Below are 86,194 nucleotides of genomic sequence, written 5' to 3'. Positions count from 1 at the left end.
TTTTATTTGCTTGACGCAATACACTTGCTGTATAATCGCTTTCAAACTATAATATTTTCAAGGTTCGGTGTCCTTTAAGCGTCGCTTTTTCGCGCTCCGCTTCAAGCACTTATTCAATATAGCGAACCTACTTCATTGTGTCAACTATTTTTCCCAAAATATTTTTGGACCGCTTCTGCATCACTATCAAAGCCTTGGAAACTAAGGGGTTTAGGCTATAGTATTTCTGAAGTCTCTTAGGAAGCGATAAATTTGTGAGCAATTCTGGTGTTTTGCCGCCCTGGCTGGTTTTAGATCCTCTCTTGCGTAGCTGCTTGTTGGAGGATATTGGCCGCGGCGATCGCTTTCCCGAAGCGTAAATTATTTATAGATCAATTCCTTTGAGGCTCAATCTGACAGATGGTATCCAACGCCCAATCGTTTTGTACCCACGTTTGTCCACTTCTCTGTCAATGCGAATCAGAAAAGCAGTAATAACATATAGATATATAGAGCAAAATTTGCTGTAACCACCAAAAAATTAGTTCCAGCTTAATGCTTCAGTGATTTGTGCTGCTAGTTTCAAGGGACGGAAAGGCTTGGCAAAGACAGCAACTACATCTAAGCCAGTAAAGCTCTTTTGATCGGACTCCTGGACTTTGGCAGTTAGTAAAATTACTGGAATTGACTTAGTGATGGGGTTAGCCTTCAGTTGTTGCAGAGTGGCGCGCCCATCCATATCAGGCATCATCATATCTAGTAAAATTACATCAAGTTTAGAGTTGGCAGCTACATTCAACGCTTCTCGACCAGAACAAGCAGTCAATACGTTCCAACCAGCACCCATTTCTAATCCCAATTTTGCGATCGCCTGCACATCTTCTTCATCATCAACAATCAAGATATTTCTGCTCATATTGTCACTCTCGCATGATATGTGATGCTGATTAGCTTGATCAGTCTTCAGCTATTTTAGAATGCAATCGGGCAGAAGTAGGGGAGATTTGGATAATGAAAAGCTACTATTGAGAGTCTGCTAAAGGCAACAGTAGATAAAAGGTGCTACCTTTGCCTAAAATGCTCTGAACCCAGATTTTACCATCATGTTGCTGTATGATATCTCGGCAAATAGCAAGTCCTAAACCTGTTCCTCCTTTGTTGCGTGAATCAGATGCATCTACCTGCTGAAAACGCTCGAAGATTATTTGCAATTTATCTTCAGGAATTCCTCGCCCTTCATCTTGGATAGTAATTAAAAGGAAGTTGGATGATGAAGGCTGATTTTCTTTAGACTCAACGCTTCTGGATTCCGAGAGAGTGGCACTTATCCACACAGTGTCAGCTGGTTCAGAAAACTTAATCGCGTTACTCAGTAAATTGGTGAGGGTTTGCAGAAGGCGATCGGGATCTGCCCAAAGTTCTACTGCTACGGGATTTATAATTAGTCGAACTTCTAATTTATCTGCCATTGCTTGCATTGCTTCCGTTGCCGTAATTAGCAAGTCTGCGGCGTTGCACTTCGCCTTCCGTGTGAAGATTTTGCCCGATTTCATCCGCTCTAAATCGAGAATATCGTTCACTAAACGAATCAGGCGTTCAGTATTAGTTGTGGCAATGCTCAGGACTTTTTGTCCCTGTTCATTCAGAGTTCCCAGTTGTCCTGAACTCAATAAATCTAATGCTCCCATTGTGGAAGTTAAAGGTGTACGCAACTCATGACTGACTAAAGAGATAAATTCGTTTTCTAGACGTTTGCGTTCGGTTATGTCATTGGCAATTAATAAAGCACATGGCACTCCACCTAAGTCAATTAATTCGAGAGATATCAGTATGGTTTTGAGTTCTCCAGACTTAGTAGAAAATTCAAATTCTAGATTGTACAGTGAGCCAGTTTCCGGCAGAAGTTGAATTGTTTGAGCGATCGCGGCTGTGTTTTTACCTAAATTCAGTCCGGTAGCAGTATCTCCAACTACTTCCTCTAAACAGTAGCCGCTCATCTTCAAAAAGCTGGGATTGACATCAATAAAACGAGCTTCGGAAACTGTGGCGATCGCGATTGGGTTGGGACTAGAGCGAAAAACTTTAGCGAACTTCTCTTCTGCTTTGGCGCGATCAGAAATTTCCTGCTGCAACCGCTCATTTTGGGCTTGGAGTTGTCGTTGCAGTTTCCAAATGGTCAAATGATTTTCAATTCGTGCTAAAACCTCTTCTAGCTGGAAAGGCTTAGTGATGTAGTCCACCCCACCAACTGTAAAAGCTTTTACCTTATCTAGCACATCACCCAAAGCGCTGATAAAAATTACCGGAATTTCACGGGTGCGATCGTTTGCCTTCAAGTGTTGGCAGACTTCATAGCCATTCATCTCAGGCATATTCACATCCAGCAAAATCAAGTCGGGGGGAACTGCATTTGCTCCCCGTAAACCCGTAGAACCTTTAGTTACACTCCGAACTTTATATCCCTGTTCCGTCAACATGGCAGATAGGAGATTCAGGTTTTCTGGCGTGTCATCAATCACCAGTATGTCTGCTTTGGGAAAGTTGAGTGACTCTTTAGGCATGGCAATATCGACTTTAGCCACAATAGGCTGCTAATTGTTTCTAGAGATTTTAACCTTAGTTCAATGTCTTAATAATCAGTTACAAAAAAATAGTAATTACCCATTTACCTACCCTAGTTCTCCCCGATTAATTTCTAATGTTAAAAACATTAAATCAAGTTTGTAAATCACTTACTAAATTACACAACAAGGAGTAACTTGTATGCAAAATGTAACCATGCGGAAACCAACTATTCTTGCATCAGGAGAAGGGAATCAATTTTCAGTTATTGGTGCACAGTTTACAACAAAAGTAACCGGAGAAGAGACAAACCAAGCTTGGACAATTTATGAAATTACAGATACAGAAGAAAATGGACCACCACTTCATACTCACCCTTGGGAAGAAGCATTTTATATTCTAGAAGGTGAACTAGATATCCAGGTTGGTACAGAAACAATTTTGGCATCACCAGGCTTTTTCATTAATATTCCTCACAATGCAGCACACGGCTTTAAGATTCGTTCTGCTACTGCGAAATTCCTGGTTTTAATTTCGCCGAAGGGTGCGAAAAACTTTTATGAAGAAATGGGTCAAGTAGCAGATAGTCCATCGCTATATATGGAAAAAGTACAGCCTGTTTTGAAGAAATATGGATTGCAGTTTATTGCATGAAGTTTTGGTTTGAGTGGATTTGGGCGCACCTTTGTGTAGCCCTATAGGCGATATATAAACACGCTGAGTTCGCGTTGTAAATCGCTTTCGTTGATAAATAAATCTATATTCTACAAAAATTTGATGTACTCAATAACCAACAAGCAACTCTATTCCATACCAAAAACTGTCCGCTGTTTCGCTGCTACTGCCCTGAATTTGGGTCTCACCGCTAGCCTTGTTTTTTACCCAAGGGCGAGTCAGGCGGGTAACGATAATGGAGTGCCTGCTGAACTCCAGGGCGAGTGGCGATATGGTCGAATCTCGTCCATCCAATACCAAGACAGTTACACGGGGCAGTCAGCAGCCCCAAACGGCTCTAGTGACCAATTCCAACTTGCATCTAATGGAAACTACAAGCGAAATAGGCTGATTCAAATCAACACCTACAACTGTGCGTCCAATCTCTTCATAGAGGAAGAAGGCAAAGTTAAGATTGAGGCTCAAAGTCTTACTTTTCAACCCAGCGACAGCACATCCAAAGGTCAAATCTGCAATAGCGGGCGCACCTACTCTAGTCGCAACACAGCAAAGCCTGAGACTTACGGGTGGTCGATTAAGACGAATGATTACGGGCAGCAAGTTTTAGTACTTGAGACTGCCGATGGTAAGGGTCGCGCTCATTATGGACGACCTCAATAAGCTAATGAGCATTCAAATTGCATACAACCTAATACGCTGAGGTTAAGAATTTTTTCTCTCCCCTACCTCCCCTAGTTCTCCCCGATTTTTTTCTAATCTACAAGATATCGAACTGAGGTTATTCTATGATTCACCATATTTCAATTGCTGTTAGAAACCCTAGCCATGTTGCTCAAGTTTTGGCGGAAATCTTAAAAGCGCCAGCTGTTCCCTTTCCTCCTAACCCAGGAAGTTATATGGTTATACCTTTTGATGAATACGGCACAGCCATTGAACTTTATCCTTTAGGTTCTCAAATAGAACCTGGTGAAGGTGATGAAGAATGCGTATTTGTACATACTGCTATTACTTCCAGATATACAGATATTCATGCAGCTATTTCTGTACCCATTAGTCAGCAAGAAATTGAAGAAATCGGTGTTCGTGAAGGTTGGCGTGTAGTGCGCTGTAACCGCGATTCTTTCTTTGATGTGATTGAGTTCTGGGTGGAAAACAGGTTAATGATTGAATTACTAACACCAGAAATGGCATCTCAATATTTGAAATTTGCCACCCAGCAAGAAAATTTGAAATATTTTTTGGCAGAACCAGCTTTAGCTACAAATTGATAAACATTTATTGCAATCCTATTTTATTTGTAAGAATTGCAAACAGCAGATCCTTAACTTCTCAAATAAGTTGGGGATTTTGTCGACTATAAGTCACTCAAAAACAAACTGATGCTTTGGGAAAGTTTTTTCATGTTGATGCAAGTTTGTTTATTTTTTGATTTTCTTTTCCCTATACCGCCAAATTTCGACAAAACCTTCATAGCGCTTATTCTGTGAGGGTTTGGCAGTTAAACTAATAATGTTTTCTCACCAATTGGTTGATGATATAAAGTCATTAGCTGGCTAGCATTTAAAGTTTCTATGACCTTTATGCAATGTACCCTAATTGCAAAAGACTAAGATTTCACCGCCGGATACTGTTTCAACACCTGCTTTAAATATTGCCCAGTATAAGACCTGGGGTTTTTTGCAACTTCTTCTGGTGTCCCTACAGCAATCAATTCTCCGCCTTTGTCGCCGCCTTCTGGCCCCAAATCTATCACCCAATCAGAACAACGAATTACATCTAAGTTGTGTTCAATTACTAATATTGAATTGCCTTTATCTACCAATCTTTGCAATACATCTAACAATTTGTGGACATCGTAAAAAGATAACCCTGTTGTCGGTTCATCTATTAAATAAAGTGTCTTCCCGGTGGCGCGTCGAGATAGTTCTGTTGCCAGTTTCACCCGTTGCGCTTCACCACCAGATAAGGTAGTCGCAGGTTGTCCTAGTTGGACATAACCCAACCCAACATCAAATAAAGTTTGCAAACGCGCGATCGCTTTGGGTATATTCTGGAAAAAGTCCAAACTTTCCTCAACTGTCATTCTCAGTACGTCAGAGATTGACTTATCTTTGTATTTCACCTGTAACGTTTCGCGGTTATACCTTGCACCTTTACAAATTTCGCATTGTACATAAACATCTGGGAGGAAGTTCATTTCAATAACATTCACACCCTGTCCGCTACAAGCTTCGCAACGTCCACCTTTAACGTTGAAGGAAAATTGTCCAGGTTTGTAACCCCTAGCTTTGGCTTCTACTGTTTGGGAAAATACATCCCGAATGGCATCGAAAATTCCTGTGTAAGTTGCAGGGTTGGAACGTGGCGTGCGTCCAATGGGAGATTGATCGATAACGATCGCTTTATCAATCGCGTTTAATCCCTGAATTTTATCCAAATGTCTGGGTAAGGGAACTTTCTTAGTTAAATGGTGTTGCAGAGATGGGTACAGTAATTCATTAATCAGCGTAGATTTGCCAGAACCAGACACACCAGTGATCGAGACGAGTTTACCTAGCGGAATGTCTACATCGATATTTTGTAAATTGTTGCGATGGGCATTTTTAATTCCCAAACTGCGCCCATTTCCTTCTCGGCGTTCTGCTGGTGTGGTAATTACTCGTCTTCCTGATAAATATGCACCCGTCAAAGAATCTTCTGCTGCTAATAAAGCTTGAAAATCACCTTGGGCGATAATATTTCCGCCGTGAATTCCTGCACCAGGGCCAATATCAACTATATGGTTGGCTGCGCGAATTGTTTCTTCATCGTGTTCAACAACAATTAATGTATTACCCAAATCGCGCAATTTCGTTAATGTTTTGAGCAACCTGCCATTATCTCGTTGATGCAAACCAATACTCGGTTCATCTAAAACGTAGAGAACTCCAGTTAAACCAGAACCAATTTGCGTTGCTAGACGAATTCGTTGGGCTTCGCCACCAGAAAGGGTCATGGCGGGACGATCAAGGGTAAGATAATCTAAACCTACATCCAACAAAAATTGCAATCTAGCTTTGATTTCCCGGAGAACTAAATCAGCAATTTGTAACTGGCGATCGCTCAACTTAAATTGCTCAATTCTCTCCCGACAATCCCGAATTGATACGGTAGTCAATTCTAAAATTCCATATTGTCCCAACTTCACCGCCAAGGCTTCCGGTTTTAACCGTTTTCCCAGACAAACTTCACACGGTTGATCGATTAAATACTGCTCTAATTTTTGCTTAATTAATTCAGAACCACCCTCATACTGCCGTTGCAAAATTGGAATAGCACCTTTAAAACTCTGCTTCCTTTGTGCTTCTGCGGCTCGTTCATCTTTCTCCCCAAACAAAATAATTTGCTGCTGTTCTTCTGTCAGCTTGCTCCAATTTGTCTGTAACTCAAAGCCATAAATCTGTCCGACGCTATAGAGTAATTCCAAGTAATAAGAATTATCTTTTTCTGACCAAGGCGCGATCGCAGCATAAACTGGCGCTTCCCAGTCGGGTACGATCAAGTCTGGCGCAAATCTTCTTAAAGTCCCGATGCCATGACAGTGCGGACAAGCACCATAAGGTGAGTTAAACGAGAACAATCGCGGCGATAATTCCTCCATTACCGCGCCATGTTCTGGACAAGCAAAGTTTTCCGAAAATACTAATTCTTCTTCTTTTTCTTGTCCGTCGTCACCAAGCAGACTCACCAGAATGGCTGCGATACCACCCGATTGCTTGAGACACGTAGACAGGGAATCAACCAAACGCTCTTGAATATCAGCCTTTTTCACCAAGCGGTCAATTACCACTTCGATGGTGTGGGTAAAATTTTTATCCAATTCAATGGAATCTGACAGTTCGCGGATCTCGCCATTGATCCGCACGCGGACAAAACCTTGGGATGCCAGACTTGACAAAAGCTTACGATGTGTGCCTTTTTTACCTCTGACAACGGGTGCAAGAATTTGGAAGCGGGTGCGATCTGGTAATTCCATGATGCGATCGCACATCTCATCGATTGTCTGGGGTGCAATACAGCGATCACATATCGGACAATGGGGTTCGCCAGCTCGACCAAATAACAGCCGCAAATAGTCATAAATCTCCGTCACCGTACCTACAGTAGAACGGGGATTATGAGACGTTGACTTTTGGTCAATAGAAATTGCTGGACTTAAGCCTTCAATGGCTTCCACATCCGGCTTATCGAGTTGTCCTAGAAATTGCCGTGCGTAGGCGCTAAGGGATTCTACATAGCGACGTTGCCCTTCAGCGAAAATGGTATCAAAGGCTAGGGAAGACTTACCAGAACCAGAAACGCCAGTGAATACGATTAGGCGATCGCGTGGCAATTCCAAGTCAATATTTTTCAGATTATGCTGCCTAGCACCCCGAATCCGAATGGTATTCTGGCTGTTGTGGCTGGGGTACGGAAGATGTCCATTCAAGGATGCTGCTAGCTGTTTGTCTGACATATTGGGCGGCGAAGAAGGAGTTTCTTATGAAACAGTCCTTAATAATACTATCTTTAATTAGTTTATAGTAGAACAATCGTACTGTTTTAGTTACTTATCGTTCCAGATTCATGGCGCAGACATCCTTAAGAGTCTGCTAATTTGGAAGCATCCTGATTAAATATCCTTCTGAGGGCGAAGCTATGGTATCGCAAATCCAACCGCCGACCCAGCCAGAGGTCATCTACCCAGATAGTGACGGACAACCAGTGGCAAATAATACTATAAAGTTTGGCTGGATTGTGGAAATTAAGCAGAATCTAGATTGGCTATTTGCCGACGATCCAAATGTATTTGTCGCCGGGGATTTATTTTGGTATCCGGTAGAGGGACGCAACAAAATTGTTAACGCCCCAGATGTGCTGGTGGTATTAGGTAGACCAAAAGGCGTAGGCGTAGCCCGTCGTAGACATCGCTTGTGCTACCAACAATGGAAAGAGGAGGGAATTGCACCGCAAGTAGTGTTTGAAATTCTTTCTCCCGGTAACAGACAAGCTGAAATGGACAAGAAATTACTTTTCTATGACCGTTATGGCGTGGAAGAGTACTACATTTACGATCCTGAGAAAAATAATTTGTCCGGTTGGTTGCGTAATGAAGACGGTTTAGATGTCATCCCCCAAATGGAAGATTGGGTGAGTCCTCGGTTAAAAATTCGCTTTGCTTTATCACCAGAGACTCTGCAACTATATCGCCCTGATGGAGAACGGTTTTTAACTTACACAGAAATTTCTCGCAACGCCGAACAAGAACGGCAACGGGCGGAACTTGCAGAACAAGCTAGAAGAGATGCCATACCCCGATTATTGCAAATGAATTTGACCATTGAACAGATTGCCCAAGCTTTGGGATTGTCAGTGGAAGAAGTGCGAACCCTTGCTCAGGAGTAACGCCGTGTGCAATTTTTTAATCGGGTCATTAGAAATTGAATTTGTACTTGAGATATTCTGATTATGCTAGCCAATGCAGCCACTCATAATGTCACCTGGGAAAAGTTACCTGATGATTTTGTTTTAGACAACGAGCCAGTGGATAACATTAATCAGCCACTCTTGGCTGCTGCTTTAACAGAAAGCTTGGAACTTGCTGGCAGATTACCCGCCGATGCTTTAACCATCACTAACTACGGTATCTGCGCCACCTTGAATAATCGATTTGTGATCAAAGCGCCAGATTGGGGTTATGTATCATCTATTCGAGTCTCACGAGAAGAAGTGAAGCGCAGTTATACGCCACGACTCCAAGGTGATAAGCTATTCCACATTTAAGTTGCAATAGTAATATTACCCTTATTCTTAATTTTTCTTCCCCATTTAATAATTAATTCTCCTTGATTTAACAGCTTATCAAGTAAATTTTTTAGTTCATCGACTGATTTAAATAACCTGTGGGCTACATATTCTTTAGCTGAATGCCATACCAATTCTACTAAATTCATATCTGGGCTATATGCCGGCAGAAAATATAGTTGAATGTTTGGCAACTCTTTCTCAATTGCCTCTATAATTACTTTCTTTTTATGGTAACTAGCGTTATCCAGAATAATTAAAATTACTGGGCCATTCTCGGAAAAATTAGATTCTAGATTTCCTGCTAAAACCCATTCTTTTTTCACAAATTCATTTAATTTTTTTAACTGCGCATAAAAAATTTCACCATTCCCTTTCTCAATGAAATAACACATTCTCTTGCTGTCGTGATATCTTACTCCTCCCATTATATTTACACGCCCGCGACTCCTCTGACCTGTTACTTTTTTACTCGAACCTTTTTTGCTCCAATTTTTACGTCTAATTACCCTGAGACTAAAACCACTCTCATCCCAAAACCAGACTTGTAACCTTTCAGGGCAAGACTTTGAAGCTTCTAGATATCCAAGCAGTTTTTCTTTAAAGACCTCTCTTTTTATCGGATCTTGCTTATCCTCTAGACTGTATTTTGCCCAAAGGTAAGCATACTTTTTTTGCTTTAATATTCTCCTGACTTGTTCTCCGCTTAACTTAATATCAGTTCTTTTGTCTAAATATGTAGCTAATCTTGCTGTTGTCCATCGTCCAAATTCATAGCCTAATTCACTTGGTTCTTTGTCAATAACTTCCATTAATAATTCAATATATTCATTTGTTGCTTTCTGGTAATTTCCTTTTCTCCTGCCATCTTTTAGACTTTCTAAATTGTCTGGATCACCATGAACACACCAATATGCTACACTTCTACATGAACAGCCTAAAAATTCACTTATCTCCTGATAAGTTTTTCCATCATTCATCAGAAGTAACATCAATATTCTCTGTATAAATTGAGAGCGATCGCTATCTTTTAAAGCTTTTTGTAAATTGTCTTTTTGAGATTGAGCTAGAAACCCTTTAGCAGGCATGATAACGCTATAGACACGGATATATCTATTTTACCATTTATGCAATTTAAATGTGGAACAGCTTATTCCGGTAATTGTGATGGAATTTCTCTCAGATACCGAAGGTGGAGAGTATTCGAGTAAACCGACCTATCCCCCTGGTAAATGGTTCTATTATGAACAGATTTTACAAGTGCCAAACTATGCCATTTTTGAACCAGATAGCGGAGTCTTAGAAGTTTATCGGCGAGATGATTTAGGAAATTATCAACTGCAAACACCAGATGCAAATAATCGTCACTGGATTGCCGAAATGAATTTGTTTTTAGGCGTATGGCAAGGAAGCCGAGAAAACCGCACAGGTTATTGGTTACGTTGGTGGGATGACAACGGCGAATTATTACTGTGGGGTTTGGAGTTAGCAGCAAAAGAAAGGCAAGAGAAAAACGCCGCTCAACAGCTTGCAGAACAAGAACGCCAGCGTGCAGAACAAGAAAGTCAGCGTGCAGAGAGATTAGCAGCCCAGTTAAAAGCGCTGGGAGTAGAACCGGAGATTTAACTCGGAAGTTCGACCTTTTTACTCGGCCATTGGTGTTCGGAACTCGGAACTTCGACCTTTTTGCTCGACCATTGGTGTTCGGAACTCGGAAGTTCGACCTTTTTACTCGACAATTGGTGTTCGGAACTCGGAAGTTCGACCTTTTTACTCGACCATTGGTGTTCGGAACTCGGAACGCCGAGTTCAGAACTGCGTAGGCGAAGCCCGTCGTAGACATCGCATCTCTAATTTACCAAGCGATCGCCTTTTTACTTTACATTTAAGCTGAGAATCACTACAAAAATTAGATCCCCGACTTCTCAAAGAAGTCGGGGATCTGGACACCACGAGTTCTAAACTACGATCGCATTTCTAATTTACCAAGCAATCGCTTTTAGCTCTACGTTTAAGCTTAGAATCACTGCAAAAATTAGGTTTTAAACTGCGATCGCATTTCTTTTTTACTGAGCGAGTTTTTAAGTACTAAATATAATTTTTCCGTTGACTATTGCCACTAATTTTACTCTCAATGGCCCGGCTGTATAAGTATCCTCTGCTGCGATCGCTTTAATCTCCAAGGGTTGATTATACTGTTTTAATTGGCTGACAAAGCGCAGAAAAGTCCCCTCTACTTGCACATTTTCGACAATTCCGGCATTACGGGCACGAAATTGGGAAGCAGAAATTAGTATTTCTAGCCGCTGCTGTAACTGATAAGATGTCATGGTTTTGGAATCAGCAGTAGTCGTGGCTAGCACCGCGCCTCCCGAAAAAACCAATTGATTGCGGGCTGTATCAGCGAAAAATTCTATCTGCTTTTCTCCCCTGACGTAATTACCAGCAGAGAAAATTCGCACGACGTATTCTTTACCATCCTCAATCTGCTTGCTCAGTTGATCGACCCTATCCTGGGTTACGCGCAGTAGCTCTACATTTGCCGGATTTGCACCAGGCTCGCTTAATTCGAGGTTGGCATTGCGATTGGCTTCATGTAACAGTTGTACCACTGCCTGACGAGCAGCAGCAGGTTGAGTAACACGAATTACAGCAGCAGACAGAACTTGACCACGAACTAAGGCTAGCTTACTCAGACGCAGGTCGCGGTAGGACTGATAATATTTTTCCAGCCTTGCAACTTCCTGTTCTAGTTGCTCCTGTTGTGCTTCCAACTCTTTGAGGCGAGATTCCCGCTTGGCAATCACTTGCTCTCGTGCTGCAACTTCTACATTACGTTTTTGAATTAGTTGATCCAGTTGGGAAGTTTTTTGATCGCGCTGTTCTATAGCTTCTTGACGATTAGCAAGTTCGCGATCGCGTTTTCCGATGGTTGTTTTGGCTTCGTCAATGGCTTTTTTCGCTTCTGCGTAAAGTCTTTGGCGTTCTGTCTTCAGTAGTTCAACTGCCGCCTGTAGTTCCTTTCTCTGGTTGTAAACGCTTTGCAATTCAGCTTGTGCCTGAATAAATTTATCGTTTACCTGTTTGACTTTCTGCGTTGCTGCTAGATGTGCATCTATAGCTTTCTTTTGTTCTGCCTGTGCTTTAATGACAGATATTTCTGCTGCGTTTTTTTGTGTAGTTACAGCAACTAGTTCTTGCTTTGCCTTATCCCTTTCTGATGTTGCCACAGACTGCTCCTGCTTTGCATTGCCAGCAACCAGTAATGCAGTTATTGCCCCAACTACAGACAACACCAATACTCCAACCCCAAGGCGAATCTGTTGCTGAGTTTTGCGTTGCGCCTGTGCCAACCACTGATTTTCCTGCCTCTCTGCTCTTAATTCCTCTAGAGCTAATTCTGCTTTCTGTTGCGCCTGTGTCAAAATCTGATTAGCTCTCTGTACCTGGCGGTTTTCCAATTCTTGACTGGCAGTTAAAAACAAATCGTCCAAATTGCTTAAACTTTTACCAGTTCGCCAAACCTGAGCATCCTGCAAAGCTTGCCCACGCAATAGACGCGATTCATCTTGATAATTTGCCGTCACCCAAGCAGTGAAAGCCTCAGAATAAGGGCGTAGTTTGTCCAAGATGTTTTCACACCATTCCTGGTTAAACACCTCCTGATATATACGGTTATAAATTCGCAGCTTGCCATCCCGCTTCACCATCAATCCTGTCAGCCGCAATTCCGTCTGTTCAGGACTTTCATCGGCTGCTACCTCACCTTGCTGCAAAATTTGCTGACACAACCCTAATAATCGCCCAGTCCTCTGTTCCCCACTCCGCATGATTCTGTCACGAATCGTCTTCAAATGCTCCGGCTCATCTTGCATCTCCCAATTCTCAATAATCCCCTTGCGTACCAAACCTTCAACCCATTGCTCTCCTCTGTTCTGCTCCTCTGCCCCCCGGTCACTGAGCGTTGATTGCTGAGCGAAGCCTAAGCAAGCAGAAGTGCTGCTCCCTTGCTCCCCTGCCTCCTGTACCAACAACTTACAAACTTTTTGCGTCAAAAACGGCTGTCCTCCCGTCCAGCCCAGCACCACCTGCATCAACTCTTCAGAATCACCCACTTCTGTCAATCCCTGTGCCAAGGGTTGCACCTCTTGGAGTTGAAAGCCAGTTAAATCAATTGCTTGCCCAATATTAAATGGTGTACGCCGTTTGTCTTGAATCAAATCTGAAGGTGTAGATACGCCAATCAAAGCAAAGGTGAGGCGATTATATTCAGGATGGTCTGCTCGTCGGTTGTAGCAATCTCGAATCACTGCAAAAAAGTCATCTAAGTTGAATGAAAGACTCAGAACACTGTCAATTTCATCAATAAAAATAACAATCTTTTCAGTAATTGTTTGAAGTAAAACCGTTTCAATAAACTTGCTCAAACGCTGTACTGGTGACAGCAAACCGTTATAAGTCCACCAAGTATCTAAATCAAAACTTGGATAAATATTAAAACTTCCCACCAGAGTATCAATCACCCCGACATACCACTGTTCTGGGCTAATATCTGCCGTACCAACAGCTGTAAAATCAACAACAGCACAAGCAAATCCCTCAGTTTGCAACTGCTGCATTACCTGCACCCGCAAGCTAGATTTCCCCATCTGCCGAGAATTGAGTACATAACAAAAATCCCCAGCCTTCAAGCCTTCATAGAGGTCATGGTCAGCTTGCCGTCTAACATAAGTTGGAGCATTTTGAGGCAGACTACCACCGACTTGATATTGGTACTGGGTCATAAACAATTCAAAATTCAAAATTCAAAATTATGAAGTCCAAGCTAGTTTGGTTTTGGTATGGTGCGTTAGCCAATGGCATAACACACCCTAAAAGATTACGAATTACGAATTAAATGAGCTAGGTGTTTTAACACTTTCAAGACAATATATATGTCATCACGACTATCTAAAGCAAACAAATCAGATAGAGCGTATTGTGGAGTTTCAGTTTTTAGCAGTTTGATAAATCTAAATTCATTACCATTGGTGACAAATCCAAAAACAGGTTTAGCCGAAGTTGCATCTGCCAACATATAAGCCAACGCTTGTGGAATTGCTGGCACTAAGGAGTAATCTGCTCGTTTTGCCTCAATAACGAGAACCCAAAGTGGAGGATGGAACACTAAGATGTCAATACGTCCTCTGATAATAATGCCTTCGTCTTCAGAAGAAATTCTGACCTCTTGTTCTGAGGCGATGTAGAAAGGCGGTTGATAAAAACCTGCTAGACGCAATAGTGGAGATAGCACTACCATTTTGACTACAGGTTCTAAAATAGGATATTTCGATAGATGCAAATATTCTGTCTTGACTTCGTTGAGAGATTGCTTTTCTAAATCACTCAACTTAGGTAAATCTTGCTGCCACTCTGAAAAAAAAAGTTCGTCGTCTGCAAGGTGTAGACCAAATTCATCGATGAGTTGGGCTAGGGTGATATCTTTTCCTTGAATAAGTTGCACCATTGTTGAGCCTTTTAGTTAAATGGTAATTGCAGATGAAAGTATTTCAGGTCTTCCTAATGTACTTTCTTAATTTTTAATTCCCAAGCGATCGCCCAAAATATTGACGGTACAATTCACATAGTGGCACTACTTGATTACCTTGAAACTTAACTAACCCCATACTGCGGAGTTTAAACGCTTCAGTTGTGCCTACATCCACGGCGCGATTTGCCATCATCACTTGTTTAACCGCAGCTAGCAATTCTGCATCCTCTTGCAAATTCAGCCAATGGCGGCGTAAATGGTCACTGTAAGGCCCTTCCTCGGTTGCCGCGATTTTTTGCAGATTTCCCAGCGTCATCCGACCACGGGCAATTTCATAAAGCGCTACTCGCACTAAATAAGGATGACCACCGACGAGTGTCATTAATTCTTCAATTTGTGAGTCAGGCCAATTGAGTCCGTGACGCTGTACTAAATCTTGTATTTGTGTTTGATTTAAGTCTAGTAACTCAATGGGTAAGCCGACATTAAAAGGCGACTGATTAATATTGAGCGGGATATAAACTTCCTTAGAATGCACAATCACCAACCGGAGATTTTTCCAAATTGTTTCATTCTTTGACCGCTCATGCCAAGCTCGTAGTAATCCAAAAAAATCAGCCGCAATCTTGGGATGCTTGAAGACTTCATCGACTTCATCCAAACCCAAAGCTACGGGGTTATTAATCGCAGGTAATAAATACCGTTGAAAATAATTTGTACATTTATTCTTACTACCTAAAACACCTTTCCAATATTCATCTAACTTATCGGGTAGATTTAGTTCGTAGGTAATGCTGGCACAGAACCACTGCAAAAATTGATCTAAATTGCCGAGAAATTCTGCATCGGCTGACTGGAAATTTACAGGTGCTGTCTGATAGTCATGTTGACTAGCATGATGGAGAACCCGCGACATGAGCGAAGTTTTGCCCATCTGCCGGGGAGCTTTGATGCGAATTAAGGCCCCTGGTTGAAGAATCGCTTCATAACAGTCTACCTCAATAAGCGATCGCTCCACATAGAAAGCAGAGTTTAGAGCTACCTGCCCTTCTGGATTTTCTAAGGAGACTGCTGTTTTTATCTCGTTATCTGAAATCGTTTCGTTAGCAGAGATAGCACCTTGGGGATTGTTCCGGCTTTTCAGCACTGGGGTGGAAGACTCTGGAATACTTTCTAAATCAATAGCACTACAGCCAAACTCATAAGCATCCTCATAAGACCTGTCAGCGCCTAGTGCATCATAAAAGCCTACCGCAAATTTAATTGCGGCGCGATCGCCAATTGCCCGATTCATCCCAACCACACAGTTAATGTGTTGATAAATAGACTCGGCTTGCACCTCGCTATAACAGGCATTTAATAATACACACTCAATTTTGTCTTTAAATAACTTAAATAGCCTTGCCAGTGACTCCGTACTCACCAGCTGCATTTCCCCTGTAATGTTTTCCAAGGCTAAACCTTGATTTCCTCCACCATGTCCAGAAAAATGGATGATATGAGGATTATGATCTAAAAGCGCACGCCGCAAATCGTCAGGCCGCACCGCCCATTTAGTAACCAGTTCAAACTTATCTCGGCTGCGAGAGCGTTGCAACCCTTCCTGAATTTCCCTTACTTCCTCGTCCAAGCGAAGTTTGTCTGTCGTCGTGGGATTAGCTGACACAATCAGGATTTTTTTCACAGCGCTATCAACTATTGAATGCAGGCTTCTGACTTAGATGTAGTTTACTACAGCAGATAACTACACAATTACTGATAGTGCATTACCGTTAACGAGTATTTGAACTGGATTCATCCACCTTTTATCTCCGTTGACGAGTATTTGAACTGGATGAATCCACCTTTTATCTCCGTTAACGAGTATTTGAACTGGATGAATCCACCTTTTATCTCCGTTAACGAGTATCTGAACTGGATGAATCCACCTTTTATCTCCGTTAACGAGTATCTGAACTGGATGAATCCACCTTTTATCTCCGTTAACGAGTATCTGAACTGGATGAATCCACCTTTTATCTCCGTTGACGAGTATTTGAACTGGATTCATCCACCTCTGAACTCCGTCAACGAGTATTTGATACTCATGCAAATTACAGCAATTTTCACAAGCGTGGATTATACATAATTTTAGGGGCACAATATATTGTGCCCCTACGCGTGTAGTCTATTCAATTGAAAACCGCTGTAATCCTTAGCCAGATGCAACCTAATTAATCTTAATTTCCGATTTTATCTTGGCAACCTGAGCTTAAATCAAAGCTTTGACATTCCCTAGCTTCCGACAATTGCCTAACCGTATTACCAGACTGATAACTTATCAAAGTTCCCGCAACCGCAGCCAGTGTAACAACAGTAGCTAGTCCCAACAAAGTAGCTCGTTTTCTAGCTTTGATTGTACTGATGAAATTATCTGTGCCAGCGGCACTACCAACAACCTCAATTGTCCCAAGTGCTTTTAAAGCAATAGCCGCATTAGCATAGCGACGTTTTCGGTTACGTTCCACCATTTTCATCAACCACCACCGGAAACGGGGACTGATTTGAGGAACTAATTGCTGGAAATTAAAGCGATAATTATCATCAATTAATTTCCCAATCTCAACAGAACGGGTATTAGTAAGTAAGCAAATCAGCGTTGCTCCTAAACTGTATAAATCTGATGCCTCGGTTAGGGAATGACCAAACTGTTCCTCTGGTGGCATAAAACCTGGAGTTCCGGCTATAAAGCTGCTCAGAGCTACTTTCGCACCCTGTATTCTAGCCAACCCAAAATCCACCAAGTAAGCATTTAGTTCTTCATCAACCAAAATATTCTCTGGCTTAATATCCCGATGAATAATTGGGGAAACTTGCTTTTGCAAATAAACCAAAATTTCTAAGATTGACAGAGCAATTTGCTTAATTTCTTCAGGATTAAAGCTGCGTTTTAATCCCAAGGATGGGGCATTTTTATATTCTTGTACCAGATAAAAAGCCCCCGGCATTTCAAAGGAATCTATATAGCGAGGAATGCGGGAATGATTGAGTTGTTGCAAGATTTCAATTTCGCGCTGATATGCTTTCACACCTGATAAATCTGCACCTGCACGAGCAAAACAAAACTCTTTAATTACCACCTGTTGATTAGATTTGAGGACATTAGCTAGATAAGTAATTCGTCCCCCTTCTCGGTTGCGTCCTAGTTCGCTGATGACTTGATAGCCAAGTTCTGAAAAATCTGGATGGTGATTTAAGGGAATTACCCCTTGATCTCCATTACGCACATCAAGCTCCATTTCACACACCATACATACGAGTTTGATTCTGTCAAGGCGCAATTAAAAGATTAAGATCCACTCACCCAGATTGTTAGCCCCATTTTTACGTTGCTTGGGCTAAGACATATCGGCAGAAAGGCGAAATTATTACCTTTGCGCTAGCCAATCGACAATCTGGGCATTGACAACATCTGGAACCTCATCGTGAGGACAATGACCGGCATTGGGAATGGGAACAATTTTGATTTCTTTGCCATTCTCCCGCGCCTCTTCGTAAATCTTGGCCCCGGTAATTGGTGTCCAGGGATCGTCAGCACCCCAAATTACTAATAAAGGACGTTCTACTTTGGGCAAAAGTTCCTCTGGACTTGGGCCAGGAGGGGCTGTGAGTATAGATGCGAAGACTTGTTGCGCTCCTGGGTCACAAGAGGGAGTATAAAGTAAATCGACTAATTCATCGGTGACGGCTTCACGGTTCCGGTAAACTTGGTAGAGGGTGCGGCGAATCTGGGCTTTTTGACGGATGCGGTTATAGACAAATTTACCTGTAATTGGCGATCGCACAAACCGATTAAAAGCTACCATCACCATCCGTAACGGCGGGTTCAACTCGTGAGGACGATGGCTCAAACCACCCGCAGAGTTAATTAAAATACCACCAGCAGCAATTTCTGGATGTTCTACCAGTACTATTAAGCTCAAAAGTGCGCCGATGGAGTTGCCAATAAATACAGCAGGTTCTTGGATGTGTGCCGTGCAGAAATCTTTTAGCAGTTCCACCCAAACTTCTACACTGTAATCAATAGGCGCTTTATCGGAACCGCCAAAACCTAAAAGGTCTATGGCAAACACCTGGTAGCCAGCATCAGCTAAAACTGAGATATTTTTGCGCCAGTGTCCAATGGAAGCACCAAAGCCGTGAACCAGTACCAGAGGGCGTCCTGTACCCATGACAGTGTACTGAATTTTGTAACCCTGCCAAGTCCAAATGAATTTTTCAAAAGCGTCTTGGGTTGTAAGCTGCTGTGTCGTTACAGTCATTATTAAGATTAATAAAGTGTTTCTTTAATATAGTAATGTTCTCTGACCTCATGACTCCTCACTCAGCAATGATTAGATGTTAGTTCCATCCACCCCAAGGGATTAATAAGTCAAGGGATACCAAATACCCCTGTGACTTTTTAGACGAATGGTAGTGTGAGATGAAATACATGAATCAAAGTTACTTGGCTCAAATGAGCAAATTTGTTCTTGCTGCAACCTCTGTAGCAATATTTTCACCAATAGCTTCTGCCTACGCAACTTTAGGATTCTCTACCACCATCGCCCAAATATCTGATAATTCCACAAGTCAACAACTTTTAGCCGATAAGAAAGTAGAAAGAAGGAGTCGTACTACTATTGAGCGGCAAACCATCACCACAGAAAGCCGCAGTAGTAGTGTTTCTACAAAAGGGAAAAAAACAGGTTTTAGCCTTGCCATTTGGGAACCATCCGGTAACTTGTCAGAGGTGATTGCTCGGATTTCTGTCAAGAGTAAAGGTAGCAAGGGCTATTTAAAAGAGCGATTTTTGGGTGATTACAAATACAAGATTAAACAAAAAGCAAAATTTGCTAAGGGGTTAAAAGCTAGCGATCGCATCGTCGTGCGATTGTATGATGTTCAAAACCGCTTTATTGGCTACAGCGAATTTGAATGTTTATCGGCAAATACCACAGTTAACCTGATATTGTCAGCCAAACCGACAGAATACCAAGTCGTTCGCACTGTTTATGGTGTTGATGCTGACCAAAACGGCACTATTGACGCAAGTACCACCACCTACGACTACTTCACCCAAGTCAGCGACCAACGTGTTAGTTTTCTGAGCAGTTCCCAAACCTTCCAAGGTAGTCAGTTCCAAGTAGAAGGTTTATCAAAAATTCCAGGAACCAGCGTTTATCCCGTCTCTTTCACTCAGGGTGAGTATGCTTTAGTGCGTCAGTCCTTCGTTAGCGTCTTTAGTTCCGACTTAGCAGAGGCTTTACAAGCTACTCCTGGCAGCTTGGTGCAGGTGATTGAAGTCAGCGATAACTCTAGCTACGACATCAGCCAAATGCTGATGAATTATCGCCAAGTTGGGATGTCTCGCGCTCTCCAGGTTGGGTTTTCTGATGTTTCCACAGACTACTGGGCTAAAGATTTTATTGCCGAATTGGCCTCAATGGAAATTCTCGAAGGTTTTCCTGATGGGACTTTCCGCCCAGATGCACCAGTAACTCGTGCCCAATTTGCGGCAATGCTGCGGAAAGCGTTTACCAAGGGGAAAATTCGCCAAGCGATCGCATTTAAGGATGTCTCAACTCAATATTGGGCTTACAATGCCATCAGCGAAGTTTATCAAATGGGCTTTTTAAACGCTGTTATTGGCAAAGATTTCAACCCCAGCCAAAGCCTTTCTCGCCTTGACATTTTGGTAGCATTAGCACGGGGATTAAATTATCAAAGCAGTGGTTCTACAGACACAATCTTATCTGTTTACAGCGATGCAACTACTATTCGTAGTGAATATCGCAGTCTGATTGCAGCATTAACACAACGCGGTATAGTCGTCAATTATCCCAATGTGAAGATGCTAAATGTTGAACGGGTAGCAACCAGGTCTGAAGTATCTGCTTTGCTATACCAGGCTCTGTCTAGCACCAGACAGGTAGCAAACATTTCCTCGCAGTACGTCGTTGGACAACAACAAGTTGCAGTTGAAGAGCAGACTGAAACTTCAACGGAGGGCGTAAAACCGCGTCGCCATTGCAACCAAGGAATTGGTAATGGTTCTGAGGGATGTGACCCAGGCAATTCCCGTCCTCACGGCGGAAGTAATGATGAAGGTGGACGCACCCCTGGTAATAAGTAATACCATTTTTTAAGAGACGCGATTAATCGCGTCTCTAGCTTGCTCGACTGTAAAACTAACTTCCTGACCATAGGAAATTTCTAGTGTATGACCATCTGGGTCTTGAATAAAAGCCCAGTAACCGACCGGATGACCCCAGTCATTTGGCCCAGCCAGCAGTATTCCTTCAGTGCGTGCCTCATTGCACAGGCGATCGATTTCCCCACGATTCTGATAAGCTACCCCAAGATGGGATTGTGGTAAAAGTGCGCCTTCTACTTTAGCTGCTTTAATTAAGACAATCACAAAAGGTCTAGTCAGGTCACTAATCCAAGCAACATCTGATTGAGTTGCTTGATCAATGCGATGATGCACGACTGTCATCTGGGCATACTTTGCATAAAATGAGATACTTGCATCAACATCGCTGACTGCAAGTGCAATGTGAGTAAAACCAAGATCAGACATAAAAAAACTCCGTGGTAGACTTGACCGGACGAATGTAGGTGTTGGCCTTAGTGCTTACTAAGAAAGGTGACACCATTGATAATGAAGGTAGGCGTTATCTTCACAAAATTTATGTTTTTAACTTGGTTCGACAGCAACTCTTGGTTACTGGAAATTGGCGGGAAACGAATACTAATTGACCCTTGGCTGTTTGGTTCGTTAATTTTCAGCAATTTGGATTGGTTATTTAAAGGGTCGCGATCGCAAGAGCGCCCAATCCCAGATAATATCGATCTGATCCTTTTATCTCAGGGTTTAGAAGACCATACTCACCCACCAACGCTCAAGCTGTTAGATCGCAGCATCAAGGTTGTAGCTTCTCCCAATGCAGCTAAGGTTGTACAGCAGTTAGGTTATACCCAAGTAACAGTATTGGCTCATGGTGAAACTTTCACTTTAAATAATCAAATTGAAATCAAAGCTTTCCCCGGTTCTCCCATTGGCCCCACTTTGGTAGAAAATAGTTATCTCCTTAAAGAATTGGAGAGTGGTTTAACTGTATACTACGAGCCTCACGGGCATCATTCTCCACAACTTCAGCAATCTGCACCTATCGATGTAGTGATTACGCCGTTTATTGATATGACGCTACCTTTGCTTGGGTCGATTATTAAAGGACAAAATAGTGCTTTAGAAGTAGTAAAATCCTTACAGCCTCAAGTAATAATACCTACGGCGGCTGGTGGAGATGTGGTGTTTGAAGGATTGCTGATGAAATTGATTCAGACTAAAGGAACTGCTGAAGAGTTTCGCTCGTTACTTGAGAAAAACAATCTGGCGACGCAGGTACTTGAACCAAAACCAGGCGATCGCTTTGAACTACCATTAGAAAAACGAGCATTAGCAATCTAAATCAGAATGTAAAAAGTTCGCTTCGCGTACCGACGCGCAGCAACTACTCTTACAGAACGCCCAAGTCAATCCGTAGGTAGGCGCAAGGATGCAAAAAACAATTCATCTTTCGATTCAGCAATGCTGATAATTGCTGTACTCCCGGACTCCCGCAATATCACTTAAGTAGGACATAAGGTAAAAAAATCTAAAAATCAACCGAAAATACCCTGAGGGGGCATTGCATTTTAATAATGGGAAAAGGTCTAATCAAAAATTGATCCTCTAATCTAGAAGGCCTGAATCTAATGAAGACCCTGCTTGGATTGCTATTTGTACTGAGCTTCATCGTAGTAGCTTGCAGTCCCTCTCAGGATAAAACGGTGTCTTCTAATCCCCAAGTAACCAGCACTCCGGTTCAAGCAGGAGAGCAAAAGACACAGAATAAGCTTTTAGTTGTAACGACAGTTGCTCCTTTAACCAATATTGTGAGTAACATTGCAGGCGATCGCTTAGAAGTTAAGGGTATTATTCCAGAAGGAACCGACTCTCATACCTTTGAACCTCGTCCCAGCGATGCCGATATACTATCCAAAGCTAATTTGATCATTGCCAATGGGTTGCATTTAGAATCCCCAACAGAAAAACTAGCTAAAGCTTCAATTCCCAAAGAAACTAAAATCTTTGAACTAGGCAGTAAAACTATTACCCAAGAGCAATGGCTTTTCGACTTCAGCTTTCCGAAAGAAAAGGGCGATCCCAATCCTCATCTGTGGGTCAATCCTAAGTATGCTGAGGCTTACGCCAAACTAACCGCCCAACAGTTAACCACCTTAGATCCTGGTGGCAAAGACTACTACGCTACTAATCTCAAAAATTATTTACAACGTCTGGATGCCCTAGACAAGGCAACACGAGAAATCGTCGCCAGTATTCCCGCCAACAACCGTAAACTTTTGACCTACCATGATTCTTGGGCGTATTGGGCCAGAGAGTATGGTTTTCAAGTAATTGGTGCGATTCAACCTTCAGATTTCAAGGAACCATCTGCTCAAGATATCACAAAGCTAATTGACCAAATTCGGAAAACAGGCGTTCCAGCCATTTTTGGTTCTGAGGTTTACCCCAGCAAGGTAGAAGAACAAATTGCCCGCGAAGCGAAGATCAAAACAGCTAACACTGCCGATGATGAGTTACCAGGAACCGGTTCAGCCAATGCAATGGAAAATACTAATCCTGAGCATACTTATATTGGCATGATGGCTAACAATATGCGGATTATCGCCTCTAATTTGGGAGGAAACCCTGATTTGGTGAAGAACTTGAATACTGGAAATGTTGTTGGCCCAACAGCAACTAAGTAGGATCAACATCATAAATACAGCAGAATTCAGGAATAAAACACGCTTGATATCTAGCGCAAGAGACTTAACACAGCATTTTATTAATTATGTAGCGAATTAAATTTGGCAATAGCCTGCAATGCCCATGCGTCCTCTTGCAATGCCAATACGTCCCCTTGCAATGCCAATACGTCCCCTTGCAATGCCAATGCATCCCCTTGTAATGCCAATGCGTTCCCTTGCATTAAAAACGCTACGCTTTTACGCAATGTATTTAGTTTATGTACCTCACCAACTGAAATCTGCTGTATATGCAACCAATACTTGAAGTTAGAAGTTTAACCTGTGGTTATCAAACCCAGCCAGTGTTTAGCGATGTTAATTTGACGCTTTACCCTGGTCAACTGACTGGCTTGGTAGGGCCTTCCGGCAGTGGTAAAAGCACTTTAATCAGAGCGATTTTAGGGCTAGTTCAGCCTTGGGCTGGAGAGATTTGGTTTCGAGGAAAGCGCTTAAAGCCAGGAGTAGCACCGTCTTTCGTGGGGTATGTACCGCAAGTGGAAACAGTGGATTGGACTTTTCCAGTTACGGCTCTGGAAGTGGTGATGATGGGGCGTTACCAAAAGCAGAAGATGTTGCCTTGGTCTTCGCGGCGCGATCGCCAAGTTGCCAGGGAACTCCTAGAGCGCGTTGGAGTTGCCGATGTTGCCCATCAACCCATTGGTAATCTATCTGGTGGGCAACAGCAAAGGGTTTTCATTGCCCGTGCTTTAGTAGGAGAACCAGAAATAGTCCTTTTAGATGAACCCACTAGCAGTTCAGACTTGCACGTTCAACACGAACTATTGCACCTATTGGCTGATTTGAATCAGCAGGGCTTGACAATTATCCTCTCCACCCATGACCTCAACTCGGTGGCGACTCATTTACCTTGGGTGGTGTGTTTCAACCACGGTTTAATTTGTCAAGGTCAACCTATTGATGTCTTCACTCCCGCAAATCTTGAGCAGACTTTTGGTGGAGAAATGGTAGTTTTCTATCAACAAGACCGAATTTTGATTGCTAGCGGCGGTACATCTCTACGCCATCAAATGCAAGATAACTTGCCCCAAGTACTGCGCCGCTCTAACTCGTCGAAATCTGCTTAATTTAACTGTATATGGATTTTTTACTAGCACCCTTTCGCTACGAATTTTTTAGCCGTGCCATCTTAGTAGGCGTGATGGCGGGGCTATTATGCGGCATTATGGGAGTTTATATTACAACTCGCAGAATGAGTTACATTGCCCACGGTTTATCTCATGCAATTTTGGGAGGAGCCGTGCTGAGTTATGTACTAGGCTTGAATTTCTACATTGGCTCTGGAATTTGGGGTTTTGCAGCTGCTCTGTTGATTCAATATTTGACCGGACGCAAAATTTACTCGGATGCAGCTATTGGGATTGTGACAACTGCTAGCTTTGCTTTAGGAGTAGCTGTAATTAGTAGCTATCGCAAGTTTAGCCAAAACTTTGAAGCCGCTTTGTTTGGGAATGTGTTGGGCGTTTCCCCTAATGATTTGTGGGTGGTGACGGGTGTGACGATTGTCTTACTCAGTCTGGTTTTCTTGTTTTATCGCCCGTTGCTATTTTGGTGTTTTGACCGGGAAGTTGCTCAGGTTCATGGTGTACCCGTTTTTGCAATGGATACTTTATTTGCTTTGATGTTGGCAACTTTACTAGTGGCGACGCTGAACGTCTTGGGGGTAACTCTAATTATTTCAGCAGTGGTGATTCCAGCATCAATTGCCCGATTAGTGAGCGATCGCTTTGGTTATATGATGATTCTTTCCGGGATTTTAGGAGCTGCGATTTCGTTTGTCGGTATCTACCTCAGCTACTACCTCGACATTGCCTCTGGAGCTAGTGTAGTGCTGCTTTCAACCGCCATCTTCGCCTGCGTATTGCTCACCAAAAATCTGCAAGGACGATATAAACGCCGTCTCCCTCCCCTTTCTATAAAACACCTTCCTTAGCAAGGGTTAGTCTGGATTGAGTGCCAAACTTTTATTGATTTATATTATTTTGTAGATAAACCTCTTTGATGGGAAAGGGAATTTCAATTCCTGCTTGCTGATAGCGCTTGTGCAATTTTTTGACAAATAGATGTTTACCAATGCGTTGATCGAAGTATTCACTAACGCGCATATAAAGCGTAAAATCTATACTAAAATCATTAAAAGTATGAAATCTGATATATGGTTCATTTTCTTTTAATTCTGGTGCAATTTCTTGCATGACTTCAATGGCCACTTCTACAGTCACTTTTTCAACTTCTTCCAAATCGCTATCATAACTTACGCCAACATCCATTGTTAAAGTAATTTCCTTTGCGGGTAAATGATAGTTTGTGAAAATTGCAGAAGACAACTTAGAATTAGGAACAATGACTATATTATTGGAAATTTCTTTAATTGTTGTATTACGCCAAGAAATATCTATAACATATCCCTCATGTCCAGCATCTAATTTTACATAGTCTCCGGTTCTAACTTGCTTAGAAATAATTAAGTAAAAGCCAGAAAACAAATTTGCTAAGGTATCTTGAAGTGCCAAACCAACTGCCAGACCACCAATCCCTAAAGTCGTGATTATCGGTGTAATCTGAACACCCACTGTTTGCAATATGATTAATGTTCCCAAAACTAAAACAGTAATCTTCGCAAGGTTAGAAATTAGTGATGTGGGAACTCCTTCTGTTCTGCGAATAAATAAATTAACAAAACCAGCACTCAATCTTGCTAAAACTAGGGTTACTGAATACAGCAGTGCGATCGTCAAAACTTTTTGCAGTACGATCGCAATATCTGGTTTTAGAGGTGCGCTCAAAACTGCCCAAAAAAAACCGGCAATGACAAACCAAATAAATGTCATGCGGTGCAGAGAGTAAAATATAATATTACCCCCAGCAATTCGTTTATTATTAACGAATATTTCCAGCTTTTTGAAAATAACTTTTTCACCAATTACTCCAGCCAGTAAGCCAGCTAGAATAAATGCAATAGGTGTAATCCATTCCATCATATCAATTTGAAATTTTAGATTTAGGAGAGCAGCATTTTTGCTGTGATTATGGCTAAATTTTAGCTTGTTAGTTGTGGGATTAGCTGCTTGAGATTTTCTTTCCTTATGGACTTGCCAATTATTTACCACCCAGATTACATTGCTCCACTACCTGAAGGACATCGCTTTCCGATGTCTAAGTTCCGACAACTCTACGAATTGCTGTTAGCTGATAATGTCGCTAATCAAGAACAATTTCACACCCCCCAACGTCCGCCGCCAGAATTGATAGAGTTAGTCCACACTCCAAGCTACGTTCAAGCTTACTGTGAAGGAACCCTAGATCCCAAAGCACAGCGACGCATTGGTTTGCCTTGGAGTCCAGCATTAGCGAATCGTACTTGTGTAGCTGTAGGTGGTACGATACTTACTGCAAAACTAGCACTAAGTCAGGGTTTAGCTTGTAATACTGCTGGTGGAACTCATCACGCCTTTCCTAGTTATGGGTCTGGTTTTTGTATTTTCAACGATTTAGCGATCGCTTGTCGTGTTTTACAAAAATTCGGACTTGTCCAAAAAATCCTGATTGTAGATTTAGATGTCCATCAAGGAGACGGCACAGCTTTTATTTTCCAAGATGACGACAGCGTTTTTACTTTCTCCATGCACTGCGAAATCAATTTCCCCGGTACTAAACAAAACAGCGATTTGGATGTTCCTTTGCCGGTGGGAATGGAAGATGACGCCTATTTGCAAACCTTGGCGAATTACTTATCAGATTTATTGTCTAAAGTCAAGCCAGACTTAGTATTTTATGATGCTGGTGTTGACCCTCATATAGGCGATCGCTTGGGAAAATTAGCCCTTACCGATGCTGGCATTTTCCGACGAGAAATGCAGGTTTTGAGTACCTGTGTGAATAGCGGTTATCCTGTCGCTTGCGTCATTGGCGGGGGTTATGCTGATGATATGAAATCTTTAGTATGGCGACACTCCCTGCTACATCGCGCCGCCAGTGAAGTTTATCAACAGTATAAACTTTGATACAGCCTCTATTCTTAGGAAGTCCCTTCGATGAGAAAATTGGGAAAAGCAATAACAGTAATAATATTAAGTACATTGTTAGGAATTCCGTTAACTATTTTATCGCTGTGGTATCAGAATCCTCCAGGTTGTAAACAACTCTGCTCAAGTGAACCATGTTCTCCAAATGCGTGTATGGGTGGTGATTCTTTAACGGCTGGGTTCCCATTCCCAGTAGTGCATGACGGCGAGGTTGGTAGCTCACCTACAGGTGGCTGGGGGACAATCGGAGTTGAAGATTTTTCCAGTATAAATTTTGGGGCATTTTTATTAGATGCCTTGTTTTACGGTGTCATAATAATCATGGTTTTTGCGATTGCAAAAAGTATTTTTAAATCTGTAAAACGTTCAAGACGGTTGGGCTAATACGGACAAGGTAAATAGTGGATGAACAACGGCAAACTCAGAGTCTACGAACTAGCAAAAGAATTAAATTTAGATAACAAGAAGCTATTAGTAATTTGTGAAAAACTCAAAATTGCAGTTAAAAGCCATACTAGCGCAATCTCAGAATCCGATGCAGAACGCATTCGTGTAGCGATTAATAAACTAACAGCAAAATCCTCGAAAACTACTAAAACAACCTCTGAAGATTGGGGCTATATGTTTATAGCTTCGGCAATTGATAGCTTTATCCGCCATCTTGAAGGTGAAGCGGCCCTTAAATCATATTCTGAATTTAGAGAGCGGCGCGATCGCGCCAATGAGTTAATGTATGAATGTGTCGGGAAAAAGCCTTCTCTATTTTATGTACGTCGTAAAGGTGCAGGGAAAGAAGCAAGAGAAGAAATTTGGGATTTGACAATAGCAACAGACTCGGATGAGTTTCCGTTACCCGCAAGACTTGAGAAACTCAGAAAAACATTAGGATTTAGAGCGGCTGTACCAAAAGATGGACGCGGAGGTTTAAAAATACTATCGGCTCAGTTATTACAGCTCTCACGGGGACACGCCGATAGCTATGCTATACCTTGTCGCTTACGTTTGCTACCTAATCATCAGCATCATCTCGACATTCCGGCTGCAACATTGAAACGCATTGCAGCCGCACCAGTTTGTGGCGAAAATGTGCCTACAGAAGATCAGCTTAAAGCTTGGAAAGCGTTTTTGCAAATTGAAGAAAAAATCGCTAAAGCGCGTCAGTTTTGCGTGCGTTACGTAAGTCATAACTATAACTTCAAAAGACGAATCAGTTTTGAAATTGATGTAGCCTCAGCCACCCTTGACGGCTTTTATCAAAATTCCCTCGAATTAGAAAACTTCTGGGAACGAGCAAGACGCACAAAAAACGAAGATTTAAAGCTTTTTGAAACTGCTCCCGTCGGCAAAAATTGGATTAGCGGTCGTCAATTAGGGACTGTTGAAGAGGTTGACCCCAACCGTTGTATTATCAGCCTGAGATTAGAACGTGACTTAGCCGAATTCATGGCAGCAGAGCGTTATAAGTTACCAGATACAGGATTTTTGTGTTTTGAAGCAGTTGGTGATATTCAGCAGATTCAGCGCAAGAAAAAAGCTTTAGATGATTTGAATAACGGTTACACCCAAAATCCGTATTTGGGTAACTTTTTATTCGATGCTTCTCAGGCTAGACAAATCAAAACAACTGTTGAACTTCAACCACAAGATTTATTATTATCTTCTGCAAATCCTGGTCAGAAAGCAGCAGTAGAAAAGGTACTTGCCGCTAAGGATCTTGTTCTCATCCAAGGGCCGCCAGGTACTGGGAAAACTACCGTAATTGCCGAGATTTGCTATCAAATTGCCCTTCGCGGTGGACGCACTCTAATTGCATCTCAAGCCAATTTAGCAGTAGATAACGCCCTGAGTCGATTAGTTCACAACCCAGTGATTCGGGCTGTACGAAAGGGGAGAGCCGAAAAAGTTGGGGAAGAAGGACAGCCATTTTTAGAAGACCAAGTGATTGGCAGATGGCTAGAAAATACAGCAAATGATTGCGAAAATAATCTGACTCAGCGGCTGGAAAATATAAAAATTTTCACTCAATTACTGGCATCATCACAAAGATTTACAGCCTACTTACAAGCAGAGGAAGAACTTAATCAGCAACAAACTAAATTCAATAAAAATAAGTTAAAACTAGAGGCTAACTTTAAAAATCAAGAAAAATGTTACAACGAAACTGTAGAAAAATATAACGAGGTTGAATCACTAATTGCAGGATTAGAAAATATATTAAATACTGCACCAAATATCAACTGGGAAGCCTCAGAAGTTACAGATTTTTTGCCACTTCTTAAGCCCTACACAGAAGGTAACAGTTTAGTAGAAGAATTTTTAGCAAATGTTCGTAAAACTATCAAATATACTGATGAACTTGGCTTTGTGCGTCCAGCGCTTGGTGCTTTTGGTTTAGCGGCTTGGTTGCATAAAACTGTAGCAATAGAAATTTCTGGATTTAAAACTTCTTTGACTTATGCTCAAGAGGTAAGTAAAGCCATCTTAGAAGTTGCAGCATCAGTGGAGGTTGTCAAACAAAATTTCGCCTCATTGAATCAGTTACAACCAGATTATCAGCAATATCTTACCAAACTGCAAAATATACAGCAAACAATCCAGATATGGCAAAATCGCCAACGGGAAATAGATTACATTATCTCAGCAGTTAAGGAATGGAAATCTACAGCACCTTCTCATCTCTATCAAACTTTGAAAGAATGTCATCAATCAGGTTTACCACTCACAGAAAATTTAGTTGACTTACCGCTAGGTTTGTTGATGTTTGCTAACACATTAAAACTACCAATAGTACCAAAAACTTATAAAATTAACCTACCTGAATGGGACTTGTTGACAAAAGCGATCGCTTATGAAATAGACGGAGGCTTTACTGATAGACAGGGGAAACAGCATAATTTCAGCTATTTTTTACAACAAAACTTTAGCCAGATTCCAATGGTGCTATCAAAGAACGACCGCACCCAATGGCAAGAAACCTATCAACAGTTCAACAACTATCAGCTACTCAACCCCAAACAGCGAAAATTACTAGTTGAAAATACCCAGGTTTTCTTAGTTAGAATGCAACGGGCTTATGGTGCATCATGGGAATGGAATAATATCGACTCTACTCTCACTCGCCTTACAGAAGAATTGCTAGATACTATCCTTGCAAATGCGCGTCAATGCGTTTTAAAAGTCAAAACTGAAACTGAACAACAGCTTCAGCATCTGCAACGACAATTAAATGAACTTCAGAAAAATGAAGTTAGCCAACAGCAAATATCTATTACTCAAGCTGAGGTAGAAAAAGCACAGCAAGATGCTAATTCCCAACTTGCACGAGTTATTAATAACTTGCAAGAACTTAATCAAAAAAATATCCCCGATCAATTACGTATTCTAGTTGAAAAATATCTTGCAACACAATCAAACATTTGGGAGCAACCCCAAGAATTTGCAAATCAAGTAAATTACTGCGAAACTTCTATCAGTCAGCTTCAAACCTTAATCTCATCATTAGAACCTTTTGCTGTACTGGAGATAATTAAACATTCTCTAAATGAGCATTTATCAAAGCTACAAGAAGAAACTGAAACTTCTCTACAGCAACTTCAGAAATTACAAATTAATCTACGTGAGGTAGAACAAAAATCACAACCACAGCCATCAGAAAACCTAAGAGAAGAACGAAGCTGGTGGTTGGCAGAATGGCAAACAATACCTGATAAATTTAAACCAGAAAATTCACAAGCTGACTTATATAGTATAGAGTTTTTACGCAATATCAATACTCAGTTTGAATCTTGGCAGCAACAACTCCAGACAGACGAAACTTATCTCAATAAATATCAGAATTTTGTTCAAGATTGGATAGGAAAATTAAGAGAGCCAACTGAAGGCGATAGGGACGATTTAAGGCGTATCTATCTAGATAATGCAAACGTCGTCGGGATCACCTGTGTTCAAGCTGCAAATAGAGGTTTTTCTGAAGAATTCAAATCATTTGATGTCGTTATCATTGATGAAGTTAGTAAGTGTACTCCACCAGAGTTACTAATCCCAGCTTTGAAAGGCAAAAAGTTAGTTATGGTAGGCGATCATCGGCAATTACCACCCATGCTTGATACCAGCACTATAGAAGAAGTTGCTCAAACAATGGGTAATACACGAGACGAACTACAATTCTTAGAAGAATCATTGTTTAAAAGTCAGTTTGAATCTGCTGATGAAAGCATCAAACAAATGCTAACTACACAATATCGAATGCACCCTTTTATTATGGGAGCAATCAATCAGTTTTATGACGGTAAACTAGAATCTGGGATTTTGGAGCCTGATACAAAACGCGCACATCATCTAGCAGGCGAAATTATCCAAGAATCTCAGCATCTTCTCTGGGTAAAAACGCCTATAGAGAATCAGTTTTTAGAGCAACGAAATGGAACTTCGTACTTTAATACTCCAGAAATTGATGCGATTGAATGTTTGTGTCAACAATTTGAGGCTACTTGGGCTTCTAAAGTTGCTAATGGTGAACCCAAAAAAGAAATTGCCGTAATTACATTTTATGGCGCTCAATTAAGAAAAATTGATGAACGTCTGCAATCTGAACTTTTCCCTTCCCTAGAAATTCGTACTGGTACAGTAGATAGATTTCAAGGAATGGAAAGACCCGTTGTAATTGTCAGTATGGTTCGCAACAATAGCAAAGGAGATGTGGGATTTGCAAAGAAACCAGAACGGGTAAATGTTGCTTTTTCCCGCGCTCAAGAACTACTGATAATTGTGGGTTGTCATAATTTATTTACCCATCAATCAGGTAAAGTCGGAAGTATGTATTCAGAAGTTTCAAATATTGTCAGTCTTCATGATGGTTTCGTTGATGTTTCTCGCCTTTTCAGCTAAATCTGTGGTGTGCTTACGCATAGCCTGCCGCAGGTATTGCGCGAATCGACAAAAAACCTAAATTTCATAAATCGTAACTTGGGCTAAGTATCTTAACGGAATTTGCTCCTAGAGATAGAAATATCGTAAGAGAAGGAAAAAAATTGCTTAACTGAACTGTATTGATCTATAAAGAGTGTCTGTCTTCTGCCTCCGTAACCTCATACTTCATGCGAAAGAAAACTGCTGTAAAATCCTCCCCGTACTTGAAGTATGAGGAGGATTCAATTATCCCAAATTAGCAATATTGATGATTGCTAATTTGGATTTAGCTGTAAGCTTGCAGACATACCTTAGCCTCTACGGATTTTAAGAGATGTTTACGCAACGATCTCAAAGTTTGTCGCTGATAATAATGGTGGGGCTGTGAATTGATTGTTATCGTTATCAATGTTGGCAAACAGACTACCTGTCCCAAAGCCTGGTGATGTCAAGTTTTGGTTGAAGAACAAGTTGCCAGTTCCAAGACTGTAAGTAATGAGTCCAGAGCTAGTTGCAGCTGCTGCATCATTAGCTACTATCCTAATTTGGAACAGATTATTGAGTCCGCCAAAAGTTGTCTTATCGAGGACAATTTTATCGCTAAAGTTGCTGAAGTCAGTAATTTTATCTACACCGAGATCGGCACTATTGTACCCAGCACCTGAGTTGAATACAAAGCGATCGCCACCAGCACCACCAGTCAGGATGTCATTACCTTTACCACCTCGTAATGTATCATTACCAGCATCTCCATAGAGTAAGTCATTGCCAGCACCACCATAGAGAATGTCATTACCCTCACCACCGAAGGCTCTCAACGATGTTGTTGTACCACTACCATCCAGGAAGTCATTGCCAGCCCCANCCTGTGAACCAGACTGCATTTACAGAAGTTCCAGAGAGGTTGTTGACATCAAGGATGTCATCACCTCCACCACCATTGATTTCAAACCTCTCTGCACTGTCTACAGTCAGAGTGAAGGGAACCAAGTTCAGCCGATCGAAGATTGCTCTGCCTTGAGCATCTTGTTCTAGGCGGAAGTTGTCTCCTACACCCGCGCCGTTGACCTCAACTACGTCAAAGCCAGCATTACCACTGATTCTGTCGCTACCGTCACCATTGTTCCAGATGAGGCGATCGTTGCCGTTTCCGCCAGTGAAGGTGTCGTTGCCACGATTTCCAAGTATGGTATCGTTACCGTCCCCACCAGATAGAAAGTCGATACCATCACCACCTCGTAACAGGTCATTACCGGTATCACCAGAGAGGAAGTCATTGCCAGTACCACCTGTCAGGCTGTCATTACCCTCACCACCCAAGCCTCTCAATGGTGTCGCTGTACCACTACCATCCAGGAAGTCATTGCCAGCCCCGCCTGTGAACCAGACTGCATTTACAGAAGTTCCAGAGAGGTTGTTGACATCAAGGATGTCATCACCTCCACCACCATTGATTTCAAACCTCTCTGCACTGTCTACAGTCAGAGTGAAGGGAACCAAGTTCAGCCGATCGAAGATTGCTCTGCCTTGAGCATCTTGTTCTAGGCGGAAGTTGTCTCCTACACCCGCGCCGTTGACCTCAACTACGTCAAAGCCAGCATTACCACTGATTCTGTCGCTACCGTCACCATTGTTCCAGATGAGGCGATCGTTGCCGTTTCCACCAGTGAAGGTGTCGTTGCCACGATTGCCAAGTATGGTATCGTTACCGTCTCCACCAGATAGAAAGTCGATACCATCACCACCTCGTAACAGGTCATTACCGGTATCACCAGAGAGGAAGTCATTGCCAGTACCACCTGTCAGGCTGTCATTACCCTCACCACCCAAGGCTCTCAATGGTGTCGCTGTACCACTACCATCGAGCACATCATTTCCTGCCCCGCCTGTGAACCAGACTGCATTTACAGAAGTTCCTGAGAGGCTGTTGACATCGAGGGTATCATCACCTCCACCACCATTGATTTCAAACCTCTCTGCACTGTCTACAGTCAGAGTGAAGGGAACCAAGTTCAGCCGATCGAAGATTGCTCTGCCTTGAGCATCTTGTTCTAGGCGGAAGTTATCTCCTACACCCGCGCCGTTGACCTCAACCACGTCAAAGCCAGCATTACCGCTGATTCTGTCGCTACCATCACCATTGTTCCAGATGAGGCGATCGTTGCCGTTTCCGCCACTGAAGGTGTCGTTGCCACGATCTCCGATTAGGGTATCCTCTCCATTGCCACCGGATAGAAAGTCGATACCATCGCCACCTCGTAACAGGTCATTACCAGCATTTCCAAAAAGGCTGTCATTTCCATCCAAACCATTCAAGTTATCAGAAGCGGCATTACTAATACCTATATCTGCTCCATTAGTCGGTCCTGGGCCTGGAATCCAATTTACTGCCATGATTAATACTCCTAATTCTTAATTTCTCTAAGTGAACAATGAGTTACTAATACTTCATTTTTAATAAATGTATGGAAGTACTAGTTTCTCTCTATGAACTACAAAACTGATAGTTTTTAGCTGCTAAGTATTACTCAGAGATATTTTCTTCTTTTATGCAGAATATTGGTTTTTGTAAAACTTCTTCACTATGAATTTTAGAGACATGCCTGACTGTATCCTGACTTTTCACGTTATCTTAAAAAGAACCAATAGCTAGCGAATGCCTTGTGTAAACTAGGTTTCAACTGATTGAACGATTGTCGTTAAAGTTTAAAATAGTGCTTATGATGTACGAGGATTAAATACCTAATGGTTAAATTTAGCACCTAAGTCTGAAGTCCATACACTGTTTCAAAGATATTAATCACATAGTCAACAAATGACTTCTATGAAGAGAGAAAAATCTTGTTAAAAGTAGTATAAAAAAGAATTTTAAGCGTTATTACAAAGCGTAAGTTCAGTATCTTACCTAGTGTAATAGGCATTATATTAAACACGTGATTTGTTTTTGTGTGTTTTTAAGAATACCCATCCATAGTCCAATCTTGAAGAGATAAATTAGGAACTTTGCTAAAATCTTTCTGATTACGCGTAACGACAATTGCCTCGTGAGCCAGAGCGATCGCAGCAATTCTTAAGTCTTGCGTACCTACCTGGATTTTTTGCTGGCGCAAACTTTGGTAGCGACTGTATGCTGCGTCGTCGAACTCCAGCAAATTCATACTACAAAAGTAAATCTGGGTTATTCGCAAATTTCTATGAGCAACAGCTAGCAGTTCTGGTTTAGTAGTACATTTGCTGATAGAAGCTAATCTGCCTTTTAATTGTTCTTCGAGTGTGACTGTTGTAATAAATATGTTGGAACTTCCGACAGCTTGAGCGCGTTGTAAAATTTTAGAATTACCATGTTGAGAAAGAGTAACATGATCGGTATCGAGGATATATTGGCTCAAGCTGACTGATTCTCCTCTAAGGAAGCCTCATAAGCAGCGACTTCTGCATCTAATTCACTTCGATTTACAGCCATATCTTCTACAAAATCATCAAAAAGTGGGTCATCTTTGAAAATACCATCAAACTTAACCCAAGGATTAGACTCTTCAACCTGTTGTTCATGTTTTAACATTGGCAAACAACAAAGCCGTAATGTAACCCACCATAAGTAAGACATGATAGGGCTATTGAACTCACCATCATTAATTAAACCATGAGCCATACGGTTTCTTAAATTTGAACCTCCACGCTCAATTAGTAGACCCTTGAGATCAAATAGTGTGTCCTCATCAAAAATTGCAGTTATCTCTGGACGGGAAAGGATCTGCTTCAATAAAAATTCATCCTGAATTCCCTTATCGAGTTTAGAAGATATTGCACCCTGCTGCTGCCAAAGTATATGGCGAATAGAATTCTCGATTTGAGGAATGAGAATATGAGTAGATGTGAAAAAATCCCCAGTTAATCCAGCGTAAAGCCCTTTTGCAAACTGGTATTCTCGGCCTGGAGCTACAAAAGGACTATGTAAAACAATTGAAAGTAAGTCATCAACTCGCACACTGTGTTCTAGATTGATATGATATCTGGCTGGTTCAATAGATGTTTGAGCATGAAAAGTTTGATAATATACTGCGTAACGGTACATCTCAAACTGAATTGCTTTCTCAGCATCTTCAGAGTTACTAGATAATACTGAGCTAGATTGTCGGGCTACCACCTTACCCATATTATTGATCATAACTACTGGGAAATGATGAGACGTGACATACTGATGAGTTGTATTTTGGACTTCCTGTCGAAGAGATGAAACTGACGGTGAAGTTCCCAAAAAAGCCAAGGAAAAAAGCGCATCCTGAAATTCTTTCCCTCTAACATGCGCTCTAGCTTGCTCTATCACTTCCGGATTAACATTAACCTGACGAGAAACAGCAATTAACTCTTTTCGAGATTCTTCTCCATACTGGATGAGGAGTTTATGAACCTCAGCTTCTCTTTGTTTTGCTGTTTCAATTTCTTCCTTTGTACCTGAGACTGTTCTAAAAGCCTCAACAGCTTTCTGCATAAAATGTGATGCCACTAGGTAGCTTGAAGGCGTTCTTTTTAAAGCATCGTCACCTTCTTTAACGTAGGTTTCGGCAGCAAGCATCTGTGCTGTACGTACTTTATCTCCATCCTTTGCAAAAAGATGCCATTTTGCTTTAATTTCCCAGTATTTTCTAGCTTTGCGCCAATGGTGTACTGATTCTGCTAAATTAGCGGCTTTTTCAGCAAGAGCAGCATATTTTATGGGGTCGCCAATTCGATATTCTTGCAAAAGCTCCATTAGCTTCGCTGAGAAGCAACGTGAATCTTCTCCCTTGTAGCGATCAAGGACTGTTTCTATACGTGCGACAACTAATTCAGCTTGATAATTAATTTTGCGTGCTAAACGAAGTGCGCGTTCAATCCTCTCGAAACACCAAATCCACTTTTCAGGATCTTCTAATTCTGTGGCAGATTGTAAGTAGGCTGTAACTGCTAACTGTGCCATCTGATAATTGCGCTTTTTAACCCAGAGAATGTCCGCAATTCGTGCTTGCAGTTCTGGATTTGATACTTCAGGAGAAATTTCAGTAAGAAAATTTAAATGTTCATCAGTAAGATTTTGAAAAACTTCAGCAAAAAACTCATCTGTTGATTCTGGCTTAATTGCAACACCAGTCACGAACGCCAAAATCTCAAAGACAGACTGTTCTCTGACATTTCCTGCCTCTTTTGCTTCCTGTGCCTTATTCCAGAAGACTCTGTTGTAAGCACTACACTCTTTTCTCTCGCTGCTATTAACCACGTCCTGCCAGCGAGAGTTAATAAAATTTTCTTTAGTGAGAGGAGGGTTTATTAATGGCATAGTCTAGAATTACTTGGCTATATATCTACTATGCCAAATCTGAAATAGATTGCGCTATTGTTAGCTCTGGCTGAATAATGCAAACAAAAGCTATAAATTAACATTCCCTAGCTGACAGCCAGGGAATGAGAAAATACTAACTCGCAGCTAAATTGCCCCAACCGACGTAGGGTAACTTTGCAGCCGTTGCCCGAACTTGGTCAGCATTGGCCACCAACTGACCGCAAGCATCCCAAGTTCCAGAAATAAATGTGCTTCTTGTACCTTCACCGATCGCAATTGGGGCGGTGTAATCACCAATTTGCACTTGCAAGGTTTCCAAATTCACTGTCACAGCCGCTTGGGGATTGGCAGCGACTAAATCTTGCAGTTGTTTAACAGTCACAGCATCGGCTGTCAGACAAGGTATGCCCATTGCCACACAGTTACCGAAAAAGATTTCGGCGAAGCTTTCACCGATTAAAGCTTGGATTCCCCATTTTGCGATCGCTTGGGGTGCGTGTTCCCGTGATGAACCACAGCCAAAGTTACGGTTGACTATTAAAATATTCGCGCCTTTGTATTGGGGTTGGTCAAAGGCATGTTCACCTTTGAGTGCTGTCCGGTCATCAATAAACGCGCCTTCACCTAACCCATCAAAGGTAACGGCTTTTAAATATCGCGCGGGAATGATGCGATCGGTATCTATATCATTGCCCACTAAGGGTATACCGCGCCCTGAAACTGTTTTAACTTCACTCACCATAGTTTTATATAGAAAACGAACCGCAAAGAACGCAAAGGACACAAAGAAAGAAAGAAAAGTTTAAGAGATTTCTCTATGCTAGGAAGTGGGGTTACAGCAACTCGCGCACATCAGAAACTTCGCCTTTAATGGCAGCAGTGGCGACCATCGCCGGACTCATTAACAATGTCCGACCAGAAGAGGAACCTTGTCTGCCTTTAAAGTTGCGGTTCGAGGAAGAGGCGCTGATTTGTCTTCCTTGTAGCTTATCGGGGTTCATGGCTAGGCACATAGAACATCCCGGTTCTCGCCATTCAAATCCGGCTTCTTGAAAGATTTTATCCAGTCCTTCAGCTTCCGCTTCTTCCTTCACCCGTTCAGAACCGGGGACAACGAAGGCTTTAATTCCCTCGGCAACGTGGCGACCTTTGGCGATTTTCGCTGCTTCTCGCAAATCGCTAATTCTGCCGTTGGTGCAACTCCCAATAAAGCAGACATCTATTTTAGTGCCCTTGATCGGTTGACCAGGATATAAATCCATGTAGCGGTAAGCTTCTTCGGCAATAAATCGGTCTTCTTCCAGCAGTTCTTCCGGTTGAGGTACTGACTGATTGACACCGATACCTTGACCGGGAGTAATCCCCCAGGTGACGGTAGGAGAAATTTCCGCAGCGTCGAATACTACTACATCATCGTATTGGGCATCTGCATCGCTCTTGATGGAATCCCACCAAGCTATTGCTTTATCCCAATCTGCATCAATGGGTGCAAAATCTCTGCCTTTGAGGTAATCGTAGGTGACACGATCGGGATTGACGTACCCGCATCTAGCACCGCCTTCGATCGCCATGTTGCAGACAGTCATCCTCTCTTCCATATTCATTTGCTCAAATGTCGTACCTGCAAATTCGTAGCCATAACCCACACCACCTTTCACGCCAAGGGTGCGGATGATATGCAGAATGACATCTTTGGCGTAAACTCCTGGGTTGAGAGTGCCGTTAACTTCTATTTTGCGGACTTTCAATTTTGAGAGAGCGAGGGTTTGGGAAGCGAGAACATCTCGGACTTGACTAGTACCGATACCAAATGCGATCGCACCAAATGCCCCATGACTTGATGTGTGACTATCTCCACAAGCGATCGTCATTCCTGGCTGGGTCAGTCCGAGTTCTGGAGCGATCACGTGAACTATACCCTGGCTACCAGAACCGATGTTGTAAAAAGTTATGTTATTTTCTTGACAGTTATTTTCGAGTGCCTGAATCATTTCCTCTGCCAAGCTATCGGCAAAGGGACGCGCTTGGTTTTCTGTGGGCACAATGTGATCCACCGTGGCGACAGTCCGCTCTGGAAACAGTACTTTTAGACCCCTCTCGCGTAACATAGCAAAGGCCTGGGGACTGGTGACTTCATGAATTAGGTGAAGCCCGATAAATAGTTGCGTCAGCCCTGAGGGAAGTGTACCAACGGTGTGTAAGTCCCAAACTTTGTCAAACAGGGTACCTTTGCTCATACGTCAATCAATATTTAAGGAGTCCGGTCTTAAATAGTATCAAAAAATAGTCTGGGTTTTTGCAGATAACTTAAATATTTTTAAACGCAAAGGGGAGGCAGCGCGTTGCGGGGGTTCCCCCCGTTGTAGCGACTGCCGTCGCACAGAGGTAAGCGCAAAGGCACGCAGAGAATTTGCTACAAGTTGATTAAATTTCGTGTTTGGAGATTAATAAACGATTCGATCGCCTTTGAGGTAGTAAATGCGAAAATTCTCCGAAATATTGAGATGCAAAGATGTAAATAACTTTATCCTTTTCCACAAGGATATGTTAAGACAATACCAGATTATTGCACTACCAGGTTATGTCCATAGATTTACGGGAATTTTATCAGGCTAGCGATCCCAGCAGAACTCTGTTTGTCAACAATAGTTCTGATGGCAAGTATTATATAGATTTTTCCTCGGTACGAGGTGGTGATATTCTTGGCAAGCTGAAGCAGAAAATTACTTTTTTTAAGCCGAATGAACCCACTTGCACTTTATTTACTGGGCATATTGGTTGTGGGAAATCGACAGAACTATTACGGTTACAGGCAGAACTGGAAAAGTTAGGTTTCCATGTCGTCTATTTTGAGTCGAGTGATGACTTGGAAATGACCGATGTCGATATTGCTGATGTGCTGCTAGCGATCGCTCGGCGGGTGAGTCAAAGTCTGGATAAAATTACTCTGGAGACACCCAACAAGTTTAATGAGTTGCTGCAAGGTGCTTGGAAGGTCTTAAACTCCGAGGTGACGGCGGGAAAAGTTAAGCTTCCGGTGCTTGGTGATGTCGGTTTATCCGCAGATAAAGATAAGTTTTCTCTGTCTGTGGGCATTGGTGAAATCACCGCGAAGATGAAAAATGACCCAATGCTGCGAGAAAAACTCAATCAGTATTTAGCACCGCAAAAAACTAAACTGCTGGAAGCGATTAATCAAGAATTATTGGAACCTGCGATCGCTAAACTTAAACAGCAAGGTAAAAATGGTCTAGTGGTAATTGTCGATAATCTTGACCGCATAGATAATCGTGCCAAACCTTGGGGTCGTCCGCAACAGGAATATTTATTTGTCGATCAGGGTGAGTTTTTGACGAAGCTGAATTGTCATCTCATCTACACCATGCCTTTGTCTTTGAAGTTTTCCAATGATTACGGAATGCTGACTCAGCGTTTCCCAGAAGACCCCAAGGTGTTACCAATGGTACCTGTACAATGGTCTGATGGCAGTGTTCATACACAGGGAATGGCACTCATGCAGCAGATGGTACTAGCTAGAGCTTTTCCTGACATGACACCAGAGGAGCGTTTAAATAAAGTTACCGAGATTTTTGATAGTGCTGCCAGCCTAGAGCGTTTATGTCAAATGAGCGGTGGTCATGTGCGGGACGTGCTGAGGCTACTGAATACCTGGATTATGGAAGAGATGAGTCTTCCCCTAACTCGTGAAACCTTAGAGCAAGTGATTCGTTCTCGGCGGAATGAAATTATGTTACCGATTTCTGAGGATGAGTGGCAATTGTTACGTCATGTCAAGGAAAGGAAAAAGGTAAGTGATGACCACGGATATCAAAAACTGATCCGCAGTCGGTTTGTGTTTGAATATCGGGATAGTGGCGAGTCTTGGTTTGACGTTAATCCCGTCTTGGCAGAGGCTAGGGAATTACAGTGAGGAATCAGGGAACCGATGAATAATTAGATTATGAAATCAGAAACCAAAAATGTTTTGTTAAAAGCTTATGCACAATTGCACCAAATCACAGAAGAATTATACTCAGCCTCAGATAAAGCCATAGAAAACAACGATTTTGAGGACGCTAGCTTACTCGCTAGTAGAGCAGATAGACTTTATGAAGAGATAGAAAATTTAGAGATTGTAATTTCAGAACAGGAGGAAATATGAAAACAATCCAAGAGTTAAAGACTCGTATTCAAGAACTCAGTAAACAAGCTGTTGAATTTAGTAGAAAAGCATCTGAAGTATGCTTAAGTGACCGTCAGCAAGCCAAGTATTTTAGACAACAAGCAAGAGAAGCTAGCAAACGCACTCAAGTATTGATACAGGAATTAAAACGCCAGGAAGTTTAATTTTGTAGTCTTTAATCTTTCCTCTGCCTCCTACACTCTATATTTACGTCAGCTTATGACTTATGACAGACTCGCAACCATCACAAGATGATCGTGTAAACAGCGATGTCTACGACGGGCTACACCTGCGCTCTCTGAAACAATTAGCTTGGGCGATCGAATCCTCTGTGGGACAGTTTAAGCTGATTTTGGCACGGTGTAATTATGCCAGCTTGCGCGATCGCTTAATCTCCAGACTGCAAGAAATTTCTCAAGTTGAAATTCGTGTCTTGACGGTGCAGCAATCAAACAGGACTCTTTATACTACTATTCAGGAAGAATTTGGCGCAGAAATACCAGCCTGTGTGATGGTTGTGGGTTTGGAATCAGTGCAGAATTTATCTGTGATGTTAACTTCTGCAAATCAAGTGCGGGAAGAGTTTCGCAAGAATTTTGCTTTTCCCTTAGTGTTGTGGATTGACGATGAAATCTACAAGCAACTAATACAGCTTGCACCAGATTTAGAAAGTTGGGCAACTACGAGAAATTTTGATATATCAACCCAACAATTAGTAGATTTTATTATCGAAACGGCTAATCAGTGGTTTAGTAATAACTTAAAATTTAGCGTCGATGTATATATTAAGCTGGAAAATGAATTAGAAGCGGCGCAAAGAGATTTAATTAAAAAGCCAGATATTTATAATTTAGATATTCAAGCTAATTTAGAATCTTTATTAGGTTTTATTAAACAAATAAATAATCAAAAAGATTCGGCATTAGAGCATTATCACAAAGCTTATAAGCTCTGGGAGCAAAGTCATAATTTAGAAAGACAGGCAAAAATTCTCGGTGAGATTAGCTTTTGCTATTATCTCAAAGCTTTGAAGCATCAAGATATCAATTCTCAAGATGGGCAGACAACTTGGCATTATCTTCGAGAGTATATAAATTTTATTGGCCAGTTTCAAAGTCCAGATTTAATTGCTAACGCAGTAGTGAAATTCGGTGATATCTTGCGAGACTTGAAAAAGTGGGAAATATTACAGAGTCTTTCTGAACAAGCTTTAGTAATCCATCAAAATGACAAGCAGCCAAGGGAAATAGCCAAAGATTACGGTTTTTTAGCTGAGGTGGCTTTGGCTCAAAAAAACTGGGTTAAAGCAAATCAGTTAGTTAAGCAAGCATTAGAAGTTTTTGCTGCGATTCCAAATCTGGAATCAGCGAATATATCAGGGATTTTATCTGATATTCCCGAAAGGGTTTTAAAATCAAAAGACTTGAGCTTATATCAATTTATTTTAGGTCGTTCTCAATACTATTTAGGTCAAATTAAAGAGGCAACTCTCAGCTTAGAAACTTCTATGGATGTGGGTAATCCCCTAGAAGATGTCAGGCTTTATTTGGATATTCTCAGATTTTTGCAGCAGCTTTATTTTGAGCAGCAAAAATATCTCAAAGCATACAAAGTTAAACAGCAACGGCGTTCCATTGAACAGCAATTTGGCTTGCGGGCTTTTATTGGTGCGGGTAGGTTAGAAGCTACAAAACAGGCATTTGTAGAGACATTGCGCTCAAACTATCCTCAAGGGAACATTGCCCCAGAAATTGCTGCATCTGGTCGTCTTTTGGATGTAGAACGTTTAATTGAACGCATGGGTCGCCCTGATTATAAGTTGATAGTAATTCATGGGCAATCGGGTGTAGGCAAAAGTTCCCTGGTGAATGCGGGACTAATGCCAGCTTTAAAGAATAAAGCCATCGGCACTCAAGATTATTTGCCGGTGGTAATGCGCGTTTACACCAACTGGGTGGAAGAGTTGGGGAGGCTTTTGGGAGGGAGTGAGGAATGGGGAGTTTGTAGAGACGCGATGAATCGCGTCTCTCCTGAGTGGGGAGAGTCAGAACCTCAACGTTCAGCCTCGGAACTCGGCACTTCAACCTCTGAACTCGGAACTTCAACCTCTGAACTCGGAACTTCGACCTCTGAACTCGGCACTTCAACCTCTGAACTCGGCACTTCAACCTCTGAACTCGGCACTTCGACCTCTGAACTCGGCACTTCGACCTCTGAACTCGGAACTTCGACCTCTGAACTCGAAACTTCGACCTCTGAACTCGGAACTTCGACCTCGGAACTCGGCACTTCGACCTCGGAACTCGGAACTCCGCAATATTTAATATCCAAACTTAAAGAAAACGAACAGCACAACCTCCGCACGGTGCTAATTTTTGATCAATTTGAGGAATTTTTCTTTGTTTACACCGAACCTGCACAAAGAAAGCAATTCTTTGAGTTTCTGGGAGAGTGTTTGAATGTTCTATCCGTAAAAGTTATCTTATCGCTGCGGGTGGATTACATCCATTACTTGCTGGAGTGCAATGATTTGTCAAGTCTCAAGATTATTGGCAATGACATTCTCAGTAATAATGTGCTTTACAAGTTAGGGAATTTCTCACCTGATGATGCGAAATCAATTATTCAGCGTTTAACTGAAAATACTAGCTTTCACTTAGAACCTGCTTTAGTCGAACAACTGGTACAAGATTTAGCTGGAGAATTGGGTGAAGTTCGTCCCATTGAGTTGCAGGTTGTGGGGGCGCAACTGCAAACGGAGAATATTACAACTCTGGCAGAATATCGGCAGCGTGGTACTAAAGACGAATTGGTTAAGCGTTATTTGCATGAAGTTGTTAATGATTGCGGTGTTGAGAATCAGCAAGCAGCAGACATATTACTCTATTTGCTGACCGATGAAAAAGGAACTCGCCCTCTAAAGACTCGCGCTGAGTTGGAACGCGATTTGTTCCCGTACTTCTCGGAGATCCCCCCAACCCCCCTTAAAAAGGGGGGCTTTATTCTTTCAACCCCCTTTTTAAGGCGATCGCCGCAGGCGGGGGGATCAAAAGCTAGGGAGAAACAAGTTTCTGAAATCAGTAAATTAGATTTAGTGTTAGAAATTTTTGTCCAATCCGGCTTAGTGGTTTTGCTACCAGAAAACCCCGCTGACCGTTATCAACTGGTACATGACTACATCGCCGCCTTTATCCGCCAGCAACAAGAACCGAAGTTAAAGCAGGTGATGGCGGAACTAGAAAAAGAACGAGAACAAAGAAAACAAAGTGAAGTAAAACTTAATCGTGTTCTCAAACGCGCCCTTTTTGGTTCCATAACCGCAGGTTTAGGATTTGCTGTTTTAGCGGCGGCAACATTCCAGTGGGCAGTAGAGGCAAATGTTAGTCAAATTAACGCCATCAATAATTCTTCTGAAGCCTTTGCTGTTTCTGGACAACATCCAGATGCTTTAATAACAGCCTTAAGGGCAGGTAGCAAACTCAAGCATACACTTTGGGCGCAGCACAGAAGCGATACCGTAATGCAAGCTGTAGGAACTTTACAGCAAGCGGTTTACTTAAAGCCAAATGAGAAGAAAGAAAATCGTGCGATCGAGGTAAATACCTTAGAAGGGCATAGCAGTAGGGTCAGTAGCGTCGGATTCAGCCCCGATGGCAAGACACTGGCTTCTGGCAGTGCTGACAAGACGATCAAACTCTGGGATGTCAGCACAGGCAAAGCGATCAAAACCCTGACTGGGCATAGCAGTTCGGTCAGTAGCGTCGGATTCAGCCCCGATGGCAAGACACTGGCTTCTGGCAGTGAAGACAAGACGATCAAACTCTGGGATGTCAGCACAGGCAAAGCGATCAAAACCCTGACTGGGCATAGCAGTTTGGTCATTAGCGTCGGATTCAGCCCCGATGGCAAGACACTGGCTTCTGGCAGTGAAGACAAGACGATCAAACTCTGGGATGTCAGCACAGGCAAAGCGATCAAAACCCTGACTGGGCATAGCAGTTCGGTCATTAGCGTCGGATTCAGCCCCGATGGCAAGACACTGGCTTCTGGCAGTGATGACAACACCATCAAACTCTGGGATGTCAGCACAGGCAAAGCCATCAAAACCCTGACTGGGCATAGCAGTTCGGTCTATAACGTCGGATTCAGCCCCGATGGCAAGACACTGGCTTCTGGCAGTGCTGACAAGACGATCAAACTCTGGGATGTCAGCACAGGCAAAGCGATCAAAACCCTGACTGGGCATAGCAGTTCGGTCTTTAGCGTCGGATTCAGCCCCAATGGCAAGACACTGGCTTCTGGCAGTGGTGACAAGACTGTAATTTTATGGGACTTGGATTTCAATGGTTTATTACTCAGTGGTTGCAACTTGTTGAATAATTACCTAATTGCCCATCCAGAAGTGTTAGAAGAGTTGCAAACATGCCAAACTCTATCTCAATTAGCGCAAGCGGCAACAGTGTTAGTTATCCAAGGTGAGAAGTTAGCGCGAAATGATGATATTAATGGCGCGGTTGAAAAGTTTCGCAAAGCGCAGCAGTGGGATAATAAATTAAAGTTTGATTCCCAGGCGAGAGCGAAAGAGTTGGCGAATCAAGGCAAGATAGACCTAACCCCCAGCCCCTTCCCTGCAAGGGAAGGGGAGTAAGATTCAAAGCCTCTCTCCTCTTAGGCTATGCATTAGTCACATGTTTCTTAACATTGCTGTAAGTAAGTCAGGAAAAGGATTATGGAACAATGCAACATGTAGATAGTTGACAAAAGGAGGAGAATGTGAATAAGGTTAATTTGATCGGCGATCGCTAAATACATATTTGACAATTCTGGTAGAGTAGTTTCCAGGTTGCAGCGATATCGTGTAATCGCTGTAATCCCCGCCAAATAGTCTTAACACCAGGTTCTCCATCACCCTTTCGACCTAAAAAGCCACCTAATATTGCAATCATTCGTACTGCTTCGCGTAAAGAAGGCGGCTTTTTGGGTGGGATTGGATTTTTGTTGATAGTGGCACACAAAGACTGCCATTCATCGATTTCTAGAACAGAATCACATGGCATATCAGGGTTAAATCTGGCTTCATAAGTTAGCCATAACAAACGCCACGCCACAATTGAATATGTTGCCAGTGCCATATCGATTCGCCTTGCGGTTTCAAGCTGTAATTTTTCAATTCCACAACCACTTTTTAATGTGTAGTGGTAACGTTCTATCAACCAACGATATGTGTACCAGCGAACGCAACGGGCAGCCTCTTCAAAACTGTTAGCTTTAAGGGTAGTAAGCAACAACCAGCTAATCGGTTTGATTCCATCTGGCGGGTTTTCTTCAAGTGCCAGAATTACCTGCAATTTTACAGGCTTCAACTGTAAACGTCGGATATGGTGTAAGGGTACTTGTATCTCAAAAGTGGCTTGAAAGAGTGTTAGTTTTGCTGTCCTTGCATCACGCTCTGGGTTTTGCTTGTATGTTTCCACAGGCTTGAGGTACGCTGCTGCTTGGTTGTGCTGCCAAGTCTTCTACGATCCTTACCAGACGCTTGTTTCGTCTTGCGTCTCCTAAATCTGCCTGTTTTAATTCGGATGCTGCCCATTTTTCCATGATGCACCATTACCCTCAAATATTCTCTTCTCTCAAAAACTATACCTATCAATGCTTTTGGCATATTTTAAGTAAGTTGTATTTTTGTTGAGAAAGATGCGGGTAATGGATAGCCTAAGAGGAGAGAGGTCAGAGGTGTTGCATCCAACTGAGAACTGCTAGATAATCAGAAGGTGGAAGGATGGCATACAGGGATTTTAGTCTCGCTCAGGTGAAAAAGAGTTTTGATTTAACACTCGATGAAACTCGGAATTTATTTGCTGATACAAAACCTGTTACACCATCAGAAACTCTCAGAACGATTTTAATAGATTACATTCCTTTAGCAACTGCAATTTCAACGGAAAAAGCCAGGTCAGAGTTTTTAATTGCACCAATCCTTGCAGAGGTCAGAAGATTATTAAATAATAAAATCTCGCTGTTCTCTGGAAATGAATTTAATGTTGATGCAACTCTAGGCTTACAAGGCTTTTGCGATTATATAATCAGTAATTCCCAAGAGCAATTATTTATTTCTGCTCCGGTAATGTTTATTTTTGAAGCGAAAAAAGAAGATATTATCGGTGGTCTGGGTCAATGTGTAGCGGCAATGATTGCAGCACAGTTGTTCAATCAAAATCAAGGCAATGAAGTTGGGCGAATTTACGGCTCGGTTACTAGTGGAACGAACTGGAAGTTTTTATTTTTAGAAGGGACGACTGTTTATATAGATTCGACTGAGTATTATATTAAAGAAGTTGATAAAATTTTGGGTATTTTATTGCAACCTTTTCAGCCTGTTTTAACTGCTGTTTGAATATATTGCAGGTGCTGATGTAACTTACCTGGTCAAGGTTTAAAATTTGCTAAAAAAGAAGAGAAGTTAAATAACTCGTCCACAATTACCACTATTCAATTGATATGAGTCTATATTGTCTAGTTCACGGTGCTTTCCAAGCTACTTGGTGTTGGGATTTGCTAATTCCCTACTTAGAAACACAGGGTCACAAAACTGTAGCAATGGATTTACCAATTGAAAATGCATCTGCTACTTTGTCCCAACTTGCGGATGTAGTAATTCAAGCGCTGCCAAAAACTGATGATGATATTGTGTTAGTCGGTCACTCAATGGCTGGTACTATAATTCCCCTGGTTGCTGAAGCGGTAAAAGTGCGTCAACTAGTTTTGTGACTTTACCCATAACTTTGCCGTTACTGGAACCATAACTTTGCCGTCAACAACACTACAACCCTCATTCTTGCGTCAGCTAATTTTGGATGAAATTGACAGTTTGGAACCATAACTTTGCCGCTAGTCCAAATTGGAAGGATAAGCTTGCCGTGAGTCCAATCAAGCATAGAAAGCAGGAAAACGCCGAATTTTTTTAGAATGGAGCAGAAGCGGTTTATGCTGGTATGGGATAGAGACTTTGGGCTATCCATCTGTTCTGAGTAACTACTGGAGTATTAGAAGATCCTCCTAACCACTGAGAACATTAAGAACATTGTGAACAATAGCCTAAACTGGATTGCCAGCCTAACCAAAGTAGTTGGCGATGACAATGAGGACAATTTTGCACAAGAAGATGTTGATGTATTAAACAAGCTCTGACATCTTTAAATTTTTCTCAAAATTTCCATCTATGACAGCTATATTAATTCAAAGTGAGGAATATGTAGACTTAACATTTAAGCTAAGAGGCGCACCGATTCCTCTTGACAACGGTTATCTTACCTACGCTGCCTTATCCCGTATTTGTCCCCCACTACATGAACTAAAGTCTATTGGGATTCATCCGATTGCTGGAATACCGACCAGGAACAATTTGCTTGAGCTAACTGCTCAATCTCGTCTAAAAATTCGGATTTATCATCAGCAAATTCCTTTAATTTATCCTTATTTAGCGGGTCAAGCTTTTCATATAGGTCAAAATTTTTATCAACTAGATATCCCCGACTACAAACCGTTAATTTCTTCAGAAAGTGTCTATTCCAGATTAGTGATAATTAAAGGGTTCCAAGACTCTACTAACTTTATTGAAGCTGTGCAACGGCAAATGGATAATTTAGGAATACAAGGAAAAATTGAACTTCTTACCCGACAAGATGGAACACCTCAACGAAGACAATTAACCATCAATAAAGAAGGGAAACAGTTTAAAGTTAGAGGATTTGGCGTAAAAATCAGTGAACTCAATCCTGAAGATTCCTTAACCTTGCAAGAACAGGGAATTGGCGGGAAACGAAAGATGATGTGTGGAATATTTGTCCCAGCGACTCGCAGCAAGGAAGAAGAGGAAACCTGATGATAGTCTCTACCCAACCCAAAATTTCCCTATCTCTCCATGCTGCGGATACGACAATAATGCACCGCGTCGGAATGACCGGACTTTACATGACTTTAAAGCGATTGGAAAAGCAATATCCCTTATCTCGTCAACGGGGAGGACATATATCATGGTTTTTGACTGCTGATACTATTGAATTATTCTGGGAAGGAAGTGATTTCATCGCCTTATCTTGGTTAATTAATGAGTCTTTTCAATTAGATGATACAGGTTTAATTCATTTAGTAGGATTAGACAATGATCGAATAGATTTAAGGCAGAAAATCCATATTCATGAGGGAATATGCGGTGTTTTTCTACGTCTTAATAAGTTTTATCAAGCAGGAGAGATAATTAACACTGAACTAAGGTTTGAAGAAAAACAAGTCGAGTATCAATATAAATCCCTAACTTGGTACGCACATCAAACCTTTGCAGAGAAGTTATGCGAGGCAGATACCCAACAACTCAGACATGATTACATTCAAATAACCAGTTGGTTGTATTTAGGGGGAATTGTTCGCCATGCTCGGACGCAGAATACTACAAAACTAGAAGAGAAACCTGAATACGCTTTAGCATTATTATTTGTACCAGTAGTTTGTCATTATTGCTTACTTCATATACCATCAGAAGACTTAAAAGAAAGGAAACCCCATCGCTACTTGGTGGTGATTCCAGAAATAAAGGATTTTGAAGACGCTTCTCAAAGGAGATGGCGATTACAGCAATTAGAAACTAAACAGTTTCATGTTAGTAGCCTTGGGGAAGCAGGATTACTTTATTACAGCTTAGACGATATTCAGCCTGAAGTGGCCTACTATCAAGCTTGTCAAGTTTGGTTATATGAAAAAACAAATAAAGCTTCTCGTCAACGGACATTGATGAGTATAGAAGAAATTAAAATTGATAAGAATATTTTAATCACTTATCAACAGGTGCAAAAATACTTTAAAACTAATTATCAGATAATTAAATATAAGCAAATTTTTATTAAGGTCAATCCGATTCGCTCCCTGATTGCTGATAATTTAGTGAAAGGAATCCATTGGTGGTCTAATTTTTGGGAAAAATTGGTGATAGAGGATTCAAAAGAATATTTATTTAACCAGTTATTTTCCAATCGAGAAGGATTCATCATAATGGCAGAGAATAGTGAAGAAGACAAGCAGTATCTTATTTTTATTAAGGTATTTCAGCAAGCTATGAAGGGCAACTTTGCTAAAATTTATGCCAAAACAGAGGAAGGTAAAGATCCTCCAATTAAGAAGAAAGTTGAACGATTAAGGGCAGAGCTAAACTATTGTTATGATGAATTGTCGTTTAAGGAATATTTGTCTGACTTTTTAGTAAGAGGGGGATTAAATAAGTATTTTAATGAGCATCAGGAAGAGATTGCACTACTAATTAAAAAATCACCTTGGCAAGAAATAAGAATTTGGTCATTGTTAGCGATCGCCAGTTATAAACCCAAAGATAAACTCACTAATAGGGATGATAGTTCATTGTCAAACAATCAAAAACTAGAAGAAGTGAATGATGACTCAGAAGAAGAATGACAGTAATATCCCAAATTATTATCTTTACGGAACAGTCCTCACTCGTTATGGTTTAGCTTCCTTAAATCATGACATTAGACGAGGAAATAAGACTATTCTGCAAAAAGGCTATTGGAATAATGGTAAAATTCATTCTTTTGTAGGTTCAAGTGCAATTCGTTGGGCGTTACGTTTTTATCTTCAAAAGCAAGGTTATTTAGTTAATCGAGTCTGGGATGAGGAAGAACATATTAATCGGTTAACAAGTGAAGATTTCGATCCAGAAAAATTTTATGATGATGATATTTTTGGGTTTGCTTTATTAGAGTCTGCTGAAACAGAGGAGGACACTTCAACAACAAAGAGAAAAAAGAAACAAACAAAGACCAGCACTCCTAATCAGCGAATGGGTGCTTTAGGGATGAATATGGCTGTTTCGCTAACGCCTTATGATGGTGCAGTTAAGTTAGGGGCAAAAAGTGGCAGAGAGAAGGATAGTACATCTCTCCATTTTACAGAATATCATGCAACTCGATATCAATATTATTTTGGAATTGATGCCACTCATCTCAAAGATTTTTCGCGGATTTTACCTATGATAGATGGGATTATGAATCTGCCCAAGGTAGGAGGGAGTAGTAATATTTTTAATTATCCTTTCTGTCCCGATAGTTTGGTATTTCAATGGACAAATCATTTTGCTTCATATATTTCCTATTGCTTTGAATATTGCGATCCTAAGAGTAAGGAAGCAAAACTTTCACAAGAGTTTATAGATGAAGTGGAATGCGGACAGATTGACCCTAGTAAATTGTGGATTGGGGGAACAATTGTTAAGGATTTACAGCAATTGGATAATTTTGAAAGTTCCCCTTTGAACAAGGCGCATATTTATCGTAATCGAAATGAAATGATTGAAGCTTTGAAAACAGTCATTAAAAGAGATTTGGGCTTGGAAGAATCAAAATGATTGCACCATTAATTCTCTATTTGGATGTTCCATTTACGACTTTTCGGGAGTCCCATGCAAGGGAAATGGGAAAAACCTATCCTGTTCCTCCTCCAGCGACAGTGTATGGGATGTTGTTGTCTTTGGTAGGAGAAACGAATGTCTATCGCCACTGTGGGGTAGAATTGGCCATTGCAATGTTATCTAGCCCCAAAAAGTCGCGAATTTTGCGTCAAATGAGACGGTTTAAGAATGCTGATTTTAGCCATCCAGAGAATGTTATTCCCTGTTATCAAGAAATTTTGTCTAATCTGAAGTGTTTGATTTGGGTTCGTTCTGACGAGGAAAAGATACAACCAAGTTTAAGGGAGAGGATACAGTTAGCGTTTGACCATCCTGAGCTAGTAAGACGGTTTGGTTGTTTATTTTTGGGAGAAAGTGACCAGTTGATTAAAACGATCAAACTTGCAAGGGAAGATTATCTAGAGGGAGTGAGACAGTGGGCGATTAGAGATAATCGAGGCAGGTTAACTTTACCCTATTGGGTTGACCATGTGGGGTCAAGAAATACCCGATTTTTGAGGTATCGGATTGAGGAAATGGATAGATTATCACCTCCTGATTTAGCCTGGACAATGGTTCAATCTCCGATTTGACAAGTACCCCTGCTGGCGAGGAGAATCGAGGTAAAAAATGACGGAAAGGATTACAGGGTTAAGGGATATAGCAATTTAGATAAAGAAAAAGGTGCTTGCAAATCCTTGAAAGAGTTAGGGGGATTGAGTTGTAGAGGTTGAAGAAATACAATAAATTGATAAGTTTTGTCTTTTTGGGATCTCTGGCTGAGGGGTACTTGTAAAATTGTGAGTGAGCCTTCATCACTCAAGGGTTTTAGCCTTTGCTGTGAGTCGTGGCTTTATGCCGTTAGGCGTTGCTCAACTCTTCTCTGAGTCGGGCTGTTTCTTTGGTTGCGGTGAGTCGTGGCTTTATGCCGTTAGGCGTTGCTCAAGCGATCGCTAGCAAGCGATTCATCTTTTTCAACGAGTGAGTCGTGGCATTATGCCGTTAGGCGTTGCTCAATCTTTTACTCGGCACGATAGCCAAGGGATAAAGCAGTGAGTCGTGGCTTTATGCCGTTAGGCGTTGCTCAAGGGTACTTTTTTGCTTCAGGCAGCAACTCAGGAAATGTGGTGAGTCGTGGCTTTATGCCGTTAGGCGTTGCTCAATTCCCTAAAACAGACCGGGATATCATTTTGTGGACAGTGAGTCGTGGCTTTATGCCGTTAGGCGTTGCTCAAAATTCTGCTCTAGGAGCAATAGGCAGTTTCAAAACGTGAGTCGTGGCTTTATGCCGTTAGGCGTTGCTCAATCTTGCAACATGAAGCGGCTAATGTTATTAGCCAGGCGATCGCCTGAACAACCTTTGCAATTGGCAGAGTTTGACAAGCAAGTAGCGCTAGAAGCTCTTTGTCAGGGGCAGACTTCCTTTTTGGTGCGATGCCTGCGGCGGGCTACGCCAACGCATTCACGAAGTCTTACACCAAAACCTCAAACGCTTTAGGGAGTAATATTAAGTACTATTACGCTGCATAAGGATGTTTATTAGCACTTTTATACTGCTGATAAATATGGATAAATACTATATTACTCAGGTTGTCTACATCGCTATCATCGTAGGCATCTACAGGTAAACCTGTGTCTTCGCTGTACAAGTAATCATAAATAAAACTCTTAATTGTGGCTCTTGTAGATTCCTTATCCCGCCAGTTTTCTAGTTGGTGTAATTGTGATTTCACGGCTTCAATTAGCGACTGAGCAACTTGTTTGATGCGGTTTCTAATTCTGGTATCCAAATTATCTTTAGATGAGCAAAGCAAGTCAAAAACGGCAAGGTGTTCTTCGCTTAAACCTTCGCGGACAGCACGGGTGTCTTCTTCGGATAAGTCTTTGACAAGTTTTAGCAGTTCCTCAAATGTTTGTTCGATCGCTACTCGATCGGTTTCGCGGTTATAGTTTTGGATAACTTGTTGATAGCGCGTGTAGTAGTCAATGCGAGATGGGTTTCGTTGTACCATTCGCTGGAGTTGGCGTTCGACAGCTTCTTTGAGGGTTTGAACTGAGGTATTTTTAGTTGGGGAATTGGCAAATTCTGCTTTTAATAACTCAAAGTCAATTTTGCTAATATCGTAAGTTTTGCCTGACTCTGCACCTGGAAGACGGGAAGTATCAACATTTATGAACTCGCTAACAACACCTTGTAAGGAACGGAGAACAGCGTTGATATCTAGAGATATTTTGTGTTGTTCGTGTAAGTGTTTGTAAATTTGCTCAATGGCGTTATATTTACCTTGGTAGGGTGCTGTTAATTTCGGTTCAGTAATTAGCGCCTGTTTCTTTTTGAAGATTTCCCTGGCTAATACTTCAAAGCGGGCGCGAGATTCATCGTTAGTGCAAACTGCGTTAACTGCACTTGCTAAAGCAGCAATTTTATCAAATCCTGCTGTTTCTAGAAGTTCTTGGAGGTCAAAGCCCAGATTGGCGATGTGGTCAATACAATTTTGCAGTGCGATCGCATAATCTTCTTGTAATTGGTTCAGGTCGTTGTAAGGTGTTATACTCTCGTCTGTGCTTCCTACTTCTGCACGGGAGTATCTTGCAAGGGCGGCACGGAGACTTGTTAAAATACCGTTGTAATCAATTAACAACCCGTTATTTTTCCCTTCGTAGATGCGGTTTGCACGAGCGATCGCTTGCATGAGAGTATGTCCTTGTAAGGGTTTATCTATATATAATGTGGCAAGGCTGGGGACATCAAAGCCTGTTAACCACATGGCGCAGACAATCGCAAAGCGGAAAGGGTGTTTTTCGTTCTTAAATTCTTCTTCTAGATTGCGACTTTTGATAATTTGGCGATGGGGAACTATATCTAAATCCCAATCTTTGAAAGTTTTAACTTCATTTTGGGCTTCGCTAATCACAACTAAATATTCTGTTGACTGCAACCATTGCAAATATTGCTGATGTTCTACTTCCTCTTGTTCATCACCAGCTTGTTTGACTAATTGTTTCTGTGCTTGTATTGCTTGTTTCCAGTATTTATCGATAAGTCCGTGCATTCGCACAGCCGTAATCTTATCTAGACAAACAAGCATCGCTTTTCCGGTTTGCCAACGTTGGGTATAGTGAGCTACTAAGTCTTGGGCGATTCGGTCTAAACGTTTTTCGGCGGTGAGGATGAGATATTCTCCCCCCAAGCGGCGACGGACGGCTTCTTCTTGTTCAGCGTCGAGGTCAAATTGTTCGATGGCGGTGGCGAGGCGTTGATTTAGTTCTTCGTCAGCTGCAACCTGGCGTTGAGTGCCTTTGTCGTCATAGTATAATTCTTCGCCTCGGTTGTCGTAGTAGAGGGGAACAGTTGCACCATCTTCTACAGCCCGTTGGAAGTCGTAGGTGGAAACGTAGCCGCCGAAAACTCGACGGGTGAGTTGGTCTTCTTCCGACTCCATTAAAGGTGTACCAGTAAAGCCGATGAAAGACGCATTGGGTAAAGCTTGGCGCATATTTTCCGCGAGTTTACCGTATTGGGTGCGGTGCGCTTCGTCGGAGATGACGATAATATCGGAACGGTGGGAGTAAATCTCACCGGGTTTGTTGAATTTGTGAATAAGTGTGAAAACGTAGCGATGGTTGTCTTTGAGTAATTCAGCTAATTGTTCACCACTGGCGGCTTGGGTGTTATTTTCTTTGATAGCACCAACACCAGCAAAGGTTTGCACGATTTGATTATCTAATTCTTGGCGGTCTGTGACGATGACAAAGGTAAAATTACCTGGTAATTGGCGGTGCGCTTTGCGCGTGAGAAATGCCATTGAGTAAGATTTACCGCTACCTTGAGTATGCCAGAAAACGCCAAGTTTCCCCTCTCGGACTTGCCGTTGTTGAATGGCGGTAAATGCGCGGTTAACACCAATAAATTGGTGATTACGAGTCAGAATTTTGATTGTTTTACCGCTACTGTCATCAAAGAGGATGAAGTTTTCGATGATGTCGAGGAAATTGTCTTTGCGGCACATCCCCATTAACATTGTTTGGTAGTCAACTTTGCCAAGTTCCTCTTCTTCTAGACGTTTCCATTCTTGGAAATGGCCGTAGCGACTGGTGATGCTACCTACTTTCCCCACTATTCCATTACTCAACATGACTATGGCGTTGTGATGGAAAATTTCGGGGATAGTATCTTTGTAGTCGGTGTAGTTGTCTTCGTAAGCCACTCTGACCTTGCGGTGCGTGGCTTTAAGTTCAATAAATAGTAAAGGAATACCATTAACAAAGCCGATAATATCAGGTCGTTTGGAATAGAGAGAACCTTTAATAGACAACTCCCGCACAACCAGGAAATGGTTATTTTCTGGTTTTTGAAAATCAATCACTTTCAAGCGGGGATTGATAGTTTCACCGTGTGGGTTTTTGTAGGGTTTCTCTAGGATACCTTCACGGATAAGTTGGTATTTTTTCTGGTTGATGGTGATTAATTGCTCTGAAATATTGGATGTGGTGAATTGAGCGATCGCATCGTCGTATACTTGCTGTGGATGACCAGGATTAAATTTCTCTAATGCTTGGCGAAGATAGCGTGTGAGTACAACTTCTCGTTTATCTTTGCGTCCTAGTGTACCGTTAGTGCCGAATGTTTCTTTTTTGTATGCGTAAACTGAGTGCCATTTCAGGGTTTCTTCAAAAAAGTTAGCGGTAGTTTGTTGCACCAGGCGGTCTTCGGAATACTCGGTACTCATGGGTGTGATAGGTAATACAGGTAGCTATTCTAAAAATAGCCTTGCTGATGGTAAAGTAGCAACTATCACTTACAATGCACGTAAATAATTATCTAATTTTTGGTTTGTCTTGTGGATATCCAGTCGCCAGAATGTCAAATATGTTATTATTGTGAATTTGCTAAAATTTTGTTATTATATATTTACCCTGCTACTTGCGAAGTCTCAAGTTCCACTTGGGATACGCCCAAAAGCAATCCTTCGGGATCTGTCACGGGCATAGCAAGAGCGGGGCTTTTAAGTTTTTGAGTTAGATTTTGTTTTACTGGGGTCTATAACAAAATCTTCGGGCTTAAATAGCCAGTGTCGGTATGGATGATTCCATTTGTTGGTAACATCTCCATGCACAGAAGTACTAACTCCGATATTAAAGCGCGGATATATTTTGCTAATGCGCTGGTAGATGTGAGTATAAAGTTTTTCTTTCGCAATTGTACGCTTGGCTCGAAATCTTGCACCATCTGGCTTTTCTTTGTGTTTATTGTTGAGCCTAAACTGCATTGCCCCCAAAACTACGTCTAAGTATTGTAATATTGGGTGGTTGTGCGATCGCACTTCAGCTATCTGGTTTTCGTCAATGTAAATACCCGCGCTTTCAAGCTGGGGATTTTTATTTAAACCGAGTAAAAACTTTTTGAATCTTTCAGCTTTTTCTCTTGTATCTGGAAGGTCATCCAAATACATCCGAAGCCTGATATTTTCATCTGTTTGATTAGAGTATTGCAATCCAAAAGCGTGTTTAAGAAATTGATAATAAAGCAAAAAGTATTCGTTATCTGTCTGCTCAGTACTTAAGTTGTTAGGAATATTACAATTTTGAGTAAACATGACTCTGATTTTGACGATATCGGCTTCGATGAAGTCAAAAAATGCTTCCATCAAACCAATATATTTATCTAAATATTGATATGTTACTTTTGACCATTTAATCTCGTTGTGCAAATTTAAATCATTTTTCTTCGCTATTAAAACTTCCTGGACTTCGCGCAAGTCCTGAGAACGTAGTAACGCACCACCATAAAAGTGAGAAAAGAAACGTCCTTTGTCAATCGATTCGTCGCAATAAATTATGTACTCTTTAGACAATTTCACCTCTCTTATGGTGATGCTACCCGCAAGTTAATTGCTGGTTAATTTGTACTATAGTAGCAGCAAAATCTCTGAATTACACAGCTATGCTTCCATTCATGAGGCGAGGCAAGAGTAAGTCGCGGGCTTCTTTGAGTTTTTGATTTTGCTCCAATAGTTTTGGTACTAATAGCCTAGCAACTGAAGCTTTTTCGTCAAAATATTTTCTGAGATTTTCATTTGGTAAAAGAATTGGAACAACACTAAGAAGCTGTCTTTTGAGTTCAGTTTGACCAGTGGCTCCTTCTCCTAAAGTATCAAAATAATCTTGAAGATTTTCAAGAGCTACACCGAAAAAATGCTTCTCCAGCTCAACTTTTGGTCTAACTATAGTAATGTGCGTATCTACTGTTAGGTCTTCACAATTAGCAAGAACCTGAGCAACTCTACCTAAAGTACCGATGCCTGTACTATTAATTAAGACATCTCCAAATCTGATTTTTTTATGTTCTGATACTTGAGAGTGATGTTGTCGTGCAAACTCGAAGTTGATTTGATAATTACGAATACACTTTTGATTCAGGACTATATTTTTTGATTCTGAATCGTATTTTGGAGTTATACCTCTTGTGATTACCTCACTAAGATTACCTATAGAAGACACTTTCCACCCCTCTGGAATGCCATCAACTACCTTCATCGACTCATAACCAGGGAAGCGCGATCGCACAAACCATTCTTTGTAAAGCTGGTGGATAGACTCTTCCAGCAGTGCTATTCGGCGGTTGTTGTTGTCGATGAAGCGATCGTAGGTTGAGAGAATGTCAGCTATGCGTTGTTGGGTTGCAACTGGGGGAAGGGGAACTTGTAAGCGACTAAGAATTTTTTGATTGAGATTTGCAATATTCGTACCTCCACCATACGCGGATAGAGTTTTTCGGATCAGGTCAGACCTGAAAAGATATGCAAAAAATCTAGGAAATGCTTGATTTGAAGTAAATCTTGTACGAATGCAGAAACCTGAAAATGTAATTTGTTCTGGAGGAGATTCTATAAACAAACTTCGACCAATTAAATCTTTATTCCCATTAGAGCGAACGAATAAAATATCATTATTTTGGAGTATATCTTCATCTTTAACTACACCTTCAGGGTTAACTTCTTCTAATTCTTTATATCGAGGCATGATATAGTTTTTAAAGTTTACTACACCAATAACCTTTATCCCAGTACCAAAATTATTTTGATTGTAATTAATACCATTTCTAAATTCTGCTAAATCTCCAAGTTCCACAATTGACCAACTCATCCTATTATTGTCAACTCCTCAAAATTCGCCGCAATACTCGCCGCCAACTCCACCGCTTCCTCATTCAAACTCGCCAACTCTAAATGAATTTCCCGCATTCTCTCCTCAAAATCTTCCTCATCTTCCCCATCCAAAGCCGTCACACCCACATAACGCCCAGGTGTTAAACTACTATCCTGCTGGGTTATTTCATCCCGCGTTACCACCTTACACAACCCTGATACATCCACAAACACCGCTTCGGGAAAGCGAGATTGTAACCAGGTAACTTGTGCTTTCACATACAGCGTAGACTTAATAGCAAAAATAGCTTCATCTCGCAGTATATCCAGTGCATCACGTTGTTTTTTAACTTCCTTCCCATCCCAAACATCTTGTTTCCGCGCTTCTAATTTTTTCTCCGCCAGTTCCACAGCACGGCTAGCGAGTTTATGCACTTCGTTGATGTGCTTTTGCAGAGTTTTCAATTGGGGAATAAATTGTGCAAACCTTGCTGCACATTCTTTTTGCGCTTCATTAGTAGAAAGGGATTCAGCTTGACTTGCAAACCATGCAAGATGCACTTGTAACTCACCAATTAAACCAACTCTTGCCGCAGTAAATTCTTGAATTCCCGCTTCCAACTCAGACAAAGTAGCGCGGAAAGTCTCTATATTCTGATTGGCGATATCTTCAGCAACTAATCCCTCTACTTCCGGTAAATCCTTTAATAAAGGAAGCGAAGCCCCAAGACTATCACTAAAAGTCTGCAACATCTGCGTCAACTTAACTAACGGTGACTCCAACTGTGTCAACACACCTGCAATAGTACCCGCTTCTTGGTGCGTCTTATTTAAATAATCCCCCACCAACCCTAAATAACGTTCCTGCTGACCGCGATACAACCAAGCGATCGCAGTGATATTCTGGAGTTGTTCTTCACTAAAATCGCGGATTTTGCGCGTCACTACTCGGTAGACGTTCCGCGCATCAATCATCAACACCTTATCTTGGCGTTCTGCTGGTTTACCCTTGTCAAAAAACCACAATGTACAAGGTAGCGATTTTGTGTAAAAAAAGTTCGTTCCAATAGAGATAATCATATCCACCGCTTGAGTGGCGATTAACTCCTCTCGAATCTCCTTTTCCCCATGTCCCGCATCCGATGCCGAACTCGCCATCACAAACCCGGCTCTACCTCGCTCATTTAAATAACTGTAAAAATACTGTATCCAGAGGTAATTTGCATTGCTGACTGCTTTAGTTTTGGCAGCAATTCCCGGTATCTTTTTTTCAGTAAACAGCCGGGAGTCAGTCTTTACCTTCTCTGGACTCACCCCATCCACATTAAACGGCGGATTAGACATCACAAAATCACATTGACCCAGCAACTCTTCCCAGCGATCGTAAAAAGTATTACCCTGGCGAATAATCCCTTCTAACCCGTGAACCGCTAAATTCATTCGCGCTAAACGGGTGTTAGTATCCGATTTTTCCTGTCCGTAAAAAGTAATCTTTGCAGCTGCATCCTCACCGCGATTTTCCACAAAATGTCCCGTCTGCACAAACATACCCGCACTACCGCAAGCAGGATCTAAAACATTTCCCCGGTCAGGTTCAATCATATTTACAATGGTGCGTACCAAAGAAGGCGGTGTAAAAAATTCTCCTCCTTCCTGTGCGCCACTCATAGCGAACTTATTCAGAAAATACTCATAAATTCGCCCAAACACATCACCTGTGGCTGTACGCAACTCCTCCCGGTCAAAAATTCGCACTAAGTTATACAGCAAATCTTGCTCAAAACTGGTGTACTCCTTCGGTAACACCCCCTCCAACATCTTAGTTTCATCTTCAATCGCTTTCATCGCTGCATTGATTGCCTTGCCAATATCTGCGTTTTCTGCCAAATTCAAGATGCGATCGTATTGAGCCTCAACTGGTAAAAAAATTGCTGACTTTCCTTTAAAGTCATCTATGGTAATGGGGCGTTTTTTTCCACCCCGCGAGGATAAACCCTTTTCAATCTCCGCCTTTACAGCATTGAAGCGATTTGTCGCATGGCGAAGAAAGATTAGCCCCAGTACGGGCATACTGTATTCATTAGCATTGAGTTTGGAGTTAGCACGGAGTTGATCTGCGGCTTCCCAGAGAGAAGATTCAAGTTGACTGATATTGAGCATAGTTTGTTAGCGACTTAGGCGATATGACTGTCTATTTCGCCTAAAAAATTATGAGTTTACATATTAACTGTTTTGACAACCAGGGAATCTGCTATTTTTTCCCCTAGCCCAAACAAATATACTTAGCACGTTTAATTCCGCGATCGGAATTTTTTAACTTAAAATAACGTCCCAAAGACGATAAGCAAAAATACTTTTGACACACTAGGCTTTGACTTGTCAAAGCCACTAAGCGTTTACACCTCATTTCCCCTGACTTGGTGGAATTTTGCCCTCAGTCTGAGCTTGTTTAATTGCTCGTTTCACAATTAACACTGCCATCTGAGACAAAGACCGCTCCTCTGCATCAGCCAAAAATTGCAGGGCTTCTTTGTCTTCTTCTTCCATATAAAGAGTTACAGTTACTTTTCCCATTTCATTACCATAAGCAATTTAGTGTGTTTTTAGTTTAAATACATTAAAACACACTGATTAACACAGAAACACTTTATTTTAGCGTATAATTACTGATAAGTCAAAAGCCAGCCATCAACTTTCTCAGGGCGGATGCTGGCTTTTGGCCCCCATATCACAGGAGACATTTTCCATGTTAAAGCCTGTTAGCTACAAAACAGATCAACACAGAGCTTATCAACAAGCTTTAGATGATTTCGGCATCACAGAATTACTGGCAAAGCTCAACAACTACTCTGATGCTGACTTTGATAGTGCCTGGATACAACTCCAGCAGCAAGAAATAGAAAGTCTAGCTGCGATTCTGATTTCTCAATTAACTTACAGCCTCAATGGTAAGTTGATTGCCGCTTATCTCAATCTCATCCGACACAGTAACCAAGATATAGTCCCAAGCTTGATTAACCTCAAATGCCCAGATGCATCTATTGAGCTTCCCGCTAACTTTCCCGATGTAGCTAAGACACCGAGATTTTTATATGGCGATCGCTTGCGTTGGCTCTCAACCGAAAGCGATACTGACTGGGGTATTGTCATTGGTCGATTTTATAGCTTTGCTTGCGATCGCTGCTGCTGGAGTTGGTGCTACCTGATTTGGTTGAGCAAAGATAGCCCCAGTACTACTTGGACTTCTGCCGATATTGCTTGGGAAGAGGATTTAGAACCAATCAGCGAGGAAACAGACTTATGAATCCTCATCCACTCAAGCAGCGAGAACAAGATTTGATGCAACTCTACAGTTACTGTCAACTGGGCATGACTCCGAAGCAGTTTTACTCCAAGTGGCAGGTGAACTACGAACAAATGGCTCAGATTTGCGATCGTTCCCTTTCCACGGTTCGACGCTGGTTTGCTAGAGGTAAAAACTACCGCCGCCCCATGCCAGCCGATTTACGCCACCTAGCGCTGATGAACTTTTTGCTGGAACACTTTGAGGATATCCCCGAAGAAGTGTTGCAGAAGCTTTGTTTTCCAGACAAGAGTGAGTAGGAATTGAATCTAATTTCAATATCAATTTGATATTTCTTGCCAGCCACCGTCACAGTAGGCTGGCTTTTGTCTTGGAAATTACAGATTTTACCAGGAGAATTCGATGACTTACCTTAAAAAGCTCAGTCCTTGGTGTATAGTTCGACTTAAACCTAATATGCAGAACCAGATTGTAGCTCGTTTTCGTCGCCGCAGTGATGCAGAAGCTCATCTACAAGTTTTGCGCCGACTCATCCCTGGCGTGAGTTTTACACTAATTTTCAATGTGGTGTTAGAGCAACAAGATTTGAATACTGTAAAGTGAATAGCGATGCCTGCGGCGGGCTACGCCAACGCATTTTACTGTTACCTGACATTCTCACGCAGACGGAAACTCGTTTCGCCACATCCTTAATCGCCGAAACAGCAATTGCGAACACAAAAATAACAAATGCGATCGCTGAAATCACAATTGCGAACACAAAAATAACAAATGCAGTGGCCGAAATAGCAATTGCGATCGCCAAATCAATAAATGCGATCGCTAAAATTACAATTGCAGTCGCCAAATCAATAAATGTGATCGCCAAATCCATAAACGTGATCGCATCCATCCTCTTTTTACCTGAAACTGGCAGTGGGCGATCGCAAAATCAGTATATTGTCTGTTCACAAGTAAAAAACACTCATCCACGAGGTTCTTTCATTGGCAGAAACACATCATTTGTGATGAAATTCTACACTTTTCTGTAATTTAGGGTGTTGGTGTTGAATTTTTCTTATGATCTAGTTGCATCTCACACCCTTACCCATGAATGAACAGCTTCAGCAAGCCTATCTCAGCCTCATTCAAAGTCTGTTGAATTGCCATAGCAACGATGAAGTTCCAGAAATTTTGGTAGCAAACCAAGATTTACTAGATATTGGCTTCTTGCAGACGATAGAAGCAGAAGCACAGAGGTTTTCACAGAAAGGGGATGAGACGACAGCGAATTGGTTGCAAGGTTTGGCAATGCAACTAAGGGAAGCGTTGAATCTAGATAATAAAGTAGATTTGCCATCTCTCAGTGAGGAGGAGATACAGACATATTACCAATTCTTGATGCAGGTACTACAAGCAACCGCAGACAGTAGGGGTAACGCGCAGGTAGTTTACCCCTTGCTGGCAAAGAATACAGACAAACTCGACGGAGTGTTAGCAGAAATATTGCGCCATTGGGGAACAAATAGACTTGGGGAAGCAAAAGCAGATGAAGCGGAATATTTAGCAGTAGCTATTGTCGCATTTAGCAATCTAATTCAGCAATTCCCTTTGGGTAGCAAAGCCAGCAATATGGAAATTGCCATTACTGGCTATGAAGTCGCGTTGACAGTCTACACCAGAGAAGCCTTGCCTTTTGAATGGGCAGGAACGCAAAATAATCTCGCAATTGCCTACACGAATAGAATTAAAGGAAACAAGGCAGATAACATCGAAATTGCGATCGCTTCTCATACTGCTGCTTTAACTGTCTACACCAGAGAAGCTTTGCCTCAAGCTTGGGCAGCAACGCAAAATAATCTCGCTGCTGCCTACAGGGATAGAATTAAAGGAAACAAGGCAGATAACATCGAAATTGCGATCGCTGCTTNATACTGCTGCTTTAACTGTCACAACCAGGGAAGCTTTGCCTCAAGCTTGGGCAATGACGCAAAATAATCTCGCTCTTGCTTACTATTCTAGAATCAAAGGAGACAAGGCAGATAACATCGAAATTGCGATCGCGGCTTATACTGCTGCTTTAACTGTCTACACTAGAAAAGCTTGGCCTCAAGAATGGGCAACAACGCAAAATAATCTCGCAAATGCCTACAGGGAGAGAATTAAAGGGGACAAGGCAGATAACATCGAAATTGCGATCGCTGCTTTAACTGCTACTTTAACTGTCAGAACCAGAGAAGCCTTGCCTTTTGAATGGGCAGCAACGCAATATAATCTCGCAAATGCCTACAGGGATAGAATTAAAGGAGACAAGGCAGATAACATCGAAATTGCGATCGCTTCTCATACTGCTGCTTTAACTGTCTACACCAGGGAAGCTTTGCCTCAAGCTTGGGCAGGAACGCAAAATGATCTCGCAATTGCCTACAGCAATAGAATCAAAGGAGACAAGGCAGATAACATCGAAATTGCGATCGCTTTTCATACTGCTGCTTTAACTGTCTACACCAGGGAAGCTTTGCCTCAAGCTTGGGCAGGAACGCAAAATTATCTCGGATTTGCCTACAGGAATAGAATCAAAGGAGACAAGGCAGATAATATCGAAATTGCGATCGCTTCTCATACTGCTGCTTTAACTGTCTACACCAGGGAAGCTTTGCCTCAAGCTTGGGCAGGAACGCAAAATTATCTCGCAAATGCCTACTATTCTAGAATCAAAGGAGACAAGGCAGATAACATCGAAATTGCGATCGCGGCTTATACTGCTGCTTTAACTGTCTACACCAGAGCAGCTTTGCCTTTTGAATGGGCAGCAACGCAAAATGATCTCGGACTTGCCTACAGGAATAGAATCAAAGGAGACAAGGCAGATAATATCGAAATTGCGATCGCAGCTTTAACTGCTGCTTTAACTGTCACAACCAGAGAAGCTTTGCCTTTTGAATGGGCACGAATACAAGATAATCTCGGACTTGCCTACTATTCTAGAATCAAAGGAGACAGGGCAGATAACATCGAAATTGCGATCGCTTCTCATACTGCTGCTTTAACTGTCACAACCAGAGAAGCTTTGCCTCAAGAATGGGCAATGACGCAAAATAATCTCGCTTTTGCCTACAAGAATAGAATCAAAGGAGACAGGGCAGATAACATCGAAATTGCGATCGCTTCTCATACTGCTGCTTTAACTGTCACAACCAGAGAAGCTTTGCCTTTTGAATGGGCAATGACGCAAAATAATCTCGGATTTGCCTACAGGGATAGAATCAAAGGAGATAAGGCAGATAACATCGAAATTGCGATTGCTTCTCATACTGCTGCTTTAACTGTCTACACTAGAGAAGCTTTGCCTCAAGAATGGGCAACAACGCAAAATGATCTCGGATTTGCCTACAGCAATAGAATTAAAGGAGATAGGGCAGATAACATCGAAATTGCGATCGCTTCTCATGCTGCTACTTTAACTGTCACAACCAGAGAAGCTTTGCCTTTTGAATGGGCAGGAACGCAAAATTATCTCGCAATTGCTTACAGGAATAGAATCAAAGGAGACAAGGCAGATAACATCGAAATTGCGATTGCTTCTTATACTGCTGCTTTAACTGTCTACACCAGAGAAGCTTTGCCTATTGATTGGGCAATGACGCAAAATAATCTCGCAAATGCTTACTGGGATAGAATTAAAGGAGACAGGGCAGAGAATATCGAAATTGCGATTGCTTCTTGTACTGCTGCTTTAACTGTCTACACCAGAGAAGCTTTGCCTTTTAATTGGGCAGGAACGCAAAATAATCTCGCAAATGCCTACAGGGATAGAATTAAAGGAGACAGGGCAGATAACATCGAAATTGCGATCGCTGCTTATACTGCTGCTTTAACTGTCACAACCAGGGAAGCTTTGCCTTTTGAATGGGCAGGAATGCAACATAATCTCGCTCTTGCTTACTATTCTAGAATCAAAGGAGACAAGGCAGATAACATCGAAATTGCGATCGCTTCTCATACTGCTGCTTTAACTGTCACAACCAGGGAAGCTTTGCCTCAAGCTTGGGCAATGACGCAAAATAATCTCGCTCTTGCTTACTATTCTAGAATCAAAGGAGACAAGGCAGATAACATCGAAATTGCGATCGCTGCTTATACTGCTGCTTTAACTGTCTACACCAGGGAAGCTTTGCCTCAAGCTTGGGCAGAAACTTTGTCGATGCGGGGAATTGCTCTTGCTCATCAAGATACAAACAAGTTTGACTCAGCATACAACGATTTTGAGTCTGCTATTGTTACTGTAGAATCTTTACGGGAAGAAATAGTATCTGGAGAAGAAAGCAAACGCAAACAAGCAGAACAGTTTAACCACGTTTATCGCCACATGGTAGAAGTTTGCAGGAAATTAAATAAGATTACCGAAGCAATTGAATATGTTGAACGTAGTAAAACCCGCAATTTAGTTGAGCAAATTCTCGAACGCGACTCTAAAAACATCTTCCCTCCAGAAGTATTCACTCAATTAGAAAAATACAGGGATGAAATAGCCGTAGGACAATATCAAATCCAAAATGGCAAAGCTGAAAATCCCCAAGTTCTAGCACAACATCTCCAAAAGTTGCGACAGCAGCGTAATGAATTGCAAAACTGCTACTTACCCGTTGGTTATGGTTTCAAATTTAACTCATTCCAACCTACTTTGGATGAGCGTACAGCCATTATCGAGTGGTATCTTCTCAATGACAAAATTCTGGCGTTTATTGTCACAAAAAGACGGGAGGTAACAGTTTGGCAATCCCAACCAGAAGATAGAAAAGCTTTGGTAAATTGGATAATTCAATATTTGCAGAACTACGACGAGCAAAAAGACCAATGGATGAATAAATTAGGGGAAGAACTCAAACAATTAGCCTCCATTTTGCACATTGATGAAATATTAAACCAGATACCAAAGCACTGCGATAAACTCATTCTAATTCCCCATCGATTCCTGCATTTATTCCCTCTTCATGCAATTCCAGTAAATCAAAATTCTAAAAATTCGCGCTGTCTTCTAGATTTATTTGCTGGTGGTGTGAGTTATGCACCCAGTTGTCAACTACTGCAACAGGTACAACAACGCAAACGTCCTGATTTTAAATCCTTGTTTGCCATCCAAAACCCCACAGGTGATTTAAACTATACAGATTTAGAAGTACAAGTTATTCAAAGTTACTTTAATACTGCCAACGTCCTGAAAAAATCGGCAGCAACTCTCACAGCAATTAATGATTCTGACTTAAATACTTACCACTGCACCCACTTTAGCTGTCACGGGTATTTTAACTTCACAAATCCCGGTAAATCAGCCCTAATTTTGGCGAATGCACCGATCGCAGACATATCAACAAAACCCAACTCCGAACGTTACCTGAATTTACGAGTAGGGGAAACCCACGATTTAGAAAAATGTCTTACCTTAGATAAAATCTTCGCTCTTAATTTAGAACAATGTCGTCTCGTCACACTTTCCGCCTGCGAAACTGGATTAATTGATTTTGACAATGCCAGCGATGAATATATTGGATTACCTAGCGGTTTTCTATTAGCAGGTAGTCCTAGTGTCGTTAGTTCCCTATGGGAAGTAGATGACCTTTCCACCAGCTTTTTGATGATTAAATTCTACGAAAACTTATTCAAACTTGCTCGATTGGAAGCAGGAGATGTTGCCATAGCCCTTAAGCAAGCTCAAAACTGGCTGCGAAATCTGACTATTGAGGGATTAGACAGATTCTTGGAGGAACACAAAACCCAGATTGAAAAAGTCCTTGCTCAACTAAGAGTAGGACAACGCATCATATTTCAAGAATCTTTGAAACTAATCAAGCAACGTCAACCCCTACCTTTTGCAAATCCCTACTACTGGGCTGGATTTACAGCATCTGGACTTTAAGCACCAGATTCGGGGACTTTACAAAACTTTTTCGCACCTAGTTTAAACACGCAAATACTGAGTGCAGTTGCTATACCAGGAGGAATGGAAATACCAATAGCGATCGCTTCTATAGCTGGAGCAAGCAATCCAGATTCCAAGGCTTCTCTAACTTCTTCCTGACAGACAAATTGGCGGGATTTTTCCAACCAATCATTTAATCCTCTATCTGCTTCCTGTGCAGTTTCCCGCATAACCAGCAGTGGAACGGCATCGTCTAAATAACCTTCACACTCTTCGATAGTATCCAAAGCTACTAAAGCCTGGGGATTATCTGCCAATTCGCTGCGAAACTGACTAATTTCCTCTGGTGTAACAGTAATCATCGAGTTTTAACCAGTAAATAAATACACAAAAACCTTGGGTAATTATACATCTAATGCCGAATCCAGAGATGTGGTGCTGACACGATATCAATAATAGAAGTAATTTTGGAGTGCGATGTCTACGACGGGCTACGCCTACGCCCATTTTCAACAACCAGAAAAATTCACCTAGATACTTGGTTAATTAACACATTTTTCTGGTGCTTCTATAACTTTAATTCCAGACTAAAATTCCCGAACAATATCTTGCCCAATTCCTTAAAATCTGACCCAAACAACTGGAATACACTAATCTTCGCCTTCTCGCACACAGGAATAATCAACTTCACCAAATGATAAGGTTGACTTTGATTTGTTGTTGAGGCTATCCTCAACGATTCCATGATTCCTCCTAAATCTCCCAATAACTTCACATCCTTTCCAATTGCTTGTTCAAACACTAACAAAATCAATTGTAATTTTCGGGTTAACTCGATCGGGATGGGTTTATAACCTAATTGGGGAGTAAGTGCAATTAATTCGCTAATTCCTTGAATATTAACTCGATATTTCTCTATTTCTTCTTCGCCTTTAATTTCCTGTCCTAACCACCCGTAACAACGAGAACAAAATCCCGCAGGTGAAAGCCTAGCCATCACAGGTAAACGGGCACCACAATGAGAACATTCTTCTATTAATCGCTGTTTGTGAATCAAACAAAATTCTACGTCCTTAAATGACCATGATAATGGTTCATAGATAGTTTTGTTCTTCTGCATCCACTCTTCACAACAACAAGGACACCAAGCGCGATAGTTCCGAAATAATCCCTTGTCATAAATCATTCCTTTCCAGCTTAAAAGGGTCAAAAAGCGTAAATCCTGACGCATTGTTAACTCTTCTAAGACAGTGACTAACTTTTCTGTCATTTCTCGCATTCCGTTAATAGCCGGTTTAGCGTCGCTATTTCCCAATAGGTGACTCAGATTTTTTGACAATAGCTCAGATTTATCCTCATCTTTGAGAATAAGTGGCGCAATTTCTCCCATAACGAGCTTCTCAGAGGTTAAACAATGCGCCTGCGCTAAACGATGGAGATAGCTACTAAGACTTTCTGCATAGGGAGTTCCCACTGCCACAGGTTCAAGAGAAAATAACCGACTCCGTTGCGGGATTTCTAGAGGATTTAGGCTCCAATGTTCTGAGTAAATAGTCATCCCTCTTGGATTAACCTAAACGCTGGTACTTTAGTTTTAACAGCTAAATTTTAGGGATTAGTTTGCGATTCACTCTTAACCTCGATGCCGTAATTAACAAAGAGATCGGAGACAGATATCTCCAAAGCTGCGGCTAACTTAACAATATTTTTTAACGAAGGGTTACGCTCCCCGGTTTCGATTCCTGAGATGTAGTTGCGATGAAGTCCTGACTTTTCAGCCAGTTCTTCTTGGGATAAATCTAGCTCTCGCCTTCGCCGCCTAATGGCTTTGCCAAAGCGGTACTCAATACTGGGGTGTTTTTGCGTCACAAAACAATACTGAACCAGTATCACCATTAAATCTATCTACTATCAGTGGACTTTTGCACAATATAAGTGTTATAAAGTTAAGTAGTATAGCATCAGGCAAGCAAGTTCCTAACTTTATGGTCTTATTTTGATAGATTCATAAAATAAAGCGCAAAGTGCTTAGTAAGGAGTATATGAAAGAGCAATTTGAACAATGGGTTGCTCGCCTTCAAATATCCGAGGCAGGGCAAAAAATTATTGAGAAAGTTCGCTCATCTGAGCCATCCCGTCGCGTTGGTGGCGGTAGCAAGAATGTTTCGGGACGCTACCCTAGTCGCAAGATGGGAGTCACGATTCAATTTGAGTCTCATCGGGTTGAACTGCCAATTATCTATCAGTTAGAACATGATAAAGATGTTCTAGAATTCTACGATCAACCACCGCAAATTAAACTTGACTATCAAGCAAGTAACGGACGTAGATTAGGCGTTTTACACACCCCAGATTTATTTGTCATCCGAACCAATTCGGCTGGTTGGGAAGAGTGTAAAACTGAGCAGGATTTGAAAAAACTAGCAGAGAAAAACCCCAATCGTTACTTTTACTCTGAAGAAAATAATCAATGGCATTCCTTGCCAGGAGAAGTTTATGCTAACCAGTTTGGGCTTTATCACCGCATTCATTCAGATCGCGAAATCAATTGGGTTCTGCAACGTAATTTGCAATTTTTAGAAGATTATTATCGCTCAGAATCTCTAGTAGTGGAAGAAGCGATCGCTCAATCATTACTTGCAATTGTGTCATCTCAACCAGGAATCACTTTAGCAGAATTACTCAATCGGTCAACAGGAGCTAAATCTGACGATATCTACACCTTAATTATTCAAGAGCAAATCTATATTGATTTAAATGCTACACCACTAGCTGAACCAGAAAGATGTCTAATCTTCCGTGACGAGCAAACTGCTAGTGCTTATAGATTAATGGTTGAGCAACCAAGTGTAAGTCTTCCGGCTATCTCTCCTGTAGTCAATATTGTTACTGGAGCAACTGTTAGTTGGGACGGCAAAGGTTTAAATATCATCCATGTTGGAGAAACAGAGGTTATACTTGGCGCAGAAAATAATCAGTTAATTGAACTCAAAAAAGCTATATTTGAGAATCTGGTTCGCCAAGGAAAAATCACAAGTCTCCAAACACCAGAAAAAACAGCTATTAGCACAGAATCTTGGCAGCGATTTCATCAAGCTAGTCCTGAAGACCAAGCAGAAGCCCTTGAACGCTACAAAACTATCGAACCTTACTTAAACGGACATCCTCCAGAAAACGAAACAATACCAGCCCGTACCATTCGTCACTGGAAAGCTAAATATTTAATTGCAATTCAAAAATACGGTTGCGGCTACATTGGGCTTTTGTCCCATCGCAGTGTCAAAGGTAATCGACAGCGCAAGCTGCCCGAAGACACCTTAGCAATTATGGAGAAGTTTATTTTAGAAGACTATGAAACTCTTAAACAAAAAAGAATGTGGGAGGTTCACGCGGCTTTAGTTCGAGCTTGCGAAGAAGCTGGTGTAATTGCTCCGAGCTATAAAGCATTTACCAAAGAAGTACAACGCCGGACTGGTTACGAACAGACTAAAAAACGCCAAGGTCGTCGTGCCGCTTATCAGCATGAATCCTTCTATTGGGAGCTTGCTATAACTACCCCAAGACACGGCGATCGCCCTTTTGAAATTGGGCATATAGATCATACTGAGTTAGATGTAGAGCTAGTTTGCTCTGATACAGGTCGCAATCTTGGCAGACCTTGGGCAACATTTCTCGTAGATGCTTATTCACGGCGATTGCTGGCAGTTTACCTAACGTTTGACTCACCCTCATATCGTTCTTGCTTAATGGTGCTAAGAATTTGTGTCAAGCGTCATGGCAGGCTTCCCCAAATTGTAGTGGTAGATAACGGTGCAGAGTTTCACAGCGTTTACTTTGAAACACTACTAGCTACTTTTGAATGTACAAAAAAGCAAAGACCCCCAGCCAAAGCTCGTTTTGGTTCGGTTTGCGAACGCCTATTTGGAACTTCCAATACTCAATTTGTCCATAACTTACTTGGTAATACACAAATCACTCGTAATGTCCGCCAAGTCACTAAGTCAGTTAACCCTAAAAATCTAGCTGTATGGACACTTGGTTTACTTTATGAATATCTTTGTGCTTGGGCTTACGAAGTTTATGATACAGACGAACATCCGGCACTTTTCCAGAGTCCGAGGGATGCGTTTGCTGCGGGTATGGCGATTGGAGGCAGTCGGGTTCACCGCATGATTCCTTACGATGAAAACTTTCAGATTCTTACCCTACCTACAACCTCAGAGGGAAAAGCAAAAGTTCAAGTTGGACGCGGCATAAAAATTAACTACATATACTACTGGTCTAATAGTTTCCGCGATCCTCAAATTGAAAATACCTCTGTGCAGATAAGATACGACCCGTTTAATATTGGCATCGCTTACGCCTTTGTTCGAGGACAGTGGGTACAGTGTATCTCTCAATATTATGCAGAACTCCAAGGTCGTTCAGAAAAAGAACTGAAGTTAGCTAGTATCGAGTTACGCAAACACTATTCAAATCATACACAACAATCTAAAGTTTCGGCTAAGAATTTAGCAGAATTTTTAGCATCGGTAGAAGCTCAAGAAGCTCTATTAGAACAGCGTTCCTATGATGCAGAAGTTAAGGAAGTCTTTAGGGTAATCGAGGGTGGAAAAGCGACAACAAGCCGTAACGAAGAACCAAAACTTATTCAAGTTACTTTTGCCAATACCGATTTTCAAGCGGATGAAGATGAAGCGATCGTCCCAGAAACACTTGTAGTGTATGAGGAGTTTTAACTATGACAAAATCTACTGGATTTCCGCTTGAACTCCTCACACGGCCTGCTACAGAAAGGCTTGCTTACTTTGAAAATTACACCGTAGCGCATCCTCGACTTAAAGAAGTCTATGAAATTCTCATGCGAACGATTGCCGAACCAGCAGGAGCTTCATTTATCTTTGTTTACGGTGCTAGTGGTGTTGGTAAAACAACTTTGCGACTCCGCGTTGAGCAGAAATTAACAGAACTAGCATTACCTAAATTGGAAAGCGATCGCGCTCGTGTTCCTGTTGTTGGTATTGAAGCTATAGCGCCAGAATCGAGATACTTCAACTGGAAAGAATACTACACACGCGCCTTAATTACTTTGGAAGAACCATTAATCGATCACAAGTTTGATTACGGTGTGCGTGGTATCTCTCGCGATAATTTTGGCAAAATTAATGTTGAGTCGAAAGTAGTTGCACCTGCTCTACGCAGAGCTTTAGAAAATGCTCTCATCCATCGTCATCCAGACGTATTTTTTGTAGATGAAGCACAACATTTTGGTAAGGTGGCAAGCGGATACAAACTACAAGATCAATTAGACTGTCTCAAATCTTTAGCAAATATGACAGGCATCTTGCACTGTCTATTAGGAACATACGAACTACTTACATTCCGTAATTTGAGCGGTCAACTCTCACGTCGTAGTGTTGATATTCATTTCCGCCGTTATTGTGCTGATAGCCCAGAAGATGTACAGGCTTTTAAGAGTGTGTTGTTAACTTTTCAACAGCATCTGCCACTAGCAGAAACTCCAAATTTAGTCGATCATTGGGAATATTTTTACGAACGTACTTTAGGATGTATTGGCACACTGAAAGATTGGCTGAAGCGTGTTCTTAGTGATGCTTTGGATCGAGAAGCAACAACAATCACTCTCAAAGATTTACAAAAACGTGCTTTGTCGGTTGCTCAGTGTCAGAAAATGTTCAAGGAAATTCAAGAGGGTGAACGACAATTATCTGAAACAGAAGCAGATGTGCAAAACTTACGCTCTGCATTAGGACTTGGCGCAAAACCAATTGTGCTACCCGAAGAAACCCCAAAAACTACTCGTCCGCCAGGAAAGGTTGGCAAACGCAAACCTAAAAGAGATCCCATCGGAGTGCAGCAAGATGTTAGCTAGTGTATTAGAAACATACGAATCTTGGAATTTAAAAAAGCCATTAATTCCACAACGTAGTCGCCTCTATCAACCTCAACCTGTAGGTATTGGGACTCCTTACATAGAGAGTTTAACAGGTTATATCACACGGATAGCAGAGTTGCATGGAGTTCTTCCAGGAGTCTTGATGACTAGAGAAATTGCTCCGCTTGTCAATAAAATATATTTCCAAAATGGAGCTAATCGAGGTTTTCGTGAAATATTCAACCGTAGTCAAGCGTTAAATGGCATGGGAGAGATGGCAGCAGATTTAGTTCAAGTGTTGCAAAAATTGACGCTTAGAGATGACTTGCGTTTTTTAACCATGCTGTTTTGGTCTAACATTTTGACTCCACGCAATTTATTTCGTACCAGAAAAGCTTGGTGTCCAATTTGTTATCAAGAGCGGCATCAAAATGGGCTGGTAGTCTATGAGCAATTGCTTTGGACAATTAACCTAATTACAATTTGCCCGCAGCATCAAAAACCCTTGGTTGAACTTTGCCCTCACTGTAATCATGAATCACCTTTGTTAAACTGGCGCTCAAGACCTGGTTACTGTTCAAAGTGTGGAGAGTGGTTAGGCGCAAATCAATGCCTTAAGACATTTACAGATGGTGAAGGATCAATAAAATTACAGTTGGAGTGGCAGTATTGGACTGCCAATGTTGTAGGAGAGCTAATTTTAGCTTCTCAATGCTTTGAATCTGCCCCATCAAAAGAAAATATTACAAAATCATTAAATATAGTTATTGATAAAGTTGCGGAAAATAATGCAGCTGCATTTTCTCGTCTTATTGGAGTACCAAAAAATAGTTTGTGGATGTGGCAGTCTACTAAAACCTTGCCAGAGCTAAATACACTTCTGAAAATTTGTTACGAATTAGAGATATCGTTGGTAGAATTTCTTACTCCAAAAAATCTAATTACTAAATCTTTTACAAAAATCTCGCAGAAGCACCTCCAACTTTCTCGCACACCAAGGGTATCTCCAAAATCTTTCGACCAATATCAAGTAAAAGATGCTTTATTAGCAATACTTGCAGGTAATGAAGAACCACCACCAACAATGGAAGAAGTTGGAAAGCGTTTAGGTCATCACAACAGAACTATTTCTAGACACTTTCCAGATTTGTGTAGTGCTATTTCTGCTAAATGTCGTAATTACAATAAAGCTTGCCGTCTCAAAAGCATAGAAAAACTTTGCAGCGAAGTTAGAGAGATTGTCCTTAGCCTTAATGCTCAGGGTGTGTATCCCACAGAAGGTCGTGTTTGTGAATTAATGCCAAATCCGGGGTGTTTTAGATATAAACAAGTCCGCGCTGCTTTTAATGATGCACGACGTGAGTTTGGTTTGTAAGCTGTTATATGTAAAACTAGAACAGCTTATATAACTGGAACCATAACCTTGCCACCCTTTATTGGAAGCATAAGCTTGCCGTTGCGGCAAAGTTATGGGTAAAGTCACATCTAAGCTGTCTCTAGCCTTTATTTACTGAATGGGCAGTACCAGACTCGAACTGATGACATCCTGCTTGTAAGGCAGGCGCTCTACCAACTGAGCTAACCGCCCGTTTGACTAATCCTTAACTAATATAGCAAAAGATTTCGCATTGCGCTAGTAGTTTCAAGAAAATCTTTTTTTCTCTTATACTGACTCAGTATTCAGTTACTCAGCACTGGCTCAACGCCCTGCTATCACTAACAGGATTTAGGATGCCCTCTGGTCGGACGCACGATCGCATTACTATGTATGCTCTGCCATTGGTGGCGGGCGTTACTTTTTGGCAAACTCGCAGTAGCAGTGCGACTTTGTTGGTTGCAGGCGGGTTTCTCTTTGGTGGGCTGATGTTTGGCCCCGATTTGGATATTTACTCTGTGCAATTCCAACGCTGGGGTTTCTTGCGTTGGATTTGGCTACCTTATCAAAAAAGTCTGCGGCATCGTTCTTTTTTATCCCACGGGCCGATTATTGGTACGATTTTGCGGGTGATTTATCTGGGGTGTTTGCTTGCTATTTTGGCAATTTTCATTTTGGCGATCGCTCAAAGGTTATGGAATCTGAGTTTTAGTTGGCAGGATTTGGGACAAACTGTGGGGCGATCGCTCGTACAATACGATACTGAATATGTCGCCCTATTTTTGGGGTTGGAACTTGGTGCGATGAGTCATTCTCTTAGCGATTGGGGGGGTTCGGCTTATAAGCGGGTAAGAAAACAGGGGGTTCGGGGGTTGCTTCCTAGTGGCAAAATTAAGAGGCGGAAAGTGAGGGGTGGTAGTCGTCGGGCGAGAGTGAAGAAATAATTTTTTTAAACGCAAAGGAACGCTAAGGGAAGCGCAGAGGTACGCAGAGGTATGGAAAAGCAAGAAGAGAGTTTGGCGGCGTTGCAGGAGTTGATTGAGGTGGTGGCGAAGTTGCGTCAGCCTGATGGTGGTTGTCCTTGGGATTTGGCGCAAACTGCCGAAACGCTGACTCCTTATGTGATTGAGGAGGCTTATGAGGTGGTGGATGCGATTAAGAGTGGGGATAAGGGTGCGATCGCAGAGGAGTTAGGCGATTTATTATTACAGGTGGTATTACAAGCCCAAATCGCTAGTGAATCGGGGCAATTTTCTCTTAAAGAGATCGCTCAGGGGATTTCCCAAAAGTTGATTCGCCGTCATCCTCATGTGTTTGGTGATGTGTCGGTTGCCAGTGTGGATGAGGTGCGGCAAAATTGGGAACAAATCAAAGCTGCGGAAAAGGGCGAAGCATCTCCAAACGCGCAAAAATTTAGTGCTAAACTCGCTCGTTATCGACGTACTCTTCCCCCACTGACGGCGGCGATGAAGATTTCTCAAAAAGCTGCTGCGATCGGGTTTGAATGGGAAAATATTCAGGGTGTTTGGGATAAGTTTCATGAGGAGTTGGGAGAGTTCCAGCAAGCTTTAGCTGAGGAAACACCCAAACGGCAAGAAGCAGAATTAGGCGATTTACTATTTGCCGTGATTCAGCTAGCGCGTTGGCATAATCTTGACCCCAGCACCGCTTTGCAAGGCACAAATCAGCGCTTTGTCCAGCGATTAGAAAAAATGGAGGCGGCTGTTGACCGTCCCCTTTCTGATTACAGTTTGAATGAGTTAGAAACTCTCTGGCAACAAGCAAAAGCTCAACTTGCGAAAGAGGGGTATTAGTCATTTGTCATTAGTTTTCTTCCCCTGCCTCCTCTGCCCCCTCCTTCTTCAAGATTTTTCAGCATCAAACCACTTATCATATAGCGATTGATAAGTGCCATTTTCTTTGAGACTCAGCAAAGCCTGATTAATTGGTTTGCGGTAGGGACTGTTGTTGGGCAGGATGATGCCGTAGCTTTCTTCACGCAAGATACTGCCAACAATTTGTATCTTTCCTTTGCCTTCATTGGCAGCATAGAAGAGCAGTACAGGCGCATCAAACACTACGGCATCAGCTTTTTTTGTTTGCAGAGCATTGTAAGCTTGCTCAATCTTAGTAACTTCTAAAATTGAAATCTTATGTTCTCGCAGGTATGTGGCGGCTGTGCTACCCGCAGTTGTGGCCACTACCTTGCCAGGTAAATCGTCTATACTCCTGATATCGCCCTGAAGCTGTTGCACTGTCAATGAGGTAGTCGCGCTGGCTGTAAAGTAGGCCGCAAAAAGTACTCCGATGAACATCCAAACAATACCTACTAAGCGTCCCATTACTCCCTTGGGCATTTCGTCAGCTTGGGTTGCTAAGGTGGCAGCTGCCCACCAACAGGCTTTGAAAATGCCAGGAAAGTATGATTTGGGAATCATCCCATCTTTGTGATGGCGTTCAGATAACCAAATAATATGGGCTGCTACGACAATTAACACCAGGGCAACGCCTATTACCTGCAAGAGGCTAGCAGAGAAAAACAATTGCAAAATATTTGGAAAGGCGCCGTTATTGCTTTCTGGGTTTCTGACCATAATTTGCAGTCCCCCAGAAAAAATAGGTAATGAGAAATCAAAATTCTGCTCGCGTTCGGCTGTAATTGAAATGGCTGAAATCCCCAAGTTGGCTTTCCTTTCCTTAATAGCCGAAAGCAGTTGCGGCACACTGGAATATTCAATAAATTTAGACTCTACACCTATTTTGTTAGCGATGCTGCGCCAGAGGTCGATACTGAACCCCGATAGCTCATCTTTGTTTGATAGCACAAAAGGCGGTATAACTCGTGTAGCTACTAACAACGGTTGTTGGAGTTGTGAGGATTGTTGAGGTTCCGGTTTTTGGGCCACTCCTGGGGACGCCATTAACAACAATGCCAGAATTCCACCTACTAATCCTATGCAGGTATACAGTGCTAAGGAACGCTTGCTTTTGTTTTTCGGGTCATATCTGCCAATTGAGCTGTTTTTCCCAGCTATAAATTGGCGAAATCTACTAGCGATCGCATTTATCATCAGAATTCTCTTAGGGTTGTGTGCATAATCTATTTATCATGCCCACGCCATACCAAATATCACGTTCATCATCTTCCTAAAACCAATTTTTTTCAGATTTAGGGGGATGAATAGACAAACAAGGGCATAAGGGGACAAAGCGAGAAAATCCTCCCCTTGTCCTCTTCGGCTCGAACTACAACTTGATGGTAACGGTCTTAACTTCGGTATATTGTTGCAAGCCATATTCGCCTAGTTCGCGACCAATATCAGACTGCTTAAATCCACCGAAGGGTGCAGCAGCATCGAATACGTCATAGCAATTTACCCACACAGTACCAGCCCGAAGATTGTTGGCGATCCCATGAGCTTTGGTAATATCCTGAGTCCACACAGCGGCGGCGAGTCCGTACATTGTGTGATTCGCCCGTTGAATGACTTCCTCTATCTTTTGAGCAATATGGATGTAAACGATTTCAGTCAACAAATGCGAACCCCAAATTAACAAATGCGAACCCCAAATTAACAAATGCGAACCCCGAAATAGCAAATGCGAACCCCGAAATAGCAAATGCGAACCCCAAATCAACAAATGCGATCGCCGAAATAACAAATGCGATCGCCGAAATAGCAAATGCGATCGCCGAAATAGCAAATGCGAACCCCAAAGCAGCAAATGCGAACCCCAAAGCAGCAAATGCGAACCCCAAAGCAGCAAATGCGATCGCCGTATTGTCCTGCCTCCTGCCTGGTTGTTGAGCGTAGTCGAAACACTGCCCCCTTCCATAAAAAACGGAGGCAGTTACTAACTACCTCCTGACAAATTAAAGCTTGGATGGACTGAGAAATGCTTTCACAGCAGCCTAGAAACTCGCTAGCTGCGGCTCAAAAACATAATCAAAACCACTCCCAGGATAATCGATCCACCGCCAAGGATGAATGACCAGAAGCGATGGTAACTGTTGACAATAGTGCCATTTTCACTCTGGAGTTGAATTAGATCCATCCAAGGCGCAACACCTCGACGGAACCAACCCACAGCCCCAACTTGTTCGCCAATCAAGCTTTGGACTCGCTTCATCCCAAACAGAAAATTACCGATAGGGCCAAAGCGTGAGGCGTAATGCAGATAAAGCATTCCACTACGATCTTGAATTTTTAAATCGGAACCAAATTTATAACCAGCGTCGCCACGACCAATAAGTTGACCTTCCAGTTTTGCTGGTTGTCCACGCAACGGACTGGCATAAGGGTCGGACATCAGAGTGAGAATATCGGTTTCCGGTGCTTGCTTGTAGTCGGGGAACATCACCAAGGCTTTGATGAGGATTCCAATCCCTAAGCCAATTAGTGGCGCACCCAATACTAAACCTGTGTTTTGCGAACTTGACAACAAAATCACACCTGTTACCAAGCCAGCGAAGAAACCAATTGTTTCAGCGCCGTACAGTACAACATCTAAAAAGAAGTTGCCGTAAAGCCTACTCTTATTAAGAGTTTTACCTTCTCCAATAACTCGCCCCATATCAAACTCAGTCGGTAAACCCAATTGTTCGGCATAGTTGCTCAATGCACGAACTCGTTTACCTGTCAAGGGATGAGTGGAATTTAACTCCATCCACCTACCCCAAGGGTTAAACATATCCCACAGAAAGACGCGACCAATTTTTTGGGTATCGGATGCAATGCGGTAGGCGGTTCCTGTGGAAGCGGCGGCTTTATGGTCATAGATACCCAATGCGCGAGTCCCTTCAATTAAACGGCTGGGTTCTTGTGTGCGCGAACCTTCTTCTAAAATTCCGTAGGCAATCTTCACCAAAGCGCGGGATAATCCATTGGGATTACCTGTACTTTCGGCTGCAAAGTGGTCGGCAAAATATTCCCGTGTGCGCGAGAGGTACAGCACTAGATAAGTACCGATGACATAAAACACGTAAGCAACTAAGGCAGCAGTTTGCATCGCATCTTTAATTTTGCTATCGCCACCGCCACGCCCAAATCTTCTGGCTGTGCTGTAAATTAGGTAACAAATTTGTACTAAGGTAGAAGCTACTGTCATCACTGCAAAGTCCCAGTGGACTATGTGCCCCAATTCGTGAGCGTAGACGGTAGCAATTTCGTCGTCATCAAGGTATGTGAAAAGTCCCTGACTGACAACCAAACGGGCGCTGTTCGGCAATGAACCATAAGTAAAAGCTGTGGGGTTTTGGTCGTCAATAATTCCCAAACGCGGCGTTTTTAGCTTTTTCTGCTCACAGACTTGGCGAATAACTTTAGCTGTCTCTGGACTGAGGGTTTCAACTTCTGCCAACTCTACCCAGCGAGTTTGGTAAAGCCAGCCTTGAGTTAAGTCCATGATGAATGGAGATATGAAAAAGGCGGCGATATTAAAAACTAGGGTAATACCAATAGCGATCGCTAATCCTTGGAGTGGATTATCGTTACCCAAAATAAATACTAAGCTCAAACCTAAAGCCAAAACCATGCCAAACAGCAAGGTCATGGTGACACCAGAAGCTAACGCCAAACTACCACCCACTCCCCCCATTGCTAATTTCATCCCAGTAGTGGCAGCACGACCAGCTTTTTGGCTAGCTTTAGGTGGCGTTTGGCGGAAGGATTGACTAGCTTGTTCTGCCCAACTGCGAGCCTGTGGATTTTCACTCATTATTAACTTTTGACAGAGAGCCTTGGCTTTTTCGGTTTCGCCTGTGGCTTGATAAGCTTTCATCAGCCACATCTGTGCTGAAAGATAATCTGAGGAATTGTGTTCAACAGAGTCGCGGCAGAATTGTTCGAGTAATTCAACCGCTTCTTGATAACGTTTTTGGTTTAAGGCATCTAATGCAGATTGCAATGACATAGGATCTCCCTACTAAAGGAGTGGTATTTGATCTATCAATACTCAATAGATCCAGCGATCGTCACTGCAATTTCGTAAAAATTTAATTAATGACAGTATAAAATATCTACTTAAGTAAAAGACTAGAGAAACATATATTACTATGTCTCTCTAGCCTGGGGAACGCATAAATCATTTTTAAGATTTTCAAATAAAACCTGTAATAATATTTATAATATTTTTGTTACGGTAAACTTACTACCTTCTTTGTCCGTGTTTGATATTTAGAGAATAAATGTTTTCAACCCAGTCTTGCTTCACCCGATTAGAGTAATTATTGATTACCCAAATGGTTCACCCGATTGGAGGAAGACGAATGATGAACATAACCTGAGATTGATAAGATGAGGAAAAGGTAAAGATTTGTACTATGACTATTTTTGATATAGCTTCTCCCCTAATTGCGATCGCAGGACAAACTCGCCAAGCTGCAAGTAAGCTAGCGATTCTCTCTACTGAGGCAAAAAATCAGGCAATTGAAGCGATCGCCCAAGCTTTAGAATCAGCTAGAGATGAAATTTTACAAGCAAATGTTGCTGATTGTAAAGCTGCTGATGCCGAAGGAATTCCCCAACCACTTTATAAACGCTTGCAGTTGGATGAACATAAATTAAGAGATGCGATCGTTGGAGTACGAGATGTTGGTAAGCTAGACGATCCTATTGGTAAAGTCCAGATTCACCGCGAACTTGACACTGGTTTAGTTCTCAAGCGCATCACTTGTCCTTTAGGCGTTTTGGGAATTATTTTTGAAGCCCGTCCAGAAGCGGCGATTCAAATTGTTTCCTTAGCAATCAAATCGGGAAATGGTGTAATCCTCAAATGTGGAAAGGAAGCGGTGCGTTCTTGTGAAGCGATAGTTAAAGCAATTAAGCAGGGATTATCGCAAACTGCTGTTAACCCAGATGCGGTACAGTTGCTGACAACTAGAGAAGAAACTCTAGAACTTTTGAAATTAGATAAATATGTAGATTTAATTATTCCTAGAGGTTCTAATTCCTTTGTCAGATTTGTGCAGGAAAATACGCGTATTCCGGTACTAGGCCACGCCGACGGAATTTGTCATCTTTATATAGATAAAGCTGCCGATATTTCTAAAGCAGTTCCGATTACCGTCGATGCCAAAGCGCAATATCCTGCTGTTTGTAATGCAATTGAAACTTTGCTAGTTCACCAATCAATTGCTACAGAATTTTTACCCAAAGTTGCTGAAGCTTTGCAAGAACGCCATGTGGAATTAAGAGGCGATAAACGCACCTTGAAAATTTTACCTAACATTGTAGCTGCAACAGAAATAGACTGGGAAACAGAATACAGCGATTTTATTTTGTCCATAAAGATTGTAGACTCTATAGAAGATGCGATCGCTCATATTAACGAATATGGTTCTCGTCATACTGATGCGATTATCTCTGAAGATTCAGCACCTGTGGAAACCTTCTTTGGACTAGTAAATTCAGCCAATATATTCCACAATTGTTCTACCCGATTTGCTGATGGCTTCCGCTATGGTTTCGGTGCAGAAGTAGGGATTAGTACACAACAAATGCCTCCCCGCGGCCCTGTTGGTTTGGAAGGATTAGTTACATACAAATATCAAATGACTGGCGATGGTCATATTGTAGCTACTTACACCGGGGCAAATGCTAAAGCTTTTAGTCATCAAGATTTAGTGTAAAGTATTCTCACATATAGGACTCATGTCTGATTTCTGAACAAAATTTAAAATGAAACCCAGATAAAACTGGCTTTTCAGTCTCAATATATTTTCAAAAATCAAATTGGAGTCCTATAGTAAAGCCAGTTACAAAAAAGTAGATTTCGCATGAGTCGCAAAATATCTAAGGTCGGTATTATTGGTGCGGGTAATGTGGGTGCAGATGTAGCAAATGCTTTAGTGCTACTCGGTAAATGTGTAACAGTCGTCCTTTTTGACCGAACTTTATCAAAAGCTGAGGGGCAAGCATGGGATATTGAAGACACCATTCCCCTACTTCAAGACATGGAGATTATACCATCAAATCAGTATGAAGATTTAGCGGATTCTGATATTATTGTCGTGACTGTTGGGGTACAGCAAAAAGAAGGACAAAGCCGATTAGATATATTGAGCGATAATGCAGAAATCATGCGTTCAACAATAAAAGAATTGGATCGAGTTGCACCCAATTCAATCATACTTATCGTTAGCAATCCAGTGGATGTACTAACACGGATTGCGATCGCCAGTTCTACTAGAGCAGAAAACCTAATTTTCGGTTCAGGAACCGTTCTTGATACTGCTAGACTGAGATATCAACTTGGTAAGCGACTGAACGTTAGTAAACAAGACGTTCATGTTTATGTGATTGGAGAGCATGGAGACAGTGAATTTGTCGTTTGGTCTAGTGCATTTATTGGGGGAATTTTGTTAGCTGAATTTCCCATACCACAAGGAGCAACGCTGGAAGAAATTCAGCAAGAGTACGCAGAGTTAACCCGTAAGCGAGGTTATAACATTTCTGAACGTAAAGGAAATACTAGCTATGGCATATCAATAGTAGTTTGTCAGTTAGTTGATGCCATCCTACGAGATGAAAAGCAGATATTTCCAGTATCGGTGATAGCAGATTCTAACTATGGAGTTGGTGGTGAAGTTGTTCTTGGACTTCCATGTATCATTAGTTCTCAAGGTATTGAGCGCCAACTGGTGTTACCAAGAAATGCTCATGAACAACGTTTATTAGAAGAGTCAGCCACCAAACTGAATGAAGCCTACAGTTCTTTGGATAATTAAAATCAACTCAAATAGTCTGTTTAAAAACGTCCTTTTTTGAATGTTAAACTAGCGCTTTCAGTAAAGCTTGAAGTTTCAGCTGCACCTCAGCAAACTCTTTGTCAGGATCAGATCCCGCGACGATACCAGCACCAGCATACAATCTCGCGCGATCGCCATCAATTAATGCTGAACGAATTCCCACAATAAACTCACAGTTTCCCTGAGAATCTATCCAACCTAAAGGCGCAGCATACAAACCTCTCTCGAAGCTTTCATAACGACGAATTTCGGCACAAGCTACATCTTGAGATGCACCTGCAACGGCTGGTGTAGGATGCAATTGTCCGACTATCCTTAATGGGTGTATGTCAGCGGGAACCATAGCACTGATTGGTGTCCATAAATGCTGGATATTCGATAATTGTCGCAGTCGTGGTGCTAATATTTGCGGTAATAAACCTAACTGGGATAGGCGTTGTGTAATGAAATCAAGCACTAGCGAATGTTCGTGCTTTTCTTTTTCACTATTTAGTAAGCGATTGGCATTAGCTGCATCTTCAGCAGGGGTTTTACCTCGTGGCGCAGAACCAGCTAAAGCATCAGTGATTAACTGTTGATTATTAATACTAATTAATCTTTCTGGACTTGCACCAATAAAATTTTGTCCTTTGCCATTACTTGTAGAAAAGATATAACAATTAGGATGGTTTTGTCGAAGATTATTTAATGATTTAACTAATTTAAACTGATTGCTTGATTTTACATCTAATATATCTGCTAGGACAATCTTCGTTAAATGGTTAGACCGAATTTTTTCTAAAGCAGATACTACTGAACGTTTAAATTTATCAGCATTTGTGACAGATTTTTTATATAAGTTTGTAGGAAAATAATCAATATTAGCAGAGTAATTTTCTAAAGTTTGGATAAATTCAATTTTATTTTGCATTTTCTCCAAAAATCTTTCAATATTTATATTTGGATTGATAATTATATTTGTTACTAATATGCAACGCTGATTTTTTACGGCTACTTGCCAACGTGGAAGAAAAATGGTAGCAGATGGAAATGGATAATCTACTTGAGCGTTTTTATCAAAAAAGCTGAAATAACAAAAAAAGTGAGGACCAGAAAAAGGTTGGTTTGCGTTACCAAAATTAATTATATTTTTTAGACAAGATTTGATAAAATATTCTGCTTGATTAAAACGGTCTGAGCCATCAATCTGTAATTTTGCTACAGCATCAATTGCCGCGATCGCTTCTCCTTTACCTCTGTCCTCAAAGTAAAAATTTATTTCATTTGCTTGTGTAAGTTTATCTAATACAAGTAAAGGGTCAACTAAATCAATTTCTTGGGAGACACTGACAATTTGTCTGCAATTATTTTTCACGCACTTTTCTTGCACTGCTACCAGAAATTGATATAAATCTTTGTGCTTTACAAAGAAGTTGCTACGACATGGTGAAACTGTCATGGATTTAACGATAGTAAATTTTTTTTAAGTTA

Annotated in this window: 66 protein-coding genes, 1 tRNA gene, 6 pseudogenes and 1 CRISPR repeat array; of the genes and pseudogenes, 39 read left to right on the top strand and 34 right to left on the bottom strand. The window is 41.7% G+C overall.

What is annotated here, in order from left to right; all coding sequences use genetic code 11:
* Positions 1–254: 254 nt before the first annotated feature.
* A pseudogene (locus CDG76_RS35995) lies at positions 255–344 on the top strand (carboxylating nicotinate-nucleotide diphosphorylase); the annotation flags it as partial.
* A gap of 176 nt (positions 345–520) precedes the next feature.
* On the opposite strand, the gene CDG76_RS09290 reads toward CDG76_RS35995, so the two are convergent.
* Positions 521–895 (bottom strand): response regulator, encoded by a 375-nt coding sequence (locus CDG76_RS09290; RefSeq protein WP_094348723.1) that lies wholly within the window; start codon positions 893–895, stop codon positions 521–523.
* Between the two features lie 106 nt (positions 896–1,001).
* Entirely contained in the window at positions 1,002–2,540 is a 1,539-nt protein-coding gene (locus CDG76_RS09285) for an ATP-binding response regulator (RefSeq protein WP_094348722.1), read from the bottom strand.
* Between the two features lie 202 nt (positions 2,541–2,742).
* Between CDG76_RS09285 and CDG76_RS09280 the strand changes: the two genes are divergently transcribed.
* The 3 genes from CDG76_RS09280 to CDG76_RS09270 all read left to right on the top strand — a co-directional run bounded on the left by CDG76_RS09280 (position 2,743) and on the right by CDG76_RS09270 (position 4,484).
* Positions 2,743–3,195 carry a cupin domain-containing protein gene (locus CDG76_RS09280; protein ID WP_094348721.1) on the top strand — a complete coding sequence of 151 codons (453 nt, stop codon included), beginning with the start codon at positions 2,743–2,745 and terminating at the stop codon, positions 3,193–3,195.
* A gap of 123 nt (positions 3,196–3,318) precedes the next feature.
* The gene (locus CDG76_RS09275) at positions 3,319–3,876 is read left to right on the top strand and encodes a hypothetical protein (RefSeq protein ID WP_223265183.1); all 558 of its coding nucleotides are present in this window, start codon (positions 3,319–3,321) and stop codon (positions 3,874–3,876) included.
* Positions 3,877–4,001: 125 nt separating this feature from the next.
* Positions 4,002–4,484 (top strand): hypothetical protein, encoded by a 483-nt coding sequence (locus CDG76_RS09270; RefSeq protein ID WP_094348720.1) that lies wholly within the window; start codon positions 4,002–4,004, stop codon positions 4,482–4,484.
* Positions 4,485–4,822: 338 nt separating this feature from the next.
* Here CDG76_RS09270 and uvrA read toward each other — a convergent pair whose 3' ends face one another.
* The gene (uvrA, locus tag CDG76_RS09265) at positions 4,823–7,711 is read right to left on the bottom strand and encodes an excinuclease ABC subunit UvrA (RefSeq protein WP_094348719.1); all 2,889 of its coding nucleotides are present in this window, start codon (positions 7,709–7,711) and stop codon (positions 4,823–4,825) included.
* A 182-nt stretch (positions 7,712–7,893) separates the two neighbouring features.
* Here uvrA and CDG76_RS09260 point away from each other — a divergent pair, with 182 nt between their 5' ends.
* Both CDG76_RS09260 and CDG76_RS09255 read left to right on the top strand, forming a co-directional pair.
* Positions 7,894–8,640 carry a Uma2 family endonuclease gene (locus CDG76_RS09260; RefSeq protein WP_094348718.1) on the top strand — a complete coding sequence of 249 codons (747 nt, stop codon included), beginning with the start codon at positions 7,894–7,896 and terminating at the stop codon, positions 8,638–8,640.
* A gap of 63 nt (positions 8,641–8,703) precedes the next feature.
* Positions 8,704–9,000, top strand: a pseudogene (locus CDG76_RS09255) (Uma2 family endonuclease); the annotation flags it as partial.
* 14 nt (positions 9,001–9,014) lie between these two features.
* On the opposite strand, the gene CDG76_RS09250 reads toward CDG76_RS09255, so the two are convergent.
* Positions 9,015–10,127: an IS630 family transposase gene (locus CDG76_RS09250; protein WP_094347467.1), complete on the bottom strand. Its 1,113-nt coding sequence runs from the start codon at positions 10,125–10,127 to the stop codon at positions 9,015–9,017.
* A gap of 64 nt (positions 10,128–10,191) precedes the next feature.
* Between CDG76_RS09250 and CDG76_RS09245 the strand changes: the two are divergent.
* A pseudogene (locus CDG76_RS09245) lies at positions 10,192–10,665 on the top strand (Uma2 family endonuclease); the annotation flags it as partial.
* Between the two features lie 455 nt (positions 10,666–11,120).
* Here the strand turns inward: CDG76_RS09245 and CDG76_RS39395 are convergent.
* From CDG76_RS39395 to CDG76_RS09230, 4 genes and pseudogenes are all read right to left on the bottom strand, one after another.
* Positions 11,121–12,287, bottom strand: a pseudogene (locus tag CDG76_RS39395) (DUF3084 domain-containing protein); the annotation flags it as partial.
* Between the two features lie 831 nt (positions 12,288–13,118).
* Positions 13,119–13,823: pseudogene (locus tag CDG76_RS39390) on the bottom strand (AAA-like domain-containing protein); the annotation flags it as partial.
* 95 nt (positions 13,824–13,918) lie between these two features.
* The gene (locus tag CDG76_RS09235) at positions 13,919–14,545 is read right to left on the bottom strand and encodes a type I restriction endonuclease (RefSeq protein WP_094348715.1); all 627 of its coding nucleotides are present in this window, start codon (positions 14,543–14,545) and stop codon (positions 13,919–13,921) included.
* 73 nt (positions 14,546–14,618) lie between these two features.
* Entirely contained in the window at positions 14,619–16,253 is a 1,635-nt protein-coding gene (locus CDG76_RS09230) for an AAA-like domain-containing protein (RefSeq protein WP_094348714.1), read from the bottom strand.
* Between the two features lie 99 nt (positions 16,254–16,352).
* Between CDG76_RS09230 and CDG76_RS35985 the strand changes: the two genes are divergently transcribed.
* Positions 16,353–16,697 (top strand): hypothetical protein, encoded by a 345-nt coding sequence (locus tag CDG76_RS35985; RefSeq protein WP_143854052.1) that lies wholly within the window; start codon positions 16,353–16,355, stop codon positions 16,695–16,697.
* Positions 16,698–16,788: 91 nt separating this feature from the next.
* Here the strand turns inward: CDG76_RS35985 and CDG76_RS09220 are convergent, their stop codons facing one another.
* Together CDG76_RS09220 and CDG76_RS09215 are read right to left on the bottom strand one after the other, a co-directional pair.
* Complete coding sequence (locus CDG76_RS09220; protein WP_094348712.1) at positions 16,789–17,847, bottom strand: serine/threonine protein kinase; 1,059 nt, start codon at positions 17,845–17,847, stop codon at positions 16,789–16,791.
* 129 nt (positions 17,848–17,976) lie between these two features.
* A complete protein-coding gene (locus CDG76_RS09215; RefSeq protein ID WP_094348711.1) occupies positions 17,977–18,870 on the bottom strand; it encodes an alpha/beta fold hydrolase in 894 nt (297 codons plus the stop codon).
* Between the two features lie 170 nt (positions 18,871–19,040).
* Between CDG76_RS09215 and CDG76_RS09210 the strand changes: the two genes are divergently transcribed.
* Positions 19,041–20,723, top strand: a complete 1,683-nt coding sequence (locus CDG76_RS09210; protein ID WP_094348710.1) for an S-layer homology domain-containing protein — start codon at positions 19,041–19,043, stop codon at positions 20,721–20,723.
* 9 nt (positions 20,724–20,732) lie between these two features.
* On the opposite strand, the gene CDG76_RS09205 is transcribed toward CDG76_RS09210, so the two are convergent.
* Complete coding sequence (locus CDG76_RS09205) at positions 20,733–21,170, bottom strand: VOC family protein (protein WP_094348709.1); 438 nt, start codon at positions 21,168–21,170, stop codon at positions 20,733–20,735.
* 111 nt (positions 21,171–21,281) lie between these two features.
* Between CDG76_RS09205 and CDG76_RS09200 the strand changes: the two genes are divergently transcribed.
* Together CDG76_RS09200 and CDG76_RS09195 are read left to right on the top strand one after the other, a co-directional pair.
* A complete protein-coding gene (locus CDG76_RS09200) occupies positions 21,282–22,061 on the top strand; it encodes an MBL fold metallo-hydrolase (RefSeq protein ID WP_094348708.1) in 780 nt (259 codons plus the stop codon).
* Positions 22,062–22,423: 362 nt separating this feature from the next.
* Positions 22,424–23,404 (top strand): metal ABC transporter substrate-binding protein, encoded by a 981-nt coding sequence (locus CDG76_RS09195; protein WP_223265182.1) that lies wholly within the window; start codon positions 22,424–22,426, stop codon positions 23,402–23,404.
* A gap of 80 nt (positions 23,405–23,484) precedes the next feature.
* Here CDG76_RS09195 and CDG76_RS37190 read toward each other — a convergent pair whose 3' ends face one another.
* Positions 23,485–23,628, bottom strand: coding sequence for a hypothetical protein (locus CDG76_RS37190; protein WP_190240799.1), 144 nt, complete (start codon positions 23,626–23,628; stop codon positions 23,485–23,487).
* A 66-nt stretch (positions 23,629–23,694) separates the two neighbouring features.
* Here CDG76_RS37190 and CDG76_RS09185 point away from each other — a divergent pair, with 66 nt between their 5' ends.
* Positions 23,695–24,531: a metal ABC transporter ATP-binding protein gene (locus tag CDG76_RS09185; protein WP_094348705.1), complete on the top strand. Its 837-nt coding sequence runs from the start codon at positions 23,695–23,697 to the stop codon at positions 24,529–24,531.
* Between the two features lie 11 nt (positions 24,532–24,542).
* Complete coding sequence (locus tag CDG76_RS09180; protein ID WP_094348704.1) at positions 24,543–25,397, top strand: metal ABC transporter permease; 855 nt, start codon at positions 24,543–24,545, stop codon at positions 25,395–25,397.
* A 31-nt stretch (positions 25,398–25,428) separates the two neighbouring features.
* On the opposite strand, the gene CDG76_RS09175 is transcribed toward CDG76_RS09180, so the two are convergent.
* Positions 25,429–26,445 (bottom strand): mechanosensitive ion channel family protein, encoded by a 1,017-nt coding sequence (locus CDG76_RS09175; RefSeq protein WP_094348771.1) that lies wholly within the window; start codon positions 26,443–26,445, stop codon positions 25,429–25,431.
* A 105-nt stretch (positions 26,446–26,550) separates the two neighbouring features.
* Here CDG76_RS09175 and CDG76_RS09170 point away from each other — a divergent pair, with 105 nt between their 5' ends.
* From CDG76_RS09170 to CDG76_RS09160, 3 genes are read left to right on the top strand one after another with little or no spacing between them, the layout of a single operon-like run.
* Positions 26,551–27,468, top strand: a complete 918-nt coding sequence (locus CDG76_RS09170; RefSeq protein ID WP_094348703.1) for a histone deacetylase family protein — start codon at positions 26,551–26,553, stop codon at positions 27,466–27,468.
* A 30-nt stretch (positions 27,469–27,498) separates the two neighbouring features.
* Positions 27,499–27,873, top strand: a complete 375-nt coding sequence (locus tag CDG76_RS35975) for a hypothetical protein (protein WP_143854050.1) — start codon at positions 27,499–27,501, stop codon at positions 27,871–27,873.
* A 21-nt stretch (positions 27,874–27,894) separates the two neighbouring features.
* Positions 27,895–32,376 (top strand): translation initiation factor IF-2 N-terminal domain-containing protein, encoded by a 4,482-nt coding sequence (locus CDG76_RS09160; RefSeq protein WP_094348701.1) that lies wholly within the window; start codon positions 27,895–27,897, stop codon positions 32,374–32,376.
* Positions 32,377–32,735: 359 nt separating this feature from the next.
* On the opposite strand, the gene CDG76_RS09155 is transcribed toward CDG76_RS09160, so the two are convergent.
* The 6 genes from CDG76_RS09155 to leuC form a co-directional block, all read right to left on the bottom strand.
* The gene (locus CDG76_RS09155; RefSeq protein WP_094348700.1) at positions 32,736–33,281 is read right to left on the bottom strand and encodes a hypothetical protein; all 546 of its coding nucleotides are present in this window, start codon (positions 33,279–33,281) and stop codon (positions 32,736–32,738) included.
* Positions 33,247–34,791 (bottom strand): calcium-binding protein, encoded by a 1,545-nt coding sequence (locus CDG76_RS39385; protein ID WP_094348699.1) that lies wholly within the window; start codon positions 34,789–34,791, stop codon positions 33,247–33,249. The genes CDG76_RS09155 and CDG76_RS39385 overlap by 35 nt, the downstream gene beginning before the upstream one ends.
* Positions 34,792–35,351: 560 nt before the next feature.
* Entirely contained in the window at positions 35,352–35,786 is a 435-nt protein-coding gene (locus CDG76_RS09145) for a type II toxin-antitoxin system VapC family toxin (protein WP_094348698.1), read from the bottom strand.
* Complete coding sequence (locus tag CDG76_RS09140) at positions 35,783–37,714, bottom strand: DUF4209 domain-containing protein (RefSeq protein WP_094348697.1); 1,932 nt, start codon at positions 37,712–37,714, stop codon at positions 35,783–35,785. Before CDG76_RS09140 ends, CDG76_RS09145 begins: the two co-directional genes overlap by 4 nt.
* A 136-nt stretch (positions 37,715–37,850) precedes the next feature.
* A complete protein-coding gene (leuD, locus tag CDG76_RS09135) occupies positions 37,851–38,459 on the bottom strand; it encodes a 3-isopropylmalate dehydratase small subunit (RefSeq protein ID WP_094348696.1) in 609 nt (202 codons plus the stop codon).
* Between the two features lie 91 nt (positions 38,460–38,550).
* Positions 38,551–39,954 carry a 3-isopropylmalate dehydratase large subunit gene (leuC, locus tag CDG76_RS09130; protein ID WP_094348695.1) on the bottom strand — a complete coding sequence of 468 codons (1,404 nt, stop codon included), beginning with the start codon at positions 39,952–39,954 and terminating at the stop codon, positions 38,551–38,553.
* A 344-nt stretch (positions 39,955–40,298) separates the two neighbouring features.
* On the opposite strand from leuC, the gene CDG76_RS09125 reads away from it, so the two are divergent.
* From CDG76_RS09125 to CDG76_RS09110, 4 genes are all read left to right on the top strand, one after another.
* Positions 40,299–41,648, top strand: coding sequence for an AAA family ATPase (locus tag CDG76_RS09125; RefSeq protein WP_094348694.1), 1,350 nt, complete (start codon positions 40,299–40,301; stop codon positions 41,646–41,648).
* A gap of 30 nt (positions 41,649–41,678) precedes the next feature.
* Positions 41,679–41,879 (top strand): hypothetical protein, encoded by a 201-nt coding sequence (locus CDG76_RS09120; protein ID WP_094348693.1) that lies wholly within the window; start codon positions 41,679–41,681, stop codon positions 41,877–41,879.
* The gene (locus CDG76_RS09115; protein WP_094348692.1) at positions 41,876–42,064 is read left to right on the top strand and encodes a hypothetical protein; all 189 of its coding nucleotides are present in this window, start codon (positions 41,876–41,878) and stop codon (positions 42,062–42,064) included. The genes CDG76_RS09120 and CDG76_RS09115 overlap by 4 nt, the downstream gene beginning before the upstream one ends.
* A 62-nt stretch (positions 42,065–42,126) precedes the next feature.
* Entirely contained in the window at positions 42,127–46,548 is a 4,422-nt protein-coding gene (locus tag CDG76_RS09110) for a WD40 repeat domain-containing protein (protein WP_094348691.1), read from the top strand.
* Positions 46,549–46,702: 154 nt separating this feature from the next.
* Here the strand turns inward: CDG76_RS09110 and CDG76_RS09105 are convergent.
* Positions 46,703–47,362: pseudogene (locus CDG76_RS09105) on the bottom strand (IS4 family transposase); the annotation flags it as partial.
* Positions 47,343–47,498 (bottom strand): IS4/Tn5 family transposase DNA-binding protein, encoded by a 156-nt coding sequence (locus tag CDG76_RS09100; protein ID WP_094348690.1) that lies wholly within the window; start codon positions 47,496–47,498, stop codon positions 47,343–47,345. The pseudogene CDG76_RS09105 and the gene CDG76_RS09100, both read right to left, overlap by 20 nt.
* 181 nt (positions 47,499–47,679) lie before the next feature.
* Between CDG76_RS09100 and CDG76_RS09095 the strand changes: the two genes are divergently transcribed.
* The 7 genes from CDG76_RS09095 to CDG76_RS09065 all read left to right on the top strand — a co-directional run bounded on the left by CDG76_RS09095 (position 47,680) and on the right by CDG76_RS09065 (position 53,851).
* A complete protein-coding gene (locus CDG76_RS09095; protein WP_094348689.1) occupies positions 47,680–48,294 on the top strand; it encodes a hypothetical protein in 615 nt (204 codons plus the stop codon).
* Positions 48,295–48,398: 104 nt separating this feature from the next.
* Positions 48,399–48,668, top strand: coding sequence for an alpha/beta fold hydrolase (locus tag CDG76_RS09090; RefSeq protein WP_223265181.1), 270 nt, complete (start codon positions 48,399–48,401; stop codon positions 48,666–48,668).
* A 451-nt stretch (positions 48,669–49,119) separates the two neighbouring features.
* Positions 49,120–49,782 carry a type I-MYXAN CRISPR-associated protein Cas6/Cmx6 gene (gene cas6 / locus CDG76_RS09085; protein WP_094348688.1) on the top strand — a complete coding sequence of 221 codons (663 nt, stop codon included), beginning with the start codon at positions 49,120–49,122 and terminating at the stop codon, positions 49,780–49,782.
* Positions 49,782–51,362: a type I-MYXAN CRISPR-associated Cas8a1/Cmx1 gene (cas8a1, locus tag CDG76_RS09080; protein ID WP_223265180.1), complete on the top strand. Its 1,581-nt coding sequence runs from the start codon at positions 49,782–49,784 to the stop codon at positions 51,360–51,362. The genes cas6 and cas8a1 overlap by 1 nt, the downstream gene beginning before the upstream one ends.
* Positions 51,340–52,311 (top strand): CRISPR-associated protein, encoded by a 972-nt coding sequence (locus CDG76_RS09075; RefSeq protein WP_094348687.1) that lies wholly within the window; start codon positions 51,340–51,342, stop codon positions 52,309–52,311. The genes cas8a1 and CDG76_RS09075 overlap by 23 nt, the downstream gene beginning before the upstream one ends.
* On the top strand, positions 52,308–52,946 hold the full coding sequence (cas5, locus tag CDG76_RS09070; RefSeq protein WP_094348686.1) for a type I-MYXAN CRISPR-associated protein Cas5/Cmx5/DevS: 639 nt from the start codon (positions 52,308–52,310) through the stop codon (positions 52,944–52,946). The genes CDG76_RS09075 and cas5 overlap by 4 nt, the downstream gene beginning before the upstream one ends.
* 247 nt (positions 52,947–53,193) lie before the next feature.
* Positions 53,194–53,659: a CRISPR direct-repeat array (repeat unit 36 nt; unit sequence GTGAGTCGTGGCTTTATGCCGTTAGGCGTTGCTCAA).
* 21 nt (positions 53,660–53,680) lie between these two features.
* Positions 53,681–53,851, top strand: a complete 171-nt coding sequence (locus CDG76_RS09065; protein WP_190240798.1) for a hypothetical protein — start codon at positions 53,681–53,683, stop codon at positions 53,849–53,851.
* A 19-nt stretch (positions 53,852–53,870) separates the two neighbouring features.
* On the opposite strand, the gene CDG76_RS09060 is transcribed toward CDG76_RS09065, so the two are convergent.
* The 5 genes from CDG76_RS09060 to CDG76_RS09040 form a co-directional block, all read right to left on the bottom strand.
* Complete coding sequence (locus tag CDG76_RS09060; RefSeq protein ID WP_094348685.1) at positions 53,871–57,083, bottom strand: type I restriction endonuclease subunit R; 3,213 nt, start codon at positions 57,081–57,083, stop codon at positions 53,871–53,873.
* A 276-nt stretch (positions 57,084–57,359) separates the two neighbouring features.
* Positions 57,360–58,208, bottom strand: coding sequence for a DUF3800 domain-containing protein (locus CDG76_RS09055; RefSeq protein ID WP_094348769.1), 849 nt, complete (start codon positions 58,206–58,208; stop codon positions 57,360–57,362).
* Between the two features lie 79 nt (positions 58,209–58,287).
* Complete coding sequence (locus CDG76_RS09050) at positions 58,288–59,499, bottom strand: restriction endonuclease subunit S (protein ID WP_094348684.1); 1,212 nt, start codon at positions 59,497–59,499, stop codon at positions 58,288–58,290.
* Positions 59,496–61,661: a type I restriction-modification system subunit M gene (locus tag CDG76_RS09045; RefSeq protein ID WP_094348683.1), complete on the bottom strand. Its 2,166-nt coding sequence runs from the start codon at positions 61,659–61,661 to the stop codon at positions 59,496–59,498. Before CDG76_RS09045 ends, CDG76_RS09050 begins: the two co-directional genes overlap by 4 nt.
* 243 nt (positions 61,662–61,904) lie before the next feature.
* On the bottom strand, positions 61,905–62,075 hold the full coding sequence (locus CDG76_RS09040; RefSeq protein WP_094348682.1) for a ribbon-helix-helix domain-containing protein: 171 nt from the start codon (positions 62,073–62,075) through the stop codon (positions 61,905–61,907).
* 172 nt (positions 62,076–62,247) lie between these two features.
* Between CDG76_RS09040 and CDG76_RS09035 the strand changes: the two genes are divergently transcribed.
* From CDG76_RS09035 to CDG76_RS09015, 5 genes are all read left to right on the top strand, one after another.
* Entirely contained in the window at positions 62,248–62,805 is a 558-nt protein-coding gene (locus CDG76_RS09035; protein WP_094348681.1) for a hypothetical protein, read from the top strand.
* Positions 62,802–63,104, top strand: coding sequence for a hypothetical protein (locus CDG76_RS09030; RefSeq protein WP_094348680.1), 303 nt, complete (start codon positions 62,802–62,804; stop codon positions 63,102–63,104). Before CDG76_RS09035 ends, CDG76_RS09030 begins: the two co-directional genes overlap by 4 nt.
* Before the next feature lie 103 nt (positions 63,105–63,207).
* Positions 63,208–63,408 carry a hypothetical protein gene (locus CDG76_RS09025; protein WP_094348679.1) on the top strand — a complete coding sequence of 67 codons (201 nt, stop codon included), beginning with the start codon at positions 63,208–63,210 and terminating at the stop codon, positions 63,406–63,408.
* A complete protein-coding gene (locus CDG76_RS09020) occupies positions 63,405–63,836 on the top strand; it encodes a hypothetical protein (RefSeq protein ID WP_094348678.1) in 432 nt (143 codons plus the stop codon). The genes CDG76_RS09025 and CDG76_RS09020 overlap by 4 nt, the downstream gene beginning before the upstream one ends.
* Before the next feature lie 932 nt (positions 63,837–64,768).
* Positions 64,769–68,701 carry a CHAT domain-containing protein gene (locus CDG76_RS09015; RefSeq protein WP_442946370.1) on the top strand — a complete coding sequence of 1,311 codons (3,933 nt, stop codon included), beginning with the start codon at positions 64,769–64,771 and terminating at the stop codon, positions 68,699–68,701.
* On the opposite strand, the gene CDG76_RS09010 is transcribed toward CDG76_RS09015, so the two are convergent.
* The 3 genes from CDG76_RS09010 to CDG76_RS09000 form a co-directional block, all read right to left on the bottom strand.
* Positions 68,698–69,066 (bottom strand): hypothetical protein, encoded by a 369-nt coding sequence (locus CDG76_RS09010; protein ID WP_094348677.1) that lies wholly within the window; start codon positions 69,064–69,066, stop codon positions 68,698–68,700. The genes CDG76_RS09015 and CDG76_RS09010 overlap by 4 nt on opposite strands.
* 206 nt (positions 69,067–69,272) lie before the next feature.
* On the bottom strand, positions 69,273–70,262 hold the full coding sequence (locus CDG76_RS09005) for a TniQ family protein (protein ID WP_094348676.1): 990 nt from the start codon (positions 70,260–70,262) through the stop codon (positions 69,273–69,275).
* A 50-nt stretch (positions 70,263–70,312) separates the two neighbouring features.
* A complete protein-coding gene (locus CDG76_RS09000) occupies positions 70,313–70,600 on the bottom strand; it encodes a helix-turn-helix domain-containing protein (RefSeq protein WP_094348675.1) in 288 nt (95 codons plus the stop codon).
* 146 nt (positions 70,601–70,746) lie between these two features.
* Between CDG76_RS09000 and CDG76_RS08995 the strand changes: the two genes are divergently transcribed.
* From CDG76_RS08995 to CDG76_RS08985, 3 genes are read left to right on the top strand one after another with little or no spacing between them, the layout of a single operon-like run.
* Positions 70,747–73,443, top strand: a complete 2,697-nt coding sequence (locus CDG76_RS08995) for a TnsA endonuclease C-terminal domain-containing protein (RefSeq protein ID WP_094348674.1) — start codon at positions 70,747–70,749, stop codon at positions 73,441–73,443.
* Between the two features lie 2 nt (positions 73,444–73,445).
* The gene (locus CDG76_RS08990; protein WP_094348673.1) at positions 73,446–74,597 is read left to right on the top strand and encodes an ATP-binding protein; all 1,152 of its coding nucleotides are present in this window, start codon (positions 73,446–73,448) and stop codon (positions 74,595–74,597) included.
* A complete protein-coding gene (locus tag CDG76_RS08985; protein WP_094348672.1) occupies positions 74,587–75,975 on the top strand; it encodes a TniQ family protein in 1,389 nt (462 codons plus the stop codon). Before CDG76_RS08990 ends, CDG76_RS08985 begins: the two co-directional genes overlap by 11 nt.
* 140 nt (positions 75,976–76,115) lie before the next feature.
* Here CDG76_RS08985 and CDG76_RS08980 read toward each other — a convergent pair.
* A tRNA-Val gene (locus CDG76_RS08980) sits at positions 76,116–76,188 on the bottom strand.
* A 143-nt stretch (positions 76,189–76,331) separates the two neighbouring features.
* Here CDG76_RS08980 and CDG76_RS08975 point away from each other — a divergent pair.
* The gene (locus CDG76_RS08975; protein WP_094348671.1) at positions 76,332–76,919 is read left to right on the top strand and encodes a metal-binding protein; all 588 of its coding nucleotides are present in this window, start codon (positions 76,332–76,334) and stop codon (positions 76,917–76,919) included.
* A 51-nt stretch (positions 76,920–76,970) separates the two neighbouring features.
* Positions 76,971–77,789 (top strand): nucleoside triphosphate pyrophosphohydrolase, encoded by an 819-nt coding sequence (gene mazG / locus CDG76_RS08970; protein WP_094348670.1) that lies wholly within the window; start codon positions 76,971–76,973, stop codon positions 77,787–77,789.
* Between the two features lie 48 nt (positions 77,790–77,837).
* On the opposite strand, the gene CDG76_RS08965 is transcribed toward mazG, so the two are convergent.
* From CDG76_RS08965 to CDG76_RS08955, 3 genes are all read right to left on the bottom strand, one after another.
* Positions 77,838–79,046: a transporter substrate-binding domain-containing protein gene (locus CDG76_RS08965; RefSeq protein WP_094348669.1), complete on the bottom strand. Its 1,209-nt coding sequence runs from the start codon at positions 79,044–79,046 to the stop codon at positions 77,838–77,840.
* Positions 79,047–79,221: 175 nt separating this feature from the next.
* Positions 79,222–79,812, bottom strand: a complete 591-nt coding sequence (locus CDG76_RS39380; protein ID WP_317616124.1) for an aldehyde dehydrogenase family protein — start codon at positions 79,810–79,812, stop codon at positions 79,222–79,224.
* 87 nt (positions 79,813–79,899) lie between these two features.
* Positions 79,900–81,888 carry a zinc metalloprotease HtpX gene (locus tag CDG76_RS08955; protein WP_094348668.1) on the bottom strand — a complete coding sequence of 663 codons (1,989 nt, stop codon included), beginning with the start codon at positions 81,886–81,888 and terminating at the stop codon, positions 79,900–79,902.
* A gap of 409 nt (positions 81,889–82,297) precedes the next feature.
* Between CDG76_RS08955 and CDG76_RS08950 the strand changes: the two genes are divergently transcribed.
* Complete coding sequence (locus CDG76_RS08950; RefSeq protein WP_094348667.1) at positions 82,298–83,605, top strand: glutamate-5-semialdehyde dehydrogenase; 1,308 nt, start codon at positions 82,298–82,300, stop codon at positions 83,603–83,605.
* A gap of 147 nt (positions 83,606–83,752) precedes the next feature.
* Positions 83,753–84,703: an L-lactate dehydrogenase gene (locus CDG76_RS08945; protein WP_094348666.1), complete on the top strand. Its 951-nt coding sequence runs from the start codon at positions 83,753–83,755 to the stop codon at positions 84,701–84,703.
* A gap of 43 nt (positions 84,704–84,746) precedes the next feature.
* Here the strand turns inward: CDG76_RS08945 and CDG76_RS08940 are convergent, their stop codons facing one another.
* Positions 84,747–86,162, bottom strand: coding sequence for an isochorismate synthase (locus CDG76_RS08940; RefSeq protein WP_094348665.1), 1,416 nt, complete (start codon positions 86,160–86,162; stop codon positions 84,747–84,749).
* Positions 86,163–86,194: the final 32 nt, after the last annotated feature.

The sequence above is a fragment of the Nostoc sp. 'Peltigera membranacea cyanobiont' 210A genome (assembly GCF_002246015.1).
In the GTDB taxonomy this organism is placed as follows: Bacteria; Cyanobacteriota; Cyanobacteriia; order Cyanobacteriales; family Nostocaceae; genus Nostoc.
This window is presented reverse-complemented; position numbering and strand designations above follow the sequence as displayed.

Coding starts and splice junctions, on each gene's coding strand:
- CDG76_RS09290 (WP_094348723.1), bottom strand. CDS start 895: ATGAGCAGAAATATCTTGATTGTTGATGATGAAGAAGATGTGCAGGCG.
- CDG76_RS09285 (WP_094348722.1), bottom strand. CDS start 2,540: ATGCCTAAAGAGTCACTCAACTTTCCCAAAGCAGACATACTGGTGATT.
- CDG76_RS09280 (WP_094348721.1), top strand. CDS start 2,743: ATGCAAAATGTAACCATGCGGAAACCAACTATTCTTGCATCAGGAGAA.
- CDG76_RS09275 (WP_223265183.1), top strand. CDS start 3,319: ATGTACTCAATAACCAACAAGCAACTCTATTCCATACCAAAAACTGTC.
- CDG76_RS09270 (WP_094348720.1), top strand. CDS start 4,002: ATGATTCACCATATTTCAATTGCTGTTAGAAACCCTAGCCATGTTGCT.
- uvrA (WP_094348719.1), bottom strand. CDS start 7,711: ATGTCAGACAAACAGCTAGCAGCATCCTTGAATGGACATCTTCCGTAC.
- CDG76_RS09260 (WP_094348718.1), top strand. CDS start 7,894: ATGGTATCGCAAATCCAACCGCCGACCCAGCCAGAGGTCATCTACCCA.
- CDG76_RS09250 (WP_094347467.1), bottom strand. CDS start 10,127: ATGCCTGCTAAAGGGTTTCTAGCTCAATCTCAAAAAGACAATTTACAA.
- CDG76_RS09235 (WP_094348715.1), bottom strand. CDS start 14,545: ATGGTGCAACTTATTCAAGGAAAAGATATCACCCTAGCCCAACTCATC.
- CDG76_RS09220 (WP_094348712.1), bottom strand. CDS start 17,847: ATGGAGCTTGATGTGCGTAATGGAGATCAAGGGGTAATTCCCTTAAAT.
- CDG76_RS09215 (WP_094348711.1), bottom strand. CDS start 18,870: ATGACTGTAACGACACAGCAGCTTACAACCCAAGACGCTTTTGAAAAA.
- CDG76_RS09210 (WP_094348710.1), top strand. CDS start 19,041: ATGAATCAAAGTTACTTGGCTCAAATGAGCAAATTTGTTCTTGCTGCA.
- CDG76_RS09205 (WP_094348709.1), bottom strand. CDS start 21,170: ATGTCTGATCTTGGTTTTACTCACATTGCACTTGCAGTCAGCGATGTT.
- CDG76_RS09200 (WP_094348708.1), top strand. CDS start 21,282: ATGTTTTTAACTTGGTTCGACAGCAACTCTTGGTTACTGGAAATTGGC.
- CDG76_RS37190 (WP_190240799.1), bottom strand. CDS start 23,628: ATGCAAGGGAACGCATTGGCATTACAAGGGGATGCATTGGCATTGCAA.
- CDG76_RS09185 (WP_094348705.1), top strand. CDS start 23,695: ATGCAACCAATACTTGAAGTTAGAAGTTTAACCTGTGGTTATCAAACC.
- CDG76_RS09180 (WP_094348704.1), top strand. CDS start 24,543: ATGGATTTTTTACTAGCACCCTTTCGCTACGAATTTTTTAGCCGTGCC.
- CDG76_RS09175 (WP_094348771.1), bottom strand. CDS start 26,445: ATGATGGAATGGATTACACCTATTGCATTTATTCTAGCTGGCTTACTG.
- CDG76_RS09170 (WP_094348703.1), top strand. CDS start 26,551: ATGGACTTGCCAATTATTTACCACCCAGATTACATTGCTCCACTACCT.
- CDG76_RS35975 (WP_143854050.1), top strand. CDS start 27,499: ATGAGAAAATTGGGAAAAGCAATAACAGTAATAATATTAAGTACATTG.
- CDG76_RS09160 (WP_094348701.1), top strand. CDS start 27,895: ATGAACAACGGCAAACTCAGAGTCTACGAACTAGCAAAAGAATTAAAT.
- CDG76_RS09140 (WP_094348697.1), bottom strand. CDS start 37,714: ATGCCATTAATAAACCCTCCTCTCACTAAAGAAAATTTTATTAACTCT.
- leuD (WP_094348696.1), bottom strand. CDS start 38,459: ATGGTGAGTGAAGTTAAAACAGTTTCAGGGCGCGGTATACCCTTAGTG.
- leuC (WP_094348695.1), bottom strand. CDS start 39,954: ATGAGCAAAGGTACCCTGTTTGACAAAGTTTGGGACTTACACACCGTT.
- CDG76_RS09125 (WP_094348694.1), top strand. CDS start 40,299: ATGTCCATAGATTTACGGGAATTTTATCAGGCTAGCGATCCCAGCAGA.
- CDG76_RS09120 (WP_094348693.1), top strand. CDS start 41,679: ATGAAATCAGAAACCAAAAATGTTTTGTTAAAAGCTTATGCACAATTG.
- CDG76_RS09115 (WP_094348692.1), top strand. CDS start 41,876: ATGAAAACAATCCAAGAGTTAAAGACTCGTATTCAAGAACTCAGTAAA.
- CDG76_RS09110 (WP_094348691.1), top strand. CDS start 42,127: ATGACAGACTCGCAACCATCACAAGATGATCGTGTAAACAGCGATGTC.
- CDG76_RS09100 (WP_094348690.1), bottom strand. CDS start 47,498: ATGGAAAAATGGGCAGCATCCGAATTAAAACAGGCAGATTTAGGAGAC.
- CDG76_RS09095 (WP_094348689.1), top strand. CDS start 47,680: ATGGCATACAGGGATTTTAGTCTCGCTCAGGTGAAAAAGAGTTTTGAT.
- CDG76_RS09090 (WP_223265181.1), top strand. CDS start 48,399: ATGAGTCTATATTGTCTAGTTCACGGTGCTTTCCAAGCTACTTGGTGT.
- cas6 (WP_094348688.1), top strand. CDS start 49,120: ATGACAGCTATATTAATTCAAAGTGAGGAATATGTAGACTTAACATTT.
- cas8a1 (WP_223265180.1), top strand. CDS start 49,782: ATGATAGTCTCTACCCAACCCAAAATTTCCCTATCTCTCCATGCTGCG.
- CDG76_RS09075 (WP_094348687.1), top strand. CDS start 51,340: ATGATGACTCAGAAGAAGAATGACAGTAATATCCCAAATTATTATCTT.
- cas5 (WP_094348686.1), top strand. CDS start 52,308: ATGATTGCACCATTAATTCTCTATTTGGATGTTCCATTTACGACTTTT.
- CDG76_RS09065 (WP_190240798.1), top strand. CDS start 53,681: ATGTTATTAGCCAGGCGATCGCCTGAACAACCTTTGCAATTGGCAGAG.
- CDG76_RS09060 (WP_094348685.1), bottom strand. CDS start 57,083: ATGAGTACCGAGTATTCCGAAGACCGCCTGGTGCAACAAACTACCGCT.
- CDG76_RS09050 (WP_094348684.1), bottom strand. CDS start 59,499: ATGAGTTGGTCAATTGTGGAACTTGGAGATTTAGCAGAATTTAGAAAT.
- CDG76_RS09045 (WP_094348683.1), bottom strand. CDS start 61,661: ATGCTCAATATCAGTCAACTTGAATCTTCTCTCTGGGAAGCCGCAGAT.
- CDG76_RS09040 (WP_094348682.1), bottom strand. CDS start 62,075: ATGGGAAAAGTAACTGTAACTCTTTATATGGAAGAAGAAGACAAAGAA.
- CDG76_RS09035 (WP_094348681.1), top strand. CDS start 62,248: ATGTTAAAGCCTGTTAGCTACAAAACAGATCAACACAGAGCTTATCAA.
- CDG76_RS09030 (WP_094348680.1), top strand. CDS start 62,802: ATGAATCCTCATCCACTCAAGCAGCGAGAACAAGATTTGATGCAACTC.
- CDG76_RS09025 (WP_094348679.1), top strand. CDS start 63,208: ATGACTTACCTTAAAAAGCTCAGTCCTTGGTGTATAGTTCGACTTAAA.
- CDG76_RS09015 (WP_442946370.1), top strand. CDS start 64,769: ATGACGCAAAATAATCTCGCTCTTGCTTACTATTCTAGAATCAAAGGA.
- CDG76_RS09010 (WP_094348677.1), bottom strand. CDS start 69,066: ATGATTACTGTTACACCAGAGGAAATTAGTCAGTTTCGCAGCGAATTG.
- CDG76_RS09005 (WP_094348676.1), bottom strand. CDS start 70,262: ATGACTATTTACTCAGAACATTGGAGCCTAAATCCTCTAGAAATCCCG.
- CDG76_RS09000 (WP_094348675.1), bottom strand. CDS start 70,600: ATGGTGATACTGGTTCAGTATTGTTTTGTGACGCAAAAACACCCCAGT.
- CDG76_RS08995 (WP_094348674.1), top strand. CDS start 70,747: ATGAAAGAGCAATTTGAACAATGGGTTGCTCGCCTTCAAATATCCGAG.
- CDG76_RS08990 (WP_094348673.1), top strand. CDS start 73,446: ATGACAAAATCTACTGGATTTCCGCTTGAACTCCTCACACGGCCTGCT.
- CDG76_RS08985 (WP_094348672.1), top strand. CDS start 74,587: ATGTTAGCTAGTGTATTAGAAACATACGAATCTTGGAATTTAAAAAAG.
- CDG76_RS08975 (WP_094348671.1), top strand. CDS start 76,332: ATGCCCTCTGGTCGGACGCACGATCGCATTACTATGTATGCTCTGCCA.
- mazG (WP_094348670.1), top strand. CDS start 76,971: ATGGAAAAGCAAGAAGAGAGTTTGGCGGCGTTGCAGGAGTTGATTGAG.
- CDG76_RS08965 (WP_094348669.1), bottom strand. CDS start 79,046: ATGATAAATGCGATCGCTAGTAGATTTCGCCAATTTATAGCTGGGAAA.
- CDG76_RS39380 (WP_317616124.1), bottom strand. CDS start 79,812: ATGGAAGGGGGCAGTGTTTCGACTACGCTCAACAACCAGGCAGGAGGC.
- CDG76_RS08955 (WP_094348668.1), bottom strand. CDS start 81,888: ATGTCATTGCAATCTGCATTAGATGCCTTAAACCAAAAACGTTATCAA.
- CDG76_RS08950 (WP_094348667.1), top strand. CDS start 82,298: ATGACTATTTTTGATATAGCTTCTCCCCTAATTGCGATCGCAGGACAA.
- CDG76_RS08945 (WP_094348666.1), top strand. CDS start 83,753: ATGAGTCGCAAAATATCTAAGGTCGGTATTATTGGTGCGGGTAATGTG.
- CDG76_RS08940 (WP_094348665.1), bottom strand. CDS start 86,162: ATGACAGTTTCACCATGTCGTAGCAACTTCTTTGTAAAGCACAAAGAT.